At 66.3% G+C, this 107291-nt stretch carries 95 protein-coding genes and 2 tRNA genes (1 of these 97 cut by a window edge); 25 read left to right on the top strand and 72 right to left on the bottom strand.

The genetic code is table 11. From position 1 onward, the window contains the following. Nucleotides 1–111: 111 nt before the first annotated feature. From B5520_RS14365 to B5520_RS14350, 4 genes are read right to left on the bottom strand one after another with little or no spacing between them, the layout of a single operon-like run. Nucleotides 112–849, bottom strand: coding sequence for an HAD family hydrolase (locus B5520_RS14365; protein WP_079597743.1), 738 nt, complete (start codon nucleotides 847–849; stop codon nucleotides 112–114). Next, a complete protein-coding gene (gene gltX, locus B5520_RS14360; RefSeq protein WP_079597742.1) occupies nucleotides 849–2363 on the bottom strand; it encodes a glutamate--tRNA ligase in 1515 nt (504 codons plus the stop codon). The genes B5520_RS14365 and gltX overlap by 1 nt, the downstream gene beginning before the upstream one ends. A gap of 49 nt (nucleotides 2364–2412) precedes the next feature. Beyond that, nucleotides 2413–3189, bottom strand: coding sequence for a fumarylacetoacetate hydrolase family protein (locus B5520_RS14355; protein WP_079597741.1), 777 nt, complete (start codon nucleotides 3187–3189; stop codon nucleotides 2413–2415). Between the two features lie 5 nt (nucleotides 3190–3194). Beyond that, on the bottom strand, nucleotides 3195–4010 hold the full coding sequence (locus B5520_RS14350) for an MBL fold metallo-hydrolase (protein WP_176156870.1): 816 nt from the start codon (nucleotides 4008–4010) through the stop codon (nucleotides 3195–3197). 121 nt (nucleotides 4011–4131) lie between these two features. Between B5520_RS14350 and B5520_RS14345 the strand changes: the two genes are divergently transcribed. Beyond that, nucleotides 4132–4725 carry a hypothetical protein gene (locus tag B5520_RS14345; RefSeq protein ID WP_079597740.1) on the top strand — a complete coding sequence of 198 codons (594 nt, stop codon included), beginning with the start codon at nucleotides 4132–4134 and terminating at the stop codon, nucleotides 4723–4725. 100 nt (nucleotides 4726–4825) lie between these two features. Here B5520_RS14345 and B5520_RS14340 read toward each other — a convergent pair whose 3' ends face one another. The 12 genes from B5520_RS14340 to ilvD form a co-directional block, all read right to left on the bottom strand. Beyond that, nucleotides 4826–5938: a branched-chain amino acid aminotransferase gene (locus B5520_RS14340; RefSeq protein ID WP_079597739.1), complete on the bottom strand. Its 1113-nt coding sequence runs from the start codon at nucleotides 5936–5938 to the stop codon at nucleotides 4826–4828. A gap of 101 nt (nucleotides 5939–6039) precedes the next feature. Further along, nucleotides 6040–7092: a 3-isopropylmalate dehydrogenase gene (locus B5520_RS14335; RefSeq protein WP_079597764.1), complete on the bottom strand. Its 1053-nt coding sequence runs from the start codon at nucleotides 7090–7092 to the stop codon at nucleotides 6040–6042. 44 nt (nucleotides 7093–7136) lie between these two features. Beyond that, nucleotides 7137–7877: a class F sortase gene (locus B5520_RS14330; RefSeq protein ID WP_079597762.1), complete on the bottom strand. Its 741-nt coding sequence runs from the start codon at nucleotides 7875–7877 to the stop codon at nucleotides 7137–7139. 124 nt (nucleotides 7878–8001) lie between these two features. Next, nucleotides 8002–8841 (bottom strand): hypothetical protein, encoded by an 840-nt coding sequence (locus B5520_RS22770; RefSeq protein WP_176156869.1) that lies wholly within the window; start codon nucleotides 8839–8841, stop codon nucleotides 8002–8004. 262 nt (nucleotides 8842–9103) lie between these two features. Continuing rightward, entirely contained in the window at nucleotides 9104–10663 is a 1560-nt protein-coding gene (gene metG / locus B5520_RS14320; RefSeq protein ID WP_079597737.1) for a methionine--tRNA ligase, read from the bottom strand. A gap of 33 nt (nucleotides 10664–10696) precedes the next feature. After that, complete coding sequence (locus B5520_RS14315) at nucleotides 10697–11452, bottom strand: ABC transporter ATP-binding protein (RefSeq protein WP_079597736.1); 756 nt, start codon at nucleotides 11450–11452, stop codon at nucleotides 10697–10699. Then, a complete protein-coding gene (locus B5520_RS14310; protein WP_079597735.1) occupies nucleotides 11449–14244 on the bottom strand; it encodes an ABC transporter permease in 2796 nt (931 codons plus the stop codon). Before B5520_RS14310 ends, B5520_RS14315 begins: the two co-directional genes overlap by 4 nt. Nucleotides 14245–14458: 214 nt before the next feature. Next, nucleotides 14459–16048 carry a phosphoglycerate dehydrogenase gene (gene serA, locus B5520_RS14305; protein ID WP_079597734.1) on the bottom strand — a complete coding sequence of 530 codons (1590 nt, stop codon included), beginning with the start codon at nucleotides 16046–16048 and terminating at the stop codon, nucleotides 14459–14461. A 126-nt stretch (nucleotides 16049–16174) separates the two neighbouring features. After that, a complete protein-coding gene (gene ilvC, locus B5520_RS14300) occupies nucleotides 16175–17200 on the bottom strand; it encodes a ketol-acid reductoisomerase (RefSeq protein ID WP_079597733.1) in 1026 nt (341 codons plus the stop codon). 83 nt (nucleotides 17201–17283) lie between these two features. After that, on the bottom strand, nucleotides 17284–17796 hold the full coding sequence (ilvN, locus tag B5520_RS14295; protein ID WP_079597732.1) for an acetolactate synthase small subunit: 513 nt from the start codon (nucleotides 17794–17796) through the stop codon (nucleotides 17284–17286). 2 nt (nucleotides 17797–17798) lie between these two features. Further along, entirely contained in the window at nucleotides 17799–19706 is a 1908-nt protein-coding gene (locus B5520_RS14290) for an acetolactate synthase large subunit (protein ID WP_079597731.1), read from the bottom strand. Between the two features lie 374 nt (nucleotides 19707–20080). Next, a complete protein-coding gene (gene ilvD / locus B5520_RS14285; protein WP_079597730.1) occupies nucleotides 20081–21799 on the bottom strand; it encodes a dihydroxy-acid dehydratase in 1719 nt (572 codons plus the stop codon). Between the two features lie 322 nt (nucleotides 21800–22121). Between ilvD and B5520_RS14280 the strand changes: the two genes are divergently transcribed. Next, entirely contained in the window at nucleotides 22122–23219 is a 1098-nt protein-coding gene (locus B5520_RS14280) for a sunset domain-containing protein (protein ID WP_079597729.1), read from the top strand. 316 nt (nucleotides 23220–23535) lie between these two features. Continuing rightward, nucleotides 23536–23611 (top strand) — tRNA-Lys (locus B5520_RS14275). 141 nt (nucleotides 23612–23752) lie between these two features. On the opposite strand, the gene B5520_RS14270 is transcribed toward B5520_RS14275, so the two are convergent. Beyond that, nucleotides 23753–24208 carry a MarR family winged helix-turn-helix transcriptional regulator gene (locus B5520_RS14270; protein ID WP_079597727.1) on the bottom strand — a complete coding sequence of 152 codons (456 nt, stop codon included), beginning with the start codon at nucleotides 24206–24208 and terminating at the stop codon, nucleotides 23753–23755. Between the two features lie 96 nt (nucleotides 24209–24304). On the opposite strand from B5520_RS14270, the gene bcp reads away from it, so the two are divergent. The 8 genes from bcp (at nucleotide 24305) to B5520_RS14230 (ending at nucleotide 34297) form a co-directional block, all read left to right on the top strand. Continuing rightward, complete coding sequence (gene bcp, locus B5520_RS14265; RefSeq protein ID WP_079597725.1) at nucleotides 24305–24778, top strand: thioredoxin-dependent thiol peroxidase; 474 nt, start codon at nucleotides 24305–24307, stop codon at nucleotides 24776–24778. Nucleotides 24779–24875: 97 nt separating this feature from the next. Then, nucleotides 24876–24957, top strand: a tRNA-Leu gene (locus tag B5520_RS14260). A gap of 267 nt (nucleotides 24958–25224) precedes the next feature. Beyond that, nucleotides 25225–25899, top strand: a complete 675-nt coding sequence (locus B5520_RS14255) for a fasciclin domain-containing protein (RefSeq protein ID WP_079597724.1) — start codon at nucleotides 25225–25227, stop codon at nucleotides 25897–25899. Nucleotides 25900–26051: 152 nt separating this feature from the next. Continuing rightward, nucleotides 26052–27722 carry an ABC transporter substrate-binding protein gene (locus tag B5520_RS14250; RefSeq protein ID WP_176156868.1) on the top strand — a complete coding sequence of 557 codons (1671 nt, stop codon included), beginning with the start codon at nucleotides 26052–26054 and terminating at the stop codon, nucleotides 27720–27722. 79 nt (nucleotides 27723–27801) lie between these two features. Next, nucleotides 27802–29304, top strand: coding sequence for a malate:quinone oxidoreductase (locus B5520_RS14245; RefSeq protein ID WP_079597723.1), 1503 nt, complete (start codon nucleotides 27802–27804; stop codon nucleotides 29302–29304). A 69-nt stretch (nucleotides 29305–29373) separates the two neighbouring features. Continuing rightward, nucleotides 29374–32604 carry an efflux RND transporter permease subunit gene (locus tag B5520_RS14240; protein ID WP_079597721.1) on the top strand — a complete coding sequence of 1077 codons (3231 nt, stop codon included), beginning with the start codon at nucleotides 29374–29376 and terminating at the stop codon, nucleotides 32602–32604. A gap of 113 nt (nucleotides 32605–32717) precedes the next feature. Then, a complete protein-coding gene (locus B5520_RS14235) occupies nucleotides 32718–33827 on the top strand; it encodes an LLM class flavin-dependent oxidoreductase (RefSeq protein WP_079597720.1) in 1110 nt (369 codons plus the stop codon). Further along, nucleotides 33827–34297: a MarR family winged helix-turn-helix transcriptional regulator gene (locus B5520_RS14230; protein WP_079597719.1), complete on the top strand. Its 471-nt coding sequence runs from the start codon at nucleotides 33827–33829 to the stop codon at nucleotides 34295–34297. The genes B5520_RS14235 and B5520_RS14230 overlap by 1 nt, the downstream gene beginning before the upstream one ends. A gap of 37 nt (nucleotides 34298–34334) precedes the next feature. Here B5520_RS14230 and B5520_RS14225 read toward each other — a convergent pair whose 3' ends face one another. Further along, on the bottom strand, nucleotides 34335–35141 hold the full coding sequence (locus tag B5520_RS14225; protein ID WP_079597718.1) for a transglutaminase-like domain-containing protein: 807 nt from the start codon (nucleotides 35139–35141) through the stop codon (nucleotides 34335–34337). A gap of 74 nt (nucleotides 35142–35215) precedes the next feature. Then, entirely contained in the window at nucleotides 35216–36037 is an 822-nt protein-coding gene (locus B5520_RS14220) for a hypothetical protein (RefSeq protein WP_079597717.1), read from the bottom strand. A 142-nt stretch (nucleotides 36038–36179) separates the two neighbouring features. Here B5520_RS14220 and B5520_RS14215 point away from each other — a divergent pair, with 142 nt between their 5' ends. After that, nucleotides 36180–36839 (top strand): DUF1684 domain-containing protein, encoded by a 660-nt coding sequence (locus tag B5520_RS14215; protein WP_079597716.1) that lies wholly within the window; start codon nucleotides 36180–36182, stop codon nucleotides 36837–36839. A gap of 77 nt (nucleotides 36840–36916) precedes the next feature. Here the strand turns inward: B5520_RS14215 and B5520_RS14210 are convergent, their stop codons facing one another. From B5520_RS14210 to B5520_RS14190, 5 genes are read right to left on the bottom strand one after another with little or no spacing between them, the layout of a single operon-like run. Continuing rightward, nucleotides 36917–38074 carry a cysteine desulfurase family protein gene (locus B5520_RS14210; RefSeq protein WP_079597715.1) on the bottom strand — a complete coding sequence of 386 codons (1158 nt, stop codon included), beginning with the start codon at nucleotides 38072–38074 and terminating at the stop codon, nucleotides 36917–36919. Nucleotides 38075–38081: 7 nt separating this feature from the next. Continuing rightward, the gene (gene nadC, locus B5520_RS14205) at nucleotides 38082–38999 is read right to left on the bottom strand and encodes a carboxylating nicotinate-nucleotide diphosphorylase (RefSeq protein WP_079597714.1); all 918 of its coding nucleotides are present in this window, start codon (nucleotides 38997–38999) and stop codon (nucleotides 38082–38084) included. Next, on the bottom strand, nucleotides 38992–40836 hold the full coding sequence (gene nadB / locus B5520_RS14200; RefSeq protein WP_079597713.1) for an L-aspartate oxidase: 1845 nt from the start codon (nucleotides 40834–40836) through the stop codon (nucleotides 38992–38994). Before nadB ends, nadC begins: the two co-directional genes overlap by 8 nt. Before the next feature lie 17 nt (nucleotides 40837–40853). Then, entirely contained in the window at nucleotides 40854–42158 is a 1305-nt protein-coding gene (gene nadA, locus B5520_RS14195; protein ID WP_079597712.1) for a quinolinate synthase NadA, read from the bottom strand. After that, the gene (locus B5520_RS14190; RefSeq protein WP_079597711.1) at nucleotides 42155–42865 is read right to left on the bottom strand and encodes an NUDIX hydrolase; all 711 of its coding nucleotides are present in this window, start codon (nucleotides 42863–42865) and stop codon (nucleotides 42155–42157) included. Before B5520_RS14190 ends, nadA begins: the two co-directional genes overlap by 4 nt. A 223-nt stretch (nucleotides 42866–43088) precedes the next feature. On the opposite strand from B5520_RS14190, the gene B5520_RS14185 reads away from it, so the two are divergent. The 3 genes from B5520_RS14185 to B5520_RS14175 all read left to right on the top strand — a co-directional run bounded on the left by B5520_RS14185 (nucleotide 43089) and on the right by B5520_RS14175 (nucleotide 46195). Beyond that, nucleotides 43089–44468 (top strand): amino acid permease, encoded by a 1380-nt coding sequence (locus tag B5520_RS14185; RefSeq protein ID WP_079597710.1) that lies wholly within the window; start codon nucleotides 43089–43091, stop codon nucleotides 44466–44468. A 156-nt stretch (nucleotides 44469–44624) separates the two neighbouring features. Beyond that, complete coding sequence (locus B5520_RS14180; protein WP_079597760.1) at nucleotides 44625–45452, top strand: alpha/beta fold hydrolase; 828 nt, start codon at nucleotides 44625–44627, stop codon at nucleotides 45450–45452. 95 nt (nucleotides 45453–45547) lie between these two features. Next, entirely contained in the window at nucleotides 45548–46195 is a 648-nt protein-coding gene (locus tag B5520_RS14175; protein ID WP_104443506.1) for a phosphoribosyltransferase, read from the top strand. 131 nt (nucleotides 46196–46326) lie between these two features. On the opposite strand, the gene B5520_RS14170 is transcribed toward B5520_RS14175, so the two are convergent. Next, complete coding sequence (locus B5520_RS14170) at nucleotides 46327–47658, bottom strand: MFS transporter (RefSeq protein WP_079597708.1); 1332 nt, start codon at nucleotides 47656–47658, stop codon at nucleotides 46327–46329. Between the two features lie 254 nt (nucleotides 47659–47912). Here B5520_RS14170 and B5520_RS14165 point away from each other — a divergent pair, with 254 nt between their 5' ends. Continuing rightward, complete coding sequence (locus tag B5520_RS14165) at nucleotides 47913–48647, top strand: IclR family transcriptional regulator (protein WP_079597707.1); 735 nt, start codon at nucleotides 47913–47915, stop codon at nucleotides 48645–48647. A 53-nt stretch (nucleotides 48648–48700) separates the two neighbouring features. On the opposite strand, the gene B5520_RS14160 is transcribed toward B5520_RS14165, so the two are convergent. The 4 genes from B5520_RS14160 to B5520_RS14145 all read right to left on the bottom strand — a co-directional run bounded on the left by B5520_RS14160 (nucleotide 48701) and on the right by B5520_RS14145 (nucleotide 55472). Then, nucleotides 48701–49915, bottom strand: coding sequence for an MFS transporter (locus B5520_RS14160; RefSeq protein ID WP_254865579.1), 1215 nt, complete (start codon nucleotides 49913–49915; stop codon nucleotides 48701–48703). 270 nt (nucleotides 49916–50185) lie between these two features. Continuing rightward, nucleotides 50186–53275: an AAA family ATPase gene (locus tag B5520_RS14155; protein WP_079597706.1), complete on the bottom strand. Its 3090-nt coding sequence runs from the start codon at nucleotides 53273–53275 to the stop codon at nucleotides 50186–50188. Then, on the bottom strand, nucleotides 53272–54450 hold the full coding sequence (locus tag B5520_RS14150; RefSeq protein ID WP_079597705.1) for an exonuclease SbcCD subunit D: 1179 nt from the start codon (nucleotides 54448–54450) through the stop codon (nucleotides 53272–53274). The genes B5520_RS14155 and B5520_RS14150 overlap by 4 nt, the downstream gene beginning before the upstream one ends. 56 nt (nucleotides 54451–54506) lie before the next feature. Next, a complete protein-coding gene (locus B5520_RS14145) occupies nucleotides 54507–55472 on the bottom strand; it encodes an aquaporin (protein WP_079597704.1) in 966 nt (321 codons plus the stop codon). 198 nt (nucleotides 55473–55670) lie between these two features. Between B5520_RS14145 and B5520_RS14140 the strand changes: the two genes are divergently transcribed. Next, nucleotides 55671–56765, top strand: coding sequence for an ADP-ribosylglycohydrolase family protein (locus tag B5520_RS14140; RefSeq protein ID WP_079597703.1), 1095 nt, complete (start codon nucleotides 55671–55673; stop codon nucleotides 56763–56765). Here B5520_RS14140 and B5520_RS14135 read toward each other — a convergent pair. Beyond that, nucleotides 56746–57222 (bottom strand): DUF4395 domain-containing protein, encoded by a 477-nt coding sequence (locus B5520_RS14135; protein WP_079597702.1) that lies wholly within the window; start codon nucleotides 57220–57222, stop codon nucleotides 56746–56748. The genes B5520_RS14140 and B5520_RS14135 overlap by 20 nt on opposite strands. 99 nt (nucleotides 57223–57321) lie before the next feature. Further along, on the bottom strand, nucleotides 57322–58329 hold the full coding sequence (locus tag B5520_RS14130) for an exonuclease domain-containing protein (protein WP_079597701.1): 1008 nt from the start codon (nucleotides 58327–58329) through the stop codon (nucleotides 57322–57324). A gap of 67 nt (nucleotides 58330–58396) precedes the next feature. On the opposite strand from B5520_RS14130, the gene B5520_RS14125 reads away from it, so the two are divergent. Further along, nucleotides 58397–59173, top strand: coding sequence for a DedA family protein (locus B5520_RS14125; RefSeq protein WP_079597756.1), 777 nt, complete (start codon nucleotides 58397–58399; stop codon nucleotides 59171–59173). Between the two features lie 72 nt (nucleotides 59174–59245). On the opposite strand, the gene rdgB is transcribed toward B5520_RS14125, so the two are convergent. The 6 genes from rdgB to clpS all read right to left on the bottom strand — a co-directional run bounded on the left by rdgB (nucleotide 59246) and on the right by clpS (nucleotide 63596). Next, entirely contained in the window at nucleotides 59246–59902 is a 657-nt protein-coding gene (rdgB, locus tag B5520_RS14120; RefSeq protein ID WP_079597700.1) for an RdgB/HAM1 family non-canonical purine NTP pyrophosphatase, read from the bottom strand. After that, complete coding sequence (gene rph / locus B5520_RS14115) at nucleotides 59899–60657, bottom strand: ribonuclease PH (RefSeq protein ID WP_079597699.1); 759 nt, start codon at nucleotides 60655–60657, stop codon at nucleotides 59899–59901. Before rph ends, rdgB begins: the two co-directional genes overlap by 4 nt. Nucleotides 60658–60722: 65 nt before the next feature. Next, nucleotides 60723–61520, bottom strand: a complete 798-nt coding sequence (locus tag B5520_RS14110; protein WP_079597698.1) for an MBL fold metallo-hydrolase — start codon at nucleotides 61518–61520, stop codon at nucleotides 60723–60725. Further along, nucleotides 61517–62530, bottom strand: coding sequence for a glutamate racemase (murI, locus tag B5520_RS14105; RefSeq protein ID WP_079597697.1), 1014 nt, complete (start codon nucleotides 62528–62530; stop codon nucleotides 61517–61519). Before murI ends, B5520_RS14110 begins: the two co-directional genes overlap by 4 nt. Nucleotides 62531–62653: 123 nt before the next feature. Then, nucleotides 62654–63220 carry a DUF2017 domain-containing protein gene (locus B5520_RS14100; RefSeq protein ID WP_079597696.1) on the bottom strand — a complete coding sequence of 189 codons (567 nt, stop codon included), beginning with the start codon at nucleotides 63218–63220 and terminating at the stop codon, nucleotides 62654–62656. After that, nucleotides 63213–63596, bottom strand: a complete 384-nt coding sequence (clpS, locus tag B5520_RS14095; protein WP_079597695.1) for an ATP-dependent Clp protease adapter ClpS — start codon at nucleotides 63594–63596, stop codon at nucleotides 63213–63215. Before clpS ends, B5520_RS14100 begins: the two co-directional genes overlap by 8 nt. 111 nt (nucleotides 63597–63707) lie before the next feature. Here clpS and B5520_RS14090 point away from each other — a divergent pair, with 111 nt between their 5' ends. Both B5520_RS14090 and B5520_RS14085 read left to right on the top strand, forming a co-directional pair. Next, nucleotides 63708–65036: a nicotinate phosphoribosyltransferase gene (locus tag B5520_RS14090; protein ID WP_079597754.1), complete on the top strand. Its 1329-nt coding sequence runs from the start codon at nucleotides 63708–63710 to the stop codon at nucleotides 65034–65036. Then, nucleotides 65036–65674, top strand: coding sequence for an isochorismatase family protein (locus B5520_RS14085; protein ID WP_079597694.1), 639 nt, complete (start codon nucleotides 65036–65038; stop codon nucleotides 65672–65674). Before B5520_RS14090 ends, B5520_RS14085 begins: the two co-directional genes overlap by 1 nt. Nucleotides 65675–65762: 88 nt before the next feature. Here the strand turns inward: B5520_RS14085 and B5520_RS14080 are convergent, their stop codons facing one another. From B5520_RS14080 to B5520_RS14040, 9 genes are all read right to left on the bottom strand, one after another. After that, nucleotides 65763–67547 carry a DEAD/DEAH box helicase gene (locus tag B5520_RS14080; RefSeq protein ID WP_079597693.1) on the bottom strand — a complete coding sequence of 595 codons (1785 nt, stop codon included), beginning with the start codon at nucleotides 67545–67547 and terminating at the stop codon, nucleotides 65763–65765. Beyond that, on the bottom strand, nucleotides 67547–67888 hold the full coding sequence (locus B5520_RS14075) for a DUF3039 domain-containing protein (protein ID WP_079597692.1): 342 nt from the start codon (nucleotides 67886–67888) through the stop codon (nucleotides 67547–67549). The genes B5520_RS14080 and B5520_RS14075 overlap by 1 nt, the downstream gene beginning before the upstream one ends. Before the next feature lie 108 nt (nucleotides 67889–67996). Next, the gene (gene nagB, locus B5520_RS14070) at nucleotides 67997–68776 is read right to left on the bottom strand and encodes a glucosamine-6-phosphate deaminase (protein ID WP_079597691.1); all 780 of its coding nucleotides are present in this window, start codon (nucleotides 68774–68776) and stop codon (nucleotides 67997–67999) included. A gap of 31 nt (nucleotides 68777–68807) precedes the next feature. Then, the gene (locus B5520_RS14065; RefSeq protein WP_079597690.1) at nucleotides 68808–70379 is read right to left on the bottom strand and encodes a transporter; all 1572 of its coding nucleotides are present in this window, start codon (nucleotides 70377–70379) and stop codon (nucleotides 68808–68810) included. Beyond that, on the bottom strand, nucleotides 70361–71155 hold the full coding sequence (locus B5520_RS14060; RefSeq protein ID WP_079597689.1) for an ABC transporter ATP-binding protein: 795 nt from the start codon (nucleotides 71153–71155) through the stop codon (nucleotides 70361–70363). Before B5520_RS14060 ends, B5520_RS14065 begins: the two co-directional genes overlap by 19 nt. Nucleotides 71156–71261: 106 nt before the next feature. Continuing rightward, nucleotides 71262–71549 (bottom strand): DUF3253 domain-containing protein, encoded by a 288-nt coding sequence (locus tag B5520_RS14055; protein WP_079597688.1) that lies wholly within the window; start codon nucleotides 71547–71549, stop codon nucleotides 71262–71264. Nucleotides 71550–71563: 14 nt separating this feature from the next. Then, nucleotides 71564–72661, bottom strand: coding sequence for an NADH:flavin oxidoreductase/NADH oxidase (locus B5520_RS14050; protein ID WP_079597687.1), 1098 nt, complete (start codon nucleotides 72659–72661; stop codon nucleotides 71564–71566). Then, entirely contained in the window at nucleotides 72661–73656 is a 996-nt protein-coding gene (locus B5520_RS14045) for a tetratricopeptide repeat protein (protein ID WP_079597686.1), read from the bottom strand. Before B5520_RS14045 ends, B5520_RS14050 begins: the two co-directional genes overlap by 1 nt. A 52-nt stretch (nucleotides 73657–73708) precedes the next feature. Beyond that, on the bottom strand, nucleotides 73709–75412 hold the full coding sequence (locus B5520_RS14040; RefSeq protein WP_176156867.1) for a hypothetical protein: 1704 nt from the start codon (nucleotides 75410–75412) through the stop codon (nucleotides 73709–73711). A 191-nt stretch (nucleotides 75413–75603) separates the two neighbouring features. Here B5520_RS14040 and B5520_RS14035 point away from each other — a divergent pair, with 191 nt between their 5' ends. Further along, the gene (locus B5520_RS14035) at nucleotides 75604–76923 is read left to right on the top strand and encodes an AI-2E family transporter (protein ID WP_079597684.1); all 1320 of its coding nucleotides are present in this window, start codon (nucleotides 75604–75606) and stop codon (nucleotides 76921–76923) included. Nucleotides 76924–76935: 12 nt separating this feature from the next. On the opposite strand, the gene B5520_RS14030 is transcribed toward B5520_RS14035, so the two are convergent. Beyond that, on the bottom strand, nucleotides 76936–77736 hold the full coding sequence (locus tag B5520_RS14030) for an alpha/beta hydrolase (protein WP_079597683.1): 801 nt from the start codon (nucleotides 77734–77736) through the stop codon (nucleotides 76936–76938). A 44-nt stretch (nucleotides 77737–77780) separates the two neighbouring features. Further along, complete coding sequence (locus tag B5520_RS14025; protein ID WP_079597682.1) at nucleotides 77781–78134, bottom strand: ATP/GTP-binding protein; 354 nt, start codon at nucleotides 78132–78134, stop codon at nucleotides 77781–77783. A 105-nt stretch (nucleotides 78135–78239) separates the two neighbouring features. Between B5520_RS14025 and nucS the strand changes: the two genes are divergently transcribed. Both nucS and B5520_RS14015 read left to right on the top strand, forming a co-directional pair. Next, the gene (gene nucS / locus B5520_RS14020) at nucleotides 78240–78935 is read left to right on the top strand and encodes an endonuclease NucS (protein WP_079597681.1); all 696 of its coding nucleotides are present in this window, start codon (nucleotides 78240–78242) and stop codon (nucleotides 78933–78935) included. A gap of 298 nt (nucleotides 78936–79233) precedes the next feature. Further along, the gene (locus B5520_RS14015) at nucleotides 79234–79437 is read left to right on the top strand and encodes a cold-shock protein (protein ID WP_011692441.1); all 204 of its coding nucleotides are present in this window, start codon (nucleotides 79234–79236) and stop codon (nucleotides 79435–79437) included. A 141-nt stretch (nucleotides 79438–79578) separates the two neighbouring features. Here the strand turns inward: B5520_RS14015 and B5520_RS14010 are convergent, their stop codons facing one another. From B5520_RS14010 to B5520_RS13945, 14 genes are all read right to left on the bottom strand, one after another. Further along, nucleotides 79579–82218, bottom strand: a complete 2640-nt coding sequence (locus B5520_RS14010; protein ID WP_176156866.1) for a bifunctional lysylphosphatidylglycerol flippase/synthetase MprF — start codon at nucleotides 82216–82218, stop codon at nucleotides 79579–79581. After that, nucleotides 82200–83510 (bottom strand): alpha/beta hydrolase, encoded by a 1311-nt coding sequence (locus B5520_RS14005; protein WP_079597679.1) that lies wholly within the window; start codon nucleotides 83508–83510, stop codon nucleotides 82200–82202. Before B5520_RS14005 ends, B5520_RS14010 begins: the two co-directional genes overlap by 19 nt. A 5-nt stretch (nucleotides 83511–83515) precedes the next feature. Then, nucleotides 83516–83947 carry a DUF2550 domain-containing protein gene (locus B5520_RS14000; RefSeq protein ID WP_079597678.1) on the bottom strand — a complete coding sequence of 144 codons (432 nt, stop codon included), beginning with the start codon at nucleotides 83945–83947 and terminating at the stop codon, nucleotides 83516–83518. A 10-nt stretch (nucleotides 83948–83957) separates the two neighbouring features. After that, a complete protein-coding gene (locus tag B5520_RS13995) occupies nucleotides 83958–84242 on the bottom strand; it encodes a F0F1 ATP synthase subunit epsilon (protein ID WP_079597677.1) in 285 nt (94 codons plus the stop codon). A 1-nt stretch (nucleotide 84243) separates the two neighbouring features. Next, the gene (atpD, locus tag B5520_RS13990) at nucleotides 84244–85698 is read right to left on the bottom strand and encodes a F0F1 ATP synthase subunit beta (protein ID WP_079597676.1); all 1455 of its coding nucleotides are present in this window, start codon (nucleotides 85696–85698) and stop codon (nucleotides 84244–84246) included. An 80-nt stretch (nucleotides 85699–85778) separates the two neighbouring features. Beyond that, nucleotides 85779–86669 carry a F0F1 ATP synthase subunit gamma gene (locus tag B5520_RS13985; protein ID WP_079597675.1) on the bottom strand — a complete coding sequence of 297 codons (891 nt, stop codon included), beginning with the start codon at nucleotides 86667–86669 and terminating at the stop codon, nucleotides 85779–85781. Nucleotides 86670–86742: 73 nt separating this feature from the next. Next, the gene (gene atpA / locus B5520_RS13980) at nucleotides 86743–88380 is read right to left on the bottom strand and encodes a F0F1 ATP synthase subunit alpha (protein ID WP_079597674.1); all 1638 of its coding nucleotides are present in this window, start codon (nucleotides 88378–88380) and stop codon (nucleotides 86743–86745) included. Between the two features lie 78 nt (nucleotides 88381–88458). Continuing rightward, a complete protein-coding gene (locus B5520_RS13975) occupies nucleotides 88459–89286 on the bottom strand; it encodes a F0F1 ATP synthase subunit delta (RefSeq protein WP_079597673.1) in 828 nt (275 codons plus the stop codon). Further along, entirely contained in the window at nucleotides 89286–89837 is a 552-nt protein-coding gene (locus B5520_RS13970) for a F0F1 ATP synthase subunit B (RefSeq protein WP_079597672.1), read from the bottom strand. Before B5520_RS13970 ends, B5520_RS13975 begins: the two co-directional genes overlap by 1 nt. 51 nt (nucleotides 89838–89888) lie before the next feature. Beyond that, the gene (gene atpE, locus B5520_RS13965) at nucleotides 89889–90092 is read right to left on the bottom strand and encodes an ATP synthase F0 subunit C (RefSeq protein WP_009356484.1); all 204 of its coding nucleotides are present in this window, start codon (nucleotides 90090–90092) and stop codon (nucleotides 89889–89891) included. A 106-nt stretch (nucleotides 90093–90198) separates the two neighbouring features. Next, the gene (gene atpB / locus B5520_RS13960; protein WP_050054629.1) at nucleotides 90199–90999 is read right to left on the bottom strand and encodes a F0F1 ATP synthase subunit A; all 801 of its coding nucleotides are present in this window, start codon (nucleotides 90997–90999) and stop codon (nucleotides 90199–90201) included. 81 nt (nucleotides 91000–91080) lie between these two features. Further along, on the bottom strand, nucleotides 91081–91419 hold the full coding sequence (locus tag B5520_RS13955; RefSeq protein ID WP_079597671.1) for an AtpZ/AtpI family protein: 339 nt from the start codon (nucleotides 91417–91419) through the stop codon (nucleotides 91081–91083). Beyond that, on the bottom strand, nucleotides 91412–91894 hold the full coding sequence (locus tag B5520_RS13950) for a hypothetical protein (RefSeq protein ID WP_079597670.1): 483 nt from the start codon (nucleotides 91892–91894) through the stop codon (nucleotides 91412–91414). Before B5520_RS13950 ends, B5520_RS13955 begins: the two co-directional genes overlap by 8 nt. A gap of 111 nt (nucleotides 91895–92005) precedes the next feature. Next, nucleotides 92006–93118, bottom strand: coding sequence for an MraY family glycosyltransferase (locus B5520_RS13945; RefSeq protein ID WP_079597669.1), 1113 nt, complete (start codon nucleotides 93116–93118; stop codon nucleotides 92006–92008). Nucleotides 93119–93404: 286 nt separating this feature from the next. Between B5520_RS13945 and B5520_RS13940 the strand changes: the two genes are divergently transcribed. Beyond that, nucleotides 93405–94301: a glycosyltransferase gene (locus tag B5520_RS13940; protein ID WP_079597668.1), complete on the top strand. Its 897-nt coding sequence runs from the start codon at nucleotides 93405–93407 to the stop codon at nucleotides 94299–94301. A 21-nt stretch (nucleotides 94302–94322) separates the two neighbouring features. Here the strand turns inward: B5520_RS13940 and B5520_RS13935 are convergent, their stop codons facing one another. From B5520_RS13935 to argS, 10 genes are all read right to left on the bottom strand, one after another. After that, nucleotides 94323–95081 (bottom strand): WecB/TagA/CpsF family glycosyltransferase, encoded by a 759-nt coding sequence (locus B5520_RS13935; RefSeq protein WP_079597667.1) that lies wholly within the window; start codon nucleotides 95079–95081, stop codon nucleotides 94323–94325. Beyond that, on the bottom strand, nucleotides 95081–95896 hold the full coding sequence (locus B5520_RS13930; RefSeq protein WP_079597666.1) for an L-threonylcarbamoyladenylate synthase: 816 nt from the start codon (nucleotides 95894–95896) through the stop codon (nucleotides 95081–95083). Before B5520_RS13930 ends, B5520_RS13935 begins: the two co-directional genes overlap by 1 nt. A 12-nt stretch (nucleotides 95897–95908) precedes the next feature. Beyond that, the gene (gene prmC / locus B5520_RS13925; RefSeq protein ID WP_079597665.1) at nucleotides 95909–96781 is read right to left on the bottom strand and encodes a peptide chain release factor N(5)-glutamine methyltransferase; all 873 of its coding nucleotides are present in this window, start codon (nucleotides 96779–96781) and stop codon (nucleotides 95909–95911) included. An 8-nt stretch (nucleotides 96782–96789) separates the two neighbouring features. Next, on the bottom strand, nucleotides 96790–97863 hold the full coding sequence (gene prfA, locus B5520_RS13920; protein WP_079597664.1) for a peptide chain release factor 1: 1074 nt from the start codon (nucleotides 97861–97863) through the stop codon (nucleotides 96790–96792). 261 nt (nucleotides 97864–98124) lie between these two features. Further along, nucleotides 98125–100263: a transcription termination factor Rho gene (gene rho, locus B5520_RS13915; protein ID WP_079597663.1), complete on the bottom strand. Its 2139-nt coding sequence runs from the start codon at nucleotides 100261–100263 to the stop codon at nucleotides 98125–98127. A 292-nt stretch (nucleotides 100264–100555) separates the two neighbouring features. Next, nucleotides 100556–101530: a homoserine kinase gene (thrB, locus tag B5520_RS13910; protein WP_079597662.1), complete on the bottom strand. Its 975-nt coding sequence runs from the start codon at nucleotides 101528–101530 to the stop codon at nucleotides 100556–100558. 2 nt (nucleotides 101531–101532) lie between these two features. Next, nucleotides 101533–102639, bottom strand: coding sequence for a threonine synthase (gene thrC, locus B5520_RS13905; RefSeq protein WP_079597661.1), 1107 nt, complete (start codon nucleotides 102637–102639; stop codon nucleotides 101533–101535). Then, nucleotides 102640–103956 (bottom strand): homoserine dehydrogenase, encoded by a 1317-nt coding sequence (locus tag B5520_RS13900; protein ID WP_079597660.1) that lies wholly within the window; start codon nucleotides 103954–103956, stop codon nucleotides 102640–102642. After that, nucleotides 103957–105432 carry a diaminopimelate decarboxylase gene (gene lysA, locus B5520_RS13895; protein WP_079597659.1) on the bottom strand — a complete coding sequence of 492 codons (1476 nt, stop codon included), beginning with the start codon at nucleotides 105430–105432 and terminating at the stop codon, nucleotides 103957–103959. 5 nt (nucleotides 105433–105437) lie between these two features. Then, nucleotides 105438–107087, bottom strand: coding sequence for an arginine--tRNA ligase (gene argS / locus B5520_RS13890; protein WP_079597658.1), 1650 nt, complete (start codon nucleotides 107085–107087; stop codon nucleotides 105438–105440). Nucleotides 107088–107259: 172 nt separating this feature from the next. Here argS and B5520_RS13885 point away from each other — a divergent pair, with 172 nt between their 5' ends. Next, a protein-coding gene (locus B5520_RS13885) for an FMN-binding protein (RefSeq protein WP_079597657.1) crosses the window boundary here: on the top strand, nucleotides 107260–107291 show its start. 445 nt of this gene lie beyond the right edge of the window; 32 of the gene's 477 nt are visible here — the first part of the coding sequence; it begins with the start codon at nucleotides 107260–107262; the stop codon falls past the right edge of the window.

The raw sequence follows: 107291 nt of genomic DNA, 5'->3' as shown, positions 1-107291 counted from the left end.
AGCCTCTGCAACGAGGCAACGATCACGCAGAAGCGGAGGTTTTCATTTGAGGCAACGTATTAGTCTTCCCGGAGGTATTGCAATGAGGCAACAGGATCGGAACTGTGTGACTTAGCTGACCAGCTGGTCCAGCGAGGCAACCATGCCGCCGTCGAACCCCTGCCCCGGCTCCCCCGTCCGGTTCAGCCAGACGCCAAGCAAGCCGGCCGCCGTCGAGCCTTCCGCATCAAGCAGCCGGTTATCGCCGACGTAGAGGGTTTCGGCGGCAGGGGTGCCCAGCAGCCGGACGCCTTCGAGGTAAATGGCCGGGTTGGGTTTGGCCACTCCCAGGGTGTCCGTGCCCACCAGCCGCGAGACGCGCTCCAGCCCGGCGCTGTCGAGTTTGGCCCGCTGGTAATCGTGGACATTGTTGCTGACCGCGCCGTAGGGAATACCCGCGCGGTCCAGGACATCGAGCAGCGGCAGCACGTCCGGGAAGGGTTTGACGTAGGAGGGCTGCTTCTCCATGTAGGCGCTGAGCCACCGGTGCGATTCCTCACCCTCCCCCAGGTCCACGCCAAAGTGCCCCAATGCGGCCCGGCCGCGGAGGAGGCGCTGCTCGTTGAACGTCAGGTCACCGGCCAGGTATTGGTCGTAGTAGTGCGTGGTCTCGTGGGTGAAGATGCGGCCAAACCGCTCCCACCCGGCCTGGTCCAGGCCGGGCAGGAGGTGTTCGCTGACTTCCCGCAAGGCAGTCGTCATCGAATATTCGAGGTCCACCAGGGTGTCGTCGATGTCGAAAAGGACGCCCCGGACGGGCCCGAAGGGCGTTTCCAGGACACCGCTGCGTGCCTTGCTGGGAGCAGTCATCAGCCGCGGAAGGTCCGGAGCCGGCGCAGGGAGGATTCCTTGCCCAGGATCACCATGGATTCAAACAGCGGCGGCGAGATCCGCCGCCCCGAAACCGCTGTGCGGACGGGGCCGAAGGCGAGGCGCGGCTTGATGCCGAGGTCTTCCACAAGCGCCTGTTTCAGGGCCGTCTGGATGTTGTCCGGGGTCCACTCGTCAACGGGCTCGAGCGCCGTGATGGCCGCGTCGAGGACTTCGGCCAGGTTTTCCGGCAGTCCCTTGCGGGCGTCGTCCGCGATGTCGATGGCGTCATCGTTCTTGAACAGGAATCCGAGCATGTCCGGCGCCTCGCCCAGGAGCGAGATGCGCTCCTGGATCAGCGGTGCGGCTTCGGTGAGGATCTCTTCCTGCCGCGCGGTCGGCTGCTCCCCCAGGTAGCCGGCCGCCTGCAGATAGGGCACCAGCCGGTCCCGGAAATCCTCCGGCGCAAGCATCCTGATGTGGGTCCCGTTGATGGCTTCTGCCTTCTTGATGTCAAAGCGCGCCGGGTTGGCCAGGACGTCGTGCACGTCGAAGTTCTCGATCAGCTGGTCCACCGTGAAGATGTCTTCGTCGGCAGACAGGCTCCAGCCCAGCAGGGATAGGTAGTTCAGGAGGCCTTCGGGAATGAAGCCGCGGTCCCGCAGCAGGAACAGGTTGGACTGGGGATCCCGCTTGGACAGCTTCTTGTTGCCTTCGCCCATAACGTACGGCAGGTGGCCAAATTCCGGCATGTAGCTGGCCACGCCAAGTTCCATCAGGGCGCGGATGAGGACAACCTGGCGCGGCGTGGAGGAGAGCAGGTCCTCACCGCGCAGCACGTGCGTGATGCCCATGAGTGCATCGTCGACAGGATTGACCAACGTGTACAGGGGGGATCCGTCAGCGCGCACAATGACGTAATCCGGGATGCTGCCGGCCTTGAAGGTGATCTCGCCGCGGACCAGGTCTGTGAAGGTGACGTCCTCATCCGGCATCCGGACCCGCAGCACGGGCTCGCGGCCTTCGGATTTGAAGGCCGCTATTTGTTCCTCGGTCAGCTCACGGTCAAAGTTGTCGTAGCCGAGCTTGGGGTCGCGGCCCGCTGCGCGGTGGCGTGCCTCGACCTCCTCCGGGGACGAGTAGCACTCGTAGGCGTAGCCGGCCTCGATCAGCTTGGCCACGACGTCCTTGTAGAGGTCCAGGCGCTGGGACTGCCGGTACGGCTCGTGCGGACCGCCGACTTCCACGCCTTCTTCCCACGTGATGCCCAGCCACTTCAGTGCTTCGAGCAGCTGCTGGTAGCTTTCCTCCGAGTCGCGTGCCGCGTCCGTGTCCTCAATGCGGAACACGAAGGTGCCCTTCGTGTGCTTGGCATGGGCCCAGTTAAACAGCGCCGTGCGGATCAGCCCGACGTGCGGGGTTCCGGTGGGCGAGGGGCAGAAACGGACCCGTACCGGTGTTTCGGCAGGAACGGAGGGCAGGGAGGCAGCAGGCGACGCAGAAGCAGTAGTCATAGTGGCTTCAACTTTACCGCCTGCCGCCAGGGCCCTTGGCGGGCCTGGGTCAGCGGCGGACTATGGGGTTGGACAACCGGCCGATTCCTTCGATTTCCACCTCAAAGCGGTCGCCGGCGTTAACCAGTCCGACCCCGGCCGGGGTGCCGGTCATGATGACGTCGCCGGGCAGCAGCGTGAAGGCCTGCGAGACGACGGACACGAGTTCGCGGACCCCGCGGATCATCTGGCTGGTGCTGCCGTCCTGGCGCAGTTCGCCGTTGAGCCGGCCCTGGATCTGGAGATCCTCGGTGTCCAGGTCGGTCTCGATCCATGGACCCAGCGGCGCGGAGGTGTCAAAGCCCTTGGCACGCGTCCACTGCAGGTCGCTCTTCTGAACGTCCCTGGCGGTGAGGTCGTTGCCGCAGGTGTACCCGAAAATGACGTCGTCCACCCGGTCTTCCGGGACGTCCTTGCAGATCCGGCCGATCACCACGCACAGTTCCGCCTCGAACGAGACTTCCTCGGAGAACTCCGGCAGGACAACGGGATCGTTGGGGCCAACGACGGCGGTGTTGGGCTTCAGGAAGAGGAGCGGCTGGGCGGGCACTTCATTGCCAAGCTCATGGGCGTGCTCCACGAAGTTGCGGCCCACGCCGATGACCTTGCTGCGCGGGATGATGGGCGCCAGCAACCGGACGTCCTCCAGCTTGTGCCGGACGGACGTGCGCTCCACGCCGTTGAAGAAGGGGTCTCCGTGGATGACAGTGATTTCCTCACTGCCCGTTTCGCCTTCCACAACGCCGTACAGGGGATCAGAATCGACAACAAACCTGGCAATACGCATGGTCCCTACCCTACCGTCCCGGCCTGGCCGCTTCCTTCAGCGCGCAGGTAGTGCAGCTGTGCGGCAACGGACATTTCGGCTGCCCGCCGGACGGAAGGGCCGACGTCGGAATAGACGGCGTCAGCCACCTCACCCACGGTGGCGTCCCGGCCGAGTTGTGCCAGCGCCGCGCGGACCTGGCCGAGCCGCTCCTGCCGGTGCAGGCGGTAATCCCGCGCAATGGACTCCACGGAGGGCAGCACAGGTCCGTGCGCCGGGAGGACGGTGGCCGGACCCAACGCCTCAAGCCTGTCCAGCGTGGTGAGGTAGTCCCCCAGTGTGCCGTCCGGGAAGTCCAGCATGGTGGTGCCCCTGCCCAGGATGGTGTCGCCGGTCAGCACGGAACCGTGGGGGCCGTCGTCGGGAAGATGGAAGGACAGCGAATCCGACGTATGGCCGGGAGTGGGCAGCACGTTGATCTCCAGCCCGGCGGCGTGGACCACCCCGCCGTGCAGGGGTTCTCCACCGCCCTGGCAATGCACGGGATCGGCGGCACGGACCGGGGCGCCGGTCAGTTCGTGCAGGCGGGCCGATCCGGCAGTATGGTCAGCGTGGCGGTGGGTGATGAGGATCAGTTCCACCGGGCCGGCATCGGCAAGTGCTTGGAGGTGGGCCTCGTCCAGCGGGCCGGGGTCCACCACGACGGCGCCGGGATACCCGGCGGCCCGCACGACGTAGGAGTTGGTTCCCTCGAGGCTCATGGGCCCGGGGTTCGGGGCCAGAATGTACCGCGTCAGGGCAGAGCTGCGCTGCAGGATGGGGCCGGAAGCTGAAGTCACCATCACATCTTTGCATCCGGCGCCGGACCACCGCCGCCCCGCGTCCGGAATAGAACAGCCGGGTGCCTCGGTTGACCACCAGTGAATCCCCTCGCTCTCTCCCAGGAAGCCGGAACCACACACCATGAGCACCACAACACTTGCAGACCTCCTCGCCGCAGCCGATTCCGCCGGCCACGACCATGCCGCGACGGAGAAGAACAGCGGGCTCCTGCACATCCACAACCATGCAACGGGTGGCATCGTCTGGTTTCCCACGTGGCGGAAGTTCCGCGAAACCGCCGATTGGAGTGAGGCGGTGGAAAAAGCGGCCAGGGACCTGCCTGCGGATTCGGTACCCGCGGAGGAAGCGGCAGCGCGTGTTCTGGCCGACGACCTGGAGGATCTCCTGAAGCGCGCCGCCGCGGCCAGTGACGCCAACATGTTTGTCCAGGAGAACCTCACGCGCCACCTGACCCGGATCTGGGCTGTCGCGGACGCCGTCGCCAAGGCAGAGGGCAAGGATTTGCCTGGCGGCACTACCACGCCGCCCATTTTTACCGGCTACCCCTACGACGTGTACGCCCAGGACGGCGGCGTCTTTGCGACGACGCTGTGGAACGACATGATCGACGCCCGCCGCAACCGGGCGCTGGAAGAAGAAGCTGCACGGAAGGCCCTGAAGCCTGTTTCCCGCAAGGCCTTGAAGAACGCCGCCAGGAAGGCCGCCCGCCGCTGACCTGGACGGCTGACTCCCGCCGTGGTACGTACACAACGAACGGCGCCCGCCGGGCAGAAGCCCGGCAGGCGCCGTCGTTGTTGTGGGGCTTGAGCGCCGGCTATGCCAGGCGGGTCAGCCAGCCGTGGGTGTCCGGGACCGCCCCGGTCTGGATGCCCAGCAGCTGCTGGCGGATGGCCATGGTGGTCTCCCCCGCCGTAGCGTCCTCGGAGCCAATGAACTCGGTGGCGTCCTTCAAGACGCCGATGGGGGTGATGACGGCCGCGGTGCCGCACGCGAAGACCTCGGCAATATCGCCGGAAGCGACGCCGTCGCGCCACTCATCCAGGGTGATCTTGCGTTCGGTAACCTCACGGCCCATGTCCTTTGCCACCTGGATGACCGACATCCGGGTAATGCCTTCCAGGATGGTGCCGGTGAGGGCGGGCGTGACGAGCGAGCCGTCCTTCATCACGAAGAACACGTTCATGCCGCCCAGTTCTTCAACAGCATCGTCGTTGAAGTGGTCCAGGAACAGAACCTGCTTGCAGCCGTTGGCTTCAGCCTCCTGCTGGGCAATGAGCGAGGCTGCGTAGTTGCCCCCGCACTTGGCGTCGCCCGTGCCGCCCCGGCCCGCACGGGCAAATTCACGTGAGATCCAGATGGAGACAGGCTTGAGTTCGCCGCCAAAGTAGTTCCCGGCGGGCGAGGCGATCACGCGAAAGGACACTTCACGGGCTGCACGGACGCCCAGGAAGGCCTCCGTGGCGATCATGAAGGGCCGGAGGTAGAGTGCTTCGCCGTCGCCGGCGGGAACCCATTCCTTGTCAGCGGCCACCAGTTCGCGGATGGCTCCGAGGAAGTACTCTGCCGGCAGTTCCGGCAGGGCCAGCCGCCGGGCTGACTTGTTCAGGCGTGCGGCGTTGGCTTCCGGACGGAAGCTCCAGATGGAGCCGTCGGCGTGGCGGTAGGCCTTGAGCCCCTCGAAAATCTCCTGCCCGTAGTGCAGCACCGCAGCCGACGGATCCAGGGTGATGGGTCCATAGGCCTCCACGCGCGGATTGTGCCAGCCGCCGTTGCCGTCCGCGTCCACGCTGTAATCGACGATGGCGGTGTGGTCGGTGAAGTGGTTGCCGAATCCCGGCTTCGCCAGGATGGCTGCACGCTCTTCAGCAGACTTCGGCTTGGCCGAAAGCTGCTGGCTGAATTCGACGCCATGGGCAGTCTGGGTCATGGTTCCTCCACGATCGGCCGCCCCGGGTTCAGCGCTGAACGGCAGGGCGGCATTTGGTGATTCGAGACAAGCTTACGCCCGATGCAGGAGGCCTCGGCGCGCTAGAGTCCGGCGGCGATGGCATCGCCCACGGCGCTGGTGCTGCGGGGGCTGCCGTCGCGCTTTTCGACGTCGGCAACCACCGCGGCTTCGATCTTCCGGGCAGCACCGGCGTAGCCAAGGTGGTCGAGCAGGAGGGCCGCCGAGAGGATTGCAGCGGTGGGGTCTGCTTTGCCCTGCCCGGCGATGTCCGGGGCGGAGCCATGGACGGGTTCGAACATGGACGGCGCCGTGCGGTCCATGTTGATGTTGCCGGACGCTGCCAGCCCGATGCCGCCGGTGATGGCCGCGGCGAGGTCGGTGAGGATGTCACCGAAGAGGTTGTCCGTGACAATCACGTCGAAGCGGGACGGATCCGTGACCATAAAGATGGTGGCGGCATCCACGTGGAGGTAGTCGTGCGTCACCTCGGGGAACTCCTCGGCAACGGCCTCGACGGTGCGCTTCCAGAGATGCCCGGCATAGACCAGGACGTTGTGCTTGTGGACCAGGGTAACGTGCTTGCGTTCCCGGGCGCTGGCGCGGCGGAAGGCATCGCGGACCACGCGCTCCACGCCGTGTGCCGTGTTCAGGGACACTTCGGTGGCAACTTCGTGCGGGGTTCCGGCGCGCAGGGTGCCGCCGTTGCCCACGTAGGGGCCCTCGGTTCCTTCGCGCACCACGATGAAGTCGATGGTGCCGGGGTTGGCCAGCGGGCTGCCCACTGTTCCGTAGAGCCGGGACGGCCGCAAATTGACGTAGTGGTCCAGGCTGAAGCGGAGCTTCAGGAGCATCTCGCGTTCAATAATGCCGGAGGGAATGCGCGTGTCGCCGGGAGCGGCGCCCACTGCGCCGAAAAGGATGGCGTCCCGGGTCCGGAGGTCGGCCAGGACCTCGTCCGGCAGCGTCTCCCCCGTGGCCAGCCAGTGCTCGGCGCCGAGCTTGTAGTGCGTCTGCTTGAGCTCAACGCCCTCAGCGGCCACAGCCTTTTCCAGTACTTTGACTGCCTCGGCGATGACTTCGGGGCCAATGCCGTCGCCGGGAATAACTGCCAGATCAATGGAGGATGCGCTCATGCTTTTCAGGGTAGCCAAGTCATCCATATGCTGGTCAAGCTGTCTCAATATACGGGCGATGCCACAACGACGACGTTGGTTCCCCACAGGTCATCCGTGTAGCAGGAAATAAGAACCAGCCTGTTGGGAGCAACGTCCCAAATGGCGCTGTCCTTCAGGCCTGACTTTTCGTACGTGGTGACCGAATCAACACGGTAACCGAGTTCGCCGGTACCGGTGGCTACGGTGAGGAGGTCACCGGCAGACGCCCGGCTGCTGAGCCGGTTGAAGGGCGCCTCACGGTCCTGCCAGCTGTGGCCCACCACGTAGGTGGTATTGGTTGAGCCGGCTCCCGGTGCCCCGTACGGCGTTAGCCAGTATCCGTCCATGGTGGGAGGCGGAATGATGGTCTGGCGCTCCTTGTCGTCGGCGCTCGGATCGAGAGGATGAACCACCACGTCAATGTCCGCAGACGGGTAAACCAGCCGTTGCGGAGGCGCCGCGGGCGGCCAGGCGGGAGTGGCCGGCGGCAGGTCGGGAGTCAGCGGCGCTGCCGGGGATTCCGGGGCAGTACCGTAATTCGTCGACGACGGCGGTGCGGAAGCCACGGGCGGGCTGCCGCCAGACTGGACGCTGCCGCCTCCCATACCCAACAGTGCGGGCAGCAACAGGAACATCAGGCAGCCCAGCGCGGTGAGCAGGCCCAGGGCGGCGATAAAGCGAAGGCGCGGTGCGTCCCATCGGGTCCGTTTCGGGGCGGCAGGACTTTCTTTTTGATGTGCAGTGGATGGTCCGGGTTCGTTCACGGTCACCTCGGGCTTCGAATCAATTCGATCAAAGGCGCAAAAGGTACACGGCGCCGTGCCACTTTCGGGGCACGGCGCCGTGCGCATCATTCAGCCACTTGCCGCCAGCGCACCGGCCGGCGTGCTAACTGCGGGCTTCGCCATGGCGGCTGCCGCCAGCTGCCAGGGTTTTCCGGGCTGCAATGGCACCTCCGGCGAGCAGCAGGACGGCCGCGCCTCCGAGCCAGGGAGCCATCCCCGGATCCGGCTCAGACACCGCGGTCTGAACGTTGAAACCCTCGTTGACCGCGGTCACTGCACCGCCCCCGACGACAGCGCCTGCCGGGGCGGGGGCCGGGGCCGGAACCACGGCACCGGCCGGAGGTACGACCGCCGGCGGCACTACGGCAGGTGGAACCACCGGCGGAACAACAGGTGGAACTACGGGCGGTGCTTTCGTGGGAACGCACCCGTTGTTGTACGTGGCTTTCCCGTCGTCAGTCCAGTTCTGCCCCGCGGGGATTACCTTCCCATGGTTCGGCGGGATGATGTCCTCGGTGTGCTGGTGGTGGTCACCGGCGTGGCCGTTGAGGCCCTGCAGGGCGATGGTGATGACCACGTAGGGGTTTGACGCCGATCCCGTCGCGTGGCAGATGGTGATTTTCTTGTCGTTGCCCTCATGCGGGGTTCCGCCCGGCTTGGCGCAGCCGGCATTCCACCAGTCCACCTTGTGGAGGTTCTGGCCTGCAGGCAGCATGCTGTTGGCCGGAATGATGTCCTCATTGTGCTGGTGGCCCAGGTGGGCTTTGAGTGCGTTGAGGCTCATGGTGACTGACACGTAGGGGTTCGTGTCTGAGCCCGTCGCGTGACAGATGGTGATCTTCCCGTCACCGCCGGATGATTCCGGTGGCGAGGCCACGGCCGTGGCTGACGCGCCTAGAAGGGCGAGGCCTGTGACCCCGAGTGCGGCTAGGATCCGTTGCATTTTTTCCGTCTCCGTCCATAGTCTGCTTCAAACTGCAAGACGTACGGGAGAACACGACCGCCCCAACCTGACGGGTCACAACGCAAACAGACAGCATCGGGGCGACGGTTCTCCCAGATGCGAACTGTCAGTTTGCTAACCCGTTCAGGCTATGGAAGGCGGGGCGGAGAGTCCCGAGTAGGAAATACCTGTGTTCGAACCGCCGGGCTACTCTGCGACCGGATAGATACCTGCCCGGACGTTCCGGAGCCGGGCATAATGCTTAGGCTTCCGCAGGCTCCTCGTACTTCGGGAACACCGGCGCCGGGGCAGGCAGAACAGTTCCGGCAACGATCGGGGTACCGATGGCGGCAAACTGGCGGGCTTCCCCTTCGGGCTGGCCCAGGCTGTCCAGGAGGGCGGCCGTCGCGGTGGGCATCACCGGCTGGGCCAGGATGGACACGATCCGGAGTACCTCAAGCGTCACGTACAGCACGGTGTTCATGCGTTCGACGTCGGTCTTCCGCAGCACCCAGGGCGCCTGCTCGGCAAAGTAGGCATTGGTATCGCCCAGGACAGTCCAGATGGCTTCCAGGGCGCGGCTGAATTCCTGCTTCTCGAAGGCAGCCCGGGCCGTTTCGAGGAGGCCGTTGGCCTGCGCCAGGATGGCGTTGTCCTCGGCGGTGAAGGTCCCGGGAACGGGAACGCGGCCCTCGCAGTTCTTTGCCACCATGGACAGCGAACGCTGCGCGAGGTTGCCGAAGTTGTTGGCAAGGTCGGAGTTCATCCGGCCCACGATGGCCTCGTGGTTGTAGCTTCCGTCAGCGCCGAAGGGAACTTCCCGGAGGAAGAAGAAGCGCACCTGGTCCAGGCCATACTGCGCCACGAAATCCGCGGGAGCCACCACGTTGCCGAGGGACTTGGACATCTTGACGCCGTTGTTGTGCAGGAAGCCGTGGATCATGACCCGCTTGGGCAATTCCAGGCCCGCGCTCATAAGGAACGCAGGCCAGTAGATGGCGTGGAACCGGGAGATGTCCTTGCCGATGACGTGGACGTCGGCCGGCCAGTACTTCCGGAACTTCTCCGAATCGACGTCCGGGTAGCCAACGCCCGTGAGGTAGTTCGTGAGCGCGTCCACCCACACGTACATGACGTGTTTGTCGTTGCCGGGAACGGGCACGCCCCAGTCGAATGTGGTGCGGCTGATGGACAGGTCCTCCAGCCCGCGGCGGACGAAGCTGATCACCTCGTTGAACCGGGACTGGGGTGCGCCGAACTCCGGCTGCGCCTCGTAGAGGGCCAGGAGCCGGTCCTGGTAGGCGGAGAGCCGGAAGAAGTAGCTCTCCTCTGCCGTCCAGGTCACCTCGGTGTCGGTTTCTTTCGAGTAGCGCACGCCGTCGTCCTTGACCACGGTGTCATCCTCACCGTAGAACGCCTCGTCCCGGACGGAGTACCAGCCCTCATACTTCGACAGGTAGATGTCGCCCTTGGCTTCCATTTTTTTCCAGATGGCCTGCGACGCGGCGTAGTGGTCCTCGTCCGTGGTGCGGATGAAGCGGTCGTACGTGATGCCCAGGGCGGAATGCGCCGCTTTGTACACCTCCGCGTTGCGGTCCACCAGCTCCTTGGGCGTGATGCCCTCCTTCTCGGCCGTCTGCGCGATCTTCATGCCGTGCTCGTCCGTGCCGGTCAGGAACATCACGTCAAAGCCGTCCAGCCGCTTGAAGCGGGCCATGGCATCGGTGGCGATGTACTCGTAGGCGTGGCCGATGTGCGGCACGCCGTTGGGGTAGGTGATGGCCGTGGTGATGTAGAACGGCGTTTTCTCTGAAGCAGTCACGTGCGGACGGTACCTTCGGTGCGGAGGGGCGGGCTAGATCAGTTCAGTCAGGGAATCGCTGAGCCGGACCAGTTCGTGGTCGTGCGACGCCACCAGGACGGCGATTCCATCGGACGTGGTGTCTTTCAGGATACTGATTATGCGATTGGCGGACGCGCGGTCAAGGCTTGCTGTGGGCTCGTCCACCACCAGGACCCTGGTGCCCAGGATCAGGGCCCGGGCGATGGCCACGCGCTGGCGTTCGCCGCCGGACAGCTGAGCGGGGCGGTGCCGCATCCGGCGGCCCAGGCCCACCAGGTCCAGCAGGTCCTTGGCCATGTCCCGCCGCTGGTCCACTTCCCCGTCGGGAACGGCCGGCAGGAGCACGTTTTCGAGGGCGCTCATACCGTCGATCAGGGCGCCGCCCTGGTCCACGTATCCGATCAGCGCACGACGGCGGTCGGCGATTTCGTCGTCGCCCATGCTTTCCAGGGAGTCGCCTTCCCAGAAGACGCGTCCCGACGTCGGCAGCGTGAGTCCCGCGCCGACGGTCAGGATGCTGGTCTTGCCGGAGCCGCTTCGGCCTGCGACGCAGTGCATCTCGCCGGCGTGCAGGGTGAGGTCGAAGCCTTCCACAACGCTGACGGCTTCAGCACCGCCCTTGCCGCCGCCGTAGCGGATGGTGATGTCGCTCAGCTCCAGCGGGGTGGCGTGGTCGGCCTCCTTGACGATGGTGTTGGCGCGGGTCTGCAGGGGAACCTCGCCGGAGCCGCCCCGGCGGCTCCGCTGGACATTGGTCGGGTTTGTCATTGGACCACTTTCGTTGCAATCGGTATCCAGCAAAGTACAGCCACGAGGCCGGCGACGCCTGCCCACAATGCGGCATAGGGTGCCAGCAGGAGGCCGATACCCAGGGCGCCCAGCACGCCCAGGGGCAGGGCCACGGTTCCTACCAGCGCGTTTTCGAAGAGCCGGACCTGGCGGAGCATGTCCGGGTTCCATCCCATCGCCTCAAGGATGCCCAGGTACTGGCGCTTGGCGTTGAGCTCAAACCGGCCGGTGACCAGTGTCAACACCAGGCCCACCACAACCCCGGCGAGTGCGAGGAGGATGCTCGGCAGCGCGACGCTGGCGGCGGCCAGCCCGCTCAGGGCGCTGGCACCGGCCGCGCGGGGGATGTCGATCAGCAGAGCGATCAGCCCGCCCACAGCGGCACCGAACACGCCCACGGCGACGGCCAGGGACAGCGTGTTGAATTTGTTGGTGCCCAGCTGCCGGTTGGCGAAAGTCAGCGGCGAGTCCACCGGAATAAGCCGCTCGTCGTGCTGCGGCTCCTGGTCGATGACGTCGCGGTGGCGGAGCTGCTGGGCTGCGAAGAGGGCAGCACCTGCGTAGAGCACCAGGACGGCGACGCACACCAGGGCCGTGGCCAGGCTCCAGCTGAGCAGGCTGAGCACGATGCCGGCCACTGCCAGCAGCACGGCTCCCACGCCGAATTCCTCCAGCACCCAGCTGCGGATCCGCCGCTGCGTCCAGCCCATGGCCCGGAGGGTACCGGCTTCGCTTCGGCGCTTGCGGATGTAGCTCACTGTTGACGCGCCGGTCAGCAGGGCGGCACCGCACAGGGTCAGGAAGAGCAGGGTGATGTTGGTTCCCGACAGCGATCCGGTGACCGCCTCCGCCGCATTCTGCCGGACCCAGGACTGCTGGACGGTGCCCAGCGCAGATTCCTTGCCGGCGTCGTCCTTGGAGTATCCGGGGACGAAGATGCTGGCGTCCTCACGCGCGGAGCCGGCCACGATGGTGGCTTCGAGGCCCATGGCGCGGATTTCGTTGGCGAGCTCTTCCACCTCGGGCTGGGCTTCCTTCCAGCTGCCCGGCGCCTTGGCACGGACACGGATGGCGTCGATAACGTCGGCGTTGTCCGTGTAGCCGCGGGCGGCAGCCAGACCGTAGTAGTCGGTGATGGCTCCGGCAGACTGGCTGGCGAGGCCGGTGGCGCTCAGGGAGGGTTCCAGCTCGGTGGCGGGCACGTCCTTGCCCTCGGCATCCTTGACCAGGGTGAACGGGGTGGGGTCGTAGCCGCCAAGGGGCAGCTTGTTGACGTCGCCGGCGGCCTCCGCCACAGCGGCGGGATCAAAGGTTCCGTAGACCATGGCCAGCGGAGCTGCCACCTGCTCCCCTGTGGCCAGGTTTTCCCGGTAGGAACGCTCATCCACGGGTTCGCGCTGGGTCTGGTCCACGGGGGTGCCGTTGGCGCTCTTTTCAGGCAGCCGGTTGATGGTTACCCATTCGCCGGGAACCGCGGTCTTTTCCACGGCGCCGTTGGCTGCGGCCTCGCCGTCGGTGTATTTGGGGGCGGCGGCAAAGTCGGTGCTCCAGGTGGCAGGGGTGTAAAGGCCCTGGTTGAAGTTGCCGGTGCTGCCCAGGAGGGAGGAGTGGTCCGTGGAGCCGGGCCAGGACAGGACGAAGGGGTCCTTGGAGACGAACGGCAGGTAATCCTTGTCCAGGGAACGGGAGACGGTTCCGACGTCCTTGACCACCTTGCCGGCGTCGTCGATCTCTTCGATCTTGACGTTGTACTTCAGGTCCAGGGAGGTGCCCGAGCGGACAATCAGCGGAATGGCCTGGGAGTCGGCGGTCAGCTGGCCGGTCCGCTTTGCCTGCTGGTACTGGGTCATCAGGGGTGCCCAGTACTTGAGCTTGACGCCCAGGAAATCCGGTCCTTCTTCGAGCTGGTCGAGGCCGATGCCGTTGGTGAAGAGGCCTTCGAAGTAGCGTCCGATGGCTCCGGCGTCGCGGGCGTCGGCAGGCGGGGCCTTCTCCAGCGGGGCAAGGAAGTCACCGGAGGATCCCAGCAGGGCGCGCTCGGCGGCGGGGTCCACGGCCACCACGGATTCCGTTACCTCGGGGGCCAGCGGCAGGGACACGGACAGGTTGAAGAGGTTGTGCTCGGAGCCGCCGGCCGGCGCGGGGAACTTGATGCCCGTTTCACCTTCGGGCGCGGCAATCCGGATGCTGTTGCCGCCGGCGGCCTTTTCCTCGACCAGCTTTGCCTTGCCAAGGCTTCCCTCGGCAGTGGATTTAAAGAGCGTTTGTTCGGAGACGCCGTCGGAGCTCACGGCGCTGGCGGTGAGGCGGTACTTCTTGGTTTCGTCGCTCAGCACGGACTCGGCCGCGGGCCACTTGTCCGGAGCCGTGGCGCCGGCCGCCTGGTCCGCCGTGGCGGTTCCGGCCAGCCCGGCGTTGTAGCCGAGGTAGTCCATGGCGTCCAGGCGCGGGGACTCAAGGTTCTGCGTGACGCGGGAGACCAGGCTGATGGGGGCGGCAACCGACGTGCCGGACAGCTTCCGTATCGAGTCCAGTTGTTCAAAGCTGATGCCACCGGTGCCGTTGGCGATTTCGGGCTGCAGCAGCGCACCGGAGGGCGCTTTCGCCTGGACCAGGACGTCGTAGAGTCCCCGGGAATTTTCATCCACGGTCCTGTTGAGTGCAGCCTGTGACTGGCTTTGGACGAGGACCGACAAGCACATGGCTGCGATCAAGATGGCCGCGGTCAACAGCAGCACTTTGCTTCTGATGAACCTCTGGACGGCGTTCATTGAACTCCCTGAAACCTGGATTGCGTGCGCACATACGTGTCCGGCCGGGCCGGACATGGGCGATTAACGGACGGATGTGCAAAAGGTATTGGCCGGTCTGCCGGCCCGGTCCTGAATCAGGACCCAGCCATTGTAAGCAGACCGGCCAATCATACGTGGCCCCGCCGGGGCGCGCCGAGGGGAGCCGCTGGTACGGCGTTTCCCGGATCCTGGGCTAGTCCTCCAGGTCCACTTCCCGGACCATCTCGGCGCCGATGCCGGCCTTGATGGCGTCGAGGACCTGCTGCGGCACGGAGCTGTCGATGGTCAGCAGGGCCAGAACCTGGCCGCCCTGGTCGTGGCGGGCCACCTGCATGCCGGCGATGTTGATGTTGTTCATGCCCAGGATGTGGCCGATGGTCCCAATGACGCCGGGGCGGTCGGTGTAGGCCACCACTACCAGGTGCTCACTGATGGGGATTTCAACTTCGAATCCGTTGATGCCCACCAGTTTCTGGATCTGCTTGGGGCCGGTCAGGGTGCCGGCCACGGAGATCTGGCTGCCGTCGCTGAGGGCGCCGCGAAGGGTCAGGACGTTCCGGTAGGACTCGGTTTCGGGGGTGGTGATCAGGCGGACGTTGATGCCGCGCTGTTCGGCGATGACCGGGGCGTTGACGTAGGAGACCTGCTCGGTCACAACGTCGGCGAAGATGCCCTTCAGCGCTGCCAGTTCCAGGACCTTGACGTCGAGCGACGAGATTTCGCCGGCTACCTCCACGTCGAACTGGGTCAGGGAATCGTGGGTCAGCGCGGTGAAGATGCGGCCCAGCTTTTCGATCAGCGGGATGCCCGGGCGGACGTCGGGGGCGATAACGCCACCGGCCACGTTGACGGCGTCCGGAACCAGTTCGCCGGCGAGGGCGAGGCGGACGGACTTGGCAACGGAGACGCCGGCCTTTTCCTGGGCTTCGTCAGTGGAGGCACCGAGGTGGGGGGTCACCACAACGTTGTCCAGCTTGAAGAACGGCAGGTCGGTGCTGGGCTCCTTGGCGAAGACGTCGACGCCGGCGCCGGCGATTTCACCGTCCTGCAGGGCCGTGAAGAGAGCCTCTTCGTCCACGAGGCCGCCGCGGGCGACGTTGACCACGTAGGCGGTGTTCTTCATCTTCTTGAAAGCATCGGCGCCGAGCATGCCCACCGTTTCCGGAGTCTTGGGCATGTGGATGGTGATGAAGTCGGACTGGGCCAGGAGCTCGTCCAGGGTGACCAGCTGCACGCCGAGCTGCGCTGCGCGGGCGGAGGTGATGTAGGGATCGTACGCAAGGATCTTGGTGTCAAAGCCTTTGAGCCGTGCTGCCACCAGGGCGCCGATCCGGCCGAGGCCGATGATGCCGATCTTCTTCTCGAACAGTTCGATGCCGGTGTACTTGGAGCGCTTCCACTCGCCGTCCTTGAGGGCGGCGCTGGCCTGCGGAATGTGGCGGGCGAGGCTGAGGATGTGGCCCACGGTGAGTTCGGCGGCGGAGACGATGTTGGACGTGGGGGCGTTAACCACCATGACGCCGGCCTGGGTGGCGGCCTTGATGTCCACGTTGTCCAGTCCGACGCCGGCGCGGGCGATGACCTTGAGGTTCTTGGCGGCCGCGATGGCCTCGGCATCGACCTGGGTCGCGGAGCGGACCAGGATGGCGTCAACGTCGCTGATCGCCGAGAGCAGCTGGGACCGGTCGGCGCCGTCGGTCTGGCGGATTTCAAAGTCCGGGCCAAGGGCCTCGACGGTGGCGGGGGAAAGTTCTTCGGCGAGCAGTACTACGGGTTTTGACACGGCTGATCCTCTGCGTTGCAGTCCTGGGGATGGAACAAGTCTAGGCCGACGGAAAGGCCGGGCTCACATTGTTAAGTGTGAACCCGGCCTCACGTTGCCCGTTATGGGGGGAAGGAACCGGCAGCCTTAGCGGGCTGCGGAGCCTTCAACGTAGTCCACGTCCTGCTGCTGCCAGGAGAACAGGGAGCGCAGCTCGCGGCCGACACCCTCGATGGGGTGCTGCTCAGCCTTGGCACGCAGTTCCTTGAACTCGACGCCGCCGTTGTCCTGGTCCTCGATGAACCGCTTGGCGAAGGCACCGGACTGGATGTCGGCCAGGACGGCCTTCATGTTTTCCTTCACCTCGGGGGTGATGACGCGGGGGCCGGAGACGTAGTCGCCGTACTCTGCGGTGTCGGAAACGCTCCAGCGCTGCTTGGCGATGCCGCCTTCCCACATGAGGTCGACGATGAGCTTGAGCTCGTGCAGCACCTCGAAGTAGGCGATCTGCGGCTGGTAGCCGGCTTCGGTCAGGGTCTCGAAGCCGTACTGGACCAGCTGGGACACGCCGCCGCAGAGGACAGACTGCTCACCGAAGAGGTCGGTTTCGGTCTCTTCGGTGAAGGTGGTCTTGATGACGCCGGCGCGGGTGCCGCCGATGGCCTTGGCGTAGGACTTGGCGAGGTCCCAGGCGGCGCCGGAGGCATCCTGCTCGACGGCGATGATGTCGGGGATGCCGCGGCCGGCCTCGAATTCGCGGCGCACGGTGTGGCCCGGAGCCTTCGGGGCCACCAGGATGACGTCAACGCCTTCCGGTGCCTGGATGTAGCCGAAGCGGATGTTGAAGCCGTGGGCGAAAGCCAGTGCCTTGCCGGGGGTCAGCTTGTCCTTGATGGAGTCATTGAAGATCGAGCGCTGGTGCTGGTCCGGTGCCAGGATCATGATGACGTCGGCCCATTCGGCGGCGTCGGCAACGTTCTTGACCGTGAAGCCTGCGTCCTCGGCCTTGGCGGTCGACGTCGAACCCTCCTTGAGGGCGATGACAACCTCGACGCCGGAATCGCGCAGGTTGAGGGCGTGGGCGTGGCCCTGTGAGCCGTAGCCAACGATGGCAACCTTGCGGCCCTGGATAATCGACAGGTCGGCGTCGTCGTCGTAGAACATTTCAGTCACTTGCGTAACTCCTCTTGAGTGGTGTGTAGATAGGTGTTGTGTGGTGGTGCGGTTACGGGCGGTGGTTCCGCCAGGGCATTCGCCTAGGCGGAGCGCAGCGCCCGGTCACTCATGGAGCGGGATCCCCGTCCAACGGCCAGGGTGCCGGACTGCACGATTTCGCGGATGCCGAAGGGCTCCAGCACTGAGAGCAGTGCCGTGAGCTTTTCGGGATGGCCGGTTGCTTCAATGACGACGGAATCGGTGGAGACGTCGACCACTGAGGCGCGGAACAGGTCTGCAGCCTGGGTCACCTGCAGGCGTGTTGCGGCATCCGCACGTACTTTAACCAGGATGTGGTCGCGTTGTACGGAAGATTCGGGGGTCAGCTCAACGATCTTGATGACGTTGATCAGTTTGTTGAGCTGCTTGGTGACCTGTTCGATCAGGTCGCCGTCGGCGTCGACCACCACGGTCATCCGGGAGATGCCGGGGACTTCGGTGGGGCCGACGGCCAGGGAGTTGATGTTGAAGGCGCGGCGGGCGAAGAGGCTCGCAACGCGGGTCAGGACGCCGGGCTTATCTTCAACCAGGACGGACAGTGTGTGGCGGCTCATGGTCAGTCCTCTTCTTCCCATTCCGGGGTCATGTTGCGGGCAACCTGGATCTGGTCGTTGCTCACGCCGGCGGGCACCATCGGCCACACCATGGAGTTGGGGCTCACCACGAAGTCGATGACCACGGGGCGGTCGTTGATCTCCAGGGCTTTCTGGATGGTGGCGTCGATGTCCTCGTCGCGTTCGCAGCGGAACGAGGCGCAGCCGTAGGCCTCCCCCAGCTTGACGAAGTCCGGGATGCGGACGGTGTCGTGGCCGGTGTTGAGGTCGGTGTTGGAGTAGCGGCCCTCGTAGAACAGGGTCTGCCACTGGCGCACCATGCCCAGCGAGGAGTTGTTGATGACGGCAACCTTGATGGGAATGTTGTTGATGGCGCAGGTGGCCAGTTCCTGGTTGGTCATCTGGAAGCAGCCGTCGCCGTCGATGGCCCACACCACGCGGTCCGGTTCGCCCACCTTGGCGCCCATGGCCGCCGGAACGGCGTAGCCCATCGTCCCGGCGCCGCCGGAGTTCAGCCAGGCGTGCGGGCGCTCGTACTTGATGAACTGCGCGGCCCACATCTGGTGCTGGCCCACGCCTGCCACGTACACGCCTTCGGGGCCGGTGAGGGCGCCGATGCGTTCGATGACCCGCTGCGGGGCGCTGAGCCCGTCGTCGGGTTCAGTCCAGCCCAGCGGATAGGTTTCCTTGAGGTTGTTCAGGAAGGCCCACCAGGTGGTGAGGTCCGGTGTGCCGGATGCGTCGAACTGCGTGCGGACGGCCTCGGTCAGTTCCGGAATGATTTCCTTGACCGATCCCACGATGGGAACGTCGGCGGTGCGGTTCTTGGAGATTTCCGCGGGGTCGATGTCGGCGTGGATGACCTTGGCCATCGGCGCGAAGGTCTTGAGCACACCCGTCACGCGGTCATCGAAGCGGGCGCCGAGGGTGATCAGGAGGTCGGCCTGCTGCAGCGCGGTAACGGCGGAGACGCTTCCATGCATACCGGGCATGCCGACGTGCTGCGGGTGCGAGTCCGGGAAGACGCCCTTCGCCATCAGAGTGGTCACCACGGGGGCACCGGTGGCTTCGGCGAGGGCCAGCAGTTCGGCGCTGGCGTGCGCCTTGACCACGCCGCCGCCGACGTACAGGACCGGCTTGGTGGACGCGGCGATGAGCTTCGCGGCCTCGCGGACCTGCTTGTTGTGGCCGCGGGTGACGGGCCGGTAGCCGGGCAGGTCCACTTTGGGCGGCCAGGAGAAGGTCATCTGCCCCACCTGGGCGTCCTTGGCGACGTCCACCAGGACGGGACCGGGACGGCCGGTGGAGGCCAGGTGGAATGCTTCAGCCATGACATGCGGAATGTCGTTGGGATCGGTCACCAGGAAGGAGTGCTTGGTGATGGGCATGGTGATGCCCACGATGTCGGCTTCCTGGAAAGCATCGGTGCCGATCACCCCGCTGGACACCTGGCCGGTGATGGCCACCAGCGGCACGGAGTCCATGTGGGCATCCATGATGGCGGTAACGAGGTTGGTGGCACCCGGGCCCGAGGTGGCGATGCAGACGCCAACCCGTCCGGTGACCATGGCGTAGCCTTGCGCGGCGTGGCCGGCTCCCTGTTCGTGACGGACCAGCACGTGATTCATGGTGGAGGCCATCAAGGGGTCGTAGGTGGGCAGGATCGCGCCACCAGGCAAACCGAAAATATCGTCGACGCCGAGTTCTTCGAGCGAGCGGACAATAGCTTGCGAGCCGGTCATCACCGTTGGGGGTACAACGTTGTTCGGCCCAAGGACAGGAGAGACGGCAGCAAGGTCGGCGACGACGGCGGCATGGTCAGCCGTACGGTCGGCGCGTTCCGGAGCCTTGGTGGCTCCAGTGGACTTGGTAGCCATCAGCGAGGGGCTGATGGGCGATCCTTTGCTCATCGGACTCTTCCTTGTGGATCATCTGTGGTTCATGGAAACAGCGGGAAATAAAAAAACCCCTCAGCCTGAGCGGCTCTTCGAGGGGTTTGCGCGTGACGGTTCGTTACCGGAGGAGGCTAATGTGCCACGCGCTTGGTAAGGACGACGACGGTGCCGGCGGTAACGAAAGTCATGCGTTCAGTTTTCCCTCTGGTGAGATACGTGTCAACGAGCCGCTACCCGATCTCACCATGTGGACAACATTGTCCACGTGCTGATCCTACCCCGAACCTCCGGCGCAAGCGCCGTTCGCCCGGGGCCTCGGGATCAGCCCTTATTAAGCCCTGCCGCCTCCGGCAGTCGTGTCGCCGTCGGAGGCATGGGGCACTCAGGCATCAGCCGCAATAGGCACCGGTACTGGCGCTGTGCACCAGCTTGGCGTACTTGGCGAGCACACCCTTGGTGTACCTGGCCGGCAGCGGCTCCCAGCCCACCTTGCGGGCTTCGAGTTCAGCCTCGTCCACCAGCAGGTCGAAGCTGCGCGCTGCGATGTCCACGCGGATGCGGTCGCCGTCCTTGACGAACGCGATGGGGCCGCCGTCCACCGCTTCGGGCGCGACGTGGCCGATGCAGAGGCCCGTGGTGCCGCCGGAGAACCGGCCGTCGGTGAGGAGCAGGACGTCCTTGCCGAGGCCCGCACCCTTGATGGCGCCGGTGATGGCAAGCATCTCACGCATGCCCGGCCCGCCCTTGGGTCCTTCGTAGCGGATCACCACAACATCGCCGGCGTGGATCCGGCCGTTGTCCAGCGCGTCCAGGGCACCCTGTTCGCGCTCGAAGACGCGGGCGGTGCCTTCGAAGACGTCGGCGTCGAAGCCTGCGCTCTTCACCACTGCGCCTTCGGGGGCCATGGTGCCGTGCAGGATGGTGATGCCGCCGGTCTTGTGGATCGGGTTGTCCAGCGCGCGCAGGATCTTGCCGTCAACGTCCGGCGGGTTGATGGCGTCGAGGTTCTCCGCCACGGTCTTGCCCGTGACGGTGAGGCAGTCACCGTGCAGCAGGCCGGCGTCGAGCAGTGCCTTCATGATCACCGGCACGCCGCCGATCTTGTCCACGTCGGTCATCACGTAGCGGCCGAACGGCTTCAGGTCGCCCAGGTGCGGAATCTTGTCGCCGATGCGGTTGAAGTCATCGAGGGTCAGCTCCACCTCTGCTTCGCGGGCAATGGCCAGCAGGTGCAGGACGGCGTTGGTGGAGCCGCCGAAGGCCATGGTGACGGCGATGGCGTTCTCGAACGCCTTCTTGGTCATGATGTCCCGGGCGGTGATGCCCAGGCGGAGAAGGTTAACCACGGCCTCGCCGGACTTGCGGGCAAATTCATCACGACGGCGGTCTGCCGAGGGCGGGGCGGCGGAGCCCGGCAGGGACATGCCGAGAGCCTCGCCGATGCAGGCCATGGTGTTGGCCGTGTACATGCCGCCGCAGGCGCCTTCACCCGGGCAGATGGCCTTTTCGATGCGGGTCAGGTCTTCCATGCTCATCTTGCCCGCGGCGCAGGCCCCGACGGCCTCGAAGGCGTCAATGAGGGTGACTTCCTTTTCGGAGCCGTCCTCAAGCTTGACCCAGCCGGGCATGATGGAGCCGGCGTAAAGGAAGACGCTGGACAGGTCCAGGCGGGCGGCGGCCATGAGCATGCCGGGCAGGGACTTGTCACAGCCTGCCAGCAGCACCGAACCGTCGATGCGCTCGGCCTGCATGACGGTCTCCACGGAGTCTGCGATGACTTCGCGGGAGACCAGTGAGAAGTGCATGCCCTCATGGCCCATGGAGATGCCGTCCGAGACGGAGATGGTGCCGAACTGCATGGGGAAACCGCCGCCGGCGTGGACGCCTTCCTTGGCGCCCTGCGCAAGCCGGTTCAGCGAAAGGTTGCAGGGGGTGATTTCGTTCCATGAGCTGGCGACACCCACCTGGGGCTTTGCGAAGTCGTCATCCCCCATGCCGACCGCCCGGAACATGCCACGTGCCGGTGCGGCGTGGATTCCGTCGGTAACGACCCGGCTCCGGGGTTTGATGTCAGGCTTGTTCTCGGTTGCGATTTGGGTGTCACTCATAGGGGAAAGTCTATGGCTCCACGCGCGGCAGCAACGACCGCGAAGCTCCGGTTAAGCGCAAAATCAGGATTATTTCAATCAGATAGTGGACTGTCATCTCGAATAATGAGATGCCCACCGCCGGGCCGAGCAGTTCGTGTGGCGCAGGTCACCGGGATGCCCGCTTTCCAGCCCCGGGATCCCGCCGTGGTTCGCTGCCCGGGACGTTGCCGTCGGCGGGACGCCCGGAGGAACATCCGGGCCGGTCAAAGTGCTGGACAGCGATGTGGACCCGACGTAGCGTCGGGGCAAGGGACCTTGCCGACCGACCGAAGGGCTTGCCATGGAAGCTGTCTTCTTGATCATTCTGCTCGCTGTACTGGTGGGTGTTGTGTGGTGGAGGCTGAACGCCAAGAAATCACCCGCTGCCCGAGGTGACGCCGGCCAGGCGGACGTGGCCCGCAGCGACGGGGGAACCCGCACTGATGGTGCTCTTTCCGGCGGCAGCGCCGCGGCGTCGGCCGAGGCCGCCGGCACCACGGGAATTCCCACAGCCGCGGGCTTTGGCCGGCCGGCCGAGCCCGCTGCGCCCGTCACTGCGGACGAGTCGGCAGAAACATCGGCTTCGGTGGATGCACCGCGTCCTGAACGCACAGGTTCAGGTTCTTCCGCAGCCTCCCCCGCCGGCACGGCTGGAGCCGGCGCAGCGCCCGCGGATGCGGGTGCTGGTGCGGCAACTGCGGGAGCCGGCGCAGCGACCGCGGATGCGGGTGCTGGTGCGGCGACCGCGGGACCCGGCGACGACCGCCGACGCCAGGACCAGGCCGAATGGGAAACCCAGTGGTCCGAAGCCAGCGGCGCTCCCTCCGCCCGGACCAACCCAACCCCGCCAATGCAGTCGGTCACAGAGAAGACGGGGACGCAGCCGGAAGCAGCACCGGTCCATCACGCCGAGTACACCGAACCGCACGCCCCCACGCTTCCCGGCGCCGAGTCCGCTGCCGTGGAAGAAGCGGACGACGACGGCGCGGCAGCCTCCGCCGTCGGACGTTCAGCAGACCGGCCAGAGGCTGCGGGCGTTTCCGGCGGCACCATCCCGGCCGGTGCCGCCGCGGCGGAAATGCAGGACCGCACCCAGTCCTCTGCCCTCGTGGAGACCGGAGCGGACCATCTGCCGGAACAAGAGGCTGCCCCGCGTGGTCACTCGCCGGAGGCTGCCGGCCACCTGGCGGCTGACGAACCGTACGGGGCAGGCTCTGCCGCCGCGCGTGCCGATGGCAGCGGGCCGGCAGATTACGGCGTCAAGGCCGATGCCGGCGCCATGGTCTATTACGAGGAGGGGCACCCGGACTATGAACAAGCCAGGGCTGATGTCTGGTTTGAGTCGGCCGCCCACGCGGAAGCGGCAGGCTTCCGTGCCCCACGGCGCAGGCGCCTCTAGGAGCAGGTCCGGCCCGGCCTCAAGGACGAACCTAACCCTGCTTCCTCCCCACGCGGGGAGGAAGCAGTAAATCCTGTGGCCCATTTCACACCTGCGCAGGGGTGGATCAGGGCCGGGATCTTGACTCCTGAAGGAGGTTTCCGGCTTCCCGCAGGCAACCACACCCTTGATTTTGCGCGGATTTTGCCGCTGCCGGGATGATCATCCACCCGCACGGCCGGCCGATTTCACATGCACCAAAAGTTCGTGTAGAGTTTCATGTCGTTGCGGAGATCAACGGGGAAAGAAAAGCCCCGAATGATTGAAACAAAAAGATGCACCTCTAGCTCAATTGGCAGAGCAATTGACTCTTAATCAATGGGTTCCGGGTTCAAGTCCCGGGGGGTGCACCACTGGGAAAACAGCCTCCGGCTTTGCGGAAACGCAAGCCGGGGGCTGTTTTGTTTGTGTCCCCAACTAACGGCACAACAAAAAAGGCGTGACCACAGTTTGCATACTGCGGTCACGCCCCGCCGGCCGGCGGCGAAGTGTAGTCAGGGTGAATTTTCCACGAGCGCGGCGGCGTTGCCGGGCGTGGTGGCGAACTGGCTTGCGAGCTCCCTGACCACTGCCTGGAGCTCCTGGCGAAGGACTTCGGGATCAATGGACGCCGAAGCCAGGACGGAACGCTCCATCTCCACTGCGGCAGCGACCGCCTCCTTGCCCCGTTCGGTCAGGGACACCACGTGGCTCCTGCGGTCAGACGTGCTGCGCACGCGGGCGATATGCCCGTGGGACTCCAGCCGGCTCAGGGTCTTGCCCATTGTCTGGGCCTGCACGCGCACATATTGGGCAAGCTGGGCCTGGGTCATTGGGCCCTGCGCGTTCAGCACCTCGATGGCAATGACCCCGGCGTGGGTCAGGCCGATGGCACCAAGTTTTTCGTTCCAGGAGTGTTCGACGAGGCGCGCAGCAGTGGACAAGAGGCGCCCCGTGGGCCAGTGATCCATATCAGGCATAGCAGCAAGTATAGCCAAGTGCCGATTAGCACTGGTTCCTCCCCCTTACTAGGCTGTTGTGACCCGCCTGCTACAAGGAGAAAAACATTGGCCGACAGACTCGTTACCGGTGATGAAGCGCCCGGTTTCACATTGAAGGATTCAACCGGCAAGGACGTTTCCCTGTCCCCCGGTGAAGGCCGCCATACAATCGTCTACTTCTACCCGGCCGCTTCCACTCCTGGCTGCACCAAGGAAGCCTGCGACTTCCGTGACAGCCTCGCTTCACTGCAGTCCGCGGGGTACGACGTCCTGGGAATCTCGCCGGACCCCGTCGAAAAGCTGGCCAAGTTTGCTGCCAGTGAGGAACTGAGCTTTCCCCTGCTCTCGGACCAGAACCATGCTGTAGCGGACGCCTATGGCGCCTGGGGTGAGAAGAAGAACTACGGCAAGACCTACCAGGGCCTGATCCGGTCAACGATTGTGGTGGATCCGGAGGGCAAAGTGGTGCTCGCCCAGTACAACGTCCGGGCTACCGGCCATGTCGCCAAGCTGCGCCGCGACTTGAAGCTGGACGCCTGACCGGCAGCGTTGCCTGCTCCGGTCGAGCCGGGGCAACGCTACAATAAAGACTGGCATCCGCCGTCGTACCTTTCGTGTGACGCCGGCAGGACGCCTGGCGCGAGTGGTGAAATTGGCAGACACGCAGGATTTAGGTTCCTGTGCCTTCGGGCGTGGGGGTTCAAGTCCCCCCTTGCGCACCCAAAGAAATACAAGAATCCCCCGGTTCACTACCGGGGGATTTTTTGTGTTTATGCCCTGCGGGGCAACCCGGGAACTGTTCCCGGAAAAAGGCCGGATTCGTAATCCTCCGAAAAACTCCTTGGATTCCACCCATCCGTATCTGCGCACCGGCCGAATACCCAGTGAGACACCAGCCAAGGGCAGGTGCCCGCCAGCCAGACAAGAACAATGCCGTGAACACCAGTCCGCGGCAGGCATAACGCCATAATCCAAGGAGAATTCACATGCAGACAATCAAGCGCACAACTTTCACCGTCGCAGGCGTTGCAGCTGCAGCTCTGCTGAGCCTGACCGCGTGTGGCGGATCCGCCGGCTCGTCAAGCTCCTCGGCACCGGCCGAGTCCCCCGCACCTTCCAGCATGGCCCCGTCCCCGTCGGCCAGTTCCTCGGCCGCGGCCATGGACCCGGCCGCCAACCTGGTTGGCCCCGGCTGCGCCGGCTACGCCGAGCAGGTCCCCACGGGAGCCGGTTCCGTTGAGGGCATGGCCCTTGACCCGGTGGCCGTTGCCGCCTCCAACAACCCGATCCTGACCACCCTCACCGCCGCTGTATCCGGCAAGCTGAACCCCAAGGTGGACCTGGTGGACACGCTCAACGGCGGCGAGTTCACCGTCTTCGCCCCGGTGGATGAGGCCTTCGCCAAGATCGATGCAGCCACCATCGAAACCCTGAAGACCGATGATGCCCTGCTGAGCAAGATCCTGACCTACCACGTTGTTCCGGGCCAGATCACTCCTGACAAGATCGCCGGCACGCACGCAACCGTCCAGGGTGGTTCGGTGACGGTTACGGGCAGCGGCGACGCACTCAAGGTCGACGATGCCAGCGTCATCTGCGGCGGCGTCCAGACCAAGAACGCCACCGTTTACCTGATCGACTCGGTGCTGATGCCCAAGTAGCACCCGGCAACACGCCTTCTGAAGCCGTGCCCGCACAAGCGGGTACGGCTTCAGTGCTGACCGGCCTCCCCGGGAGCCTGGACCCGGTCAACTAGACTGGGTCCCGCGGCCCGCAAGCGGCGGAGCCGGCAAGATCCAGAGGTGATAAACGAGTGCCCAGCAGTACATCGCGGCGGGCGGTCCTTAAGGCCGGCACCGTCCTCCTGGCGTTGGGGGCAACCTCGTGCACGGCAGTACCGTCCCCCTCACCGTCGTCGGAATCACCCAGCGCCACAACCCCTGCCGAGCCCACCGCCACCTTCAACTTCGGCACCGCCGCACAGCCCCTGGGACTGGACCCCGCCCTCTCCAGCGACGTGGAATCCCAGCGCATCACCCGCCAGATCCTTGAAGGCCTGGTGGGCGTGGACCAGACCACCGGCAAGCCGACACCCCTCCTTGCTACTGAATGGAGCGAGTCCAACGAGGGCCGCTCCTACACTTTCACGCTCCGCACCGACGTCACCTTCCAGGACGGCACGCCGTTCAACGCCGACGCTGTCTGCGCCAACTTCAACCGCTGGTTCGCCTTCCCGGCAGACCTGCGCCGGCAGGCACCCGGCAGTTCCTTCAAGGGAGTGTTCAAAGCCCACTCGGACGAGCCCGACCTGTCTATTTTCAAGAGCTGCACCGCCCTCTCTGCAGACACTGTGCGGATCGACCTCACCCAGCGCTTCACGGCGTTCCTCCAGGCCCTGACGCTGCCGGCCTTTGCCATGGCGTCTCCCGCGGCCCTGGCGTCCGGCACCGCGGACGTCCTTGACCAAAGCCGCGGCGGGCGGCCAGTCTCCGCCTTCGCCACCCGCCCTGTGGGCACAGGCCCGTTCAGCTTCGCGTCATGGGACGACCAGAGCGTCACCCTGGTGACCAACAACACCTACTGGGGCGACCGGGGACAGATCGCCACCATCAACTTCATGGCATACAACCACCCCCAGACCAGGCTCCAGGCCCTGCTCGACGGCAAGATCGACGGGTATGACGCCGTCACGGTGGGGAACTTCGACCAACTGGTCAAACGCGGCAAGCAGATTGTCCAGCGCGATCCGTTCTCGGTGATGTACGTGGGCATCAACCAGGACATCCCGGTGCTGCAGAACCAGAAGGTCCGGCAGGCCATCGAAATGGCAATCGACAAGGACACCCTGATCCGCAGGTTCTTCATCGACAACACCGCCAGGGCGACCCAGTTCGTCCCTCCCAAGATCAGCGGCTTCAACAACGATGCCCCCGAGCTGGGCCACGATCCGGCCAAGGCCAGGGAGTACCTCAAGGAAGGCGGCTACGCGGGCGAGGAACTGAAGTTCTACTATCCGTTGAACGTCACCCGGCCGTACCTGCCCACTCCGGAGAAGGTCTATGCCGAGATCAGCCGGCAACTAACGGCTGTGGGGTTCAACATCCAGCCTGTCCCCGTGGACTGGTCGGACGGCTACCTCCAAAAGGTCCAGTCACCCGGCGACCACGCGCTGCACCTGCTTGGCTGGAACGGCTCCTATTCCGACGCCGACAACTTCGTGGGCCCCCTCTTCGGTGAAAAGAACGGTGAGTTCGGCTACCAGGACCCGCAGGTCTTTTCCAAGATCAACCGGGCACGCGGCCTGCCGGAAGGCGAGGAACGCGATGAGCAGTACCACACCATCAATGCCCAGATCGCAGCCACCGTGCCGGCGGTTCCCATCGCCTTTCCCATCTCGGCCCTGGCCCTCTCCGACCGCGTGGTGAGCTATCCCGCATCGCCGGTCTTAAATGAAGTTTTCACGAAGGTGCAACTAAAGCCTTGACGGACTGGTCCAATTTCAGTATGTCGGCTGCCCGGGGATATTCTGTGACAGCCAGAGCCGCTGCAATCGGAGACTGATCGTGACCTTCATTTCCAAGACCCCACATGCCGACGTCGTCCTGATTGGCGGCGGCATCATGAGCGCCACGCTGGGGGCATTTCTCAAGCAGCTGGAGCCGAACTGGACTATTTCCCTGTTCGAGCGGCTGGACCAGCCCGGACTGGAAAGCTCCGACCCCTGGAACAACGCCGGAACCGGCCACGCTGCCCTCTGCGAACTCAACTATTCCCCTGCAGCCAAAGACGGCTCAGTGAACCCCGCCAAAGCCCTGCTCATCAATGAGCAGTTCCAGCTCTCCCGGCAGTTCTGGTCCCACCTGGTGGACCGGAACCTGATCGGCTCGCCCAAGGGCTTCATTAACACGGTGCCGCACATGAGCTTCGTGCTCGGCGAGGACCACACCCGGTTCCTGAAGACGCGGTATGAGGCGCTGAAGCCCCACACCCTGTTCCGGAGCATGGAGTACTCCGAGGACCACGGCCAGATCGCCAAGTGGGCGCCGCTCATCGTTAAGGGACGCGACCCGAAGCAGCGCATTGCCGCCACGCGCGCCGTCGAAGGGACCGACGTCGACTTCGGGGCACTCACCCGGGAGCTGACCACCTACCTCGGGAACAACGGCGTCGAAATCAATTACGGCCACGACGTGACCGGAATTTCCCGGGCGTCCGGCGGCGGCTGGGACCTCTCTTTGAAGTACCCGAAGTCCGGCGAACACGGCAAGATCCACGCCAAGTTCGTCTTCGTCGGCGCCGGCGGCGGGGCCCTCCACCTGCTGCAGGCCTCCGGCATCCCGGAGAGCAAGGGCTATGGCGGTTTCCCCGTTTCCGGCCAGTTCTTCCGCTGCACCGACGAAGCCATCGCCGCGCAGCACAGCGCCAAGGTCTACGGCCAGGCGTCGGTGGGCGCTCCCCCCATGTCCGTCCCGCACCTGGACACGCGGTACGTCAACGGCAAGCGGTCGCTGCTGTTCGGCCCCTACGCCGGGTTCTCCACCAACTTCCTGAAGAACGGCTCCTACCTGGACCTGCCGCTCTCCATCCGCCCCGGCAACATCATCCCCATGCTGGCCGTGGCCAAGGACAACATGGACCTCACCGCGTACCTGATCAAGGAAGTGGCCAAGCGCCACGGGGACAAGGTCGAGGCGCTGCGCGAGTACTACCCGGAGGCCAAGGACGGCGACTGGGAACTGATCACCGCCGGCCAGCGTGTACAGATCATCAAGAAAGATCCGCAAAAGGGCGGCATCCTGCAGTTCGGGACTGAAGTGATCGCCGGCCGTGACGGCTCCATCGGTGCGCTCCTTGGCGCCTCCCCCGGAGCATCAACCGCTGTTCCCATCATGATCGAACTGCTGCAGAAGACGTTCCCCAAGAACTTCAAGGGCTGGCAGTCGAAGCTGAAGGACATGATGCCCGGCTACGGGGTGAAGCTGGATGAAAATCCGGACCTCGCCGTCGAGCTGGAGCAGGCAACCGCCAAGTCCCTCCAGCTGGAGGGCGTTTCCGCCAGCCGCTGACCCTGCCGGGGTCAGCGGCCGGCACCATCGGGTCCGCACCAGTTAGTCAACCCCACAGGAGTTCATGCGATGTTCCGGCTGGCACACCTTTCACTGGCGAACCGGGCGCTGATCGCACTGATCACTGTTTTCGCTTCCGTTTTCGGCGTAATCACCATGTCGTCGCTGAAGCAGGAGCTCATTCCCTCCATTGAGTTCCCCCAGATCACGGTGCTGACTGCCATGCCGGGGGCCTCTCCGGAGGTGGTGGACAAACAGGTCAGCGGGCCGCTGGAGACTGCATTGAACGGCGTGGAGGGGCTGGAATCCACCTCCTCCACGTCGCGCAACGGGGTTTCGCAGATCACCATGGTCTTCACCTACGGTTCCAACCTGGACCGGGCACGGAACCAGATCGACCGGGCCATCTCCAACGCCAAGCGGTCCCTGCCGGAGGACGTCCAGCCGCAGGCCATTGCCGGCAGCATCAGCGACTTCCCCATCGTGTTCCTCGCGGTGTCTTCGGACAAGACCCTCAGTGAACTGAATGCGGACCTCCAGCGGCTGAGCGTGCCCCGGCTGCAGAAGATCGACGGCGTCCGGGGCGCTGATGTCACAGGCGGTGCCTCCCAGCACATCGAGATCCTCCCCCGGAGCGACGCCATGGCGTCTGCCGGAGCGTCCATCACGTCCATCCGGGATGCGCTGGCAAACAACGGCGCGCTGGTGCCGGCCGGAACGCTGGAGGAACAGGGCAAGACGCTCTCGCTGCAGATCGGCAGTCCAGTCGATTCGCTCGACGCCATCAAGGCCCTCCCGTTATCCGGAGCGAAGAATGCGGCCACCATCGGCTCGGTGGCGGACGTGTCCCTCCAGGACGACGAGCGGACGTCCATCACCCGCACTAACGGGACCGAAACCCTGGCCGTGTCCGTCACCAAGAAACCCGAGGGTGACACGGTGGGCATTTCGCATGCAGTGCGGGACACCCTGGACGAACTGGAGGCAGAGCTCGGCTCGAACGCGAAGTTCACTCCGGTCTTCGACCAGGCACCCTTCATCGAAAAATCCATCAAGGACCTCACCACCGAAGGGCTGCTGGGACTGGGCTTCGCCGTCGCCGTCATCCTGGCCTTCCTGATGTCCGCACGCTCCACCCTGGTCACCGCGGTATCCATCCCGCTGTCCCTGCTGATCACCTTCATCGGGCTCTCAGCCACCGGCTACTCGCTCAACATCCTCACTTTGGGTGCGCTGACCATCGCCATTGGCCGCGTGGTGGACGACTCAATCGTCGTCATCGAGAACATCAAGCGCCACCTTACCTACGGCGAGGACAAGGTCACCGCCATCCTCACGGCCATCCGCGAAGTGGCCGGCGCCATCACGGCCTCCACACTGACCACCGTTGCCGTATTCCTGCCCATTGCCTTCGTCGGCGAGCTGGCAGGTGAGCTGTTCAGGCCCTTCGCCCTGACCGTCACCATGGCGCTGCTCGCATCCCTGCTGGTCTCGCTGACCATTGTTCCGGTGCTCGCCTACTGGTTCCTCCGGACCCCCGGTGCCTCCGGAAGCTTCCAGCCTGATTCCCCCGCTGCCCGGTCATTTGCCGCCGAGGCGCGGGCGAAGGCCCAGGAAGCCGAACAGCGCAGCAGGCTGCAGCGGGGCTACGTGCCCATCCTCAGTAAGACGCAGAAGCACCCCGTCATCACCCTGGTGGCAGCAGTCCTGGTTCTCGGCGCCACCGCCGCCATGACCCCGCTGCTCGCCACCAACCTCCTGGGCAATTCGGGCCAGAACAGCCTGACGGTCCGCCAGGTGCTGCCGGCCGGAACCAGCCTGGCGGACACCAGTGCCGCGGCCATCCGCCTTGAGGAGGTCCTGCGCGGGATCGACGGCGTCAAGGACGTCCAGGTGACGTCCGGCAACGCGCAGGCCGGCTTCGCCGCCCTCATCTCCACCGGCTCCTCAAACTCCACGTTCACTGTGGTGACCGACGAGAAGGCAGACCAGGTGCAGCTGCAGGACACCGTCCGTTCGGAGCTGGCCAAGGTACCGGATTCCGGCAAGGTTTCCGTGGGAACGCAGCAGGGCGGCTTCGGCACGTCCTCCACCGTGGATATCACCCTCAAAGCCGCCACCACGGCGGATCTGCAGGCAGCGAGCGACACCATGGTCGAAGCGATGAACGGTGTGCCCGGCACCAGTGAAGTGGCAACCAACCTTGCCGCCACCCAGCCGGTGGTGCAGGTCAAGGTGGACAGGGCCAAAGCCGTGGCCGCCGGCCTCAACGAGGAACAGGTTGCCGGCGTCCTGGCATCCACCATCAGCCCCATCCCGGCAGGGGAAGTACGGATTGACACTGATGACTTCCCCGTCCAAATCGGCCAGGGCACCAGGTTCACCAGCATCGAAGCCGTCCGGAACATTCCGCTGCCGGCAGGGGGCGCCCCCGTCACCCTGGGCAGCATCGCCTCCGTGGAGCAGGTGGAGGTCCCTGTTTCCATTACCGCCAGCAACGGCCAGCGGACCGCACGGGTGTCCGTCACGCCGTCGGGGTCCAACCTGGGGGCGGTCAGCGCCGAAGTCCAGAAGCGGCTCGCGGATGTGCAGCTGCCGCCGGGCGTCACGGCGGAAATCGGCGGAGCGACAACCCAGCAGGCCGAGTCCTTCAGACAGCTTGGCCTTGCCCTGCTGGCGGCCATCGCCATTGTGTACGTCATTATGGTGGCCACCTTCAAGTCCCTTATCCAGCCGCTGATCCTGCTGGTCTCGGTTCCGTTCGCTGCCACCGGAGCCGTGGCGTTGCTCCTGGTGACCGGCGTCCCGCTGGGCCTGCCGTCCCTGATCGGCATGCTCATGCTGGTGGGCATCGTTGTCACCAATGCCATCGTGCTGATCGACCTGATTAACCAGTACCGGCAGCCGCGGGACGGACAGCCGGGCATGAACGTTGCCGACGCCATTACCCATGGGGCCCGGCAGCGCCTCCGGCCCATCCTGATGACCGCGCTGGCAACCGTGTTTGCCCTGACCCCCATGGCGATGGGGCTCACCGGCGGCGGAGGCTTCATCTCGCAGCCGCTGGCGGTAGTGGTGATCGGCGGCCTGATCTCATCCACCGCCCTGACCCTGGTCCTGGTCCCGGTCCTCTACAGGCTGGTGGAGGGCCGGCGCGAGAAAAAGGCCCTGATGCGGGAGCTTCAGGAACGTCCCGAATTCGGGGCTGCCACCGATGTGGACGAGGAATTCCAGGACTGGACCACCGGCATGGTTCCGAAGGTCAGCGGACGCCGGGCGGCTCCCGGCAGCACCGAGTAAAACAGCGGAATATTTTCGTGCGGGATGTGTTGTATCCGTCGATAGATGCAAATGCATCTAAATTGGTCTACACTGGAACCAAGCCAGCAAGTCCACGAACGGAAAGGCACATCATGCAGATCGGTGTTTTCAGCGTCAGCGACATCACCACGGACCCCACCACGGGCCGGACCCCCACCGAGAACGAGCGCATCAAGGCCTCCGTTGCCATCGCCAAGAAGGTCGAAGAAATCGGCATGGATGTCTATGCCCTGGGTGAGCACCACAACCGGCCGTTCTTCTCCTCCTCCCCCACCACTACCCTCGCCTACATCGCCGCGCAGACCGAACGCATCACGCTGTCCACGGCCACCACGCTGATCACCACGAATGATCCGGTCAAGATTGCCGAGGACTTCGCCATGCTCCAGCACCTTGCAGACGGGCGCGTTGACCTGGTGCTGGGCCGCGGCAACACGGCCCCGGTCTATCCGTGGTTCGGCAAGAACATCCAGGACGGCGTGGAACTGGCCATCGAAAACTACAGCCTGTTGCGCCGGCTCTGGGACGAGGACACCGTCAACTGGTCGGGCAAGTTCCGCACGCCGCTCCAGAACTTCACCTCCACCCCGCGCCCGCTCGACGGCGTCGCCCCCTTCGTCTGGCACGGCTCCATCCGCACCCCGCAGATCGCGGAGGTGGCTGCCTACTACGGCGACGGATTCTTTGCCAACAACATCTTCTGGCCCAAGGAGCACTACCAGCAGCTGATTGGCCTTTACCGTGAGCGCTACGAGCACTACGGGCACGGCAAGGCGGACCAGGCGATCGTGGGCCTGGGCGGCCAGTTCTTCATGCGAAAGAACTCCCAGGATGCCGTGAAGGAATTCCGGCCCTACTTCGACAACGCTCCCGTCTACGGGCACGGACCGTCGCTGGAGGACTTCACATCGCAGACACCGCTGACAGTCGGCAGCCCCCAGGAAGTCATCGAAAAGACCCTGACGTTCCGTGAGTACTTCGGGGACTACCAGCGGCAGCTGTTCCTGATTGACCACGCCGGGCTTCCGCTGAAGACCGTGCTGGAGCAGCTGGATCTGTTCGGCGAGGAAGTCCTTCCCGTCCTGCGCAAGGAGTATGCTGCCCGGAAGCCGGCGCACGTCCCCGAGCCGCCCACCCATGCAGCCCGCGTGGCCACGCTGCTGGCCTCGCAGGACGCCGAGAAGACCTCCGCGGAGGCGTGATGGCTGCCGGAGGATCGGAATCACCCGTCCGCCTTGCCGCAGAGACCTGGGAGTCGCTGTTCCGGGCACAGGTGGCGGTCATGCGGAAGCTGCAGTCGGGCCCGGCCTTCCGGAAGCTCGCGGTGAATGAGTACGACGTCCTGTTCACGCTCTCCCGCTGCCCGTCCGGCTGGCTCCGGCTCAACGAGCTCAATGACAACGTCCTGTTGAGCCAGTCCAGCCTGAGCCGGCTGGTGGAGCGGCTGGAGAAGCGGGGGCTGGTGGCCAGGATGCCGGCCCCGGAGGACGGCCGCGGCGTGCTGCTGAAACTGACCGACGAGGGGCGGGAACTCCAAAAGGAGATTGGCCGCGAGCACGTGCGGGACATCTCCGCGCTGGTGGGCCCGGCCCTCACCGCTGCGGAGCAGAAGGAACTCCGAAGGCTGACCGACAAGCTTCGGAGCTCCCTGGGCCCGCGCCCGCCCCGCTAGGCAGCAGCACGCGAGGGCCCCGGCAGGTGGCAGCCAGTCAGCCCAGTTGCACCAACCGGGCAGGGTCCTCCACGGGCAGGTCGCCGTTCACCACGGCGGTGACCCCCAGCTGGTTCAGGACCAGGCTGCCGCCCACGGTGGACAGGAAGGCTGTGTCGGACGAGTCCCGGCCGGCCGTGATGCGCAGCATCGACTCCCGCGGGGCCAGCCCCGTGGGGTCGATGACGTGCCAGGCACCGTCCACGTAGGCCTCGGTTACCGCGTGGAAGTCCATGGGGCTGAGGCCGGGCGCGTAGACAGCCGCCAGCCGCGCCGGGATGTCCTTTGAGCGAAGCAGGGCGATGGCCAGGTGTGCAAAGTCCCGGCACACGCCGCGCCGGCTGAGGAGCGTTTCCACCGCGCCGTCCGTGCCCCGGGATGAGCCGCTGAGGTAGCGCAGCTCGCCGTGGACCCAGTTGCGTACCGCATGCAGCAGGTCGCTGCCCTGGACAGAGTCGAATTCCGCATAGGCGGTGGGCAGCAACCGGTCTGATTCCGCGTACCTGCTGGGGCGGACGTACCGGATGCGGTCCGCCAGGTCTGCGTCTTCCGGCTCCGCCCTGCCGGCCACGGTGGCGGAGTACTCCACAACCACGTCCGCGGGCTCCGCGAACTCCATGTAGTGGAGCCGGCCGCCGTGGTGGTCGGAGACCTCGGTGAGCGGGACCTGTTCGCCGCCGGCCATCACGGACAGGGATTCCTCAAACGAGGAGTAGCCGCTGTTCCTCGCTACGGCGATGGCCATGGCCACCTTGGTGTTGGCTACGGTTCGAAAGGCCAGGCGTGCGGAAACAGAGCGTTCCATGAATCTCCGGGGGTATCGGCGTCGGAAGGAAAGCCGCCGTTTGCCCCGGCACCTGTGGGAGCCGGAAACGGGGACTAGTTTTTGATCTCCAGAGACATTAGCATCCGCTGGACGTTCGCGAATTCCGAACTTTCGCCGGTGTAGTCACCGGCTTGGCCCAGGGTGTCGAACGCCTTTGCCGGAGCCACCTTTTCATCCGGCGCGAAAGCCTTCAGGGACACAACGTCGCCGAACGACCAGTCGCCCTTGCCGGCCGGTCCGCGCACCACATTCCGAAGCTCGCAGGCCTGGTTGTCCGCACCGCCCACAACGTTGGTGATGCCGTATGAGCCGAAATACCGGTAGCCCTGGATGACGCGGAAGACCATACGCGGCGGGATGGTCCCTTCGCCGCCCGTAACGGATACGTCCACGGGAACGCTGCTGATCACTGTATAGGCCCTGCGGGAGCCTTCCGGGCATTCAGCCGACGACGGCGGCAGTCCCGTCCGCAGGGCAGCGATGTACGTGCCGTCGGGCTTCTTCACCTCGATCTTGAGCGCTCCGGGCAGGGTGCCTTCCTCCGGGGCCACGGATTGGGCGATCCACTCCTGCGGCAGTTCGAAACTCACCGTCTTTGCGGGATCCGAGAACGTCTTCCAGGCAGAGGCGGTGGCAGCACCCTGCGGCGTTGCGGAAGCGGAAGCATCGCCAGTGGCTGACGGCGTTGCCCCGGCAGACGGGCTCGAGGTTCCGGAGGCCCCCGGGCGTTCCGAGGTGTCCGGCTGCACTGTCGGACCAGGCTGCGCCGTCCAGCCCGGACCGCTGCCCTGCGGACTTGAGCAGGCCACCAGGACAAGCGCGACCGCCAGCAGTGGTGCCCCGGACAGGACTGTCTTTGATGCCTTGCCTCTCATGAAGCCAGCCTAGCCGCGGAGCCTGTGCCGGCCGTCCACCCGGCGGGCGTTTCCTGCCAGGTCCCGCGGGCCGGAACCGGCGCACCCGCGGGGCGTGTCGCCGTCGGACGGGTGTGCCTGCCCCGGGGGCTAGGCTGGGGCTATGGCGGAACAGCACGGCATAGCCGAAGAAACCCCGGCGGACATCTCCGCCGTCGACATTGCAGACTGGCGGCTGCGGACATTTGCGCTGTATGACAATGTCCGGAAGCTTTCCGCGGAGAATCCGGCGGAGGCGCATTCCTACTGGCGGCACCAGCGCGACCTGATGTTTGCCACACACCCGGCGTCCGCGCTGACCGCGGCAGACAAGGCACGGTTTTCGGGGCTGAAGACTGCGGACTACGATCCCATCTACCGCTTCCATGTGCCGCTGACCAAGGAAGGTGCCGGCCGCGAACTGACCGTGGATACGGGCACCGACGGCGTGGTCCGCTTCATCCGGCTGGGCACGTTCGACCTGCCGGAGATGGGGCAGCTCGCGGTCTGGAAGCTCCACGGTTACGGCGGCGGCATCTTCGTGCCCTTCCGCGACGCCACAGCCGGGCAGCCGGGTGGAACCTACGGGGCAGGCCGGTATCTGCTGGACACCATCAAGGGTGCCTTCCACGGCGTCCAGGGCACCGGCCCCGGGGCCACGTTCGTCCTGGACTTCAACTTTGCCTACAACCCCTCGTGTGCGTACAACGAGGCCTGGGCATGCCCTTTGCCCGGCCCGTCCAACAGGCTGGCCGTGGAGATCCCGGTAGGCGAGCTTTACTGACGAGTGACGATCCATTTCCTCCCCCGCCCTCGTGGAGGAACAACAGCCCGTCCGCCGCCTGCTAGGACCAGGCACCGCTAGCCCGCGCCGAGGGTCCTGACACTCGCGACCGCCGTGCTGACTGCCCGGGCAGCGGCGTCCAGGTCTTCCGTCGTCACCGACGCGTCAAAACTGAACCGTACCGCCGTCTGCGCAACCTCGGCGGAAATCCCGAGGGCGGTCAGCACGGGTGAGGGCGCATCGGAGCCGGCGGCGCATGCTGATCCGCTCGAACACACCACACCCTGGCGTTCCAGTTCCAGGAGCACGGATTCGCCGCTCGTCCCGGGAAGGCAGAACGACGCCACGGATGGAAGCCGCTCTGTGGGATGGCCGGTGAGGACCGCCCCGGGTACAGCGGACAGCACGGCACTGATGAACGCGTCCCTGAGCGCCGTAACCCGCACTTCCTGGTCCCGCTGCCGGGACTGGGCAAGCGTCAGGGCGGTGGCCAGGCCAACGGCTCCCGCCACATTTTCCGTCCCGGAGCGCCGGCCGCGTTCCTGGCCGCCGCCGTGGATGACCGGTTCCAGCCTGGTCCGGCCCCGCACGAACAGCACGCCGCAGCCTTTGGGCGCACCGAGTTTGTGGCCGGAGATGCTCATGGCATCAACGCCCAGCGCCTTGGTGTCCAGCGGCAGCCAGCCCGCCGCCTGGACGGCATCGGTGTGGAAGGGCACACCGTGCTCCCGGGCCAGGGCGGCCAGCCGGGCGACGGGCTGGACGGTGCCCACCTCGTTGTTGGCATACATGACGCTGACCAGAGCGGTTTCCGGCCGGAGAAGGCCGGCCAGAGCTTCCGGCGTAACCTGGCCGGTGCTGTCCACGGGAAGCACATCGACGGTGAAGCCGTGGAAGCGCTCCAGGTACCGGGCTGATTCCTCCACCGCGGGATGTTCGACGGCGCTGATCACCACCCTGGTCATCGCCGGGTCGGCAGCCTGCCGTGCCAGGGCAATACCTTTGACGGCCAGGTTGTCCGCCTCCGTGCCCCCGGAGGTGAACGTCACCTCGCCGGCCCGGCAGCCGAGGACGGCAGCAACCGAGGCCCGCGCATCTGCGAGCGCCCGGGCCGCTGCCTCACCGAGGCTGTGGTGGCTCGAGGGGTTCCCGAATTCGCCGGTGAGGTAGGGCCACATGGCGTCCAGCACTTCCCGGCGGACCGGGGTGGTGGCGGCGGCGTCGAGGAAGATCACGGCGTGTTCACCGCACGGTCAGTTCGACGTCCAGGCCGAGGTCCAGGGCCGCCACCGTGTGGGTGAGGGCACCGACGGAGATGACGTCCACACCCGTCGCGGCGATGGCTGCAACGGTCTCCAGGTTGACGTTTCCGCTCGCTTCCACCCGTGCCCGTCCTGCCACCAGGGCCACGCCCGCCTTCAGCTCGTCCACGGTGAAGTTGTCCAGCATGATGGTGTCCACGCCTGCGGCCAGGACGGGTTCGATCTGGTCCATGCGGTCCACTTCCACTTCGAAGTGCGTGGTGTGGCCCAGCTGGGCCTTGGCGGCCAGCAGGAGTCCGGTGAGCTTGGCCGGGTCCCCGCCGGTCATGACGGCCAGGTGGTTGTCCTTGGCCAAAACGGCGTCGGAGAGGCTGTAGCGGTGGTTGGCTCCCCCGCCGCAGCGCACGGCGAACCGTTCCAGGACGCGCAGCCCGGGGGTTGTCTTGCGGGTGTCCGTGATCCGGGCGGACGTGCCCTGCGTGAGCTGCACGAACTCGGCGGTCCTGGTGGCGATGGCGGACATCCGCTGGACCAGGTTCAGCGCTACCCTTTCGGCAAGGAGCACCGACCGCGCCGGTCCGTTGACCCGGGCGAGGTGGGTTCCGGCGTCGAACGTTTCCCCATCGCCCACCAGCAGCTCAACGGAGGTGCCGGGATCCACGAGCTGCATGGCGTCCCGGAAGACTGTTGCCCCGCTCAGGACGCCGGGGACGCGGGCGTTCAGTACGGCCGTGGCGCGTGCGTCCGCGGGAATGAGGAGCTGGGACGTGATGTCACCGGCAGGAGCGTCCTCGGCGAAGGCGCGTTCGAGGATCTCCCGGACGGGCGCCGCGGGCAGGGTCAGCGCGGGGGCCGCGTGCCTGCGGGTGGCCTGGTCCAGCACGGAGTGTTCAGTCATTGAGGAGGCTCGCTTTCGGGCGAAGGGAATACGTTTCGGGTTCGTCGGGCTCGTCGCTGCGGTAATGCGCCCCAAGGGAGTCGCGGCGGGCAAGCGCGGCAGCGACCAGCAGCCGGGCTGCCAGCAACAAATTCCGGTCCTCGAGTTCCACAGGATCGCCATCCCCGCCGGCAGCAACAGCATCGGGAAGAACGACGGCGGCCCACCGGTCGAGGATTCCGGCCGCCTCTTCCAACAGTGCCTTGGAGCGCAGCACCCCGGCATGCGAAGTCATCAAACGCCGAAGAGCATCCCGCGAAAACGGCTCCCCTCCCCCACCGAAGGTGGCAAGCGAGCTCCCACCCGAAGCACCCGATTCGGTCGCCGCGTTGATCGGAAGCCCTTCTGAAGGTGACCCGCCCTCGTCGACTGCCGGGGCTCCGGAAGCGTACGTCAAAGGGAGGCCGCCCGCGGCCGTGGGCCCACACGATCGGGGTTCCCTGGCCGAGCTTGCGAGGGTAGGGGGATCGTGGGGAGTACGCGGAGGAGCGCCGTCAGGCGACACCCAAGCAGAACCGGAAAGAAAGGATTGAACAGCGCGGCGCCCGAAGACGAGTCCCTCGAGGAGGGAGTTGCTGGCCAGCCGGTTTGCCCCTTGGACGCCGGTGCAGGCAGCTTCGCCGGCTGCGTACAGGCCTGGGATGCTGGTGCGGGCGTGGAGGTCGGTGGTGATGCCGCCCATCCAGTAGTGGGCAGCGGGCGCGACGGGGACCAGTTCGCGGGTCCAGTCGATGCCGGCCTCGCGGGTTTTCCGGGTGAGGGTGGGAAACCGCCGCTCGAGGAAGCCGGCGCCGCGGGTTTCTTCGATGACCCGGGCGTCCAGGTAGACGTGGCCGTTGGGGTCGCCGAGCTTGGCCAGGTGCAGGGCGATGCTGCGGGACACCACGTCGCGCGGGGCAAGTTCGGCGTCCGGGTGGTAGGCCCGCATGAAGCGGCGGCCACCGGCATCCAGCAGGACTGCCCCTTCACCGCGGACTGCTTCAGAGATCAGCAGGGGCCCGTCCAGGCGGGAAGGGTGGGCCGTGGCCGCGTTCACCAGGCAGGTGGGGTGGAACTGGAAGAACTCCAGGTCTGACACGGCGGCGCCGGCGCGGACGGCGAGCGCGAGGCCGTCCGCGGTGGCCACGGCGGGGTTGGTGGTCTGGGCGAACAGCTGTCCTGCTCCCCCGGTGGCCAGGAGGACAGCGTCCCCCTGGAGACTGCAGCGGCGGCCGTCCCGCAGGTACTCCAGGCCGGTAACTTTGCGGTCCCGCTGCACGAGGGCGGTGGCATAGGCCCTGGCCAGGACGGTGAGCTTTCCCTCCGCCTCCCTTGCCAGTACCGAGCGGATGAGGCCTTCAGCCACCTTGGCTCCGGTGGCATCGCCGCCTGCATGCAGGATGCGGGGGGCACTGTGTGCGGCTTCCAGGCCCAGGGCCGGGCCGCCGTCGTGCGCCAGGTCGAAATGCACGCCGAAGCGCTGCAGCCCTGCGATGTCCTGGCGTGCTTCGGTGCACAGCAGGCGGACGGCGTCCTCGTCGCAGTGCCCGGCCCCGGCCTGGAGCGTGTCGGCAATGTGCGCGGCCACGGAGTCTCCGGGCGCGGGGTTGGCGAGCACGGCCGAGATGCCGCCCTGGGCGTACCAGGTGTTGCTTTCATCCAGCTGGCCCTTGGTCAGCAGGACAACCTCGGCGCCGGCGTCCGCTGCCAGCAGCACGGCATACAGGCCGGCGACGCCGCTGCCGACGACGATCAGCCGCCGCCGCGGGACGCTGCCAGCGTTGCCCCGCGGCTGGGTTGCCGCCCTGTGGGCGGGCATGTTCGGCTGCCCTTTCATTACGGCCTGGCGGCGAGCATGCGCTCGAGCGCGGTCCGGGCGTTGGCCTGCACGGCGTCATCAACGGTGATCCGGTTGACAACCCGGCCGGCAACGAGTTCCTCGAGCACCCAGGCGAGGTAGCCCGGGTGGATCCGGTACATGGTGGAGCAGGGGCAGATCACGGGGTCCAGGCAGAAGATGGTGTGCTGCGGGTATTCGGCCGCCAGCCGGTTCACCATGTTGATCTCGGTGCCGATGGCAAACGTAGTGGGCTCGGTGGCGCCGGCGATGGCCTTCTTGATGAAGTCCGTGGAGCCCGCCGAATCCGCAGCGTCCACCACCTCCATGGGGCACTCGGGGTGGACGATCACCTGGACACCCGGGAAATCGGCCCGGGCTTTCTCGATCTGCGCCACGCTGAAGCGCTTGTGGACCGAGCAGAACCCGTGCCACAGGATGACCCGGGAATCCAGGAGGGCCTGCTCGTCATTCCCGCCGAGGTCCTTGCGGGGGTTCCACATGGGCATCTGCTCCAGCGGCACGCCCAGGGCCTTGGCGGTATTGCGGCCCAGGTGCTGGTCCGGGAAGAACAGCACGCGGCGGGCCCGCTGGAAGGCCCATTCCAGGACGGTTTTGGCGTTGGACGAGGTGCAGACAATGCCGCCGTGCTCGCCGCAGAAGGCCTTGAGGGCTGCGGAGGAATTCATGTAGGTGACGGGGATGACCGGAACCCGGCCGTCGGCGTCGGGCTCGGTGCCGAAGATTTCCTCCAGCTGTTCCCAGCACTCAGCCACGGAGTCGGCGTCCGCCATGTCGGCCATGGAGCATCCGGCGGCAAGGTTGGGCAGGATGACGGCCTGTTCGGGGGTGGAGAGGATGTCTGCGGTTTCGGCCATGAAGTGGACGCCGCAGAAGATGATCGCTTCCGCGTCGGGCCTGGTGAGTGCGGCGTTGGCCAGCTGGAAGGAGTCACCCACGAAGTCCGCGTACTGGATCACTTCGTCCCGTTGGTAGAAGTGGCCCAGGATCACGGCGCGGTCCCCCAGTTCAGCCTTTGCCGCGAGGATACGTCCGGCCAGCTCGGCGTCGCTGGCCTGCTTGTACTCCTCGGGAAGTTGACCCTGGCGGGGCGTGGCGGCCGGGGCAACGTCGGCACTGGACGCTCCGGGACCGTAAGCGGGCACGCCGGCGAGGGCCTCGGCCAGGTCGTAGTCCCACGGGCCCTTGGCGAGGGCGGGGCTGCAGGTGCTGCCCTTCGCCGCCGCGCCTTTTTCGGCCTGTTCGCGCGTGATCAGCTGGATTGCTGTGTTGACGCTGCTCATAGTGTGCTCCTGTTGTCTGGGTCAAGGCCGGGCCGGCCGGTAAAGCGGTAGAGGCGTGGCGGGCGGTGCTTGCCGCCCTGGAGGAAGTGGTCTGTTTCTTCGATTTCGGGGGTGGACCTGAGTTGCCGGCGGAAGTTTGCGGGATCCAGTTCGCGGTCCAGCACCGCCTCGTAGACTTCCCGGACCTGCGCCAGGGTGAAGTACTCGCCCAGCAGGTGGTAGGCCACGGAGCCGTAGGCAAGTTTGTTGCGCAGCCGCCACAGCGCGTAGTCCACGATGGCGTTGTGGTCGAACGCCAGGTCCCCAAGGCGGTCCGCGCGGAACCACCTCACGTTCTCCGAGACGTCCGCCAGGGCAGCCTCCGTCGGCTGGACCAGCGCCCAGTAGACGATCGAGACCACGCGCTGGGTGGGTGAGCGGTGCAGGCCGCCGAAGGCGTACAGCTGTTCCAGGTAGCTGGGGGCCAGCCCGGTTGTCTCCCGAAGGTTCCGCGACGCGGCGTCCTGCAGCGATTCGCTGTGCGTGAGCGGCCCGCCCGGCAAAGCCCAGAGTCCCTTGAAGGGCTCCCGGATGCGGCGGACCAGCGGCAGCCAGAGCGTGGGCCGGCCGGACGTCTCGCTGGGCCGGAGCGCGAAAATGACGGTGGAGATGGCCAGTGACGGCGGCGCAGCCTGGCGCTCCGAGACATTCGCTGAGCTGCTGTACATGCTTCCACCGCCTTCGGCCGATTCGGGCGCCGGGCGCCCGCTTTAGTTATGGTCATCGTGACCAAAACTAATTCTACGGGCATTCCGGCCGGAATGGGAAATGTTTCCGGCCGCACGTAGTCCGGCACCGGATCTGCCGGGTACGGCCGGCGCCCCCAACACGGTAAATTCAAGTGGTCCCACGAGGAGCCCTTTCCCTAGACCCCAAGAAGGTTCAGCCCGCATGACAACGAAGTCCGCCACCGCGCGTCCGCACAGCCACCTCGGCCACAACATGAAACCCCGCCAACTCACCATGATGGGACTGGGCAGCGCCATCGGCGCAGGACTGTTCCTCGGGTCGGGGGCCGGCGTCCAGGCGGCAGGCCCCGCCGTGCTCATCTCCTACCTGGTGGCGGGAACCCTCATCATCCTGGTGATGTGGGCGCTGGGTGAGATGGCTGCCGCGAACCCGAACAGCGGCGCCTTCTCCGTCTACGCCGAACGGGCCATGGGCAAGACCGCGGGCGCCACCATCGGCTGGCTGTGGTGGCTGCAGCTGGTGGTGGTGATCGCTGCGGAAGCACTTGGCGCAGCGGGCCTGCTGTTCTCCGTCTGGCCCGTGGTTCCCGTCTGGGCGCTGGCACTGGTGTTCATGGTGGTGTTCACCGGCATCAACCTTGCCGGCGTCCGGAACTTCGGTGAGTTTGAGTTCTGGTTCGCCATCCTCAAGGTGGCGGCAATCGTGCTGTTCCTGGCCGTGGGCGCCGCCCTGCTCCTGGGCATCCTTCCGGACGTCGCGTCCCCCGGCCTGGCCAACCTCACCGCAGATTTTGCCCCGCAGGGCCTGGGCGGCGTCGCGTCGGCGCTTTTTGTGGTGATCTTCGCGTTCGGCGGCACGGAGATCGTTTCGGTGGCGGCCGCGGAGACCGAAGACCCTGAACACAGCGTGGGCAAGGCCATCCGCACCGTGGTGTGGCGCATCCTGGTTTTCTACATCGGTTCGGTCTTTGTGATTGCCGCCGTGCTGCCGGCCACCTCCGAAGGCCTGGCCTCACCCTTTGCGGGCGTCCTGGACGCGGCCAGGATCCCCGGCGCCGCAACCGCCATCACCTTGGTGGCCGTCGTCGCCCTCCTGTCGGCGCTGAACGCCAACCTGTACGGGGCGTCGCGGATGGTCTACTCCCTGGCCGAGCGGGCGGAGGCGCCGCGCTTCCTGTCCCGGCTGAGCGGTGCGAGCGTCCCGATGCTGGCGGTGGGCGTGTCCGTGGCCTTCGGCTTCATCGCCACGGTCCTGGAACTGCTGTTCCCGGAGCGGATCCTGCCTGCACTGTTCCAGCTGGTCGGGTCCACCTGCCTGGTGGTGTGGGGCAGCGCGCTGGTGTCCCAACTGGTCCTGCGGCGCCGCGCCGACCGTGACGGCACTCCCCTGCCCCTGCGGATGAAGGGATTTCCGGGGCTTACCATCCTGGGACTGGTCCTGCTCGGCCTTATTTTCGCGGTGGGCTTCAGCGCCGACAGCAGCCGGGTGCAGCTCTTCAGCACCTTCGCACTGATTGCGGGCATTGCGGCGGCCTGCACAGTCGGTGCCCGGCTCACCGGCCGCACACGGCAGGACCGGTAGGCCGCGCCCCGCCCGGGGTGGAAGCGGGCAGCGGGCCTTGGTTTTTCCGGTTCGCCCGGCAGGTAGAGTGGTGCCTACCTTCGCGGGCACGGCTCCGAAGGATGAGGAACCGTAGCGCCGGGTCCCCGGGCGCCGTAGTTGATGAGGACTGACACCATGAGCGGCAGGCACACAGGGCAGCAGCAGACGCACACCGTGGAGGGCACCGACCCGCAGCTGTATGTGGCGCTGCATGATCCCGCCGTTGACGCCGGGCTCCGGCCGGTCCTGCTGCTCCACGGCTTCTCTTCCTCCTCCAAGCTGAACTGGGAGGACACCGGCTGGGTGGCCGCCCTCCTCGAGGCCGGACGCCGGGTCATCACCGTAGACCTGCCGGGCCATGGCCGCAGCGGCGCCCCCGAGGACCGCGACTCCTACTCCCCGAGCAGGATCCGCGCGGACCTGCTGCAGACAGCGTTCGACGCCGGCGTGCGGCCCCTGCAGGACGGTGACCCTTCCAGCGGCCTGGACGTTGTTGGTTATTCACTGGGTTCCCGGCTCGCCTGGGAGTTTGGGGCCACCCAGCCTGAACTCGTCCACCGCCTGGTCCTGGGCGGGCCGAACATTGCCGATCCGCTGGCCGAGTTCGATCTTGTGGCCGCGCAGGACTACCTGGCCGACGGCACGCCCATCGCCGACGAATCCACGGCCAGGCTCCTGAAGATGGCCCTGCTGCTGCCCAGTAACAACATCTTCGCGCTGCTCTCCCTGGTGGAGGCGATCAAGGCGGAACCCTACGACCCGTCCGAAGCCGTCCCGCACGTGCCGATGCTCCTGGTGGCCGGTGACCAGGATGAACGGATTGGTAGCCTGCCGAAGCTTGCGGAGCTGGCGCAGAACGCCGGCTCCATGGCCGAGCAGCTGGTCCTGCCGGGGCGGAACCACACCAACGCTGTCACCAGCAGGGCGTTCAAGCAGGCCGCCATCACGTTCCTGTCGGTCTGACGTCCGGTTTCCCCAGCGGAACGTCCGCCGAACGCACCGTGCCGGGTTCCTGGCGGTAGGCTGAAACCGGGGGCCTGGAAAGCCTGGAGGAGCAGATGGCTACGCTTTTTGAAGACCGCACGGAGGCGGGTGAGCGCCTGGCCGCGGTGCTTCCGCAGTTCCGCGAGCGGCCGGACACCCTGGTCCTGGGCCTCGCCCGCGGCGGGATCCCGGTGGCCGCTGCTGCAGCAAAGGCCCTCTACCTTCCCCTGGGAACCGTCCTGGTCCGCAAGCTGGGGATTCCGGGCCATGAGGAAACGGCCTACGGGGCGCTGGCGTGGGCACGCGGCCGCACCGTCCGGCTGATCAACAAGCCCTTGCTGGACCGCGTGATGGAGCACGGTGTCCGCCCCGAGTGGCTGGACGAGGTGGAGAAACGCGAGCGCGCCGAACTGCTCCGGCGGGTGGACGTCTACCCCGGAACCGGCCGTGACGTTGCCGGCAAGACGGTCCTGCTCATCGACGACGGCCTGGCCACCGGGGCCACCATGCGGGCCGCCGTCGAGGCCGTTCGCGAGGGCGGTGCGGCCGCGGTGGTTGCCGCCGCCCCGGTGGGGTCCATCGACGCCGAAGCCTCGGTGGAGCGGGTCTGTGACGCCGTGCTGTGCCTGCACGTACCGGGCAAGTTCCGCGCGGTGGGCAGCTTTTACCGGCATTTCGAACAGCTGACCGACGACGACGCCATCAGCTTCCTGAAGCAGTAACAGCGCCTGGAATTGGCAGGCAACGACGGCGGGCCCGGACTGGAGAAGTCCGGGCCCGCCGTCGTATGAATGGGCCCACGCCGTCAGGGTTCCCTGGCCGAAGCGGAGCGAGGTTAGGGGGACGGTGGGGACTAGTGGTGGCTGACGCCCAGCGGCCGCCCCTTCGTTTCCTTTGCCAGCAGCACGCCGATGGCGGAAATGACGCACAGCACCATGATGTAGATGCCAATGGACCCCGTCCATCTGGTCGTCTGCAGCAGGAATTCGGCGATGGTCGCGGCGAAGGCGCCGCCCAGGATGGCGCCAAAGGCGTATCCGATGGAGATGCCCGAGTACCGGACATTCGCGGGGAACATCTCGGCGTACATCGCGGACATGGGACCGTAGGACAGGCCAAGGCCGATCGTGAGGACAAAGAGCGCCAGGCCGTAGAGCCAGATGTTTTTGGTGTCGATCAGGGCGAACATCGGGATCATCCAGGCAAAGATGATGGCGTAGCCGGTGAGGAAGGTCTTGACCCGCCCGATGCGGTCCGAGAGCCAGCCGCCGGCCAGGGTGAAGATCAGCCAGCCGAAGGAGGCCAGGGTGGTGGCCAGGAGGATCTGCGGGGTGGGCATCTGCAGTGTGCGGGTGGCGTAGGCGATGAAGAAGGCGATCAGCAGGTATCCGGCCGCGTTGTTGGCGATGAAGATCATGGTGGAGTACAGGACCGGCTTCTTGTGGCTGCGGACCAGCTCGCCCAGGGGCGCCTTGCTTTCCGCTTTCCGGGCGGCCATTTCCTGGAAGACCGGGCTTTCGGCCACGGCCCGGCGGATGAGGTAACCCACCACGATCAGGACGATGGACAGCAGGAACGGCACGCGCCAGCCCCAGGCAGCGAAGTCCTCACGGGACATGCTGCTGTTGAGGAAGAACAGCAGGCCGGTGGCCAGGATCATGCCGATCGGGACGCCGATCTGCGGGTAGGCGCCGAACAGGCCGCGCTTGTTCAGGGGCGCGTGTTCCACGGCCATGAGCGCTGCGCCGCCCCACTCACCGCCCGCCGAGAAGCCCTGGATGATCCGCAGGAGGATCAGGAGGATGGGAGCCCAGGCGCCGATCTGCGCGTAAGTGGGCAGCATGCCGATCAGTGCGGTGGCGGCACCCATCATCACCAGGGTAAAGACGAGCATGGCCTTGCGTCCCAGCCGGTCGCCGAGGTGGCCGGCGACGACGGCGCCCAGGGGCCGGAACAGGAAGCTGATGCCGATCAGGGCAAAGGAGAGGATCTGCGCCAGCCCCGGGTTGGACTGGTTCAGCGGCGCCAGGAACAGCGGTGACAGCAGCGTTGCGGTCAGCTGGGCGAAGATGAAGAAGTCGTACCACTCGATGGTGGTGCCGACGAGGGTGCCGGCGAGGACTTTGCGTTCCTCCTGCCGGGTACTGGGACCGGCAAGAGTGTCCACCTTGGAAGGTGTGGTCATTGAAACTCCATTGTTTATCGGCAGCAGTGCCGCCGGGACGCCTTCATGATTACCGACAGAACGGTCAGTTAGTTAGTAGGGTACTACGAAAATGTGAGGCGGGACACGCCTGACGCAAACTTTGCCATGATGGACTCCGGAAGCAGTGAGTTCTATATTGGAACCGCCTGTTCTTATTCAGGAACGCTAGCCTTGTAAGGGCTGCTCAACAAGAGCCGCAGTACCGCGGCGGACGGCCACCTAGGATGGACACCATGACTCCCACCGCCGCAGCCCCGGCCGGAGCAGCGCCGGCACAGGCTTCTCCGTCCCAGACTCTCTCCCGCGGGATCCGCGCCCTGGAAATCCTCGCAGCGGCGCCCGGCCCGCTGACCATCGCAGAACTGGCCGATGCCATGGGTGTGCACCGCTCGGTGGCCTATCGGATCCTGCGCACCCTTGAGGACCACTCGCTCCTGGTCCGGGATGACGCCGGCCGGGTGCAGCCGGGACCCGGGCTTGCGGTGCTGGCGCGGGGAGTTTCGCGCAACCTCCAGACGGCCGCCCTCCCCGAGCTCACGCACCTGGCCAACACCCTGGACATGACAGCGTTTGTGGCGGTGTGGGACCACCACGACTGCATCACCCTTGTCACGGTGGAGCCCCGGCATTCAGGGGCAACGGTTGCCCAGCATCCCGGTACTCGGCATCCCATCAACGCCGGCGCTCCGGGTATCGCCATCCAGTCGGCAATGACCGAGGCCGAATGGGACCGGCTGAACACGGGCGTCCCCTACCGGGCGGAGGCCGGCGAGGCCCGCCGGAACGGATACTCGGCCAGCCACGACGAAGTGATCGCCGGCGTATCGTCCCTGGCAGCCCCGGTTCGGGTTCCGGGTGGACGGCCGGCAGCACTCGCCGTCGTCTACATCCGCTCATCACACGAGCCGGAAAGGGTCGGCGCGGCACTGGCCGAAAGCGCGGCCCGGATCGAGCGCCAGCTGGCCTGACGGCAAGGGCGCCATCGCCTTAAGGAGCAGCCCTGCGGGATTGTTTCCGTCGGTCAGGGCACCTGTGTCCGGTTGCGTTTGCGGCGGAGGACGACGGCGGCAGCAGCTCCCAGGAGGGCCAGCGACACCGCGGCGCAGACGGGCACCAGGAAAGCCGCGTGATGGCCGCCCGCCTCGGCGAGGTGGCCGCCGATGGACGAGCCAAGGGCCGTACCCGCCACAATGCCGCTGGCCAGCGCCGTCATGACCGTGCCAAGGCGTCGTGCCGGCGCCACCACACCGCCGACGGCGAAGACAGTCACCATGACCGGCCCAACCGGGAGCCCCAGGATCAGCAGCACCGCCACCATCGCGGCCAGCGACGACGGCACCAGCAGGAGCAGTGCCAGCGCCGCCATCAGGCCGGCGCACAGGACCCAGCGCCAGGACAGGCTGAACCGCCGGGGCCAGTAGGCGACCGACAGTGCGGTGGCCGCTGAACTCAGGCCCATCACGGCGTACAGCAGGCCGGCGATTTCCGAGCCGGCGAAACCTGCCGAGAAGGAGCTGAGGGCAGCCTGCGTTGAGCCAAAGAACGTTCCCATGCAGACCATGGCGAACACGGGCAGCGCGACCGCCGGCGGGATTCTGCCGGCAACCGGGACGGTGCCCGTCGCCTTGCCCGCCGCCCGGCGGTGTGGCCGCACCGCACGGTGTGTGGGGTGGGCGGCGAAGGCCGGCACCAGCGTGATGGTCATGGCCGCTGCCAGCGCCAGCGGAAGCCAGGGTGCCAGGAGGCTTGCCAGGATCCCCACCAGCGCCGGTCCGAGGACAAAGGTCACCTCGTCGGCGGTGCTTTCATAGGAAAGCGCGGTGTCCAGGTCGCGCGCGTTGTCCTGCAGGCGGCCGCGTGACGTCAGGGCCATCCACCTGACCCGGGCCAGCGGGCCCACCTGTGGGCAACTGGCACCGGCCGCGAAGGCTGCGGCAAGGACGGCAGCCTGGAAGCCGGACGTTCCCATGCCGGCGGCGGCGAGGATCAAAGCCAGCACGGCTGCGGTGTTGATGACGGCGGCGGCGACCAGCACCGGCCGCTGTCCCTGCCGGTCGGCCAGGGCTCCCAGCAGCGGGGCGCCCAGTGCGGAGCCGATCCCGACCGCTCCTGCTGCAACACCGCCCACAGCGTAGGAACCGCTAACGGAGGTGACCATGGTGAGGGTTCCCACCGTCAGCATGGCAAGGGGCAACCGGGCAAAGAGGCCAAGTGGGATGAAGCTGCGGCCGGCCAGGAGGGGAAGGCGGGCGAAACGGCCGCGTCCGGCAGCCCCCGCTGAGGCGGAACGACCCGGGCCTGTGCCGGCGGCGTGGTCAGGGGAAGCGGCGTCCGGGGTGGCGTGTGGACTGCTGGCCTGTGGCGCCCCGGGGGTTTCTGTGGCGCTGGTGGTTGAAGGGGAGGCTGATGATGTCAATTCCGGGCTCGTTCAGTCATGCGCATCGTCCCTCCTCCCGATGCGCGCAACCCGGTAACTGACCCAGTATACCGCCGTAGCAGGGCAGCCTTATGCTCCCACCAGCACGTCCAGCGCCTCGGAAATCCGGAGGGTGGATCCGTTGCGGCCTTTCAGCACCTGGAGCTGAGTGCCGATGCGCTGCTTCATCTCCGCGACGTGGCTGACAAGCCCTACCACGCGGCCGCCGTCGCGCAGGCCCTCGAGGGCGTCCATGACCTGTTCCAGGGACTGCTCGTCGAGGCTTCCGAACCCTTCGTCCACAAAGAGCGTCTCGATTTCCACTCCGCCCGACTCCTGCTGAACGACGTCCGCCAGCCCCAGTGCCAGTGACAGCGACGCCATGAAAGACTCACCGCCGGACAGGGTGGACGTGTCACGCCGGTATCCCGTCCACTGGTCCACCACTTCCAGGCCAAGCCCCGATTTTGCACCGCGGGCGGCCTTCGCGTCCGTGTGCTGCAGCAGGTAGCGGCCGTCACTCATGGCCACCAGGCGTTCGGACGCTGCGAGGGCCACCTGCTCCAGGCGCGCGGCCAGGACGTAACTGTTCAGGCTCATCCGGTAGCTGTTTTCACCCCGGCCGGCCGCCGCGTCCGCCAGCCCTGCCAGCATCTGTGCCCGTTCGGCCGGTTCCCGCGCAGACCCGGCGAGAGCCTCATACTCGGCTCTGATGGCGGTAAGCGAAGACAAGCACCGTTCGGCCAGGCCGGCTGCGAGGTCCGCTGCGCGGGCCTCCTCCCGGGCGGCAGCAGCCTCGTTGCGCATGAGTGCGAGCCTCTGCACGTCCACCTCGAACCCGGCCGACTTTTCCTGAAGGGCCAGCACGATGTCATCTGAAGCAAACAGTTCGCTGACACGGGCAGCCTCGTCCTGGGCGTCACGGACCTCAGCGTGCAGCGCGGTTGCCTCCGCCGCAGCAAGCAGCTGGCTGCGCGCTTCATCAGCCGATTCGAAGCCCGCCTTGGGCAACGCGAGTGCCAGCTGTTCATGGGCCTCGGCCGCCTGGGCATGTGCAGCCGCAAGGGACGCCTGCGCTTCCACTGCCTTGTCCAGCACAGCGACGGCGTTTTCCAGCGACCGCAACCGCTGGGCCAGGCTGCGGTGGCTTCCCCTGAGTCCGGACAGTGCCTTGTCCAGCGCGGCCGACTGTTCGGCCGCGTCCCCAAGCGAAGCCACAGCGTGGGCAAGGTCGGCTTCGGTCGCGGCCTTCGCCGTCCGCGCGGCTTCAATGCCGGCGTCGAGCGTCTCAAGCCGCCGCCTGACCGATGCCAGCTCCTTGACCGCCTGCTGGGCGTCCGCCGCCGCAGCCCGCGCCTGCTCAGCAGCAGCAACAGCCTCCGCTTCTGGAGTGTCTCCACCCTGGCCGGCGAGGACCGCCACCAGCTGGTCGGCGTTGGCCAGTTCGGCGCTGACCCGGGTGAAGGCGGCCTCGGCCGCCTCGAAAGCTGCGTGTGCAGCCTCCTCTTCCTGCGCAAGCCCTGGCCCGCCGCTGCCCGCGGCAGCAGGGGCAGGATGCTCTCCGCTTCCGCAGACAGGGCACGGCTCCCCCTGCTCCAGCTGGCCGGCAAGTTCGGCGGCGGCATTGGCCAGCCGTTCCTCCCGGATATCCAGCCAGCGGCGCTTCACCTCCAAATGGTCATCGCGGGATTCGTCATACCGCAGCTTTACGGCATGGCGCGCCGCAACGGCGGCACCATAACGCCGGACAACATCCAGCAGTTCCCCGGCCGATGCAGCTTCCTTGCTCCGCAGGGCGGCGGTACCCGCACGCTGTTCCAGGTGCTCCAGCCCCGCCTCGATGCCTGCCTTCTCCTCGCGGAGCAAACCCGCGCGATTGTCCAGCTCGGCGGCAGCCGCGGCAAGGTCCTCCCGCTTTTTCACGAGCACCCCGTGCCGTTTTCGGAGGGCCTGGAGCCTGTCCTCGTCCGGCAACCTGGCCTCGACGACGGCAAGGAGCGACCGCAGGCGCCCCAGTTCTTCCGCGGCAGCACCGGCCGTCGCGGCGTAATCCTGTCCGCGGTCTTCGGCCACATCCAGGTCCAGATGCGCCAGGTCCAGGTTGGCCAGCTCATCGTCCTCGGCGACGGCCATGCGGAGCAGGGTGAAGGCTGCTTCGGCAGCCCTGGCGGCGCTGCTGACCTTGGCTGCGGCGGCGTCGACGCTGCGGAGCTGCCCGTCCAGGACCTCCGCCTGACGGTGGCGGGCAAGCCGCATGGACAGGTCTTGAAGCCGGGGCGCTGCTTCCTCCACAGCGCCCTGCCGTGCTGTTGCTTCCTCCAGTTTGCGGCGCCTGTCCTGGCGGGCGGCTTCCTCCTCAACGGCGTCAGCCCGCCGCATACTTGCCGCGTGTGCAGCCTTTGCCTGCCCGGTCAGTTCACCCAGGCGTTCCTCAACGGCGGTCCGCAGCCACGAAAGCCGGGCTTCGGTGTTTTCCACGGAAGGGGAACCTGCCTCATCAAGCCCGAGTGCGGCCGCTTCGGACTCTGCCCTTGCCGCCAGGAGCCCAAGCTGCCCGGCCAGGACGGATACGTTCTCCCGGGCATCCTGTGCCTGGCGCGAAAGTTCCTGCTCCAGGGCTTCAAAGCGCTGGGTGCCGAAAAGCTTCTGCAGCAGTTCCAGCCGGTCCGCGGCTTTCGACCGCAGGAAGGCGGCGAAGTCACCCTGCGGCAACATGACGACGCGGGTGAACTGTTCGCGGTCCATCCCCAGCAAAGCCATAATCTCGGCTCCGGCTTCATCGTTCCGGGCGGACTTTTCCACCCACGCGCCATCCACGCGCTCACGCAGCAGCGTCTTGGCCTGCTGGGTGGTGAAGCCGTTCCTGCCGCGGGCGCTTGGCTTGTCCCAGGCGGGCGACCTCGTCACTTCGAAGCGCCGCCCCTGCGCGGAGAATTCACAGGTCACGGCCGGTTCCTGCGCCGGCTCCGCATGGTCGCTGCGGAGGCGTTTGCCGTCCTGGCGGGCACCGGGAACAGAACCGTACAAGGCAAAGCAGATGGCGTCCAGGACGCTGGTCTTGCCCGCGCCGGTGGGCCCGTTGAGGAGGAAGAGGCCGTGTGCGCTCAGCCGGTCAAAGTCGATGTCCTCGGTACCGGCAAAGGGGCCAAAGCCGGAAATCCGCAGGTGGTGGATCCTCATCGTGAGCCCTCCAGGAGGCGGACGTTCTCCAGGGCTGCGGCGAGCGCTGCCTTCTCTGCGTCGTCAGGGACGCGGCCGCGGACGTGCTCCAGGAACCCGCAGCATACCGAGAGGTCATCCGGCGCCTCGGCCAGCCTGCTGCTGTAGGTGGCAGCCGGGGCAGCGGTGCCTCCCTCCGGATCGAATCCCAGCACAAGCGTGTGGGGGAACCGCGCGCGCAGCCGGTCCATGGCCCGGGCGGGGCGTTGCGCATCCGTCAGCGTGATCTGGCAATACGCGGCCTCAGCCCATTCGTGCTGCGGTGACTCCACGAGGTCTGACAGGGAACCCCTGAGCACGGCCAGGGCACGCGGGGCTTCCCACAGAACTTCCTCTATGGCGCCGACCCCGTCGGGACCGATGTCCACCAGCCATGCCCCTTTTTGGTGCCTGGCTTCGGAGAAGGAGTACGCCAGCGGAGATCCCGAGTACCTGACCTGCGGCGACAGGGACTGCCGGCCGTGCAGATGGCCCAGGGCTGTGTAGCTGAAGCCGTCGAACAGGTCCAGGGGGACCGCCCCCACACCGCCGATGCTGAGGTCGCGCTCGCTGTCCGAGCTGATGCCCCCACTGGCGAAGGTGTGGGCCAGGACCACCGAATGGACCACGGAGGACGCTTCACGGCGTTCGATGTCCTGCCGGATGAGGGCTGTGGCCGCCCGGGTCACCTCGAAGTGGCTGGCGGTATCCACCCCGAGCTGCTCGGCGACGAGCCGGGGTTCGAGCCACGGGATGCCATAGATGGCTGCCACGGTTTCTTTTCCTGCAACATCCTGGCCCAGCGGCAGCAGCAGCGGCTGGTCCAGGCTCTCCAGCCTGGTCCGGAGGTGTACTCCCCCGCGCTCCAGCAACCGGGCGGCGAAGCCCAGGCGGATGGCCGAGTCATGGTTGCCGCTGGTCAGCACCACTTTGGCCCCGGCGGAGGTCAGCCGGACCAGGGCGTCGTCCAGCAGGTGGACGACGTCCACTCCGGGCAAGGCGCGGTCATAGACATCACCGGCAATCAGGACGACATCAACGTGGTGCCGGGACACAGCAGCCACGAGCTGGTCGATGAAGGCGCGCTGGGCGTCCAGCATGCCCATGCCGTGGAAGGAACGGCCCAGGTGCCAGTCCGATGTATGAAGTAACCGCATATTCCTAAGCTATCGGCTGCCACTGACAGTGTGCGTAACCGGCGCAGTTGCCGGCATCACGCCCGCTTGCCCTCGAAAAACTCCTGCGCCTCGCTGTCTGCCTGCGCACCGCGCGATTGGGCTTTGTCCGCCTGCACACCGTCCGCCGGTGCGCTGGCCGTTCCATCCGCCGCGCTGGCCCCGGGCACTTCCTGGTGTTCGTCGTCGGCCTCCCCGGCGGGGGCTCCCGTCGTCATCGCTGCAGCGCCAGCGCCGGGGCCAGCGGACGCTGCAACCCGGAAACTGCGGAACAGGAGGCCTGCAATGGCAGCACCCACCAACGGCGCCGCCAGGAAAACCCACAGCTGTTCCAGTGCCCAGCCGGAACTGAAGATGGCGGAGGCAGCAGCCCGCGCCGGATTGAACGGCAGGTTGCCCACGGCCTGGCCCAGCTGCAGCAGGGCAGCAAAGGTCAGGCCAACGGCAACCGGGGCAGCCGCCCCGCTGATGCGGTCGCGGGCGGCCGCACCCAGGAAGACGGCCACGATGATGGCAGCGCCCAGGACCTCAAGGAGCAGCACCGCTGCCAGTGGCGCGGAAATGATGGAGTGCTCGCCAAAACCGGCGGTGACCGTATCAAACGCCGTCCGGCTGTCGGCGATGCCGGGAAGCGTGCGCAGTACCGCGTGCAGGGCCAGGGCGCCCATCGCGGCACCCGCCAGCTGTGCTGCGGCATAGGCAGCGGCTGCGCCGGCCCTGATCCGGCCGGCCAGGAGGTGGCCCAGAGTAATGGCCGGGTTGAAGTGGCCACCGGAAACGTGGCCGACGGCGAGCATCGCAGCCGTCACCGCAAGGCCTGCGGCGAGCGCCGCGGGCAGCGGGCTGGACTGCGGGATGCTGAAGAGGGGCACCCCGAGCCCGGCAACCGCAACGAAGAGGCTGCCGAAGCCCTCGGCAGCAAGCCTGGGCAGGAGCCCGGGCGGTGCAGCGTCCGGACTGCCTGCCGGCAGGTTGTCGTGTGGGGCTGGATCGGGCGTGCTCATGGGGGAACCTTCAGGTTGGTGTGTGGCGTACGGGGTGCTGCTGCCGCCGGGCAACCCAAGTATTATTCCAGCCCAGACTGTGCGTTTGCTGGGCTGTGCTTCTGCTGGGGTGTGCTTCTATGTGGCGTGTTTATCGGAACGGTACGTTTAGCTGGCAGGGCTGACGGCGCCTGTCCCCCGCCACGGTAAATTTACTGCATGAGCATCGAGACCCGCGCTTCCGCGCCCACCCTGAAGTCCCGCATCAACGGCTGCCTGCTGGGCGGCGCGCTGGGGGATTCCTTGGGGTACGCGGTGGAGTTCGACGCGATCGATGAGATCCGGCGCCGCTTCGGGGCGCAGGGCCTCACCGGTTTTGCGGAGCTCGCCAATGGCACCCACTTCTCTGACGATACCCAGATGACCCTGTACACCGTGGACGGGCTCGTGGAAGCCCTCGAGTGGGCCAACTCGGGCGTTGGCGCGGACGTCAACGCCTGCCTGTGGCTGGCATACCTGCGCTGGCTCGCCACGCAGGGTGAGGACGCTGGTCCGGCTGCACCCGCCCCGCAGCCACGCTGGATCGACGGAAACACGGTTCTCCACCAGCGGCGCCACCCCGGGAAGGCCTGCATCTCCGGACTGGCAACAGGAGAAATGGGAACCTCCGTGCGCCCCGTCAATCCCGACTCCAAGGGCTGCGGCACGGTGATGCGTTCTGCCCCGTTCGGACTGATCCCGCACATCACGCCCGACGCCGTCTACAAGTTGAGTGCCGACGCCGCCTCACTGACGCACGGCCACCCGTCCGCCCGCCAAAGCGCCGGAATCTTCAGCCTCCTCATCCACCGCCTGGTCACCGGCGAAAGCCTGCAGGAGGCGGCCGCCGGCGTGGCCGCCCATGCCGCCACCCTCACCGATGTGGCGCCGGAGCTGCCGGAACGCCTTGCGGCAGCCCTCCGCCTGGCGGACAAGGGCGTTGTGGCGCCGGAAGAAGTTGTCAGCACCCTGGGCGAAGGGTGGGTGGCCGAGGAAGCGCTCGCCGTCGGACTCTATGCGGTCCTGGCCACCATCCCTGACCCGGCCGCCGGCGGCCGGGACCCCCTGCCTGTCCGTCACTTCCGTGCCGCGGTGGCCCTGGCTGTCAACCACAGCGGCGACAGCGACTCCACCGGATCGGTGGCCGGCAATATCCTGGGGGCCTACTACGGCGAGGACTGCCTGCCCGGCGAGTGGCTGGAAGCATTGGAAGCTCCGGAGGTCATCCGTGGCATGGCTGACCAGCTGGTGAAGGTCACAACCGGCGAAGGCTGATGTCGTTGCAGGCCTCACAGACCTCCGCCGGAATGAGGCCGCGGCGCTGCAGGAGTCCGAAGATCGCGCACCCCAGGCAGAAGCCCAGGAACGCTTCCAGGGAGGCCGCGACGACCAGGATGCCCAGCACCGTCCATGCAGCCGGTACGGCTCCGGCAGCGAAGAGCAGCAAGGACGCGGTTGACACGAAGGCACCCATTCCCTGGGCAAACCGCTTGGGCGGGCCGGGGACCAGCTTCACCTTCCCCAGCCTGGGCGTGATGACTTTCACGGACAGAAGAGCCAGGGGCGAAATCCGCGGACCGAACAGCAGGCGCAGCCAGAAACCCGCGGCGATGGCCAGCAGCCCCCACACCGAGCCGGCCGCGGCGGTGACCAGCGCAAGGAGGACAACCAGGCCGGCCGTGACGCGGGCGGCGTACTCATTGACGGGATTGGGGAACGCAAACAGGGACATGGTGCAAGGGTAGGAGCGGGCGGAAGGGCAGGGAAGGTTTATTGCGTCCCGTGAACCCGGCCGTGCCTGGCTGGCGGGGCAGCCCGGCACCAGGCAGCCCTACGCGGTGGCTCCCGCAAAGCTGCCCACCATCTGCAGGAATTCACCCTCGGACAGCACCTCGATCGACTGTCCGCGTTCGTGGAGCTCCAGCACGCGGCGCGCCTTGCCCGTCAACCGGCCCGAGCGGAGATCTGAAGCCACAAAACCGTCACCCACCACCAGGACAGTGGTGCGGCCGGTCACCCGGCTTTCCGTGCGGGCCCCCACCTCGGCCGAGCGCACCTTGGCTTCCGGGCGTCGGATGGAGAGCTGGCCCGTAAAAACCACGGTCTGCCCGAACAGCGGATGGCCGGGCTCAGCCTCCGGATTCGGGTCAGGATTGATCCCTTCCTCCGGCCAGCCGGACTGGAACGGCCGGACCAGCGCCGCGCCATTGGCAGAGGAACCGGCGACGGCGGCGAGGCTGGGTTTGGACAAGGCGTCGACGGCCGGGTCGAACGCCTGTTGCCGGGGCATCACCAGGCCGAGCGAGAGGTAGAGCTCGGCGAGGCTGTTGGCACCGTTTCGCCGGGCGATGTCGATCAGGATGCCGGCGCAGGCCCGGGCATCCTCCGCGGCGTCGTGGTGCTTGACCAGCGGCACACCGGCTTCCTCGGCGGCAAACGGCAGAGAGTTGGACACCAGCGAATAGCACCGCCGGGACAGCATCACGGTGCAGACATAGTCGTAGGCCGGCCCGGGAAGCCCCGACACCTCCAGGGCTGAGCGGATCACGCCGAGGTCGAACGCCGCATTGTGGGCGGCCAGCACGTCATCACCGATAAAGGCACCGATCTCGGCGAAGAGTTCGCCGAAGCGGGGCTGCCCGGCGACGTCTGCGGCGCTGATGCCGTGGATCCGGACGTTGTGGTAGTCGAAATGGTCGTGGTTCCGCGGGGGCCGCATCAGCCACGAGGCTTCCTCCACAATCCGTCCGCCCCGGACCTTGGTGAGTCCCACCGAGCAGGGCGAGCCCCGGAAGCCGTTCGCCGTCTCAAAGTCGATCGCAGTAAAGTCCAAACCCACGGCCCAACCTTACCGCCGGAAGCCGGCCAAACCTGTCAAGTACCCTTGAGGGGTGAACTTTCCTGTGATGAACGACCTCGCTGTGTCCATGCTGGGCGGGGCAGGACCGGTCCAGCCGCAGCTGGCCTCCTTCCTGCCCGACTGGCTGAACCCCCAGATCTTCCTGGCCGATCCTGCCCTCGCACCGTGGGTGGTCCTCCTTGTGTGCGGAATCGTCTTCGCGGAAACCGGTCTGCTGGTGGGGTTCTTCCTGCCGGGCGACTCCATGCTGTTCACCGCTGGCCTGCTCGTTGCAACGGACACCATCAAGTTCAACGTGTGGCTGTTTGCGCTGCTGATTGTGATTTCCGCCATCATCGGGAACCAGACGGGGTACCTGATCGGCTCCAAGGCCGGCCCCGCCATCTTCAACAAGCCCAACTCCCGCCTGTTCAAGCGTGAGAACGTGGAGAACGCGCACGCCTTCTTCGAAAAGCACGGCGGCAAGGCGCTGATCCTTGCCCGGTTCGTCCCCATCATCCGTACCTTCGTCCCGGTGATCGTGGGCGTGGCGCAGATGAACCGGAAGAAGTTCTTCCTCTACAACGTCATCGGCGCGGTGCTGTGGGGCGGCGGGGTTACCCTGCTCGGCTACCTCCTGGGCGACCGCATCCCGTGGGTCCGCGACAACCTCGACATCATCTTCATCGTCATCGTGCTGGTGTCGGTCCTGCCCATCGGCGTGGAGGTCCTCCGCGGCCTGTCCGCGAAGCGCCAGGCCGCGGCGTACGGCACCGACCCGGTGGACGAATTCATCGAGGAACACGCTCCGGAGGACGAGCAGAAGACGCCCCGCCTTCCGTAGTGACTGGATAAAAAAAGGTGTGCTCCCCGGCCGGGGAGCACACCTTTTTTCGTTCACCGGGCGGCCGGAATGTCAGGCCTTTGTTGCCTCCAGCGCTTCCACAATGGACGGCAGGAGCGCGCGGAACGCCTTGCCCCGGTGGCTGATGGCATTCTTTTCCTCGGCGGAAAGTTCGGCGCAGCTGCGGTGCTCGCCGGCGGGCTGCAGGACGGGATCGTAGCCGAATCCTCCCGCGCCGCGGGGCTCGCGGAGCAGGATGCCCTCCAGCTGCCCGTACTCCACCACCTCGCGCCCGGGCGAACCGTCCACCGCGGGCACGGCAAGGGCTGCCGCGCACACGAACGCTGCGCCGCGGTGCTGGTCCGGAACATCGGACAGCTGGTTGAGCAGGAGCGCCAGGTTGGCCGCGTCGTCGCCGTGGCTGCCGGACCAGCGGGCGGAAAAGATGCCGGGCGCTCCGCCCATCACGTCCACGGCGAGGCCCGAGTCGTCGGCGATCGCAAGGAGTCCCGTGGCCTGCGCGACGGCGCGGGCCTTCAGCAGTGAATTCTCCGCGAACGTCACGCCTGTTTCGACGACGTCGGGGGCACCAGCCGCCGCCGCGTCCACCACCTGCGTGTCGACGTCGAGCCCCGGAACCTGCCCCCGCAGCAGCTCACGCAGCTCCCGGAGTTTGCCCTTGTTGTGCGTGGCGAGGACCAGCCGCGGGGCGGCGCCTGCGGCGGTCACAGCGTGTCGGCCAGGGTTTCGCGCTGGATGGCCGCGAGCTGGGTGGTGCCCAGCAGTGCCAGGTCAAGGAGCTGGTCCAGCTCAGCCCGGTCGAACGGCGCACCCTCGGCGGTTCCCTGGACCTCCACGAACTTTCCTGAGCCGGTGACCACCACGTTCATGTCGGTTTCGGCGCGGACATCCTCGACGTAGGGCAGGTCCAGCATGGGGACGCCGTCGATGATTCCCACCGAGACCGCGGCAATGGTGTCGATGAGGGGCTGTGCGTTCCTGGCGATCAGCTTGTTGTCGCGGGCGAAGCGGATGGCGTCGGCCAGCGCCACATACGCGCCGGTGATGGCGGCCGTGCGGGTTCCGCCGTCGGCCTGGAGGACGTCGCAGTCAAGCACAATGGTGTTCTCGCCCAGGGCCTTGGTGTCGATGATGGAGCGCAGGGACCGGCCGATGAGCCGGGAAATTTCGTGGGTACGGCCGCCGATCTTACCCTTCACGGATTCGCGGTCGGAGCGGGTGTTCGTTGCGCGCGGCAGCATGGCGTACTCGGCGGTGACCCACCCCCGGCCCTCCCCCTTCAGCCAGCGGGGGACGCCGGCGGTCAGCGAGGCGGTGCACAGGACCCTGGTGTTGCCGAATTCGATCAGTGCCGATCCCTCAGCCTGGTTGGACCATCCGCGGGTGATACTGATGGGCCGGAGCTGGTCCGGGGCGCGGCCGTCGGCGCGCACGATGGGCACTGCAGTTGCTTCAGAAGTCATGCCTTTAGCTTATCCACTGCAGGTGGCGCCGGCCGCTGCCGGGAGCCCGGACCCCGCCGGACAACCTAGATGGTGTAATGCACTCCGGCAACGGCCACCGCAACGTCCCCGCCAAACACCGGCCGCGCCTCGGCCATCACGGTGGTCTGGGACGTCCACACGGGAATGTGGGTCAGCAGGAGGCGTCTGGCGCCTGCCGCGGCGGCGGCCTCCCCGGCGCGCTTGCCCGTCAGGTGGACGTCCTTGATGCCGTCATCCCGGCCTTCCTCGAAGGCAGCCTCGCAAAGGAAAAGGTCGGCGTCCTTGGCCGCTTCCTCGAGTCCGGCGCAGGAGTCCGTGTCGCCGGAATAGGTCAGGACGCGGGAGATTTGGTTGCCGTCTTTGTCCGGCTCCACCACCTCGACGCGGAGTGCGTAGCACTCCTCGATGGGGTGGTTGACCGCGAACGGCGTGACGGTGAACGGTCCCACGGTCACGGGCTGCCGCTCGGCCCAGTTGGTGAAGTCGAATTCCTCGTGCATCCCCGGGTCGAGGTCCAGGCCGTACGCGGTGGCCATCCGGTCCGCCGTGGCCGCCGGCCCCCAAACGGGGATCCGGTCGCGGCCCCAGCCGCCCGGCTTCCACCGGACCGCTACGTGCAGGCCGCAAAGGTCCATGCAGTGGTCCGGGTGGAGGTGGGTCAGGAAGATCGCGTCGATGTCCTCAAGGTCCGTGTAGCGCTGGATGGCACCGAGCGCACCGCTGCCCAGGTCCATGACAACCTTCCAGGTCCGTTCGCCGTCGGTGGCGGTCAGCAGGTAGCACGACGCCGGCGAGCCGGGGCCGGGAAACGAACCGGTGCAGCCTACGATGGTCAGCTTCACAGGGCGGAACCTCCGGAGCGGCCGGCATCCGCGAAGCCGGTGTCCACGAAGTTGGAGATCCGGGGGCGGTTCCGGGCGGCCTGCGCGGCGGCAATCATTTCCGGGGTGATCCGCGCCAGGCTTCCGGTGGGGTACTGCGCTGCCACATGGTCGACGTGGCGGACGGACAGCACCTCGGGGCCCAGGAACCGCCTGGCCAGGGCCTCGAACTGGGCGGCGTCGCCGGTGGCCACGAAGTGGTGTTCGGGCGGCGTCCCGGCCGTCCGTTGCAGGTCATGGGTGGCCAGGGCCCGGTACACGTCCTTTGCGGTTTCCTCGGCGCTGGACACCAGGGTGACGTCGGCGCCCATGACGTAGGAGATGACGCCGGTCAGCAGTGGGTAGTGTGTGCAGCCCAGCACCACGGTGTCCACTTCGGCGGCCTTTAGCGGCGCCAGGTATTCCTCCGCGACGGCCAGCAGGGCGGGCCCGGTGGTGATGCCCGCTTCCACATAGCTGACGAACTCGGGGCAGGCCACGGACGTGATGGCGAGGTCCGGAGCGGCTGCGAACGTGTCCTCGTAGGCGCGTGAGCCGATGGTCGCGGACGTCCCGATCACCCCCACGCGTCCCGTCCGGGTGGCCGCCACGGCCCGGCGGACGGCGGGCTGGATGACTTCGATGACCGGGATGCCGTACTTGGCCGTGTACCGTTCGCGGGCGTCGCGGAGCACAGCGGCCGACGCCGAGTTGCAGGCGATGGTCAGCAGCTTGACGCCGGAGTCCACCAGTTCGTCCATCACGCCGAGAGCGTTCGCCCGGACTTCGGCGATGGGCAGGGGGCCATAGGGCCCGTGGGCGGTGTCCCCCACATAGAGGATGGACTCGTTGGGGAGCTGGTCGATGATGGAGCGGGCCACGGTAAGGCCCCCTACACCGGAATCGAAGACGCCGATGGGGCGTGCTTCCAGGGCGGCGGCCGGGAGGCCGCCGCCTGCGGAGGCCTGTTCAGCTGCCGCTGACGGGTCCATGCTCGAGGCTGTTGTCATGATTATTCGAGGATAGGTGCTCGCTGAAGCGTCAGCCATCATCTTGTGGCCCGCGACTCATGTCTAATTTGTCACAGGGCCGGCAAGGACGGTGGCGGGCACCCCTCAACGGCGGCTTTCCAGCGACTGCAGCATGGCCTGGACCAGCGATTCCTGCAGCCAGGTGGCGAAGTTGTAGACCAGGGCCAGGTAGCTTTCCACGTCCTCGGCCTGGGACCAGTCCTGCATCAGGTGGACGTGCTCGGCGTCCTCCTCATCCCGGATGTCCAGGCGTTCTGCAAGCACCAGCCGGACGTCGTTCAGCGCCATGGACCAGTGCTTGGCCCCCTCAGGCGTCAGCACGATCTCCTCTTTGTCCAGATCCAGCGCGGCTGCCCGCAGGGCCCCGATCTTCGTCTCGCGCAGGGACCGCTCGGTGAGCTGGCGGAACTCAAGGGACGCGGCGCCGTCGTCCTTCACAACGTTGGGCAGGAGGCGCTTGACCGCACGGTCGGACGGCTCAGCCACGTCCATGTCCAGGCCAATGAGCGCAGCCAGGGGATCCTGGCCGGTACGGTCCTCCGGCTGCAGCATGGAAATGACGTCATCGATCAGGCTCCGCAGCAGCTCCCGCTCAGCCGGTTCGAGGTAGCCCGTGATGCCTTTCAGCCCGTTCTTGAATGCCTTAGCCACGTTTCCCCTTGCCCTGGCCCGGTCCGCCGGACTTCCCTGAGTTGCCGCCGGGACCGCCGCTGGCTTTTTCCACGGTGGCCCACAGCCCGAAGCCGTGCATGGCTACGGCGTGCCGTTCCACCTGTTCCTTGCTGCCGTGGGTCACGATCGAACGGCCCTTCTTGTGGACCTCCATCATGAGCTTGTTCGCTTTGCTCTCGGAGTAGCCGAAGTAGCTTTGGAACACGTAGCTGACGTAGCTCATGAGGTTGACGGGATCGTTCCAGATCACCAGGTTCCAGGGGATGTCCGGTGCGGTCAGGGAATCTGTGGATTCCGCTGTTCCGGTCCGGGTGCCCTCCTGCGTATCAGGGCCGAGCGCAACGCTTAAGGTCATCTGTCCATTCTAAGGGGGAGGATGGGCACACGCCGGGTGGGCCCACGACGGCGAGGGCCCCGCGGCGAAGCGAACGAGACGTGGGAGCCGGTGGGGACTAGAGTGAATTTCGTGAGTACCTCTGCCGGCTGGGACCATCCCCGCACGTCCTTTTACACTGACCACTACGAGCTGACCATGCTGCAGGCATCACTCCATTCGGGCGCCGCGCACCGCAAATCGGTATTTGAGGCGTTCGCCCGCCGGCTCCCCGACGGCCGGCGCTACGGCATCGTGGCCGGGACGGGCCGGCTCCTGGAAGGCATCGCCAACTTCCGCTTCGGTGAGGCCGAGCTGGAGTTCCTGGAGCGCACCAACGTGGTGAACCGCCAGACACTGGAGTACCTGGCGTCCTACCGTTTCTCCGGCGACATCTGGGGCTACGCCGAGGGCGAAGCGTACTTTCCCAACTCCCCCATCCTGATCGTCGAGGCAACGTTCGCCGAGGCCTGCATGCTGGAGACCTATCTCCTGTCCGTCCTTAATCACGACAGCGCCATCGCTTCCGCCGCCTCCCGCATGGTCAGCGCAGCGCACGGCCGGCCGTGCATCGAGATGGGTTCCCGGCGCACCCATGAGGAAGCGGCTGCGTCCGCCGCGCGCGCCGCCGTCATCGCCGGATTCGACAGCACCTCCAACCTGGAAGCCGGTATCCGCTACGGCATCAAGACTGTAGGCACCGCAGCCCACTCCTTCACCCTCCTGCACGACACCGAACGGGACGCCTTCGAGGCACAGCTTGCCGCGCTCGGCGAGGGCACGTCCCTCCTGGTGGACACGTACGACGTCGAAACGGCCGTCCGTACGGCCGTGGACCTGGCAGGTTCCCGGCTGGGCGCCGTACGGCTGGATTCCGGCGACCTGGTGGACCAGGCCCAGTGGGTGCGCCGGCTCCTGGACGACCTCGGCAACGAGAACACCAAGATCGTGGTCACCTCCGACCTCGATGAATATGCGATCGCCGCCCTGCAGTCCGCCCCGGTGGATTCCTACGGTGTGGGCACGTCCCTGGTGACCGGTTCCGGCGCGCCCACCGCGAGCATGGTCTACAAGCTGGTCAGCCGCACCGACGATGACGGGGACTTCGTCTCCGTCGCCAAGGCCGCCAAGAACAAGGCCAGCGTGGGCGGGCGCAAGTACGCGCTGCGCAAGCTGGACGAACGGGGCATTGCCACCGCCGAGATCGTGGGCGTCGGCCGCCGCCCGGAGGATGACGGCAATGACCGGTCGCTGCTGCAGCAGTTCATGAAAAACGGCGAGCTGCTGCCGGGATGGACCGGACACGAAGGCGTACTCCGTGCGCGCCGGCGCCACGCTGATTCGATGGCCGAACTGCCGCCGGTGGTTAACCGCCTGCAGCGCGGCGAGGCTGCCATCCCCACCATCTACGAGGAGAACTGATGTCGCGTGCGCTGATCATCGTCGATGTCCAGAACGATTTCTGCGAGGGAGGCTCGCTCGCCGTCGAGGGCGGTGCAGCGGTAGCCGGCGCCATCAGCGACTATGTGGACGCCCACCACAACGAGTTCGACCACATCGTGGCCACCCAGGACTGGCACATCGATCCCGGCGACCACTTCTCGGAGAACCCTGATTTCAAGGACAGCTGGCCGCCGCACTGCGTGGCCGGCACCCGCGGCGCCGAGCTCCATCCGGATCTGGATACGGAATACATCCAGGCGTACTTTCAAAAGGGCCAGTATGCCGCAGCGTATTCCGGCTTCGAGGGGCTCCTGGCTCCCGAGGACGCCGTGCCCACCGGAGAGCGCCAGCCCGGCGCCCTGCCCGGCGGCGACGATGTGGACAGGTTCGCTCCCGACGAGGACGCCATCGGCCTGGACGACTGGCTGCAGAGCCATGACGTGGAGGACGTTGTGGTGGTGGGCATCGCCACCGACTACTGCGTGATGGCCACGTCCCTCGACGCCGTCCAGGCCGGCTATGCAGTCACCGTGATCCGTTCCCTGACTGCGGGAATAGCCGGGGACCTCGAGGAGGCCGTGGCGGAGATGGAGCTTGGCGGCGTGGACGTCGCCTGACGCCGGCCTCCCGACAGCCAAGTGCAATAAGCAGGACATAGCGGTGGCCCGGGTGCTCAGCACCCGGGCCACCGCTATTGCATCACCGCTATTTCCGGCCGATGAACCAGTCCTGGAGCTTCCGCAAACGCGACTGCAGCTGCTCCTCGTTGGCCTGCGCCACGGGCGGACCGCCGCACACGGTGCGCAGTTTGGTATGGACCACGCCGTGCGGCGTACCGGTCCGGGCGGACCAGGCTGCCACGTTCTTGGCCAGCTCGTTCCGCAGGTCCATCAGCATCCGGTGATCGGGGACAGCCGGGGCCTGGCTTTCCGCGGCCGCGGCGGGCGCCTTCCGGTTCTTCCGGTTCAGCTGCTCGTGCTGCCGCTGGCGCAGGAGCGTGCCCACCTGCTCTGCATCGAGCAGGCCGGGGATACCCAGGAAGTCCATCTCGTCGTCGGACCCCACCTCGCCGCCGGTGCCGAACTCGCCGCCGTCGAAAAGCACCCGGTCAAACGACGCCTGCGAGTCCAGGGCCTCGAACTTGCCCTTGGTGAGGCTGTCGGAGGCCTTGTCCTCGCGGTTGGCCTCCGCCATCAGCGAGTCTTCCGGGTTGAACAGGCCGTCGCCGTCCTCCTTCTCGGGGCGGTCCAGGGCATGGTCCCGCTCCGCTTCCATGGAGTTGGCCAGCGCCATCAGCTGCGGGACGGACGGCAGGAAGACCGACGCCGTCTCGCCCCTTTTGCGGGCACGCACGAAGCGGCCCACGGCCTGGGCGAAGAACAGCGGCGTGGACGTCGAGGTGGCATAGACCCCGACGGACAGCCGCGGGACGTCCACGCCTTCGGACACCATGCGGACGGCCACCATCCAGCGTGTTTCCCCCGCCGAGAACTCCTCGATCTTGCTCGAGGCCTTGGCGTCATCGGAGAGGATCACCGTGGGCGACTGGCCCGTGATCTTCTTCAGCTGCCCTGCGTAGGCACGCGCATCCTCGTGGTCCGTGGCAATGACCAGGCCACCGGCGTCGGGAACGGTGCGGCGCACCTCACTGAGGCGCTTGTCGGCCCCGGCCAGGACGGCCGGAATCCACTCGCCGGCAGGGTTCAATGCCGTCCGCCACGCGTGGGAGGTGATGTCCTTGGTCACCGCGGCCTCGCCCAGCGACGCTGCCATCTCCTCGCCGGCGCTGGTGCGCCAGCGCATCTGTCCGGAGTAGGCCATGAACATCACGGGCCGGACCACGTGGTCCCGCAGCGCGTTCCCGTAGCCGTACGTGTAGTCAGCCTTTGAGCGGCGGATGCCATCCCGGTCCTCGGCGTATTCCACGAAGGGGATGGGCGAGGTGTCCGAACGGAACGGGGTACCCGTCAGGGACAGCCGGCGCACCGCAGGGTCGAAGGCCTCGCGCAGGCCGTCGCCCCAGGACAGTGCCTCACCGCCGTGGTGGATCTCGTCCAGGATCACCAGGGTGCGTGCAGCTTCGGTCTTGGCCCGGTGCAGCAGGGGCTTGCTGGCCACCTGGGCGTACGTAACGGCAACCCCGATGAAGCCGCGGCCGTGCTGGCCGTCGGAGTTCTTGAAGTTGGGGTCGATGGCGATGCCCACCCGGGCCGCCGCGTCCGCCCACTGCCTCTTGAGGTGGTCCGTGGGCGCCACGATGGTCACCCTGTTGACGGCGCCGGACTCGATGAGCGTGGACGCCACCCGCAGTGCGAAGGTGGTCTTACCGGCGCCGGGGGTGGCTACCGCCAGGAAATCCCGGGGGTTGTTCCGCAGGTAGAGGTCGAGTGCTTCCTGCTGCCAGGCACGGAGTTTCGGGGCGGTTCCCCAGGCTGCACGTTCCGGATAAGCCGGAGGCAGGGTGGGGCCGCCAAAGAGTGTTTCCGTCACTACTTGTTGTTGCCTGAGTCCCCTCCGGGACCCTTGCCGCCGTCGTTGCCCGGGCGGAGGCCGTCGTAGACCTCTTTGCACATCGGGCACACCGGGAACTTCTTCGGATCCCGGCCCGGCGTCCAGACCTTGCCGCACAGGGCGATGACGGGTTCACCGGTCAGCGCGGACTCCATGATCTTTTCCTTGCGCACATAATGCGCAAAGCGCTCCCGGTCGCCCGGCTCCACCTCCTGGCGCAGTTCCTCGCGCTCGATGGTGGCTGTGGACGTTCCAGCCCCGGAAAGCTCGCGCATCGGGTCGTTTTCGAGAGGGTCCGTCATGCTAGTCATGCCTACCATCTTAGCCGTTCCGGGGAACAGGCGTTCGACGGCGGCGCCGCCGTGGCGCCGTCCCGAACCTCCCGCCGTCGTGCGTTGCAGCCCTGCTGCAGGCAGGAATCCGGGGCGCTACAGGCCTTGCCAGGCGGGCTTGTTGTCATAGGTGTGCCGGTAAAAATCGGCAAGCTTCAGCGCGGAGGCCGCTGCTTCGTCCAGCAGGACGGTGGCGTGGGGATGGAACTGCAGCACCGATGCCGGGCATATGGCCGAGACCGGGCCCTCCACGAAGTCGCGCACGGCCTGGGCCTTCTGCGCGCCGGTGGCGAGCAGGATCACATGCCGTGCCTCCATAATGGTTCCCAGCCCCTGCGTGAGGACATGGTGCGGGACCTCGGCCAGGCTGTTGAAGAACCGGGCGTTGTCACGGCGTGTCTGTTCGATCAGGCTCTTGATCCGGGTGCGGGAGGCAAAGGAGGACCCGGGCTCGTTGAAGGCGAGGTGGCCGTCGGTACCCACGCCCAGGAGCTGCAGGTCAACGCCGCCGGCGGCCGCGATGGCTTCCTCATAGGCCTGGCACGCGGCGGGGATGTCCTGCGCCGTACCGTCAGGTCCGTGGACGTTCTCCGGAGCGATGTTGACCCGGTTGGTGAATTCGCGCCGGATCACCTCCCGGTAGGACTCGGGGTGACCGGCGGGCAGGCCCACGTATTCGTCGAGGGTGAACGCGGAGGCCTGGCTGAAGTCCAGGCCGCCCTCGTGCCGGTCGGCCAGCTCGTCGTAGACCGGCAGCGGCGAGGAACCCGTGGCGAGGCCCAGCACGGCGTTGGGCTTATGCCGGACCAGGTCCTCGATGGCGTCCGCCGCCAGCTTTCCAATCTGCTTGCTGCTGCCCAGGATGACGATTTCCATGCTGTTTCCTCCCCTGCCGTGCCGGTTTACGTCAGCGGTTGACGGCCACCTGGGCCAAAAGCTCCGGGCCGCGCGCGTCAAGCCATTTTCCGCCCAGCCGCACGCCCACCACAAACAGGACAAGGCCCAGGACGGTTCCCACCGCGAGGTTGATCCAGCCGAAGACGCTGTTTCCCGTCACGAGCTGTGCGATCAGCAGTGCGGCCTCGGGCAATACCAGGACCAGCAGGACCAGCATTCCGCCGAACTGCACAGCCAGTGTCTGCCCCACGTTGCCGGGCGGCTTCTTGAAGGGGCTGTCCCCTGGCAGCGGAACGGCCACGGTATAGCGCGCCGACACGACGGAGGCCAGCCCCAGGCCCGTGAAAAGGATCCCCAGGCTCAGCCCGAGCTGGCCCGGCAGCCCGGACCAGCCGCCGGTGAATGCCGAATGGCCCACGGCGAACACAAGCACCACCGGGAGGGCGAACGCCAGGCAGGCCAGTGCACGGCCCAGCCGGTCCGCCACTCCCCGGACGCCCGTTGCCACATGCAGGGCGAAGGCGGTGTTGTCATAGGAGACGTCGGCAGAGATGGACCAGGCAAGGATGAAGGCGGACAGGGGGGCAAGGACAGCAAGGCTGGAGAAGTCACCCGTCTGGGCCCCCTGGAATCCCAGCACCACGGGCAGCAGCGGGATGACCACCAGGGACCCGGAGTAGCGCGGGTCCCGGAACCAGTAGGTCAGCGACCGTGCCATCACCGCGCCGGCCGGTACCGCCGGCAGGAGTCCCAGGAGCCCCAGTTTGCCGCCCTTGCGCTTGCCGCTGCCGGCAGAGGGCGGCGTGACGAGGGCACGTTCCAGCAGGAGCTTCCAGCACCATGCCAGGGCAGCGAGCGCGGCAACGGAGACCAGGAGCTTCAGCGCCGCCGGACCAAACTGGCCGGCATGGACATCACCGGCCAGGGACCACGGCGCGCCCAGCGGAGTCCAGGACAATGTCCGTGCGAAATCCGGCAGGAAACCTGTGGACGCCGAAATTCCCTGGCCTACTCCGGCCACGATCGGCCCCATCAGAACCAGCGGCACCATAAACGCGATGGCACTGACATCCTTGAAGCGCCGGGAGGCGGCAAGGCTGGCGGTGGCCGTGGTCACCACTTTAGCGAGCACAACGCAGGTGAGGACGCCAAGCGCAGCTCCCAGCAGGGCGGCGAGGGCGGGCAGCACACCCCGGAACCAGGTCACCACCGTGGACAGGGCCACCAGTGCCGTGGCCAAACCCGGAATGCCGATCAGCCCGCCAAGGGCAAGCCCCGCCAGCATCTGCTTCATGGGTATGGCGAAGGTGGTGAAGCGGGCCGGGTCAAGGGTCATGTCGGTGGCGGAAGCCACCACCGGGATGATTCCCCAGCCAAGGACAGCGGCGGACCCGCCGAGCACCACGGCGGTCTGTGCGAGTTCGGGGTCGGCCGTGCGCAGCAGGACCAGGGCCACCACCAGCGTTGCGATAATGCCCAGCGCATAGAGTCCCGCAAAAGCCATGCCTACCAGCTGCCACGGGCTGCGCCGGAGGCTGTTGCGCAGCAGGGTCAGCTTCAGCCTCAGAAGGTGCGCAACCATTCCAGCCCTTCCGTGTGGCTGCGGCCGCCCACCAGCTGGACGAACCGGTCTTCGAGGGATGCACCGCCGCGGACTTCATCCACGGTGCCGGCAGCCAGCAGCCGGCCGCCTGCCACCACGGCCACGTGGTCGCACATCCGCTGGACCAGGTCCATCACGTGGCTGGACACGATCACGGTGCCGCCGGACGCCACGTACCTGTCCAGGATGGAGCGGATGTTGGCTGCGGACACGGGATCCACGGCTTCGAAGGGCTCGTCGAGGACCAGCAGGCGCGGCGCGTGGATCAAGGCGGAGGCGAGAGCGATTTTCTTGGTCATGCCGGCTGAATAGTCCACCACCAGCGTTCCGGCGTCCTGCGACAGGTCCATGGCGGCCAGCAGCTCGCCCACCCGGGATGCCACGACGTCCTTCTGCATGCCCCGCAGGAGGCCGGCGTAGGTGATCAGCTGCTCGCCCGTCAGCCGGTCGAACAGCCTGACGCCGTCGGGCAGGATGCCCATGAGCTTCTTGGCTTCCAGGGGCCGGGTCCAGACGTCCACGCCGTGCACCACCGCCGTGCCGAAGTCAGGACGTAGGAGCCCGGTGGCCATGGACAGCGTGGTGGTCTTGCCGGCACCGTTTGGTCCCACGATGCCGAAGAAGGAGCCGGCCGGAACATCCAGGCTAATGCCGTCCACCGCGATTTTTTCGCCAAAGCGTTTGGCAAGGCCCCGGATGGACAGGGCCGCCACGGGCCCTGGTTGCGGTGCCGGGTCAGGTATCGGAGCGCTCATGAAGCCAGACTAGCCCTCACCGTCCGGTCCGGGGGTCCTCCCGCAGGAGTAGCAAAAAAGGCGTACGAAGGGATCCGTTGCTGACGCCTCCGAAGCGCGCCGGGTGCTACCGCACTTTCCGGATCCGGATGGGGCCTTTGGCGGTGGAGGGATCAACCACCGAGCCGCCCTGGGTGATCTGCACCTCGCCTGCGTCAACCAGCCGGCGCGCGGCCCGCCGGGCAGGCTCCATGAGGTCGCGCCAGTTTTCGTCGCCCACGGCACGTGCTGCGTCCGACGGGCAGATGGTGGACGACGCCGCCCTGGCCGCCAGAAGCTCCAGGATGGCGGCTTCGAGTTTCTGCTCTGTTGGGTCACCAGGGGCTTGCGCCCCGTCGGGCTGCCGGTCCGTCATCATCCACGCACCAACTAGAACGTGCGCCTCGGCAGGGCCCGCTCGTACTGCGGGGCCCACGGAATGTCATGGCCCAGCTCGAAGGCCGCACGCAGCCACCAGTGCGGGTCCCGGAGCGCTGCCCGGGCGATGAGGACCGCATCGGCCTGGCCTGTTGCGATGGCGTGCTCGGCCTGACCTGCCGACGTCAGCAGGCCAACCGTTCCGGTGGGAATACCCGCTTCCTCCCGGATGGCGGCGGAGAACCCTGTCTGGTACCCCGGACGGGGTGTAATGCTTTGGTGGGCCACGGCTCCCCCGCTGGAAACGTCGATCAGGTCCACGCCCCGCGCGGCAGCTTGGCGGGCAAGGCGGACCGATGCCGGCAGGTCGATGCCGCCCTCTGCCCAGTCGGTGGCGGAGATCCTCAGCAGCAGCGGCATCGAGTCCGGGATGACCGCCCGCACGGCATCGACGACGGCCAGCATCAGGCGGTTGCGGCCGGTTTCGTCACCGCCCCATTCATCGTCCCGCAGGTTGGCCAGCGGGCTTTGGAACTGATGCAGCAAGTAACCATGGGCACCGTGGATCTCCACCGTGTCGAAGCCCGCCTCAACGGCGCGCACGGCCGCCGCGGCGAAGTCGGAGATCACTTCCTGGATCTGTTCCGCCGTCATGCCGGCGGGAGCGGCATACCCCTCAAACGCCAGCGGCGACGGCCCCACAGTGGTCCAGCCGCCGTCGGATACGGGGACGCTGCCGTGCTTGCCGGAGAAGGGCCACCACGTGGATGCCTTACGGCCGGCATGCGCCAGCTGAGCTCCGATTTTGGCGCCTGCCGCTCCGTGCCGGTGCACGAACGTGGTGATCCGCTGCCACGCTTCCGCCTGGGCGTCGTTGTACAGGCCGGCGTCGCGTGGGCTGATGCGGCCTTCGGGACTCACGGCGGACGCCTCGGCGAGGATCAGCGCCGCACCGCCGGCGGCAAAGGAACCCAGATGCATCAGGTGCCAGTCGTTGGGCACGCCGGGATCGGCGTCGGGGTCGCAGCTGTACTGGCACATGGGCGACACCCAGCCGCGGTGCTGAAGCTCGAGTGAGCGCAGCTTCAGCGGCTCGAAAAGCGCCGGCACTAGAAGAGGACCCTCGCGAGGGCCTGCCGCGCCTTGCCGACGCGTTCGTCCGATGCCCCCACCACGTCGAAGAGTTCCAGGAGCCGTACCCGCGCGGTCTCGCGTTCAGGGCCGAAGTTCCTCCCGATGAACGCCACCAGGCGGTTCAGCGCGTCCTCCACGTGCCCGCCTGCCACGTCCAGGTCGGCAACGCCCAGCTGGGCCTCCACGTTGTCCGGCTCGTCGGCGGCCAGCGTACGGAGCGCCTCACTGTCCTGGGCGGACAGGGGCTGCAGCCTCGCCATGAGCTCAACCTGGGCAAGCCCGGCCTTGGCGTCATGGTCCGACGGCATCTCGTTCAGCGCCTGCCGGTAAAAACCGGCGGCAGCCTCGTAGTCGCCGGCCTCGATGGCATCGAAGGCGGCCTGGTGCAGGGGCGGCAGCGGTGCGGGCTCCGGTTCCCCCGCGGCACCCGCGTTCAGGCTGCCGGTCACGCCGTTTGCGGCAGCCACCTTCAACAGTTCGTCGAAGAGGCTGCGCACCTGCTGCTCGTCGGCACTGCCCTGGAAGAGCGGCACAGGCTGTCCCTTCAGGACCGCGACGGCGGTGGGAACGGCCTGCACCTGGAACGCCTGGGCCAGTTGCGGGAAGGCGTCGATGTCTGCGGCCCCGAGGACCAGCCGGCCGCCGTAGCTTGCCACCACGCGGTCCAGGGTTTCCAGCATGCCGGTGGATTCCGGCGAGTACGGGGCCCACAGTGCAAAGACCACGGGCACCTGCGCGGACAGCTCCACGAGCTGCTGGAAGTTGGCTTCGGTGACGTCGACCCTCAGCTCGGGCCCGCCGGCCTGCGCCCCCTCCGGCCCGTTCCCGGCCGACGCGCCTGTCCCGGCAGGAACTCCGGTTGCGGCCGGCGCTGCAGGGCGCTGTTTCAAGGTGGAAAGGTCGACGGCGCCACGCAGGTTAAGCAGGCTGGCAGCGGCTGGAGGGACAGGGCGGGAAGCTGGCGAACTCATGCTTTCCACTTTAGCCACTCCGGCCGCTGCCGGAAGTACTGCGGTAGTCGGGTTACTTGAAGCTGGCCCCCACCAGGCCGCGGGTTGCCGCGACGAGCTTCATGGGATCGGTCGATCCTGCAGGCGGAACATACACGGCCATGGATTCGGCGAAGCTGAGCACCATTCCGGTGGTGGTTTCCTTGCCGCCGGCCAGGGCTGCGGCGTCGTCCCCGATGGTCAGTTTGTCGCCGGCCGCCTTGGGCGTCCCCTCGAAGCTGAAGTTGATCCGGCCCAGGACCAGGGCGCCGCCGTCTTCGGTCCGGAAGACAACCGTGCTTTCCGGAGCCACCTTGTGGGTGAAGGAGAAGTTGCCGTTCTCGCCAGCCTTGACCACTTCAGCCTGGTAGGACAGCGTGTCAGCGATGTACGGCGAGGACTCGCCTTCCACCAGCTTGTCCTTGAAGGCCGAGTCTGGGGTGGTCAGGCGGTCTGCCAGCCCGGAAAGGGCTTCTTCACCGCTGTACAGGAGCCCGGTCTTGTCCCCCGCTGCCAGGGTGTCGGTTCCCGTGCGGCTGATCGTGGGGAAGGTGGTGCCGGGCTGGAGCGGAGTGGTTTCCATCAGCTTGTAGTTCTCGCGGGGTGACTGCTGGACCAGGGTCAGCAGCTGCGGGACCACGTTGCCGTCGCCCTGCGTGACCGCCAGCACCGAGCGGGGCCAGTCGCGGTCACTGGTGACAACCGTGGTGAGCAGCTTGGTGGACCGTACCGGCATCCGGGCCTCGTAGGAACCCACCTGCGAGCGGATCTTGTAGTTCTGGGTGCGGACCTCCAGTTCCGTGCCGGCCACGCGCTCGCTGAGCTGTGCAGCATCCTTGGCCGCATCGCCGGCGTCGGCAGCGCTGGAAACCTGTTCCAGGATGCGCCGGAACTGGGCGTCCAGCAGGACCGGGGACGCAGCCTCTTCCTGCGCGGCGGCCGATGAGGAGCCGGAGGGCTCGGGGGCGGGTGTCGCGGCGTTCGCGGCAGTACCGGTACCCGCCAGGACAGCTGCGGTGATACCGGCGGCCACCATGCTGGCGCGCGACGCCGTCCGGGCCTCGCTCTTGGCACGGGCACGCTGGGCGAAGCCGCTGCCCGCGCCGTCGCCTCCGCCTTCACCGTTGGGCTTGTGGGCCGAGAGCAGTGCCAGCGCAATGCCGCCGAGGATCAGCAGGGAGCCCAGGACGATCAGCGGGATGGCCCACGGAGTGGAGGTGTCGTTCGGGAACGTCATGGACACGGAGGCGGGAGCAGCCTTGGTGCCGTCGGACGCGAGCAGGAGGGTCCAGTCGCCGTCAGCCGGAGGGGTCCAGGAGTACTCCAGTTCGCCGTTGGCGTTCTCGGTGGAAACCCAGAGATCTGAGCCGGCCGGATTGGGTGCCGTGGCTTCGCCGTCGGCATGCTCAACCTGCAGCGACTTGCCGTCCTCGGAAACGCCGCTGATGGTGTTGTGGGCTGCCTGGCCCACCCAGGCGTCCACGTCATCGGGACGGCCGGCGGCGAGCATGAAGTTCCCGTCACCTTCGATGGTGATCTTGACGGTGCCGCCGTGAAGGGTGCGCAGATTCTGGTCAATGACGGTCAGCGGCGCCTCCGCGGCATCGGCCGGCGCGGACGCCGTGAAGGTCTCGGAGGGGGCCCAGATGGTTCTCTGGCCGATGCCGGCCAAAAGTGTCAGGAGGCCGAGCAGCACGAGTGCGACTGCAGTCTTTAAACGCAAGGGAACACCTATCATCAGCGGGGGTTTACCTTCAATAGTAACCGTTTTGTTACCACGGCCCCGGATGGACGGCCCGTGAGCCGCCTGCAGCAGGCCCGGGCGGCGGCTCCTCCGCGGCTATTGACAAGGCGGCTGATAGTGTTTGCGATGATCATCACACCGGCCCGCCGACGCGGTGCCACGCACGGAACAGGCCCGAAAAACCAGTGACTGACAAGACGGACGAGTCCTCCGCGGCAGACGGGAATCCTCGAAGCCAGGAGCCTCCGGCTGCCGTCCCCCCGGGACCCGAAGCTGTGCGCCGGAAAGGCTCCGCGGCGTCCGCCCTTGGCCTGGTGGCCCGGCGGCTTCGCCAGCCGCTGCCGGGTGCGCAGCCGAGGCTCCGGTTCGAAATGCCGCCTGAGTACGTCCAGGAGCACCAGGCCGGCGAGGATGAAGCTGACCTTGACAGCGAGGTGCGGCCGCAGTTCGGCCGCCCGGGCCCCCGGATGTCGCCGCAGCACCCCCTGTACCTCGGGTTCATGGGAACGGTGGGCGTGGGGCTTGCCCTGCTCGTGTACTGGATCGGCTCCAACACCACGCAGCTGCTGCTGTGGATCGTGGCGGCGCTGTTCATCGCCCTCGGCCTGGAACCGGTGGTGGGCTGGCTGGAGAACCGCAAAATCCCCCGCCCGGCCGGCATCCTGGTCTCGGTCACCGTGCTGATCAGCGCCGTCGTCGGCTTTTTCGCCACCCTGATCCCCACCATCGTGGAGCAGGTGACGGAAATTGTGGAGCAGGCACCGGTCTGGATCCGGGACTTCATCGACTCCGAATTTTTCCGCAGCCTTGATGACCAGTTCGGGGTGCGGGACCGCGTGTCCGAAGAGCTGGACAAGTTCGTCAACGACCCCGCCGCGGTGGGCGGGATCTTCGGCGGTGTGGTGGGCTTTGGATCCACAGTTGCCAACGGCCTGTTCGGCACCCTGATTGTGCTGGTCCTGAGCCTGTACTTCCTGGCCGCACTGCCTGCCATGAAGAAATGGGGATACCGGCTGGCCCCGCGCTCCCGCCGCAACCGGGTGGAGGCCCTGTCCGAGGAAATCACCCGTTCGGTGGGAAACTACGTGATCGGACAGGCCTGCGTGGCACTGCTCAACGCCACGTTCGCCTTCATCGTGATGTCCATCGTGGGCATCCCGTTCGCCCTGCTGCTCGCGTTCGTGGTTGCCCTGCTCGCGTTCATCCCCCTGGTGGGCGGCATGATCGCAGGCATTGTGGTGCTGCTCGTCTCGCTGACGGAGGGCTGGCAGACCGCCGCGATCTACGGCATCTGCTACTTCGCGTACCTGCAGTTCGAGGCCTACTTCATCTCGCCGCGCATCATGCAGAAGGCCGTGGCAGTGCCCGGTGCCGTTGCCGTCATTTCCGTCATCGCCGGCGGCAGCCTGCTGGGCGTCCTGGGCGCCCTGATCGCCATTCCCACGGCAGCCGCCGTCCTGCTGCTGATCCGGGAGATCTACATCGTCAGGCAGGACCAGCACTAGCGGCCCGTCCGCCTAGGCGGACGCGGTGGCGGCGGGCCCGTCCCACTCCTGCGGCAGCCCGGCAGCGCCGGAGCCTGCCTCGGTGACCTCGTCGACGATCTCGTTCAGAACCCGGGAAGCGTACTTCTCCCCCACCCACAGGTGCTTGGCTCCTGCCACGCCCACCACGCGCGCCTGGGGCACCAGGCTGAACCGTTCCGCCGCCTCGGCCGGCTGCAGGAAGTCATCGTGCTCCGGCACCAGGACCGTGAGGGGCTTGCCCGATTCAGCCCACTGCTGCAGGTGCTTGTCCGTGGCGCGGTGCAGCGGCGGTGACAGGAGGACCGCGCCTTCCACCTGCGACGCAACCGGTTCCACTGCCCCGTACATCAGGGCCAGTTCGGTGCCGAAGGACCAACCCACCAGCCACCTGTTGGGCAGGCCCCGCCCGACGGCGAAGCGGACGGCGGCCTCGACGTCGTACTTTTCGCCGATGCCCTCCTCGAAGGTGCCGGTGCTTGTCCCATGCGGAGAGGCGGTCCCGCGGGTATTGAACCGCAGCACGGCGATGCCTGCCAGGGCCGGCAAACGGTAGGAGGCCTTGCGGTAGACATGCGAGTCCATGAATCCGCCGTGGGTGGGCAGCGGATGAAGGGTGATCAGCGTGGCATGGACCGGCCCTGATTCGGGCAGCGCCAGTTCCCCGATCAGGGTATGTCCGTCGTCCGTCTGCAGCTGCACGTTTTCGCGCCGCGCGGGCAGGACCGTGGAGGCCCGGATGGGAACAGGGGTGCCGGAGGAGCTGAATTCGTACGACGCCGGATCAAAAGTCATGCATGCCAGCTTAGCGACAACAGGGGTCCGGCCGCTCGCGGTACTTAGCGGTAGCGGTAACTGCGCGACATCCAGCAGTTGGTGTGCCAGTGGCGCCGCTCCGCCAGGCCGGCTGCCGCCCCGAAGAGATGGTCGTCCTTCCAGACCACCAAATGCGCGACGCCGGGCAGCACCGCGGTGGAGCATTCCGGGCAGATGTAGGTCTTCTCGGCGTTTTTGGCGGTCATGGTGCGGACCATCCACTCACCGTCCGGCGCGCTCTCCCGCCGGGCGATGCCTGCCCGCGCCCGTTCCAGGTCAAGTTCAGGCACCTCGCCGCCGCCCTTCCTGCCACCGATCCGGCCGGAAGCGGCACCCTTGCCGGAGACAGGACGGCGGGGACGGTTGGAACGCGGCATGCATCCATTCTGCCCCAGCCACCCGCTGTCGCCGCGCGGCCCCGATTGCCGGCAGCGTCGCCGTCGGAATCAGCCCGGGCAGCGGCAGACGGTAGTCTGTACGGCGTGCGACTTGTGATAGCCCGATGCTCCGTTGATTATGTTGGCCGGCTCAAAGCCCACCTCCCCCTCGCCACCAGGCTCCTGCTGGTGAAGGCGGACGGTTCTGTGCTCGTCCATTCGGACGGCGGCTCCTACAAGCCGCTCAACTGGATGAGTCCGCCGGCTACCCTCCGGGTTTCCTCGCCGGAGGACGTGGACCTCGAACTGGGCGTCGTTGAGCAGTGGACCGTCCAGTCAGCCAAGACCGATGACCGGCTGATCATCAACATCCACGAAAAGCTCAGCGACTCATCGCACGATCTGGGGGTTGATCCCGGACTGATCAAGGACGGCGTGGAGGCAGACCTCCAGCGGCTCCTGGCTGAACAGATCGAAACACTGGGCACCGGGTACTCGCTGATCCGCCGCGAGTACTTCACGGCCATCGGTCCGGTGGACATCCTGGCACGCGACGCTGACGGAGCCACCGTGGCCATCGAACTCAAGCGCCGTGGCGACATTGACGGCGTGGAGCAGCTGACCCGCTACCTCGAGCTTCTGAACCGCGATCCGCTCCTGGCCCCCGTCCGCGGGATCTTTGCAGCCCAGCAAATCAAGCCGCAGGCCAAGGTGCTGGCCAACGACCGCGGGATTGACTGCGTCACCCTGGATTATGACGCGATGCGCGGCGTTGACGACAGCGAATCCCGGCTCTTCTAGAAGTACCTATCCCTCGGGCCTTTTACCGAATTCGCCCCTGACGAGGCATTTAACCCGGTCTTTACCTAAATTTTGTTTCTTTCGACGTCCAAACCGTTGACCTGCGGGAACGGGCATGAAATTCTTGTCTCAGTCTTTGTGTAGGTGTTTTTCATGCTCGCAAGACATGTTGCGAGCGCGAAGCTCCTGCAACACCGGTCCGTAATTCGGGCGGGTAATTCAGGATTCTTCTCGCGGAGTGACCAAGGCCGGCACGAGGTGTGCCGATCTTAAAAAGTTCCACAATGAGGAGAAATAAATGGCACAGGGAACCGTCAAGTGGTTCAACGCTGAAAAGGGCTTCGGCTTCATTACCCCGGATGACTCCGACGGCGATGTCTTCGTTCACTACTCGGAAATCCAGACCGGTGGCTTCAAGACCCTCGACGAGAACCAGCGCGTTCAGTTCGAGATCGGCCAGGGCGCCAAGGGCCCCCAGGCTACCGGCGTAACGCTGGTCTAGTCCCCCGCCTTTGAGCCGTCCGCGGCTCTCAGCGAAACAAATGATCCCCGGCAATTCTGCCGGGGATCATTTGTTGTTAAGCCCCGTTGCGCGGTGTGCCATCACCGGCTTGACGGCCTTTTCCCACGCTTTGGAATTGCCCTACTTGACCAATTTGCGCACCAGGCGGGCGCCCTGCGGCAGGGAAAGCCCCGGCAGGTACGCCCGGGTCAGGGCCCGGCCGATTGCGGGAAGGTGCAGCGGGTCCTGGTAGTAGAGGTACAGCGCCCGGTACTCGGGCTTGAACCGCGATTTGAAGGCGGCCAGGGAACGGAAGCCGTACACCGGTTCCAGGGCATGCCCCACCAGGTCCAGGATGCGGACCAAGTTCTGCGCACCATCCCCTGCCGTATCGCTTTCCTCACCGGCCTGCGGATATGGCTGGCCGTCTGCCTGGATGTTGTCCTTGGCGTGGGCAGGCTCCTTGGCACGGGACTCCTGGGCCTCCTGGGGGCGGCTGGCAAGCGGAGAGCCGGACAGTGAGATGACCTCCACGGAGTCGCGCAGCTCGAGCACCGCGGAGGCAATCAGGAACTCCATAACGCCGGGAAACCCTTCGGCACCGCGACGCATCACGTCAAGTGTCCTGCTGACCAGCCGCCCGCCGTCGTACACCGGAAGCCAGCTGGTCACCCCGTGGACCGTTCCGTTGCCGTCCACCGCGAGGCAGCACAGCACTTCCTCGTCGTCGAGTTCGTCCACCCCGCCAAGGGTGAAGCCCATTTCAGGAACGGATTTGTTGGCCGCCCATTCCTCCGACACCTCGTTCAGGCGGGAGCGCAGAGACGCCGGCAGTGCATGATAGGGGCCCCAGACCGCCTCGACGCCGAGCTTCGCCGCCCGGTTCAGCGCGGTCCGGACGTTTTGCCATTCCTTCCCCTTGAACTCGAGTTCGCGGATGGCCAGCCGGGTTTCCTGCGCCACGGCCACCCTGGCGAAGCCGCGTTCCCGCAGCGCAGGCCACACGGAATCGTCACAGGAGTACAGCGCGGGAATGAGCGCGTGGCTGCGGCAGTGCGCCAGGAATCCCTCGGTGGCTGCCTGCTGCGCCTGCCGGGGCCCGAAGGCGCCGCCCAGGGTCAGCGCCACGCTGCCGTGCTGCTGGTAGGCCACGGCTCCCTGTCCGTCGGGGCTGAACCAATACGTATTGGGTTCCCACAGCGCCATCCATGACAGCGGGCCACCGCCCTGGTGCAGCAGTTCCCGGGCCCGCGACCGGTCCTGCCGGCCGGAATCGTGGCCGTAGTGCCCGCCGATGAGCGCCCACCACACTGCAGCAAGCGCGACCACCCAGAAAACGGGCCCGGAGTAGGCAAAGAGGACAGCTTCCACGCTGTTCCGGTCAGCAAACACGCGGTGGTAGTGCTGCGGAATGGGAACCGGGACATACTGCCGGGCCAGTTCCGCGAAGAGGCCCAGCAGCCCGCCGTCGCGTGCCAGACCGTCCGACCAGAACCAGGCTGCGGCGTAGCCGCCCGCCAGCAGGGCCCAGCAACCGCCAACCACCACAGCCAGCGTCCGCCGGGCAGTTGGCATCGTCTGCACCCTGAACTGCCGCCGGTTGAGCCAGAGGACCACAGCCAGCAGCAGGGGCACGACGACGAGCGGAAGCACGTGGGCGAAGGCCGACCCCATGGGTGCCGCCTGCGGGCCCTGCGGGCGTGACGGGACCAGCGCGAACAGCGCCAGGTACACGGCAGCCAGCGCTGTCACGGCCAGCTGGATGGCGATGGCTATGTTCAGCGCGAGCCTCCGGCCGCGGCGCATCCCGTCGGCACAGATCAGCAACAGGACCACCGGAACCACGGCCAACGCCAGGCCAAAGGGGCCAGCGAACCCGGCCCGGCCCGCTTCCAGACACGAGGCTTCAACGGTTGCCCCGCAGTTGAATGCCAGCTGCCCCAGCGTGGGCATCGGGTTGAGGACCACGTCCCGCAGCAGCGCCAGCGGTCCGGTGGGCGCCCGTGCAATCCCCGTAAGGATGGGGCCTACAGCGAAAACGGCCACAGTAAGGGCGAGCAGGTTCCGGGTTTCGCGGCCTGTGGAGCGGTGCCGGTGCAGCTGGCCCTGGTCACCCTGGATCCACCACCCGACCAGCAGGCCAAGGAGCGCCCCCAGCAGGCCGATGACGGTTTCGGCATGCCCCACGTACAGGACCAGCAGGAGCGAAATGGACACCACCGCTGTCCGGAGCCGCCGCTGCCACAGCACCGGCAGCCGCGCGCTCCCCGCCATGCCGGCAGCAAGGACCGGCCCGTAGGGTCCGATGAGGATGTCGTCCGCCATCCGGTCCAGCCACCCGTCGCCGGCATATGCGGCCAGCTGGGTAATCAGCAGGAACAGCGTGACGGCTGCGAACTGTCCGCCAAAGAACAGCACCGCGGCGGCGCGCCATCCCAGTTTCCGCTCCGCAAGCCCCAGCAGAACGACGATCATGAAGGAGGCTGCCAGGTACGCCAGGGGGTTGGTGGCGAAAAAGAGGCTGGTGAACAGTGACCACCAGTGGCCGGAACGGAGCCCCGGGCCACTGACCCCGGCCAGCTCCAGCAAGTGTTCAGGCGGTCCGGCCAGGTAGCTGCCGGTGACCGCCCCGGCTCCCAGGAACAGGGCAAGGACCGTCAGCGAGAAGGGCACCGACTTCAATGAGCCCAGTGCACGGAACAGCGCCGGGCGCCCCACGGTGTCCCACGCAAGGGCAGCGGTCCGGACCTGCCTCTCGGCGCTCACTTCTGCAGCCCCCATCTGTCGGCCAGGAGCTGCAGCGCATCCGCGAAACGCCGCGACGACGTGTCCCACGAATGGCCCGTGTGCTCCACTTCGTAAGCGCGGACATCGAAGCCCGCGTCCTTCGCCGCAGCCGCCAGTGTGCGCAGGTAGGCAACGAACTCCGGGTCATCCTGCCCGGCAGTCAGGTACAGGAGACTGCCGTCAAACCGTTGCTGCTTCATGATGCCCAGCGGGGTCTGCCGGTTGAACGCTTCCGGATCCCCGGGGAAGGATCCTTCGATGGTCTTCTGCCGTTCCTTGGCGATGGCGGGTTCGGCCTCTGCCGAGAAGGCCAGCGCAGCGGGAAACAGGTCGGGATGCCTCGTGGCCATCTGCACCGCGCAGGTGCCGCCGAAGGAGAATCCGCCAACAGCCCAGCGGCTGTGGTTGCTGTCCACGGTGAGGGTGTCGCTGATCCACCGGGTCACATCCTGGGACAGGTATGTGTCCGCGCGGGCTATCCGGCTGTCCATGCACATCGTGTTGGCGGATTGGGAGCCGTTCGGGTCCGGGACCACCACCACGGGCGCCAGCCCGCCATGGGAGGCGGCAAAAGAATCCATGTGGCCCTGGAGCGAACCGCCGGTCAGCCAGTCTGCAGGGCCACCGGGCTGCCCGGCAATGAGGACCAGCACGGGAAGCGCGGGGCGGTTGGGGGCGAAATAGGCGGGGGGCAGGTAGATGTACGCTTCGCGGGTGTTCATCCCTGAAGCGGTGCCCGGGATCGCTGACCTGCGAAGGACTCCCCCTGCCGGCAACGCACCCTGCGGGCTCCAGCCCTGGAGGGGGACGCCGTCGGACCCGCCGGCCTGGTGCATAAGGGCCGGCTCCAGCGTGGGGATACGGGACAACGCGGTGCCCAGCAGGTCGCTGATGGTCCGGTTGAGCCCGAAGTAGGCATTGATCTGGACTGACGACAGGGCGACCACCAGCAGAGCCGCGGCGATCCCGGTCCCCCGGCGCCGCCAACTGCTCCTCGGCAGGCGCATCAGCACCAGGAGCACGGCACCAACGGCGGGGACCACCCACAGCAGGACAGCGTCAGGAATGTTTTCCGGGAAGACGGAGAAGACGTTGATGAGGGCCCAGTGAACCGTGATCACCAGGGCGAAAGCGGCAGCGGCGGCGGTGATAAGCCGAAGGATCCAACTCCTGCCCGCGCTGTGCGGAGGAGGCAGCACGAGGTAGGCGGCCCCCGCCAGGCCGAGGACCAGGATTGCCCAATAGAGCGGGCCGTCGGTGAGCCGGACGCCAAAAAGCCAGTCCACGCCGGTTAGCGCCAGGTCCCCACGCCGATGACCGGGCCGGCCTCCAGCCAGGAGGACAGTCCCGTATAGGCGTCGAACTTCATGGCGAGCCGGAAGTCCTGGCCTTCGTAGCGGAGTTCGACAATCACGACGTCGGGCTGGACCTTGACTGCCTCAGCCTCCGTGGGTTTGCGCCGGCCAAGGAGTTCAAGGGAATGCCGCTTGAACTTGTGCTTGGGCCGGACGCTCAACGAGAGCAGCCTGAACCACTCAAGGTCGTTGTCCTGATAACGACAAACCCCCATCCGCCAGCTGTTTCCAGCCATGCAGATGGAGGCGTCCACCGTGCCGAGGGCACGCCGCAGGTTGAAGCGGCGCACCCCCAGAAGGCACAGTGCAAAGATCAGCAATCCGAAAGCGATTGCCATGGCGATGAACGGAAGACTCGGAGCGTCCATCAAGGTGGTGCTAGCGGATCCCAGCGGTAGCCGAGCCGCCCAGGTGGGCGTTGTCAGCAACAATAACCACGCGGTCGTTGTCGACGGAGAAGAATCCGCCGTCAACATCTACGGCAATACGGTCCCCGGAAACCGGCTGGATGGCCAGTTCACCTTCGGCCAGGATCGCCAGCAGGGGCGAGTGGCCGGGCAGGATTCCGATTTCACCATCGCTGGTGCGGGCCTTGACCATCTTGGCCGCTCCGGACCACACGAAGTGGTCCGCTGCGACAATCTCAACCTCAAGCTCAGCCATATTACTTGGTCTGTTCCTGGATCTTGGCCCACTGGCGCTCAACGTCATCGAGGCCGCCGACGTTGAAGAACGCCTGCTCCGCGATGTGGTCGAGTTCGCCGTCGCAGATGGCCGAGAAGCCTTCAACGGTGTCCTTGATGGAAACCGTGGAGCCTTCAACGCCGGTGAACTGCTTGGCGGTGTAGGTGTTCTGCGAGAGGAACTGCTGGATGCGGCGTGCACGCGACACGACGATCTTGTCCTCTTCGGAGAGTTCATCAACGCCGAGGATGGCGATGATGTCCTGGAGTTCCTTGTTCTTCTGCAGGATCTGCTTCACGCGGACAGCCGTGTTGTAGTGGTCCTTGCCGATGTACTGGGGGTCCAGGATTCGGGAGGTCGACGTCAGCGGGTCAACGGCCGGGTACAGACCACGGGAGGCGATTTCACGGGAAAGTTCCGTGGTCGCGTCGAGGTGTGCGAAGGTGGTTGCCGGCGCCGGGTCGGTGTAGTCATCTGCGGGAACGTAGATGGCCTGCATCGAGGTGATGGAGTGGCCCTTGGTGGACGTGATGCGCTCCTGGAGGAGGCCCATCTCGTCTGCCAGGTTGGGCTGGTAGCCCACAGCCGAAGGCATGCGGCCGAGGAGGGTGGAAACCTCGGAACCTGCCTGCGTGAAGCGGAAGATGTTGTCGATGAAGAGCAGCACGTCCTGGTTCTGCACATCGCGGAAGTATTCCGCCATGGTCAGCGCAGACAGGGCGACGCGCAGACGCGTTCCCGGCGGCTCGTCCATCTGGCCGAACACAAGGGCGGTGTCCTTGAGGACGCCTGCCTCTTCCATTTCAACCCAGAGGTCGTTACCTTCACGGGTACGCTCGCCAACACCGGCGAATACCGAGGTACCACCGAAGTTGCGGGCCACACGCGTGATCATTTCCTGGATCAGAACGGTCTTGCCCACGCCGGCGCCGCCGAACAGGCCGATCTTTCCACCCTTGATGTACGGGGTGAGGAGGTCGATGACCTTGATGCCGGTTTCCAGCATCTCGGTGGAGCCTTCGAGGGAAGCGAAGCTCGGAGCCTTGCGGTGGATGGGCCAGCGTTCGCTGATCTGCAGTTCCGATTCGGCAACATCCAGGGGCTGGCCCAGGACGTTGAAGATGTGGCCCTTGACGCCGTCCCCAACGGGGACGGAGATCGGGGCACCGCTGTCCACCACGGACGTACCGCGGACAAGTCCGTCAGTCGCCTGCAGGGAGATGGCGCGAACGAGGTTGTCGCCCAGGTGCTGGGAGGTCTCGAACGTGATGGTCTTGGTCTCACCGTTGAGAGTAATCTCGGTGGTGAGTGCGTTGTAGATGGACGGGATTGCGTCAGCCGGGAATTCGACGTCGACAACCGGGCCGATTACGCGCGCAATGCGGCCGGTGGCACCGGACGTTGCGGCTACGTGTTCGGTAGCAGTGGCAGTCATCTCTCTCACTTCACTCAGTAGATGGCGTGGGGTTAAGTTTATCTGTGGTGCAGGTCCAGCGGATCCGAAGGTGGTGCAGGCTAGGACGCGAGAGCGTCGGCGCCGGCAACAATTTCGGAAAGCTCCTGCGTAATTTCAGCCTGGCGGGCCGTGTTGCGCAGACGCGTGTACTTCTTGATGAGGTCCGTGGCGTTGTCGCCTGCGGACTTCATGGCCCGCTGGCGTGCAGCGAGCTCGGAAGCCGCTGCCTGCAGCATGGCCGCGAAGATGCGTGATTCGATGTAGCGCGGCAGCAGAGCGTCAAGAACCCGCTCGGTTTCCGGCTCGAACTCGTACAGCGGCAACAGGTCAGATTCAGAAGCTGCCTGTTCTTCCACTACTTCCAGCGGAAGCAGGCGGATGACCGTGGGCTCCTGGGTAACCATGGACTTAAAGCGGGTGTACACCACGTGGATCTCGTCCACGCCGCCCTCTTCGTAATCGGTAGCGAAATCGGCCAGCAGTGCTTCGCCGACCTCGCGCGCGGTTGTGAACTCGGGTGCGTCGGTGCCTCCGGTCCAGACCCGTGCGTATTCACGGTTCCGGAATTCGAAGTAGGCCTGCGCCTTGCGTCCAACGAGGTACGTCTTGACTTCCTTGCCTTCAGCGTGGAGCAGCTCATTGAGACCCTCCACCTGCTTGAGCACGCTCGCGGAGTAGGAACCAGCCAGGCCACGGTCCGAGGTGATTACCAGGACGGCGGCGCGGCGGATTTGCTCCGGCTCAGTGGTCAGCGGGTGGTCGATTTCGCTTTGGCTGGCGACAGCAGAAACGGCGCGCGTGATCGCGTTCGCGTAAGGCAGTGAAGCTGCTACGCGCGCACGGGCCTTGCCGATGCGCGAGGTAGCGATCAGTTCCATCGCCTTGAAGATCTTGCGCATCGACGTGGTCGAGCTGATCTTCTGGCGGTAGACCCGGATCTGGGCTCCCATACTTATCCTTTCCTAACATTCCGTAGACCGGGTCAGCCGGGCCCTTGCGGCCCGGCTGACCCGGTCAGTGGAATTAGCGCTTCTGCTTGACGATTTTTTCCTGGTCAACGTCGCCCTCGGAGATGGCGTCGTGTTCCTCGTGGCCAGCGCCTACCAGGTGGTTGTCGCCTTCGCCGAAGAAGCCCTTCTTGAAGTCGATGATTGCCGACTTCAGAGCTGCTGCGGTGTCGTCATCCAGCACGTTGGTCTGCGCCAGCGTGGTGAGGATCGAGGACTTGCGGCTCAGGTGGTCCAGGAACTCGCCCTCAAAGCGGCTGATGTCCTCAACCGGAACGTCGTCCAGGTAACCGTTGGTGCCGGCCCAGATGGAAACAACCTGGTTCTCAACCGGGAACGGTGAGTACTGGCCCTGCTTGAGCAGTTCCATCAGGCGGGCGCCACGGGTCAGCTGCTGGCGGGATGCGGCGTCCAGGTCCGAGGCGAACATGGCGAATGCCTGCATGTCGCGGTACTGGGCCAGGTCCAGCTTCAACGTACCGGAGACCTTCTTCATGGACTTCACCTGTGCGGCACCGCCCACGCGGGACACCGAGACACCCACGTCAACAGCGGGGCGCTGGTTGGCGTTGAAGAGGTCGGACTGGAGGAAGATCTGGCCGTCGGTGATGGAGATGACGTTGGTCGGGATGTAGGCGGAAACGTCGTTCGCCTTGGTCTCGATCAGCGGCAGGCCCGTCATGGAACCGGCACCCAGTTCGTCGGACAGCTTTGCACAACGCTCCAGGAGGCGGGAGTGCAAGTAGAAGACGTCGCCCGGGTAGGCTTCGCGTCCCGGCGGGCGGCGCAGCAGCAGCGACACTGCACGGTAAGCCTCGGCCTGCTTGGACAGGTCATCGAACACGATGAGGACGTGCTTGCCGCCGTACATCCAGTGCTGGCCGATGGCCGAACCGGCGTACGGTGCCAGGTACTTGAAGCCTGCGGGGTCCGAAGCGGGAGACGCCACGATGGTGGTGTACTCCAGTGCGCCGTTGTCCTCGAGGGTCTGGCGGATGGCGGCGATGGTGGACGCCTTCTGCCCGATTGCCACGTAGATGCAGCGGACCTGCTTGGTCACATCGCCGGAAGCCCAGTTGGCCTTCTGGTTGATGATGGTGTCGATCGCGATGGCGGACTTGCCGGTCTGGCGGTCACCAATGATCAGCTGGCGCTGGCCGCGGCCGATCGGGATCATGGCGTCGATTGCCTTGAGTCCGGTCTGCATCGGCTCGTGCACCGACTTGCGCTGGGTCACGCCGGGCGCCTGGAGCTCCAGGGCACGGGTGGTCTCGGCCTTGATGTCGCCGAGGTCATCGATGGGCACGCCCAGCGGGTCGACAACGCGGCCAAGGAAGGCGTCGCCCACGGGAACGGACAGAACCTGTCCGGTGCGGTGGACTTCCTGGCCTTCTTCGATGCCGGTGAAGTCACCGAGGATGATAACGCCGATTTCGCGGACGTCGAGGTTCTGGGCCAGGCCCAGGGTGCCGTCCTCGAAGCGCAGCAGCTCGTTCGCCATGACCGAGGGAAGGCCCTCAACACGGGCGATGCCGTCACTAGCGGTGGTTACGCGGCCGACCTCTACGCGTTCTGCGTTTCCGGGTTCGTAGGACGCCGCGAACTCGTTCAGCGCATTACGGACGTCGTCGGCGTTGATGGTCAATTCGGCCATCTGCAGTCCCTGCTCTCCTGTTTTGTGATCACCGTTAAGGTGACCGGGGTTTCTATCAGTTGGGTTGTGCTTGTCCGGCTAGCCGGCCAGCTGGCGCTGCAATTGGCCCAGCCTGGTGAGGACCGAAGCGTCGAGCACTTCGTCACCAATCTGGACGCGGATGCCGCCAATGAGTGCCGGGTCAACGTTGATGTTGACCTTCAGTTCCCGTCCGTACATGGCATTCAAGCCCGCCTGGAGGCGTGCAAGCTGCGTCTGCGTCAGGGGACGGGTCACGCTGACCGTTGCAATCCAGCGCTGCTGCCGCTTGGCCGCCAGTTCGGCGAACCGTTGCACGAGCCGGGTGGGCTTGATGCCGCGGGGCTGGGTGACGGCCTGTGTGATGAGGACTTTTGCTTCCTCACTGACGCCGGGCACCAGCTTCTCGGCGAGCGTAGCCTTGGCGGCTCCGCTGGCCTGTGGCTCGGACAGAGCACGTTGTACCTCGTGGCTGGAGGCAACAGCCTGGTTGAAGGAGAACAGGTCATTCTCCAGCTCTTCCAGGCCAGTGATTCCGGAGGCAGAAACGGCCGACTTGTTTTCAGCAACGGAAATGACCACCGTTGCGGCAAGAGTCTCGAGTGCATCGCCGATATCCCGCGCCGATGCCCAGCGTGAACTGGCCAGTCCGCCCGCGATCTCTGCAGCATCAGCGGAGACTTTTCCGCCAACCAGCTGCCTGACCAGCGCCGACTTCTCGTCGCCGGAGCGGGACGGGTCAGTCAGGGCGCGGCGCAAGCCAGCCGAGCTGTCCACCATTCCCAGAATTCCGAAGAGTTCCTTTGCCAGCTGCAGCGACGCCGTCGGAAGCTTTGCTTCCAACGCAGCCAGGGCTGTTGCCAGCGATTCGCTCGATACGCCTGCCATTACTTAGCTGCACCTGCGTTCTGGGTCTCCAGATCTGCCAGGAAGCGGTCCACAACCCGCGCTGCACGGTCATCGTCGTTGAGCGATTCGCCCACGATGCGTCCGGCGAGGGTAGTGGCCAGGGTGCCCACCTCTGAACGCAGGGACACAACGGCCGCCTGGCGCTCGGATTCGATCTGTGCGTGGGCCTGCGCAGTGATGCGGGCAGACTCTGCAGCTGCCTTCTCCTTGAGATCCGCAAGGATCTGGGCACCTTCGGCGCGGGCTTCCTCACGGATGCGGTTGGCTTCGGTGCGGGCGTCGGTCAGCTGCTGCTTGTACTCTTCGAGTGCAGCAGACGCCTCAGCCTGGGCCTTTTCAGCCTTTGCAATGCCGCCTTCGATGGCCTCGGCACGCTCGGCGAAGGTCTTTTCGAACATCGGGACAACGAACTTGACCACGATGAACATGAGGATGGCAAAGCCCACGAGGACAACGCCCATTTCCCAGACGTTGGGAACCAGGGGGTTGACTTCGCCCTCAGTGGCGGCTGAGATGATCAGCTGATTCATATTTCACCCGTCCTTTTCTACTCGGTTCTGAAAGTTCGCTTCGCTCTAGGACTAGAGAACGAAGGCGAAGACCAGGCCGAGGATGGCGAGGGCTTCGGTCAGTGCAAGGCCGAGGAATGCGATCGGCTGCAGCACGCGCTGTGCTTCCGGCTGGCGTGCGACGCCGTTGATGTAGGCAGCGAATACGAGGCCAACACCGATACCACCGCCGATTGCGGACAGACCGTAACCTACGAGGTTGAGATTGCCTTCCATTTTTCTTCCTTTCAAGATGCCATCCATGTGGCAGGTTGTTTGGGTTGCTCTTTCCCCGTGAGGGGAAGTCTGTGTGTGCCTGGCGGCGTCCGCCGCGGGGCGGTGCCTAGTGGCTGTCGGCGTGAAGCGCGCCTTCGATGTAGATCGCAGTCAGCAGGGTAAAGACGTAGGCCTGCAGGACCATGATCAGGGCTTCAAGCATGTACATGGCGATGGCGCCTGCAAGAACCAGGACCGACGTTCCCTTGAGCAGGATGTTCTCCTGCATCACGAGGTACTCGATGCCGGAACCGGCGATCATCACGATGAGGTGTCCTGCGAGCATGGTGGCGAACAGACGGAGGCTGTGCGTCACGGGCCGGACCAGGAAGTTGGAGATGATCTCGATCGGAATCACGATCGGAAGGATGAACCAGGGAACACCGGACGGTACGGTGGCCAGCTTGAAGTAGCGCAGTCCGTTCTTCTTGATGCCGATGGCGATCCAGGTGACGTAGACGATGCCTGCCAGCACATAGGCGCCGCCAACGTGCGAGAACGTGGGGAGCTGGATGAGCGGGATGGCACCGTAGATGTTGTTCACCAGGATGAAGAAGAACAGGCTGAACAGCAGCGGGACGTACTTGATGAAGTCCCTGCCGCCGATGATGTCCTTGGCGATTCCGTTGCGGACGAAGCCGTAGGCGGCCTCGCCGGCGAACTGGAGCTTGCCGGGAACCAGCTGCTGCTTACGTGCGGCGAGCACGAAGAAAGCGCCGATAATGACGACAGAGAGGAGGACCAGCAGCATCTGCTTGGAGAATCCTTCTGCGGCACCCCACGGCAGGATTGCCGGCAAATGCATTTCGTTAATTCCAGGAGGAGCGAACTCTCCTGAATCTTGGGCCGGGAGCGCAAGCGCGATCAACGCGTTTCCTCTCTGCAGTGTCCATCATTGGGCGTTGGGCGGGGACCGGCAGCCTGACGGCTTGCTGTTCCCCCTGTGAAATTATTTGGCATTACTGTCGCCGTCCTTGGACGGCCCGCTGGCAGCAGGACGCTCGCCAGTATTTTTGCGAGAACTGGTGAGGCCATGCATGTGGGAAAGGTAAAAACCTCCGACGGCTCCAAGCAGAGCGCCTGCGAGCACAATCCAGCGCGTTCCCCACAGATAATCCAGTCCCCACCCTATCAAACTCCAGACGATGATCCCGCCAATGATGTAGCTGAAGACAGCCATTCCGGCGTTGTATCCGCCGTCGGAGTTGTCCCCGGATACACCTGGGGCGGAGCTGCCGGATGCGCGGCTGCCACTAGGGGCCTTGCCGGGCTTCTTCGGATCACGCATCAGGAGTTTCCTTGGGTTCTGGATCGTTGTAGATCTGGAGGCGGGCTTTGCTGAAACCAAAGATTTCTGCGGCCTGCCATAAGACGACGGCGGTGACGGCCCCGGCCACGAACCAGCGGGCGTGCAGCCATTGGGGTGCGCCGACGACGAACAGGACGGCGGCGAAGCCCACAACCTTGATGAAGTAGGTGGCCACGAATACCCCGATGGCCCCGGACGGATTGCTCCGCCCCACGAAGTGCCCCACCAGGAGGCTGATTCCGAAGAACAGCATCACCAGCAGGCCGCCTGCGGAACTTGAAAGGGCACCCCCCGCTCCATCCAGCAGCGCCGCAGGAACTGCGCACAGCGCCAGGCCCGCAGCGGAGGCCGCGGAACTGAGTTTCAACAGATGCAGCCAGAGGGACCGCGTGGGACCGGAAGCACCAACGTGTCCGTGGCCGGACGCAGGTCCGGACTCGGCGTTGGAGGTCATGTCGATCCCAATCGTCGGCACCAAGAGGCAGTCAGCCAATTGGCAGGTGTGTGAGGGGCAGCTTGGGCTGCCCTCAAATTCTACACGAGATAGAAATGTTTCCGCACGGCATTACGCCTGCGATTCTTCGCCCCTGCGGGCAAGGTAGGGCCAGGCGGTGACAAGTCCCATGACCAGCGTGGCGAACAGGTCCACCGAGAGGACAATCTGCCAGGGAAAGATGGCGAACGCGAGGCCGCCGAAGGACAGGACGCCGGTCCAGAGATACATCAGGATGACGGCGGTCCGGTGCGAGTAGCCGATGTCCAGGAGCTTGTGGTGCAGGTGGCCCCGGTCCGCGGACCACGGCGACCGGCCGCGGGCAGTCCTGCGCACCACCGCAAGGCCCAGGTCCAGCAGCGGCAGGAAGAGCACGGCAAACGGCAGCAGGATGGGAATCACGGTGGAGATACCGTTGACCCGGTCGTAGAGCCCGGAGGTGATCTGGCCGGTGGAGACAACACCGGCGGATGCCATCAGCAGCCCTATCAGCATGGCGCCGGAGTCCCCCATAAAGATCTTCGAGGGAAACCAGTTGTGGGGCAGGAAACCCAGGCAGCTTCCCACGAGGACCGCCGTGATGAGGGTGGCAAGGTCCGAGTAGTCCAGCAGTACTGCGTTCCGGTGGACCCAGTAGGCCGTGAAGAAGAAAGCGGTGCCGCCGATGATGGCCACTCCGGCGGCCAGGCCGTCCAGACCGTCGATGAAGTTGAACGCGTTCATGGTGGTGACGATCAGCCCGGCTGTCAGCACTACCCGGATTGTTTCGTTCTCCAGGTAGATGGGCTCCGGCACCCAGGGCACGACGGTCATCTGGACTCCCCAGACCGCTACGGTCAGGGCGGCTGCGCTTTGGCCGATGAGCTTGACCCACCACCGGATGTCCAGCAGGTCATCCGCTACGCCGACCAGGACGATCACGGCCGCTCCCGCGAGGACGCCCCACGGCGAGAAGTTGTTGCGGTAGATGTCCTTGACGAAGAAGGACTGGCTTGCCACGATCAGCGCCGTCATGATGCCGAGGAAGATGGCCACGCCGCCGAGCCGGGAAACAGGGGTGGAGTGCATGTCGCGGCTGCGGATGGGCAGGTGCAGCTCGAGCCGGTGGCCCACCACGCGGGCGGCCCAGGTGGCGGCGTAGGACACGACGGCAGCCGTCAGGCCCATGAGCAGGTACATGATCATGGGGTGCTGGTCATTTCAGGTGTGGTGGTGAAGCAGGGCACCGGCGTTGGCCTTTGCCTGGTGGTGGGTGGGCTCACGGGCCGGGAATCTGTTCTTCGATAAATGAAACTTCTCCGTCGCCGAGCGCGCAGCAGGCAGTGCGTTTTTACGTGGACGCGGTGCCTTACAGGGCTGTATTACAGTGGACTCTAGTCAAAGATACTAGCGCCACCGGCTTCATGGCTTCGCGCCACACGGGCGCATTACGAGCGGGGAAATCCCTGACAGCCATGCTGAAAGGACCCCCATGACACCCCGTATTGCAGTCGCCGCCGTGACCTTCGACCGGCCCAGGGAACTGGCCGTGCTGCTGGATTCCATCAACGCCCAGACCGCCGCGGTGGACACAATCTGCCTGGTGGACAGCGGTACCGTCCCGGCCAGGGATGTCGCCGCAGGACACGCCAATGTTGACTACGTCCGCTCCGAAGCCAACCTCGGCGGGGCGGGTGGATTCGCCCTCGCCGCACTGAAGGCAGTGGCAAGCGGCGCCCGTTGGATCTGGATGATGGACGACGACGCCGAGCCGGCTGATCCCGAATGCCTCGCCACACTGCTGCGCGAGGCTGAGGCACGCGACCTTGAGGCAGTGGTCCCGCTGGTGACAGCGCCTGGCCATCCGGACCGGCTGTCCTTTTTCTTCCGCCTGGACGGCAAGGTCACCCACGATCGTGCAGAGGTGGAAAAACGTGGTTTCCTGCCGAATGACGGGCACTTTTTCAACGGCGCCCTGATCCGCTCCGATGTTTTCTTCAAGGTGGGGCTGCCCGACATGCGCCTCTTCATCCGCGGTGACGAAGTGGATTTCACCATCCGGCTGCGCAAGGCCGGGATCCGGTTCGGAACGGTGACAACCACGGCCATCACCCACCCGCATGCATTTTCAGAGACGCAGCATGTCTTCGGAGCCCGCTGGCACGTCATTGTTCCGGAATCCGCCTTCAAGCGGTACTACTACTACCGGAACCGCGGCTACCTGATCCGCCGCTATTTCCGGGTCCGCTCGCTGGTGGCCGACGTCGGCGGCTACCTGGGCTACTTCCTCCAGCGCCGCGACCTTGCCGGGTTCCTTGGCTGGGCCGCATCGTTCAGCAAGGGCCTTCGGGGCAAGGGCTTTGCGCCGCTGGAGGACCAGAAGTTCTAGCTCCGGACTACAGTTCCGGCGTCACGCCCGGCGCTTCAGCCGCCGGGCGGCAAGGAGCCACAGCAGGACCCACGGCTCGCCGAACACGCGGTACGCCACCCGCTTGGGATGCAGGAGCAGCCGCCAGGCCCACTCCAGCCCAAGCCGGCCCAGCCAGCGGGGGGCGAGTTTCTGGATTCCTGCCAACTGCTCGATGGCGCCGCCCACGGCACAGTAGACGGCGGGCGGCAACGAACGGAGCCTGCGCTGGAGGACTTCCTCCTGCAGCGGCATACCCAGGCCCAGCAGGACCAGCTGCGGCTGCTCACGGTGGAGCCATGCAACTGCTGCTTCCTCCAGCTCCGCGTCCCAGCCTGCACCCGGGAAACCAGTGACACGCGCGCCGGGGACTATTGCCTGCAGCCTGCTGACCGCTCCTGCGTTGGCTTCCGCGCCGGCGCCCACCACGGCGATCCGCTCCAGGCCCCGCACCTGGTCCAGTGCCGGAAGCCAGTCCGTCGAACCCAGCCGGTAATCCATGACGGGGCCTTCGGCGTTGCCGGTCCTCCCCCACAGCCAGAGCACGGGGGCGCCGTCAAGGAGCACCACGTCGCTGCGCTCGTACAGGTTCCGGAAGCCGTCGTCGGACAGCGTGAGGGTGACGCTGTGCAGGTTGTGGCCAAGGACGGTCCGGGTGGATCCGTCCTGGATGTAGCGGCTGAGTTCCTCCACCAGCTCGGGAACCCGCAGCGGGGTGGCGTCGACCTCCAGTACCGGAATCTGCTGGCGCTCCAAAGTCATCAAGGCTGCGGGTTCCCGGCCGGCGTGTCGGAGTCGGGCGTCGCCGGCTCCACCACGGATGACCCGGAGGCGCCGGACGCCTCCGGGGCGGGAACGGACGCCGGTTCCGCAACTACCGGTTCTTCCTCCGCCGGTTCCTCCTCGGCCATTGGAATCTCCCCGAGCCCCAACACACCGGGAACATGCTCGCGCAGCTGGTCAAGGCTTACGGCGCCGTTGCGCACCACCCGCAGCCGGGGCCCGGTGGCGTCCACGATCGTTGAAGGCACTGCGGCTTCGCCTTCGGCGGGCCGGAAACCGCCCTCAAGGTAGACCTCCACGGAGTCGGCCAACTGCTCCCGGGCGGCTGCGGCGGTCTGAGCAGGAGCCTGCCCCGTACGGTTGGCGGAGGACACAGCCAGCGGCCCGGTGAGGGTCAACAGCTCCTGGGCGATATCGTCGGCGGGCATCCGCAGCGCAACGGTTCCCTTGGTTTCACCGAGGTCCCAGTCCAGTGACGGCTGGGCATGCAGGATCAGGGTCAGGCCGCCTGGCCAGAACGCTTCGGCAAGCTTCCGGGCGTCCGCGGGGACGTCCGTGGCCAGTCCGTCCAGGGCGTTGATGCGCGGGATCAGCACCGGCGGGGGCATGGTGCGGCTGCGCCCCTTGGATACCAGGAGCATGGTGACAGCCTGCGGCGAAAACGCGTCGGCAGCGATCCCGTAGACCGTATCCGTCGGGAACACCACGCACTTTTTCTCGCTGATGGCACGCTGGGCGTGCTCCAGTCCCAGGGCGCGCTGATCGTCCGTACTGCAGTTATAGGTTGTGGTCACTGGCCTATTCTTTCATTCCGTAAGGTCTGGATCCGCGAGCACGGCGCTGGTGGCGCGCTCCTTGCCGTTGAGGTCCAGATGCGTCGTAATCCTGCTCCACTTCCCTGCGCGGCCCATCATGGCCGCGATCCAGCCGGCCTGGACCTCCGCATGTTCCATGACGAAGTAGCCGCCCGGGCGCAGCAGCCGGGCAGCGGAGGCCGCTGCCGCCGTCGGAAGTTCCATGCCGTCCGCTCCCCCGCCGTACAGCGCCTCGGGCGGATCATGAAGCGCAACTTCGGGCTCGTTGGGAATGGCCTCGGCAGGGATGTACGGCGGGTTTGAAACCACGACGTCGAACGTTCCGTTGAGCTCCGGCAGGGCGTTGCGCAGGTCCCCCAGCACGAGATGGACGCCCAAGGGGGCGAGGTTTTTCGCCGCCCAGGCGTGGGCGAAGGGGCTGAATTCGACGGCGTGCACCTCGGCTCCGGGCACTTCATGCGCGATGGAGCCGGCGATTGCACCAGACCCGGTTCCCAGATCGACGATCCTGGGTGACGGGATGCCCTTGACATGGTCGATGACCAGCTGGACCACCGATTCCGTCTCAGGCCGGGGAATGAACACGCCCGGCCCTACCGCCAGCTCCAGGTAGCGGAAATGCGCCACCCCGGTGATGTGCTGCAGGGGTATCCGGCCGGCACGCTCCGCCACCAGGTCGGCGTACCCCTCGGGAGCCGGGGAATCACCCAGCATCATGGCGCGCAGCCGCCCCAGGCCGACCTTCAGGAGATGGTCGGCGAGGAGCTCGGCGTCAACGCGCGGGCTGGGCACGCCGGCGTCCCGAAGGATGGCAGTGGCCTCACTGATCGCGGCAGCGAGGGATTGGCCTGGCCCGATGGTCATCCGTCGGGCTAGTCGCCGATGGCGTCCAGGCGTGCCTGTTCGTCCATCTCGATGGCGGACTGGATGACGGGCTCCAGGTCACCGTTCATAACCTGGTCCAGGTTGTACGCCTTGTAGCCCGTGCGGTGGTCCGCGATGCGGTTTTCAGGGTAGTTGTAGGTGCGGATGCGCTCAGAGCGGTCCATGGTGCGGATCTGGGACTTCCGCTGGGCCGAGTTCTCGGCGTCGATCTGCTCCTGCTGGTGCGCGAGGATGCGGGCCCGCAGGACGCGCATGCCGGCTTCACGGTTCTGCAGCTGCGACTTTTCGTTCTGCATGGCCACCACGATGCCCGTGGGCAGGTGGGTGATGCGGACGGCGGAGTCGGTGGTGTTCACGGACTGCCCGCCCGGACCGGACGACCTGTAGACGTCGATTTTCAGGTCGTTTTGGTTGATTTCGAGCTCTTCGGGCTCATCCACCTCCGGCAGGACCAGCACACCGGCCGCGGACGTGTGGATGCGGCCCTGCGACTCCGTGACAGGAACGCGCTGCACACGGTGCACGCCGCCCTCGAACTTGAGCCGCGCGTAGACGCCCTCGGCGGGATCGTTCGAGCTGCCCTTGACGGCTACCTGGACGTCCTTGTAACCGCCGAGATCGGACTCGGTGGCGGAAATGATTTCGGTCTTCCAGCCACGAGATTCCGCGTAGCGGGTGTACATGCGCAGGAGGTCACCGGCGAACAGCGCGGCCTCATCGCCGCCTTCACCGCCCTTGACCTCCAGGATCACGTTGCGGGCATCATCCGGATCGCGCGGAATCAGCAGGCGCCGGAGCTTGGCGGCAGCGGCCTCCAGCGAAGCTTCAAGCTCAGGAACCTCGGCAGCGAACTCGGGATCCTCGTCAGCCATCTCCTTGGCCGCAGCGAGGTCATCGCGCAGTGCTTCCCACTTGTGATAGGCCTCAACAATGCCATTGAGCTGAGCCGACCGCCGCCCCAGCTTCCGGGCAAGCCGCTGGTCAGCATAAACAGCAGGATCCCCCAGCTGCGCCTGGATGGAATCATGCTCATCAAGCAGGCCCTGTACGGACTCAAACATCTGTAAACCTCTTTCGACTTGTACAAGTCTAGTAATGCGGCGACAAAGGTGGGGAACCGGGAAGGTGACCCTACTGAGAGGCGTTCGGTTTTGCCGCCCCGGGAGTGGCATCGGGCCTGCCGGAGCTGGGCGGCAAACGATCGAAGATCGGAAGCCGCCCAGCGTAGGGGCGGGGGCGGCAAAACCGAACGACGAAGGCGGGGGCGGAAAACCCCGCGCGGCGAACCACGCGAGGCATCCGCACCCCGCCCTTGAATTCAGCTACTTGTCGTTATCCGACTTCGCACCAAGCGTCGTCTTCTGGACCTGCATGAGGAACTCGACGTTGCTCTGGGTTTCCCGGATCTTGTTGGTCAGCAGTTCAAGGCTCTGCTGGGTCTCGAGTCCGGAGAGGACGCGGCGCAGCTTCCACATGATCTTGACTTCCTCGGCCGAGAGCAGGTTCTCCTCGCGGCGGGTGCCGGACGCGTTGACGTCCACGGCGGGGAAGATGCGCTTGTCCGCCAGCTGGCGGGACAGGCGCAGTTCCATGTTGCCGGTGCCCTTGAACTCTTCGAAGATGACCTCGTCCATCTTGGAACCGGTCTCCACGAGGGCCGTTGCCAGGATGGTGAGCGAGCCGCCGTTTTCGATGTTGCGGGCTGCACCGAAGAAGCGCTTGGGCGGGTAGAGGGCTGCGGAGTCCACACCACCGGACAGGATGCGGCCGGAGGCCGGTGCTGCCAGGTTGTAAGCGCGGCCCAGGCGGGTCATGGAATCCAGCAGGACCACCACGTCCATGCCCATTTCCACGAGGCGCTTGGCGCGTTCGATGGAAAGTTCGGCCACGGTGGTGTGGTCATCGGCAGGCCGGTCGAAGGTGGAGGCAATGACCTCGCCCTTGACGGTGCGCTGCATGTCCGTGACTTCTTCGGGGCGTTCGTCAACCAGAACCATCATGAGGTGGACCTCAGGATTGTTGGTGGTGATGGCGTTCGCGATGGACTGCAGGATGAGCGTCTTACCGGCCTTCGGCGGGGAGACGATCAGGCCGCGCTGGCCCTTGCCGATGGGAGCCACGAGGTCGATGACGCGGGGGCCGATCTTTTTGGGATCGGTCTCCAGGCGCAGGCGCTCGGACGGGTAGAGCGGAACCAGCTTGGCGAATTCAACGCGGTCCTTGAGATCTTCGGCGGTCTTGCCGTTGACCGAGGTGACGCGGACCAGCGCGTTGAATTTCTGGCGGTTGGACTGCTGGCTGCGGTCTTCGCCGTCGCGGGGGGCACGGATGGCACCTACGACGGCGTCACCCTTGCGCAGGTTGTACTTCTTGACCTGGGCCAGGGAGACGTAGACGTCGTTCGGGCCCGGGAGGTAGCCGGAGGTGCGGATGAAGGCGTAGTTCTCCAGCACGTCCAGGATGCCGGCAACCGGCAGCAGGACGTCGTCTTCGGTAACCTCGACGTCGTCGACGTCGGGCCCCTGCGCACGGCCGCGACGGCGGTCGTTGCGGTCGCGGAAGCGGTCGTTGCGGGAGCTGTTGTCCCGGTCCTGCCCGCCCGAGCGGTCATTGCGGTCGTTCCGGTCGCGGCGGTTGCGGCGGTTCCGGCGGCTGCCGCCGTCCGTATCGTCGCCCTCGCGGGTGTCGTCGCGGCGGCTGCCTTCGCGCTGGCCTGCCTCACGGCTGCCGGCGTTGTCACGCCCGCCGTCGGAGTCGCGGGCTGCGCTGTCCCGGCCACCGCGGGTGCGGCCTTCGCGGCGGTCGGTGCGCTGGCCGGCGTCGACCGTGTCAGCGGCAGGCGCCTCGGAGCGCTGCTCCGTGGAGCGCTGTTCCGTAACGGCCTGTTCGGGTGCGGGCTGTTCGGCCGGGGCCTCAACAGGTGCTTCCTGGACTGTGGCGGCAGCTTCGCCGCGGCGGCGATTGCGGGTGCGCGGCTGGCGGCGCTCGGCGGCGCCTTCCGTTTCCGTGGCTTCGGCAACGGCAGGAAGTTCCACCTGGGTGGGGGCGGCCGGAGCCTCGGCGGCTTCGCCGGCTGAAGGAGCTACAACGCCGTCGCTGACAGCCCGGCGGCTGCGGCCACGGCCACGTGCACGGGTTGCTTCAGCAGGAGCCTCAGCAGTTTCGGGTGCAGCAGCGGCAGGAGCGGTGACAGCCGGAGCAGCCACGCTCTCGGTAGCCTTTTCCGCCTTCCGGGCCGGAGCCTTGGTGGTGGGGGTGCCGGCGCGATGGGCGGAAATGGCCGAAACCAGGTCTCCCTTGCGCATGCGGGAACCGCCCGAAATCCCCAGCTGGCTGGCAAGAGCCTGCAGCTGGGCGAGCTTCAGGCCGGCCAGGCCGCTGCTCTTGGCGGGTGCTGCCGGTGATTCGGCAGCAGAAGTTGATAGTTCCACAGCTGGCGACAGCTCAGTGGTTTCGGTCACGAAGGATCCTTCCCCCTCGACGGCGTCCAGACTGGGAGCTGGACGCGATGATTTGATCTGGGCTGCAGTTCAGATCTGCAGCCGGATTTCGGCCTTGCCGGTTGGATATCGGCCAGCAGGGCCGGATACTGATTCACCTTCCGCTCCGCCCATGGCGGAACGCCGGACTGACGCTTTAGGGGCAGTTGGATGCTGCAGATTCCTGCGACAGACCAAGCAGGCGGCACCGGAATACATTCGCAGTAGGAGATCAAAGAGCAAGTGAATGCAGGACCAGATCAGATAGGCGGAATTACCGCCGGTGCAAGTCCACCTTAGCACCTTCAACGTCCACTGCCAGCTTCAGAACACGCCAGGCCACGTCAGGCGTGTTGGCGGACGTGAACGCCTCGATGAATGCCAGTGCATCTGAGGCTTCCGCTTCGCCGTTGGCCAGGACCAGGACGGTGGGTCCGGCGCCGGAAACCACTGCCGCGTGCCCCGCCGTGCGCAGGGCGGCGATCAGCGCTGCGCTCGGCTGCATCGCCTCCGCCCGGTAGCTCTGGTGCAGGTAGTCTTCGGTGCCGGCAAGCAGGAATTCCGGTTTCTGCGTCAACGCGTGGATCAGCAGCGCCGCCCGCCCGGAGTTCATGGCTGCGGCGTGGTGTCCCACCGAGGCCGGGAGCAGAGAACGGGCCGCTTCGGTGGAGAGCTCGAAATCCGGAACAGCCACGATGGGGATGACCGGGTCCGCGACCGTGGCGCTGGTGCTGCTGTACTGGTCACTGTCCTGCCACGACAGCGCCAGTCCGCCGAAAATTGCCGGTGCGACGTTGTCCGGATGCCCTTCCAGCTCGCTGGTGAGCTGCAGGATCCATTCCTGTCCGCGCTGGTGTTCTGCCGGCACCATCGCGTTAGCGGCCGATACGGCCGCCACCACTGCCGAGGCCGACGAGCCCAGGCCCCGTCCGTGCGGGTTGACGTTGTCAGCCGTCACCTTGAGGCCGGCGTGCCGGAATCCCAGGCGCTCAAAGGCGGCGTCCATGGCCCGGATCACCAGGTGGCTGGCGTCCCGCGGCAAAGTCTCCGCACCTTCGCCGCGGAGATCGAACAGGAGCTCGTCCGTGTCCAGGCTTTCCACGGTCAGGGTGTCGTGCATTGCCAGGGCCAGCCCCAGGCTGTCATAGCCGGGGCCAAGGTTGGCCGTGGTGGCCGGAACCCGGACCGTGACCCGCTGGCCGGCCTCGATGAGTTGCAGTCCGACGGTGGCCTGCGAGGTGGTGTCCAAGGTTATTTTTCTTCCAGTCCCAGTTCAGCAGCAACGGTGACAACGTCGTTGGAAACCTTGACCGGCTGCACGTCGCTTCCATCCTCGGTGCGCAGGGCCCACTGGGGGTCCTTGAGGCCGTGGCCCGTGACGGTGATGACGATGGTTTTGCCCGAGGGAACTTCGCCTGCAGCGTGCTTTTTGAGCAGACCCGCGACGCCGGCGGCAGAGCCGGGCTCCACGAAGACGCCTTCGCGGGAGGACAGCCAGCGGTGTGCGTTGAGGATTTCCTCATCGGTGACGGCGTCAATCAGCCCGCCGGATTCGTCGCGGGCGCCGATGGCGCCATCCCAGGAAGCGGGGTTGCCGATGCGGATGGCCGTGGCGATGGTGTCAGGTTCCGTGATGGGGTGGCCGGCGACAAAGGGCGCGGCACCCGCTGCCTGGAAGCCCCACATGGCGGGCGTCTTGGTGGAAACCGCCGGAAGCGTGCCGGCCGTCGCGGACTCGAAAGGCGCGGAGTACTCCTTGTAGCCCTTCCAGTAAGCGGTGATGTTGCCGGCGTTGCCCACCGGAAGCACGTGGATGTCAGGAGCATCGCCCAGCGCGTCCACGATCTCGAAAGCGCCGGTTTTCTGCCCCTGGATGCGGGCGGGGTTGACGGAGTTCACCAGGAAAACCGGGTAGGACTCCCCCAGCTTCCGGGCGATGTCGAGGCAGTTGTCGAAGTTGCCGTCCACCTGCAGGAGCGTGGCGCCGTGCGCGATGGCCTGGCTGAGCTTGCCCATGGAGATCTTGCCTTCGGGCACCAGGACGGCACACTTCAGCCCGGCCGCGGTGGCGTAGGCAGCAGCGGAGGCGGAGGTGTTGCCGGTGGAGGCGCAGACAACGGCCTTGGCACCGGACTCGACGGCGGCCGTCATGGCCATGGTCATGCCGCGGTCCTTGAAGGAGCCGGTGGGGTTCATGCCCTCCACCTTGAGGTAAACCTCGGAACCGGTGAGTTCCGAGAGCTTCTGCGCGTGCACCAGCGGGGTGCCGCCCTCGCCCAGGGTGATGACCCGGGTGGATTCCGTCACGGGCAAGCGGTCAGCGTATTCGCGGATAACGCCGCGCCATTGGTGAGCCACTTAGACTCCTTCTACCCGCAGAACGGATGTAACTGAATTGATGACGTCCAGGCCCTTCACGGCCTCAACGGTGGCCGCGAGGGCAGCCTCTGACGCGCGGTGGGTGACGATCCGCAGTTCCGCGGATTCCACGTTGGACTCCGCGTCGCGGTGGATGGTCTGCCGCATGATTTCGATGGAGACGCCGTTTTCGGCGAAGATCTGCGCAATCTTGGCCAGCACCCCCGGCTGGTCGGCAACATCCAGGCCGATGTAGTAGCTGGTGACGGCAGCGTCGATGGGCAGCGCCGGAACATGCCCGGTGGTGGTCTCGGTTCGCTGCGGTCCGCCGAGGACCAGGCGCCGCGCCGCGGAGACGAGGTCGCCTAACACAGCGGACGCGGTGGGGGTACCGCCTGCACCTTGGCCATAGAACATCAGCTCGCCCGCATTCTCGGCCTCGATGAAGACGGCGTTGAACGCGCCGCGGACGGCGGCCAGCGGGTGTTCGCGGGGCAGGAGCGTGGGGTGGACACGGACGGACACGCCCTCGTTGCCGTCGGCATCCGTGAGCTTCTCGGCGATTGCCAGGAGCTTGATGACGAAGCCGGCGTCCTTGGCCGCGGCGATGTCCGCGGCGCTGACCTTGGTGATGCCTTCGCAGTGGACGTTTTCCAGGGCGAACCGGGTGTGGAAGGACAGCGTGGCCAGGATGGCGGCCTTGGCCGCGGCGTCGTGGCCTTCGACGTCGGCAGTGGGGTCCGCTTCCGCGTAGCCGAGGCGCTGGGCCTCCGCCAGGGCGTCGGCGAACTGGGCGCCGGTGGAATCCATCTGGTCCAGGATGAAATTGGTGGTGCCGTTGACGATGCCCAGCACGCGGGTGATCCGGTCGCCGGAAAGGCTGTCACGGATGGGGCGCAGGATGGGGATGGCGCCGGCCACGGCAGCTTCATAGGAAAGCTGCACGCCGGCCTTGTCGGCTTCCTCGTAGAGGGTGGGGCCGTCCTGGGCCAGCAGGGCCTTGTTGCCGGTGACCACGCAGGCGCCGTTGCTCAGCGCGGAAAGGATGAGCGTGCGGGCAGGCTCGATGCCGCCCATCAGCTCGATCACCAGATCCGCGTCCTTGACCAGGGTCTCGGCGTCGGTGGTGAACAGGTCCTGCGGCAGCTCAACGTCCCGCTTGGAATTCACGTTGCGCACGGCGATGCCGCTGAGCTGGAGGCGGGCTCCGGTGCGGGCGGCAAGGGCGTCGGCGTCCTCAATGAGAATCCGCGCAACCTGGGCCCCAACGTTGCCACAGCCCAGCAGGGCCACTTTCAGGGTTCGCAATTCAGTCATTCAGACTCCCATGTCGCGGTTCAGCAGATCTTCTTCGGTTTCCCCGCGGACAATCAGCCGGGCAGATCCGTCGCGCACCGCGACAACGCCCGGCCGGGCCAGATAGTTGTAGTTGCTCGAGAGGGCCCAGCAGTAGGCGCCGGTCCCCGGTACAGCAAGCAGATCACCGGCTGCCACGTCCTCGGGCAGATATACATCTCTAACAACTATGTCGCCGCTCTCGCAATGTTTGCCCACCACGCGGGACAGCTGCGGGGCCGCGGCCGACGTGCGGGACGCCAGAATTGCCGAGTAATCCGCGTCGTAGAGCACCGGGCGGGCGTTGTCGCTCATCCCGCCGTCCACTGAAACATAGCGGCGCGGATACGTAACGTTGTTACCGTCCTCACGTCCGCCGGAAGCGGCCGGCGTGTCGACGCGCACGGTCTTCAGCGTGCCCACCTCATACAGCGTGAAGGTTGTGCTGCCCACGATGGCACGTCCGGGTTCAATGGAGATCCGCGGCGACTCAATGCCCAGCTCGGCGCAGGTTGAACGCACGACGGCGGCCATCGCCGTCGCGATGTCCGCGGCGGGGCGTGGGGTGTCCACCGGGGTGTAGGCGATCCCGTAGCCGCCGCCGAGGTCGAGCTCCGGCATCACGATGGAGTACTTTTCCTGCATCGCAGCGAGGAAACGGAGCAGCTTCTCCGCAGCCAGCGCAAAACCGTCCGGTTCAAAGATCTGGGAGCCGATGTGGCAGTGCAGGCCCAGGAGGTCGATGCCGGGATGCGCCGATGCCGCCGCCACCGCTTCTTCGGCCGCCGACAGGCCGGCCTGCTCAGTGGTGTCGGCCGCCATGGAGAGTCCGAATTTCTGGTCCTCGTGGGCGGTGGCGATGAATTCGTGGGTGTGGGCGTGGACGCCCGGGGTGAGGCGCAGCATGACCTTCGCCTGCTCACCGCGGGACTGGGCGATGTCGCCCACCCGGGCGAGCTCGGACAGGCTGTCCACCACGATCCGGCCCAGGCCCATGTCGAGCGCACGGTTGAGTTCGGCGTCGGACTTGTTGTTTCCGTGCAGCGCCACCCGCTCCCCCGCGATGCCGGCGCGGGCGGCAACAGCCAGCTCGCCGCCGGAGGCGGTGTCCAGGCAGAGCCCTTCCTCCTCCACCCACTTCACCACGGCACTGCACAGGAAGGATTTTCCGGCGTAGTACACATCCACGCCGCCGCAGATGTCAGCGAAGGCAGCGTCGAAGGAATCCTTGAAGGCGCGCGCCCGGGCGCGGAAGTCGGCCTCGTCCATGACGAACAGGGGCGTGCCGAACTGCTGCTTCAGCTCGGACACTGACCGCCCGCCGACAGTGAGTTCGCCGAGGCCGTTGCGCTGCACGCTTCCTGCCCACATCGGCTCCTGCAGGGCATTCAGGTCAGCAGGAACTGCCAGCCACTCCGGCGCCAGCGGGGATGCGGTGTTTCCGGTCTGCACAGACATTGCCGTCACATCCGTTCCGGCGCCGAAACGCCAAGCAGGTCGAGGCCATTGGCGAGTACCTGGCTGGTGGCATCGTTGAGCCACAGCCGGGTGCGGTTGACGTCGGTCACCTCTTCATCGCCCATGGGCGCGATGCGGCAGGCGTCATACCAGCGGTGGTAGGCGCCGGCGATGACTTCGAGGTGGCGGGCCACGCGGTGCGGTTCGCGCAGCTCCGCAGCCTTGGCGACGATCGAGGGGTAGCTGCCCAGGTGGGAGAGCAGCTCGTTCTCCGTGGCGTGGTCCAGCTGGGACGCGTCGAAGGCGGAACGGTCCACTCCGGCGGCCACGGCGTTGCGGGCTGCACCGCGCGAACGGGCATGGGCGTACTGCACATAGAACACAGGGTTCTCGTTGCTGTGCTTCTTGAGCAGCTCCGGATCAAGGGTGAGCGGCGAGTCGGCCGGGAACCGGGCCAGGGAGTAGCGGACGGCGTCCTTGCCCAGCCAGTCGATCAGGTCCTTGAGCTCGATGATGTTTCCGGCGCGCTTGGACAGTTTGGCACCGTTGACGGACACCAGCTGGCCGATCAGCACTTCAATGTTCTTCTCGGGATCGTCCCCTGCACACGCGGCAATGGCCTTCAACCGGTTGATGTAGCCATGGTGGTCGGCGCCAAGCAGGTAGATCTTCTCGGTGAAACCGCGGTCCTTTTTGGACAGGTAGTAGGCAGCGTCCGCGGCGAAATAGGTGGGCTCGCCGTTGGCGCGGATCATCACTCGGTCCTTGTCGTCCCCAAAGTCCGTGGTCCGGAGCCAGACGGCTCCGCCGTCGTCGAACACGTGGCCCTGCTCGCGAAGGCGGGCAACGGCACTTTCGATCGCGCCGGCGTCGTGCAGTTCCTGCTCGGAGAAGAAGACGTCGAACTCGACGCCGAAGTCCGCAAGCGTGGCCTTGATGTCCTTCATCTGCGCCTTGTAGGCGGCGGAGCGGATCACCGGGAGCGCGGCAACTTCGGTGAGTTCGCGGATGTCCGGGTGCTCGGTGAGGACTTCGTGGCCCAGGTCCGCGATGTACTGGCCCGGGTAGCCACCCTCCGGTACCGGGCGGCCGTGCAGACGGGAGTAGACGGAGTTGGCGAAGACGTTCATCTGGGAGCCGGCGTCGTTGATGTAGTACTCAGCCGTGACATCTGCCCCGGAGGCGCGCAGCACGCGGGCAATGGAGTCGCCGAGGGCGGCCCAGCGGGTGTGCCCGATGTGGAGGGGCCCGGTGGGGTTCGCGGAGACGAATTCCATGTTCACGGTGTGGCCGGCGAGCGCGGAGTTGGTTCCGTACTGGGTGCCCGCTTCGACGATCATCCGGGCGAGGGCACCGGCGGCGGCGGCGTCAACGGTGATGTTGAGGAAGCCGGGTCCGGCGATTTCCACCCCGGCAACGCCGTCGATGGCCTTCAGCCGCGTGCTCAGGACGGTTGCGAATTCGCGCGGGTTGGTGCCCGCCTGCTTGGCCAGCTGCAGCGCGATATTCGTGGCCCAGTCGCCGTGGTCCCGGTTCTTGGGCCGCTCCACGCGTACCTCATCAGGCAGAGCTGATGTTGAAAGGGCAATGTCACCGGTGGCGACGGCGTCTTTCAGGCAGGCGGATATGGCGAGGGAGAGTTCTTCGGGAGTCACCCCTCTAGACTACCGGGGGCCGCTGACAGCAAAGAATTGGGACTGGTCCGGCGACCTAGGCATTCCACAGGGAATCCACAAGCCGGCTACAAGTTGAACCAATACGCTGGTTTCAGCGTTGACTCCAGCGTAAGCACCGTCCCGAACACTTAACCGAAATGAGAGCCTTTTTATGAGACCGTCAGTCCGCAAGAGTGTTTACGC

The organism is Arthrobacter sp. P2b (assembly GCF_900168295.1).
Classification (GTDB): Bacteria; Actinomycetota; Actinomycetes; order Actinomycetales; family Micrococcaceae; genus Arthrobacter.
The sequence above is the reverse complement of the archived record's forward strand: the minus strand, read 5'-3'. Positions and strand labels throughout refer to the sequence as shown.

Excerpts from the sequence above, each read along its gene's own strand:
- B5520_RS13955 (WP_079597671.1), bottom strand. The coding sequence starts at position 91,419 with ATGCGTGATCCGAAGAAGCCCGGCAAGGCCCCTAGTGGCAGCCGCGCA.
- B5520_RS14155 (WP_079597706.1), bottom strand. The coding sequence starts at position 53,275 with ATGAGGATCCACCACCTGCGGATTTCCGGCTTTGGCCCCTTTGCCGGT.
- atpA (WP_079597674.1), bottom strand. The coding sequence starts at position 88,380 with ATGGCCGAATTGACCATCAACGCCGACGACGTCCGTAATGCGCTGAAC.
- B5520_RS13900 (WP_079597660.1), bottom strand. The coding sequence starts at position 103,956 with ATGACTGAATTGCGAACCCTGAAAGTGGCCCTGCTGGGCTGTGGCAAC.
- B5520_RS13985 (WP_079597675.1), bottom strand. The coding sequence starts at position 86,669 with ATGGGAGCCCAGATCCGGGTCTACCGCCAGAAGATCAGCTCGACCACG.
- B5520_RS14215 (WP_079597716.1), top strand. The coding sequence starts at position 36,180 with ATGGCGGAACAGCACGGCATAGCCGAAGAAACCCCGGCGGACATCTCC.
- B5520_RS14290 (WP_079597731.1), bottom strand. The coding sequence starts at position 19,706 with ATGAGCAAAGGATCGCCCATCAGCCCCTCGCTGATGGCTACCAAGTCC.
- nadC (WP_079597714.1), bottom strand. The coding sequence starts at position 38,999 with ATGACTGAACACTCCGTGCTGGACCAGGCCACCCGCAGGCACGCGGCC.
- B5520_RS14240 (WP_079597721.1), top strand. The coding sequence starts at position 29,374 with ATGTTCCGGCTGGCACACCTTTCACTGGCGAACCGGGCGCTGATCGCA.
- B5520_RS14315 (WP_079597736.1), bottom strand. The coding sequence starts at position 11,452 with ATGACAAACCCGACCAATGTCCAGCGGAGCCGCCGGGGCGGCTCCGGC.
- nadA (WP_079597712.1), bottom strand. The coding sequence starts at position 42,158 with ATGAGCAGCGTCAACACAGCAATCCAGCTGATCACGCGCGAACAGGCC.
- B5520_RS14280 (WP_079597729.1), top strand. The coding sequence starts at position 22,122 with ATGGAAGCTGTCTTCTTGATCATTCTGCTCGCTGTACTGGTGGGTGTT.
- B5520_RS14355 (WP_079597741.1), bottom strand. The coding sequence starts at position 3,189 with ATGCGTATTGCCAGGTTTGTTGTCGATTCTGATCCCCTGTACGGCGTT.
- B5520_RS14335 (WP_079597764.1), bottom strand. The coding sequence starts at position 7,092 with ATGAGCGCATCCTCCATTGATCTGGCAGTTATTCCCGGCGACGGCATT.
- B5520_RS14365 (WP_079597743.1), bottom strand. The coding sequence starts at position 849 with ATGACTGCTCCCAGCAAGGCACGCAGCGGTGTCCTGGAAACGCCCTTC.
- ilvD (WP_079597730.1), bottom strand. The coding sequence starts at position 21,799 with ATGAGTGACACCCAAATCGCAACCGAGAACAAGCCTGACATCAAACCC.
- B5520_RS14135 (WP_079597702.1), bottom strand. The coding sequence starts at position 57,222 with ATGTCCCTGTTTGCGTTCCCCAATCCCGTCAATGAGTACGCCGCCCGC.
- murI (WP_079597697.1), bottom strand. The coding sequence starts at position 62,530 with ATGGACCCGTCAGCGGCAGCTGAACAGGCCTCCGCAGGCGGCGGCCTC.
- B5520_RS14065 (WP_079597690.1), bottom strand. The coding sequence starts at position 70,379 with ATGGTTGCGCACCTTCTGAGGCTGAAGCTGACCCTGCTGCGCAACAGC.
- B5520_RS14225 (WP_079597718.1), bottom strand. The coding sequence starts at position 35,141 with ATGGAACGCTCTGTTTCCGCACGCCTGGCCTTTCGAACCGTAGCCAAC.
- B5520_RS14125 (WP_079597756.1), top strand. The coding sequence starts at position 58,397 with ATGAACGACCTCGCTGTGTCCATGCTGGGCGGGGCAGGACCGGTCCAG.
- B5520_RS14170 (WP_079597708.1), bottom strand. The coding sequence starts at position 47,658 with ATGACCACACCTTCCAAGGTGGACACTCTTGCCGGTCCCAGTACCCGG.
- clpS (WP_079597695.1), bottom strand. The coding sequence starts at position 63,596 with ATGACCTTAAGCGTTGCGCTCGGCCCTGATACGCAGGAGGGCACCCGG.
- B5520_RS13970 (WP_079597672.1), bottom strand. The coding sequence starts at position 89,837 with ATGAATCAGCTGATCATCTCAGCCGCCACTGAGGGCGAAGTCAACCCC.
- B5520_RS14270 (WP_079597727.1), bottom strand. The coding sequence starts at position 24,208 with ATGGATCACTGGCCCACGGGGCGCCTCTTGTCCACTGCTGCGCGCCTC.
- B5520_RS13935 (WP_079597667.1), bottom strand. The coding sequence starts at position 95,081 with ATGACTTTGGAGCGCCAGCAGATTCCGGTACTGGAGGTCGACGCCACC.
- B5520_RS14045 (WP_079597686.1), bottom strand. The coding sequence starts at position 73,656 with ATGAGTTCGCCAGCTTCCCGCCCTGTCCCTCCAGCCGCTGCCAGCCTG.
- B5520_RS14030 (WP_079597683.1), bottom strand. The coding sequence starts at position 77,736 with ATGACTTTTGATCCGGCGTCGTACGAATTCAGCTCCTCCGGCACCCCT.
- prmC (WP_079597665.1), bottom strand. The coding sequence starts at position 96,781 with ATGACCATCGGGCCAGGCCAATCCCTCGCTGCCGCGATCAGTGAGGCC.
- B5520_RS14010 (WP_176156866.1), bottom strand. The coding sequence starts at position 82,218 with ATGGGGGCTGCAGAAGTGAGCGCCGAGAGGCAGGTCCGGACCGCTGCC.
- ilvN (WP_079597732.1), bottom strand. The coding sequence starts at position 17,796 with ATGAGCCGCCACACACTGTCCGTCCTGGTTGAAGATAAGCCCGGCGTC.
- B5520_RS14185 (WP_079597710.1), top strand. The coding sequence starts at position 43,089 with ATGACAACGAAGTCCGCCACCGCGCGTCCGCACAGCCACCTCGGCCAC.
- atpD (WP_079597676.1), bottom strand. The coding sequence starts at position 85,698 with ATGACTGCCACTGCTACCGAACACGTAGCCGCAACGTCCGGTGCCACC.
- B5520_RS14345 (WP_079597740.1), top strand. The coding sequence starts at position 4,132 with ATGAGCACCACAACACTTGCAGACCTCCTCGCCGCAGCCGATTCCGCC.
- B5520_RS14340 (WP_079597739.1), bottom strand. The coding sequence starts at position 5,938 with ATGACCCAGACTGCCCATGGCGTCGAATTCAGCCAGCAGCTTTCGGCC.
- B5520_RS14040 (WP_176156867.1), bottom strand. The coding sequence starts at position 75,412 with ATGATAGGTGTTCCCTTGCGTTTAAAGACTGCAGTCGCACTCGTGCTG.
- B5520_RS14255 (WP_079597724.1), top strand. The coding sequence starts at position 25,225 with ATGCAGACAATCAAGCGCACAACTTTCACCGTCGCAGGCGTTGCAGCT.
- B5520_RS14175 (WP_104443506.1), top strand. The coding sequence starts at position 45,548 with ATGGCTACGCTTTTTGAAGACCGCACGGAGGCGGGTGAGCGCCTGGCC.
- B5520_RS14350 (WP_176156870.1), bottom strand. The coding sequence starts at position 4,010 with ATGGTGACTTCAGCTTCCGGCCCCATCCTGCAGCGCAGCTCTGCCCTG.
- B5520_RS14230 (WP_079597719.1), top strand. The coding sequence starts at position 33,827 with ATGGCTGCCGGAGGATCGGAATCACCCGTCCGCCTTGCCGCAGAGACC.
- B5520_RS14060 (WP_079597689.1), bottom strand. The coding sequence starts at position 71,155 with ATGAGCGCTCCGATACCTGACCCGGCACCGCAACCAGGGCCCGTGGCG.
- B5520_RS14150 (WP_079597705.1), bottom strand. The coding sequence starts at position 54,450 with ATGCGGTTACTTCATACATCGGACTGGCACCTGGGCCGTTCCTTCCAC.
- B5520_RS22770 (WP_176156869.1), bottom strand. The coding sequence starts at position 8,841 with ATGCAACGGATCCTAGCCGCACTCGGGGTCACAGGCCTCGCCCTTCTA.
- B5520_RS13945 (WP_079597669.1), bottom strand. The coding sequence starts at position 93,118 with ATGATCATGTACCTGCTCATGGGCCTGACGGCTGCCGTCGTGTCCTAC.
- B5520_RS13975 (WP_079597673.1), bottom strand. The coding sequence starts at position 89,286 with ATGGCAGGCGTATCGAGCGAATCGCTGGCAACAGCCCTGGCTGCGTTG.
- B5520_RS14000 (WP_079597678.1), bottom strand. The coding sequence starts at position 83,947 with ATGGACGCTCCGAGTCTTCCGTTCATCGCCATGGCAATCGCTTTCGGA.
- atpE (WP_009356484.1), bottom strand. The coding sequence starts at position 90,092 with ATGGAAGGCAATCTCAACCTCGTAGGTTACGGTCTGTCCGCAATCGGC.
- prfA (WP_079597664.1), bottom strand. The coding sequence starts at position 97,863 with ATGTTTGAGTCCGTACAGGGCCTGCTTGATGAGCATGATTCCATCCAG.
- B5520_RS14025 (WP_079597682.1), bottom strand. The coding sequence starts at position 78,134 with ATGCCGCGTTCCAACCGTCCCCGCCGTCCTGTCTCCGGCAAGGGTGCC.
- B5520_RS13950 (WP_079597670.1), bottom strand. The coding sequence starts at position 91,894 with ATGACCTCCAACGCCGAGTCCGGACCTGCGTCCGGCCACGGACACGTT.
- rph (WP_079597699.1), bottom strand. The coding sequence starts at position 60,657 with ATGACTTCTGAAGCAACTGCAGTGCCCATCGTGCGCGCCGACGGCCGC.
- B5520_RS14055 (WP_079597688.1), bottom strand. The coding sequence starts at position 71,549 with ATGACGGACCGGCAGCCCGACGGGGCGCAAGCCCCTGGTGACCCAACA.
- B5520_RS13995 (WP_079597677.1), bottom strand. The coding sequence starts at position 84,242 with ATGGCTGAGCTTGAGGTTGAGATTGTCGCAGCGGACCACTTCGTGTGG.
- lysA (WP_079597659.1), bottom strand. The coding sequence starts at position 105,432 with ATGTCTGTGCAGACCGGAAACACCGCATCCCCGCTGGCGCCGGAGTGG.
- nagB (WP_079597691.1), bottom strand. The coding sequence starts at position 68,776 with ATGGAAATCGTCATCCTGGGCAGCAGCAAGCAGATTGGAAAGCTGGCG.
- B5520_RS14310 (WP_079597735.1), bottom strand. The coding sequence starts at position 14,244 with ATGAACGCCGTCCAGAGGTTCATCAGAAGCAAAGTGCTGCTGTTGACC.
- gltX (WP_079597742.1), bottom strand. The coding sequence starts at position 2,363 with ATGACTACTGCTTCTGCGTCGCCTGCTGCCTCCCTGCCCTCCGTTCCT.
- B5520_RS13940 (WP_079597668.1), top strand. The coding sequence starts at position 93,405 with ATGACACCCCGTATTGCAGTCGCCGCCGTGACCTTCGACCGGCCCAGG.
- B5520_RS14180 (WP_079597760.1), top strand. The coding sequence starts at position 44,625 with ATGAGCGGCAGGCACACAGGGCAGCAGCAGACGCACACCGTGGAGGGC.
- B5520_RS14085 (WP_079597694.1), top strand. The coding sequence starts at position 65,036 with ATGTCGCGTGCGCTGATCATCGTCGATGTCCAGAACGATTTCTGCGAG.
- B5520_RS14220 (WP_079597717.1), bottom strand. The coding sequence starts at position 36,037 with ATGAGAGGCAAGGCATCAAAGACAGTCCTGTCCGGGGCACCACTGCTG.
- B5520_RS14075 (WP_079597692.1), bottom strand. The coding sequence starts at position 67,888 with ATGGTAGGCATGACTAGCATGACGGACCCTCTCGAAAACGACCCGATG.
- B5520_RS14235 (WP_079597720.1), top strand. The coding sequence starts at position 32,718 with ATGCAGATCGGTGTTTTCAGCGTCAGCGACATCACCACGGACCCCACC.
- nadB (WP_079597713.1), bottom strand. The coding sequence starts at position 40,836 with ATGCCCGCCCACAGGGCGGCAACCCAGCCGCGGGGCAACGCTGGCAGC.
- B5520_RS14165 (WP_079597707.1), top strand. The coding sequence starts at position 47,913 with ATGACTCCCACCGCCGCAGCCCCGGCCGGAGCAGCGCCGGCACAGGCT.
- B5520_RS14015 (WP_011692441.1), top strand. The coding sequence starts at position 79,234 with ATGGCACAGGGAACCGTCAAGTGGTTCAACGCTGAAAAGGGCTTCGGC.
- B5520_RS14140 (WP_079597703.1), top strand. The coding sequence starts at position 55,671 with ATGAGCATCGAGACCCGCGCTTCCGCGCCCACCCTGAAGTCCCGCATC.
- B5520_RS14190 (WP_079597711.1), bottom strand. The coding sequence starts at position 42,865 with ATGTACAGCAGCTCAGCGAATGTCTCGGAGCGCCAGGCTGCGCCGCCG.
- B5520_RS14145 (WP_079597704.1), bottom strand. The coding sequence starts at position 55,472 with ATGAGCACGCCCGATCCAGCCCCACACGACAACCTGCCGGCAGGCAGT.